This is a genomic window from Staphylococcus saccharolyticus (genome assembly GCF_900458815.1).
GTDB classification, from domain to species: Bacteria; Bacillota; Bacilli; order Staphylococcales; family Staphylococcaceae; genus Staphylococcus; species Staphylococcus saccharolyticus.
Window position 1 is genome coordinate 1,557,127 of sequence record NZ_UHDZ01000001.1, and the last position, 115,343, is coordinate 1,672,469.

Below are 115,343 nucleotides of genomic sequence, written 5' to 3' on the forward strand. Positions count from 1 at the left end.
TCTCCTGGTCCTCTCATCTCTAGATCTCTTTCGCTTAATTCAAAACCATCAGTGGTTTGGGTCATAATTGTCATTCTCTCAATACCTGTCTCAGTTTTAGGTGAAGCAATAAGCACACAATAACTTTGATGTTCACTTCTACCCACTCGTCCACGCAATTGGTGTAGCGTTGATAAACCAAATCGATCGGCATCGTAAATCATCATGAATGTTGCATTTGGTACATTTACTCCTACTTCTACAACAGTTGTTGAAACTAAAATATCTAAATAGTGCTTACTAAATTTTTGCATCACGTCATCTTTTTCTTCAGCAGTTAACTTTCCATGTAATAAACCTACTTTTTTATTTCCGTACACCTGTTGAAGTGATTCATATATAGCAACAACGTTTTGTACATCTTCCAGGTGTTCTGAGCTTTCAATTAGTGGACATATGACATAAGCTTGTCTACCTTTTTTCAGTTCATTCGTCATTTGAGATAAGACTTGATTGTATTGTTCATGTTTTGCCCAATTAGTAATAATAGGCTTACGACCTTTAGGTAACTGTTTTATAGACGATACATCCATTTCTCCGAATACTGATATAGCTAATGTACGCGGAATAGGTGTCGCTGTCATAAATAAGACATTAGTCATTGCACCTTTTTCTCTTAACATCTGACGCTGATTTACACCAAATCGATGTTGCTCATCTGTAATAACTAATCCTATATTTTCAAAAATTACATCGTCTTGAATTAATGCATGAGTACCTATTAAGCAATCAATCGTTCCATTCTCTAATTGCTCCAATAAAATGCGACGTTTTTTTCCTTTTACAGAACTCGTCAACAGCGCAACATTCATAGAATCACCGAATAATTCTATTAAGCTTTCAGCATGTTGCTCTGCTAATATTTCTGTAGGAACCATTAATGCTGATTGATAACCCGCAGTTTTTAATGCATACATACATATTGCTGCTACAACAGTCTTACCTGATCCGACATCACCTTGCAAAAGACGATGCATTCGAATAGGTGCCTTTAAATCTCTAAATATTTCGTTGACACTTAATTTTTGGGCATCAGTTAACTCAAAAGGTAAGCTATCAATAAAATTTTTAACTTTGTGAATATCATAATTGATTTCTATCGCTTCATCAGACGTTTTTTCAAGACGATTCAACCATTGCATACGTAACTCAAACATAAATAATTCGGTAAAAGCATATGTCCGACGTGCTTTCAATAAATTTTGTTTGTCTTTAGGATGATGAAGTGTACGTAACGTATATTCTAAAGTCTCTAATTTATATTTTTCTCTTAATTCATCAGATAACCATTCATGTATTACAACATCTTCCAATGCCTGTCTAATATTATCTCGAAGTTGCTTTTGTTTAATTCCTTCTTTAATACGATATACGGGTTCCAATTGGACGTCATCTTGCACCGTTTGATCATTAAAAAACATTCGATTGCCATTAATTTCTTGTTTACTGCGATTCCATTTGCCTTTGACCGTTACAACACCATGTAATTCTATTTTCTTCTTTAAATAAGGTTGATTAAAGAAAATACATTTCACAGCGATATTATTAACCATAAGATGAACCGTTAACTTAGATTTATTACGACCAAAAAAAGCTACTGTTGGTGGTGAATAAACCTCACCTTGTACAGTAACTGTTGATTGATTCTCTGCTTGGTTCAAGTCAATAACTGTATTATCTTCATAGCGAGTTGGTAGATATAGAACCAAACCTTCAACAGTATGTATATTTAATTCTTCTAATAGTGTTAATCGTTTAGGACCAATACCTTTGATTTTATCTAAAGTATATGGACTTTCGATTAAGTGCACTTTTGCCATGATGAATCACCCATTACTTTTATCTTAATCTGTTATTCAATATTTTATCATGTTCAAAGTTATTATTTGATTCTCATGTACTCTTCTTACAATTCTTTTTATAAATCATAAAAAAACAAGTAGCAATATAAGGATTGATCTGAAGATATAAATGATAAAAATTTTCATTTATTAAATTCACAATTTCAATACTTAATAATGCTACTAGCAAAATTAATTTTTAGTTCACTTCACACGCATAATTATCTTTATCTCTGTCTAGTTTTGGTTGATAGGCAGGATGACCTTTTTTAACACCGTGTGGATATTTTTTCTTAACTCTGTACAATTTTTAAAATATTTTTTTAGTACTCTTTTTTACATTTTTGGTATGATGTGTAGACGTTATTTTTTTAACTTTGTTTGAAGTCATTGAAGCTTGAGGCTCGCTCCAAATATTTAACTTCTGGGCTTTAGCTTTCTTTTCACTTGCTCGAAGCATTTGTTCATAAGTATTATTTGATGGATAAACATATTTAACTCTTGCTAACCCTTTTCTCACTATCGCATTATTGACCATTTTACCATCAGCATAAACGAGACTAAGTATCTACCATATTTATCAGTTTTTTGTCCTTTATCAAATGCAATTTCAACATTCTTAGCATGTGTCATCATCTTAGTTGTAAATGCGCTTGCCTCTGGTCCATACTTTTGAACTGGTTTTCTTGGATCTTTCGTTTCGAGTGTATCAATAAACAGTAATCTAAATGTAGAAATTTTACCTCGGTAGTTCAATTTTACTGTATCACCGTCAACAACTTTAACTAATTTGGCCTTTTCTTTATGTAATTGAGTAGCAGCATTAGCTTCATTATTGTGTGGTTGACCAATGATTGGAAGTAAGATTGTTACAACTGCTATCAAAGAGATAAAACGTATACTCTTGACATGGTTAGAATTTGAAAACGCTCTACGATATAAAATAAATATACTACTAAAACTAAGAACAACTAATAAAAATAGAAATTCCCCCATTTTGCACTTCTTTTATATTTTCGTAACTTACATTTATTTTATAACATTTTTCAAATAAAAAAAGCATAATTTTTTAAAAAATTCTATTATTTCTATAAATTTTATATAAAATAAACTATCTTAACTTTTCGTATTTATAAAACGATTTATGAACAATATTTTTTAATAGTGTTACTAGAAGTAGAAGGCTTATATCCTAAAACATAAAATGCTCCAGAAAGATTATTTAAAGTCTTTCTGGAGTATTTACGAGTTCTATTTTATTAATATTATTCAACAGCAAAGAAATATTGATAAATCGGCTGTCCACCTTCGTGTTCTTCCACTTCTACGTCTGGATATTTAGCTTCAATCCAGGTTAATAATTGATTAGTTATCTCTTGATCAGCTTCTTCACCTATAATCATAGTTAAAATCTCACTATCTTCGTCAAGCAACTTATTTAATAGACCTTGAACTGCACTCAACTGATCTGCATCGCTGGTAACAATCTTATCTTCAGCTAATCCCATATATTCATCTGTTTTGATTTCAATACCATCAATTTTAGTATCTCTTACAGCAAACGTTACTGATCCAGATTGAACCGTATCTAAAGCTGTTTCCATATGATTTTTATTTTCCTCTAATGAAGAGCCTTCATCATATTGGAATAGCGCAGTAATACCTTGAGGTATTGATTTTGTAGGAATAACAACTGTTTCTGCCTCTACAATACTTGCTGCTTGTTCACTAGCCATTAAAATATTTTTATTATTAGGTAAAATAATTGCACGTTTACATTGTGATTGTTCTATTACGTTAACTATATCTTCTGTTGAAGGATTCATCGTCTGACCACCACTAATGATGTGCGTAGCACCCATTGATGTAAATAATTCTGAAATACCTTCACCCATAGAAATTGTGATAACTGCAGACTCTACAGTTTGAGGTTCAGCATGCTTTTGATGTAATTGTCCATCTTGTTCTTTTCGGATGACTTCTCTATGTTGCTCGCGCATATTTTCAACTTTAAGTTTTATTAACTCACCATACTTTTGACCATAATTAAATACATTCCCAGGATGTTCAGTATGTACATGAACTTTAACAATTTCATCATCATTGATAACTAATAATGAATCACCAAATTGAGACATATCATTACGAAATTCTTGTTCATCAAAAGGCTTTTTGTTCTTGCCAAAACGTACCATCATTTCAGTACAATAGCCATAGACGATGTCTTCAGTATTAATCACTCCATGAAAGTCGTGATCATCATTAACGAACGAGTCAGTATCAAGTTTAGGCGTTTGTGCTTCAATCTTTTCACCTTTTAAACCTTTTAAGAACCCTTCATAAACGCATAGTAACCCTTTACCACCGCTATCCACGACACCAACTTCTTTAAGTACTGCTAATAAGTTTGGCGTATTATCTAGAGAATCACTAGCGACTTGAATCACATGTTCCATTAATTCAACACAATCTTTAACTTGGCTTGCTTTATCAATTGCAGCATTTGCAGCATCTTTGGCCACTGTTAAGATGGTACCTTCAACTGGTTTCATTACCGCTTTATATGCTGTTTCAACACCTGCTTGAAAACTTTCTGCAAACTGCTGAACATCAATTTCCGTTTCGGTCTCAATGTTTTTACAAAAACCTCTAAATAATTGAGAAAGAATGACTCCAGAATTACCACGAGCTCCCATTAGTAATCCCTTGGAAAATGTTTTACCTAGTTCTCCAATATTTTGAGATAAATTAGTTTCTACTTCCTCACGTCCAGAAGTAATAGTTAAATTCATATTTGTTCCTGTGTCTCCGTCTGGAACAGGATATACGTTTAATGAATCCACTAAATCTGCATTATTTGATAAATTTTGTGCCCCTTGTATAATCATATCGGCAAATAATTTACCATTAATTTTGCTAATCATTTCACGTTGTCCTCCTAAGCCTTTTTGACTGTATCGTTTAAACGTACACCTTGTACGAAAATATTAATAGAGTTAACTTTTACATTCAGTGTTTTTTCCAAAGTATATTTAACAGTAGATTGAAGATTGCTTGCTACCTCAGAAATTTTCACACCATAACTTACAATAATATACATATCTACATCAATAATTCCGTTTTCTTCTCTTACTTTAATACCTTTAGCATAGTTTTCATGACCTAAGATTTCCGCAATACCATCTCTAACTTGCTGTCTTGATGCCATACCAACGATGCCATAACTTTCAACGGCTTTACCACCCACTACTGATGCGATTACATCATTTGAAATATCAATTTTACCGTAGTCATTTGAAATTTCTAATGTCATTTTCTTTTCCTCCTGAAAATTTCAGAGTATTATTTTTAAAGCACTCTGTATTTAATCAAATAATCCCTAATGTCCTGTATACTTTAAAAATTAAATTATTGTCGATACTTCTTATTAATAACATTTGTAGTTTCAATTTTTGTATAATTACTTTTATAAATTTATTGTATAGATTTAACTATTTCTTTACAGTATCATACTATATAACTCCACAGCATACAATTATACCATAATTATTATCATTATAATGTATAATATTACAAATTATTAAACTCTTTATTGCTCACTACCTCTTTATATGTTATCTTATTAAAGTGTATAAGTAGTTATGTGTATTTATATTTATTAAAGGAGGTACTTTCATGGGTAAACAATGTTACGTAACAGGTCGTAAAGCTTCGACTGGTAATCATCGTTCACACGCTTTAAATGCGAACAAACGCAGATGGAACGCTAACCTTCAAAAAGTTAGAATCCTAGTAGACGGTAAACCTAAAAAAGTTTGGGTTTCTGCACGTGCTTTAAAATCTGGTAAAGTTACTAGAGTTTAATAAATATAATGCACACTTAAAATATCCTTATGTGGAGGATATTTTTTAAGACCTTAAAGGCTCCGTCCTCTAAGGTCTTTTTTATATCTTGTCATAAAGATGCTTAATCACTACTACGCATCTGTAAAACGCGCCCTCTCTCAACTATAATAGTTGCTGTGTTTGATTCAACTTCATTTGAAATAGTTAATGTTGAACCTACGTTTAAATGTTCATGATTTAAATTATATTTAAAGTCTTTTAATGATATCACTACATCTTCACAAAGAGGTATGAATGATATATAAGGATAACTACTATTCTTTTCTACTTTATGAATTCCTACATTTAGTAATTTAATTTCGTTCCTTTCATCTATAACTTTAAAATGAATACGCTGATTAATATACTGCGGTTTTTGCAAAATTTGAATTACACCCATAAAATGATCTAATCTTCCACCCGTAGCACCAAAAATATGTATATCACTATAACCGCATTGAACAGCTTGCTCTACTCCTAGTGCTAAATCAGTATCATCCTTTTCAGCTTTAACAGGACGAATATTGAGTTGTTCTTTCAATATATGACGTTCTTCGTCATTGACAGAATCAAAATCTCCCACTGAAAAAACAGGTTTAATTCCTTGTTCAAGGAGAACTAATGCACCTCTATCGATACCTGCCCAATCTTCTTCTTTTCTATGATACAAGAGTTGATGAGGTAACAAACGTTTTGAACATAATAAGTTAACTTTCATTGTTAGCACCCTTTCAGCATAGCAGTTACTTTAGCGTAGTCCTTTTGTTTAAAGAAATAAGAACCTGTAACTAACATTGTTGCACCTAGTTCGACACAAAGTTTACTTGTCTTATCATTAATACCACCGTCTACCTCTATATCAAACGTTAGTTGGTTCTCGTGTTTGAGCTGATTCAGTTGCTCGATTTTAGTCACACACTGATCAATAAATGATTGACCACCGAATCCTGGATTAACTGTCATCACTAATATATAATCCACAATACCTAATATAGGAATTATTACTTCCACAGGTGTCCCTGGATTGATAACTACACCTGCTTTTTTGTTTAATTGCTTAATTTGTTCAATAACACGATGGATATGTGGTGTTGCTTCAATATGCACAGAAATCATGTCTGCACCATGCTTTGCAAATAGTTCAATATAATTTTCAGGCTTTTCGATCATTAAATGCACATCAATAGGTAAATTGGTTTGGCTTCTTACGGCATCTAATATCGGTATGCCAATTGAAATATTTGGTACAAATTGACCATCCATGACATCAAAGTGTAAACCGTCAACATTCGCTTTTTTTAATTGATTGAGCTCTTCTTTTAAATTTAAAAAGTCCACTGATAAAAGTGAAGGCAAAACTTTAACCATCTAATATCGTACCCTTCTGTTAGAGATTTCATTATATAACTGTAAATAATGATGATATCTAAATTTAGCAATTTTTCTTTCTGTCACCTCAGATTTCACGTTACAATGAGGTTCTTTAATATGATTGCAATTGCGAAATTTACAACTTTCACTTGCTGCTTGAATTTCGATAAAATAATCCTTCAAATCTTCTTTCTCAATATGATTAAAATCTAATGCACTAAAGCCTGGTGTATCAGCAATATAACCATTATCTCTATCATAAAGTTCTACATGTCTTGTCGTATGTTTACCACGGTTAAGTGACTTAGAAATATTATTAGTCGCTAAATTCAAGTGAGGATGACAATGATTCAAAAATGTCGTTTTTCCTACTCCAGATTGACCACTTAAGACAATTAAACCCTTATGCCATTTATTTACGATTGATAGCTTATCGTCTTCTTTACCAACAAATTGCGTTGGATATCCAATATTACTATAAACTGTTAAAGCTGCATTAATTTCCTCTTTTTCTTGTTGTGAGGCTAAATCACGCTTTGTTATCAATATTCTTGGTTTAAGATGATATGAATGTGCAATAACTAGAAATCGATCTAATAATTGCGTCGAAAATTGTGGCTCAACTGCACTCATAACAATGACTAGTTGATCTATATTACTTACTGGAGGGCGTTTAAGTTCATTGTTTCTTTCATGAACATAGTGAATATATCCTTCTTGACTATTTTGTTCTTCAAAATCAACGATATCACCAACAACTGGGGAAAATTTCTTCTTTCTAAATAATCCACGTGGTTTAGTGTCGTATCGTACTCCATTTACATCTACTTTATATACACCACTAATTAATTTTACGATTCGACCAGACTTCAAAATGACACCTCTCATCTTTGTTTTACTCTCAATATTATATCAAATTCATTATCATTAAAATATATTAAACTGCTGTAATATATTTTAATTTATCTTCGAATATCTCTGTAAAAAAGAAATTCAATGATAAATAATTACTCTTTGTCTTTTTGAAATAAAATCCCCTATGTTCGTATCTTAGCCATAATCAAACATAGGGGTATCTTGTTTATTCAATTAATCATCATAGTTTACATCTTTATCTGCGACAATTTTATCATCAACTCTAACCGTGTAACCAGCACTTTTTCCTTTATCGATTTTTAAAGGAATACTAATCGTCTTATCCTTTTTAATCTTATAAGTTTGAGCTGGGGAATCACCACTGTTATCTTCATCACGTATAAATACTTCTACAGTTTGACTCTTACCTTTACTGCCTGTATATGGCACTTTAACCGTCTCAGTTTTAGTTGTTACATCTTTGTCATCTTCGCTATCTCCTGGTTTACCTTTTGAAACAGTTAATGAGATGGTTGATCCTTCATCAACTGATTTATTTTTTGGTGATTGCATGATAACATTACCTTTTTTTACATCATCGTTATTTTCTTTAGTAGCTTGTACTTTAAATCCTTTTGCTTCTAATTCTTTTTTTGCAGTTTCATAGGACTTATTTTCATAATTACTTACATAAACTTGGCGAATTCCTAATGATTCGTAAATTTTAATATGGTGGTCGTTTAAAGCAACTTCACTATTAGCGGTAACATTTTGTTCAGAAATTAATCCTTTTTCGAAAGAATTACTATAAGCCTGTTCAACATCGATATCTTTGAATCCTAAATCTTTTAATTTCTTTAAAGCTTCATCCTTTGTCATACCTACAAGATTTAGCATTTTAACCTTTTCTGGTCCTTTCGAAAGAACTATATCAACTGTATCACCTTGCTCAACACGTTCTCCACTCTTTGGATCAGATTTGATTACTTGATTTTCAGGATATTTATCACTGTAACTTCTTGAAATATCCCCTAACTTGAGGTGATGACTTTTTAATACTTGTTCTGCTTGCTTTTCCGATTTACCTGAAATATCCGGAATCTCTTCATATTTATTTCCAAATAAACCCATTGCTACAAATGAAATAAGAGCTATTAATAATAATATAAAAACAATTGATAAAATAATCACTTTCATTTTCGAAGGCTTTTTCGAACCATTTTGGTAATAACGTGATTCAGAAGACTGAAATTTTTGTTGCTGTAATGGTTCATTGACGATAGGTATTTGCATTGTCTTATTAAGATTGCTATGACCTTTATGATCATGCATGGTTTGATTTAATTCTTCCCTAGTTAAAGGAACTGTTTTCGTTTTATCCAATTCATACTTATCTTCATTGACACGATTTTCATGCAACGCACTAGCTAAATCATCTCTCATTTCTTGCACAGTATGATAACGATGAGTTTTATCTTTTTCTGTGGCTCGTAAAATTACGTTACTTAATGATTGTGGTACTTCTTCTCTTTTCTCGGTGGTAATATTTGGAATTGAATCTTGAATATGTTTAATAGCAATACTAACTGCAGTTTCTCCATTAAATGGTGGTTCACCTACAAGCATTTCATATAATACAATTCCAATAGAATAAATGTCTGTACTTTCGTCAGTCATTTCACCTTTAGCCTGTTCTGGAGATAAATATTGTACAGTACCAAGTACATGGTTTGTTTGCGTTAATGACGTTTCACTTAAAGCTTTAGCAATACCAAAATCAAAAATTTTCAATGTTTTATTCTTATCTATAAGAATATTTTGAGGTTTAATATCGCGATGCACAATTCTCATGTCATGTGCATGTTTGATACCACTTAGAATTTGTTCAGTAAATTGTATCGCTGTTTCCACACTAAGAGGACCATGATTTTCGATATACTCGGCTAAAGTAGGACCTTCTATGTATTCCATTACAAGATAGAAACAATCATCTTCCTCATCTACATCAACCATACTCACTATATTATCATGCGAAAGTTGTGACGAATTATGTACTTCTCTTTCAAAGCGTTTTAAGGTTTCTTCTTTTTCACGTAGAGGAATTGAAATTGCTTTGATAGCTACTTTACGATTAAGTATTGTATCTTCAGCTAGGTATACAATACTCATTCCACCGCCACCAAGCTTATCAATAACCTCATAACGTTCATTAATTGTCTTGCCTATCATACTTTACCACCTTCTAAAGAAGAAAGGATAAAGCTGACATTATCTTTTGAATCATGTGCCATTGCTAAACTTAGTAACTTCTCGCCATGATCATCAAGAGAAGCTTCTTCGTTTAATACTTCTTGTATCTCATAGTCTCGTACATAGTCTGTGAGGCCATCAGAATTGAGTAGTAAAAAGTCATAGAATTGCGTTTTTTTAATAAATAAATCTGGAGATACCCGTTTATCTGTTCCTATGACTTTAGTAATAATATTACGTTGTGGATGATTAAACGCTTCTTCTTTTGTTATTTGACCTGTCATAACCAAATGATTAACAAATGAATGATCACTTGTAATTTGGTCCATTCTTCTTTGATTTATGACATAGGAACGAGAATCACCAACATTTGCAACGACAATTTCTTTATCAAAAATGATTGCACATACAAGTGTTGTCCCCATACCTCGATATTCATTGTTTTCTTGAGCATAGTTATACAATTGAAAATTGATATCTTTAATGTTTGAACGCAACCATGATTCTGCACGATCTATTTCAATAAGGTTTTCATCTTCAAAACGCTTTTGAAGCTCGTAAGTGACAAATTGACTGGCTATTTCCCCAGCTTTATGCCCACCCATGCCATCACATAATACTAACATTTGTTGCTGTGTTTGGTTGTAAAAAATACCACCAGCATCTTCGTTCTTCTCTCGATGTTGTCCAGTATCAGTAAAAAATTGTGCGTTTAACATATGTCCTTACCTCGTTTCTACTTGTCGTTCCTTCGCTCTTAATTGACCACAGGCTGCATCAATATCTGAACCTTGCTCACGTCTAATTGTAGCATTGATTCCTAATCTCTTTAATTCTTTTTCAAATTTAAAGATATCATCTTTAGGTGTTTTTACATAATTACGCTCTGGAACATGGTTAACTGGTATTAAATTGACATGACAGTTAAGTCCTTTAATCAAGTGTGTTAAGTCTCTCGCATGTTCAAGCTGATCATTTACGCCACCAAACAACCCATATTCAAAAGTCACACGACGATTCGTTTTTTCTTGATAGTAACGAATCGCTTCCATTAACTTTTCAACATTATAAGCTCGATTGATTGGCATAAGTCTAGAACGAATTTCATCCTTAGCACCATGAAGACTCACAGCAAAATTAATTTGTATATCTTCTTCCGCAAAATCGTATATTCTTGGAATGATACCTGATGTAGATACAGTAATATGACGAGCACCAATGTTTAAACTATTATCATCATTGACGATTCTTAAGAAATCCATCATCTCATCATAATTTTCAAATGGTTCGCCAATACCCATAATAACAATTTGTGATACACGCTCATCAGTTTCATCTAAAGCTTTTTGAACTGTTGATACTTGTGAAACGATTTCGCCTGCTTCTAAATTACGTTTAAGTCCACCTAAAGTAGAGGCACAGAAAGTACAACCAATTCTGCAACCTACTTGAGTAGTAACACAGACCGAATTTCCATACTCATGTCTCATTAGAACAGTTTCAATTGTATAACCATCTTGTAACTCAAATAAAAATTTGATAGTGCCATCTTTACTTTCTTGTTTAACAACAGTTGTCAATGTCGTCATAGCAAAGTTATCATTTAGAACTTGTCGCAAATCTTTTGATAAATTTGTCATTTCATCAATGCTATTCACCCTCTTTTGATATAGCCATTCAAAAACTTGTTTAGCTCTAAATTTTTGTTGACCATGATCAATTAACCATTGTTGCATTTCATCGTATCTCAATGAATAGATAGATTGTTTATCAAAATTAGGCAGGAACTTATTTCTCTTCTTCTTTTCTGCAGTGATCATCATTAACTGTCCTTTCTTTTTATTTTGGTTATAAAGAATCCATCAGAGTTAAAATCTTGAGGCAGTATTTGTAATATTTTAACTCGTTCACCAGTAACAGGGTGTTGGAATGGCTCAAACTCGAAATCTTTATTTTGCTTTAAAAAAGTATAAATGACATTTTCGTTTTCCATTTGTTCTATAGTACATGTTGAGTATACGATTGTACCACCAGGTTTCACATTATGTTTAATATTCTCCAATATTTGAAGTTGCAATTCAACAAGAGCCAAGATACTTTTATGTGACTGACTATATTTAATTTCTGGTTTATGTCTAAGCACTCCTAGACCACTACACGGTGCATCAACAAGAATTTTATCATACATCGTGTTATATGAAACGGTTGCATCATGTTTAAAAGCATGAATATTATTAAGTTTCAACTTATTTATATTATGTTGAATAAGTTTAATCTTATGATCATAAATATCTGTTGCATCGACGTATCCTTCAGGTGATAATATTTCTGACATATGACATGCTTTTCCACCAGGTGCACTACATGCATCTAATACTTTATCATCTCGTCCTAAATTCATAATATGAGCAACCATCATGGAACTCTTATCTTGAATTGAAACATATCCATCTTTAAATGCTATGGAATTAATGATAGGCAAACCAGAAATGTAAAGACAAAATGGTAAAATACTATCTTTTTTAACATCATAACCTTCGTCTTCCAATCGTTGTATTGTTGAGTCGATTGAACCACGAGAAATATTTGCTCTTACTGTCATATTTACTGGTTCTAAAAATGATTGAGCAATAGACTCGGTTGTTTCAATTCCGTAGTGAGTTGCCCAATGGTCAACAATCCATTTAGGTAAACTATACTGTATAGCAATTCTCTTTTTATCATCACTTATATCACTAAAGCGAGGTAACTCACTACGCATGACGGTACGTAAAATGCCATTAACAATATTTCCATTATGATGACTACCACGATTTTTAGCGATATCAACTGCTTCATTAATAATGGCATGATTAGGAACTTTGTCTAAATACATAAATTGATATAGACTCATCCATAGTAACTGACGTACCCATCCTTTAATTTTAGTTTTAACAAAAGGTTTTAACATATAATCTAAAGCATATTTTCTTTTAATCGTTCCGTATACAAGTTCTGTATATAAACTTCTATCTACTGAATTAATTTTATTTGAAGATAGTACTTCATTCATTTTCAGATTACTATACGCGCCTTCATTTAAAATTTCTTGTATTGTTTCAAATGCGTACATTCTTACAGATTTATTCATACTAATTGTTTCCCAACTAACGTATCTTGAACACCACTTAAATAATTTACGACTTGCATTCGTTTTTTACCAGCAAATTGAATTTCTGTCAGTGCAATCGCATCATTTGAGCCTGTTCCGATAATTAATTCTTTTTTGGTAGTCTCTATTATAACTCCAGGTTTAGCTTTTTTATCTGTGACGATGTGTGCATCAAATAACTTAAGATTTTTATCATCCATCGTTGTATATGCTACTGGCCATGGTGATAAACCACGTATATGATTATGAATCGCTTGTGCACTTTGTTGCCAATCGATTCTTTCATCTTCACGAGAAATATTCGAAGCAAAAGTTGCTTTTGTGTCGTCTTGTGGAATACTATCGTTAGTACCAGCTATAATGCATGGAAGCGTATCTTTTAGTAATTCTGCACCTAAAAAGCTTAATTTATCATGCATAGTCCCTACACTATCACTATCGTCAATACGGATGGCTTTTTGAGATATAATATTGCCGGCATCTAATTTTTTCACCATATACATAATGGTAATGCCTGTTTCTTTTTCACCATCAATAATTGCTTGGTGAATTGGCGCTCCACCACGATATTTTGGAAGTAAGGATGCGTGTACATTAATTGCGCCTAATCTTGGTGCCTTTAACAATGATTCCGGAAGTAACTGACCAAACGCAGCTGTAACAATGATATCGGCATCTAAAGATAACAGTTCTTCAAGTTCTGATGAGTTGTTTAATTTCTCAGGTTGGTAAACAGGAATTTCATGTTCAACGGCCACTTTTTTAACTGGAGGTGGTGTCAAAATTTTCTTTCGTCCTACTGGTCGATCGGGTTGAGTGACAACAGCAATCACATCATGTTCAGCAATTAACATTTCTAATACTTTAGTTGAAAAATCAGGTGTCCCCATAAAAATTATTTTACTCATTGTCAAAATACGCCTCCACTTCTGTTTCGTTTAATATACGGATTGATTTATCAGTAAAAAGAATACCATTGAGATGATCTACCATATGTTGAATCATACGTGCAACATCATCATAAGCTGTTAATTCGACTTGATACCCGTTAACGTCATAACTTTGAACAACAATCATGTTACTACGCTCCACTTCACCAAAAACGTTCGGCAAACTAATAGAGCCCTCCAATTCAGTCACCGTCTCGTGAGATTGATTTAAAATAACTGAATTAATCAACTGCAACAATCCTTCATATTCCATATCAATTAGTGCTACACGCTGATTCATTCCAATTTGAGGGGCACTAATTGCAACAGCTTCTTCCTCATAAAGTGTATCTTCCAAATCTTGTAATAACGTTCTTAAATTTTCATCGAAGGCACTTACAGGTAGAATTTCTTTTTTCAACATAGGATGAGTCGATTTAACTAATTTCTGTGTAGTCATCTCATTGGCTCCTCTTTAAAATTCATCATATCATTATAACTTAATTGCATTGAAATTGCGACCTTTGAAAAAAGAAACGTTATTATATACTACTACTTTAGACTGAAATATATTTGTTATAGAGTGAATCAATTGATTTTAACTTTAAAAATTATAAAATATTAAATAATAACAGTTATATAGCTTTTAGTATTATGATTGGAGGTCGATAAAATGGAAGTAAATAAAGTAATTTATATTTTATTAGCAGTATTTCTTGGTAGCTTTGGGATTCATAAATTTTATGCTGATAAACCTTTCCAAGGATTGATGCATATTTTATTCTGTTGGACGGCAATACCTCATGTTTTAGCTATCATTAGTGCAGTATTGACATTGTTCAAACCTGCTGATGAAAATGGTAACGTTAGAATGTAATGTTAATATCAAAGAAATACAAGTGAGTTTAATTAATTATCTTGTTTATCATTAAAAAGATTTTAAAATAGTTTATGCTGCGATATATCATTTCATGGAATTTGAACTGAACTTTCCATTAGTAGCGTAAGTTAAATCTTTTTATAATTTTTATGCATAAGGCACCTCGTTAATTTAGTAATGTTTATTAAATTATACGAAAGTGCCTTATTTTTTAAGTATTTTAATATAAAATTATATATATAGACACCATATTTTTGCGAGGGTTTTAAATATAAAGAAAGCACTAAGATGATTAAATAATTAAACCATCTTAGTGCTGTTATTTTGAGGTTTATGTCCTAACCTGTTTATATTACTTACATCACATCATCATTTGAGGATTAATATCAATTTTTAATGCTAATTTTTCTTTAACATATTTATCACGATAATAATCATCTAAATATTTGAGTGCGTTATGTAACTGGGGTTCACTTTTGTATTTAATTAAAATTTGAAAGCGATATTCATTATTAATACGAGATAATGCAGCAGGAGAAGGCCCTAAAACTAACACTTTGTCACTTAAATGTTGTAATAAAATTTGATGAATATGCTTAGATGCTTCCATTACCTTTTTCATATTTTGATGAGAAATCGTAAAATTGATTAAGAAATAATAAGGTGGATATTTTCCTAATTTACGATAATTCATTTCCTTTTGATAAAAAGTAAAATAATCATTCAGTTTAACATCTTCAATCGCATAGTGATCAGGATTATATGTTTGAATAATCACTTGTCCTTCTTTTTCATGACGCCCAGCACGTCCAGATACTTGAGTTAACAGTTGATACGTTCTCTCACTTGCTCGAAAATCTGGCAAGTTTAACATCGTATCTGCGTTTAATACTCCTACCAGAGTAATGTTGGGGTAATCAAGACCTTTAGCAATCATTTGAGTTCCCAATAAAATATCCCCTTTACCCGCTTCAAAATCGTTTAATAACTTTTCATGTGCTCCTTTTCTAGAGGTAGTATCAACGTCCATACGTATAATCCGTAAAGTAGGAAACTCTTGTTGTAATAATTCTTCAACACGTTGCGTACCAGTACCGACCTGTCGAATGTGGTCATTTTCGCAGCTCGGACATTTGTTTGGCGGAGTTTCCTGATAACCGCAATAGTGACATTTCAATTGATCTGTTGTTTTGTGATACGTCAACGAAATATCGCAGTTCGGACATTGAGGTACATATCCACAATCTCTACATAACGTAAATGAAGCATATCCTCGTCTATTTAAAAATAGAACAATTTGTTCTTGTTTATCTATACGTTCCTGAATCGCTTCTCTCAACGTTGTTGAAAACATTGACCTATTTCCCTTCCTTAATTCATTACGCATATCAACAATATCTATGTGTGGTAAAGCTTGATGATTAACTCTATGAGGTAGCGTCAATAATTCATAGACATTTTTTTCTGCTCTCGCATAAGATTCTAGACTTGGTGTCGCACTACCTAACACAACAGGACATTTATGATATCTACTTCTCCATTGCGCAATATCTCTTGCATGATATCTAGGATAATCTTCTTGTTTATATGTAGATTCATGCTCTTCATCAATTATAATAATTCCTAAATGCTTAAACGGCGCGAAGATACTTGAACGTGCACCAATACTGACTCTTGCACGACCGTCTCTAATTTTTTGCCATTCATCATATCTTTCACCCTTTGATAAACCGGAATGAAGTACAGCTACATCATCTCCAAAACGACGTTTAAACCTTAAAACCATTTGTGGTGTTAAAGCAATTTCAGGTACTAACATCATTGCTTCCTTACCTTTATTGAGGACTTCTTCTATGGTTTGTAAATAGACTTCCGTTTTACCTGATCCTGTCACGCCATGCAATAAAAATGTTCTCTCTTCATCACTATTGATATGGTGTTTAATAGCTGTAAAAGCGCGTTGTTGATCATCAGTTAACTCTCTCTTCTTTTCTTGTTCAAAAATACGATTTGCGAATGGATCACGTTCGACTTCAGCGTCATATTTTTCGACATATCCCTTTTTGATTAGAGCATCTAAACTAGATCGTGAAAGACCCATTTCTTCAATTTCTTTTAAAAAAACTGTACGGTGTGCTTCTTCCATTAAAAAAGCATATAAATCATATTGTTTAGTGTATTTCTCTAATCGAGCAAGCACTTTATCATTATTTAACTCTTCCAAAATAGCCACTGCTCTTTGTGTTTTCTTTTTTGTGCTTTGAGACAATAATGTCTCTTCTCGAATGAGACCCTCCCTCAACAGTGTCATCATTTTTTCTAAGTCATTATTGTGTTGTACATCTTTGTAAAAATAATAACCATCTTTATTAAATTTGGCTAAAACTGAGTCCGCAATATCATTCGCTTTTATCAGCTTAAATGCCTTAGTATATTTAGCTTTTATCGCCCTCGGTAACATGGCTTCCAAGACAGAAATACGCTTTGTCACGTGAAAATGACTCATCCATTCACTTAATTTGATCAATTCAGGCGTTAATTCAGGTTGAATATCTTGTACTTCTTTAATTGCTTTTAGTTTAGATATTTCGACATTCCCATCAGGTGCTTCTTGGATATTCATGACATAGCCTTGAATAGTACGCGATCCGAATGGAACAATAACACGGACGCCTATCTGAATCACGTGTTCCAAATGCGTTGGAACTATATAATCGAATTTAAAATCTACACTCTTTGATGGAATATCAACAATTACTTTTGCAATCATTGTTGCCACCTAGTTTCTAATTCTTCTATTATTTGTCGCGCTAACGCTACTTTTTTACCTTTTTTAATCTTGACTGTTTGTTTATCTTTAAAATGCATCATGAGTTCATTATCATCTGAATTAAAACCTATTGATTGATCACCTACATTATTAGAAATAATAACGTCTGCATTTTTACGTTCCAATTTATCTTGTGCATATTGTTCTATATTTTGTGTTTCAGCTGCAAAACCTACAAGATATTGATGTTTTTTATTGTCACCTAAATATTTTAATATGTCTTGAGTACGTTTAAATTTTACTGATAAATCTCCATCTTGTTTTTTTATTTTATGTTCTAATACTTCAGATGGCGTATAGTCTGATACTGCTGCTGCCTTTATAACTATATCTTGTTCAATATATCGACACTTTACTGCTTGAAACATATCTTCAGCACTTTGCACATGAACAACTTCAATACCATCAGGGGCTTTTAATTGTGTGGGTCCACTCACTAAAGTCACTTTAGCACCTTTATCTCGTAATGCTTCAGCAATTGCAAAACCCATTTTACCTGAGGAACGATTCGAAACATAACGCACTGGGTCAATCACTTCAACTGTTGGTCCTGCCGTTACTAACGCTTTCTTTCCTAAAAATGAACTTGATGATATTTCTTTTTCATTAACAAAAAATTGATTAATCATTGACACTATTTGAAGTGGTTCTTCCATACGCCCTTTAGCCATATAACCACAAACTAAATAACCATCACCTGGTTCTATGAATTGATAACCGTCTTGCTTTAAGATTTTGATATTATTTTGTGTACGTGGATTATCATACATGTTTACATTCATAGCTGGTGCTACAAATTTCGTTGTTGTTGTCGCAAGTAACGTTGACGTAATCAAATCATCAGCTATACCTACACTTAGTTTCGCAATCATATTAGCAGTTGCTGGTGCAACAATAATAGCATCCGCCCAATCACCTAAAGATATATGTTGAATGTCTTGTGGTGTTTTTTCTTTGAACGTACCTGTGTAAACGGGATTTTTACTAATAGCTTGAAATGCTAGTGGAGTTACAAATTCTTGTGCATGATCCGAGAGCATGACTCTCACATCATATCCCAATTGTGTTAATTTACTTGTTAAATCGATTGCTTTATATGCAGCTATTCCACCAGTTACAGCTAATAAAATATGTTTCATAGTTTATATTCTCCCTTGTTACTTTATCGACATGTCTATTATATTCTAATAAATTTAATTTATAAATGGTAAAACTTTATATTTGTTATAAAAACGTAAACTAAATAAAGATGAGTACTTTAAACAATTATTGACGTCTAATTGATTAAAAAAGATGAGTATTTAAAATAAATTTAAACCTCACCAAACAACTTCTAATTTAAGTTCATTATACACAAATTTATAGTTAAATTAAAAAAACACACCTAAACTTAAGGTGTGTCAATTTAATATGAAGTCTTAACCTAAATATTCTTCAGGTACGACTGGTTTAATTTTACCATCAGCAATTTCTTCAAGTGCTTGACCTACTGGTTTAGCTGAATGATATTGATTTAAAAGTGCTGTTTCACCTTTTTCATCTAATTCACGTGCTCTTTTAGCTGCTGTTGTAGCAATAAGATATTTTGAATTAATTTTAGCAGTTAGTTGATTTAATGGTGGATTTAACATTATTTTTTGACCTCCAGTAACATTCTTCTATATTTAGCTTCGATACGTTCTCTTTTTAAATGTTCAGCTTCAACTATAGACTGAACTCGATTCTTTGCAAGTTCAACTTCATCGTTAACTACAACGTAGTCATATAAGTTCATCATTTCCACTTCTTTACGAGCTTCATTTACTCGACTTTGAATCTTGTCATCTGATTCTGTACCTCTACCGACCAAACGTTCTCTTAAATCATCGAGACTTGGTGGAGCTAGGAAAATAAATAAAGCATCTGGAAATTTCTTTCTCACTTGCTTAGCACCTTCAACTTCAATTTCTAAAAATACATCATACCCTTGATCCATTGTATCTTTAACATATTGAACGGGTGTGCCGTAATAATTTCCTACATATTGAGCATATTCAATAAATTGGTCGTCTTTGATTAACGCCTCAAATTCCTCTTTCGTCTTGAAAAAGTAATCTACACCATCAACTTCACCTTCACGCATATTACGTGTCGTCATTGATATAGAGTACTTGTATGAAGTAGTTGGGTCTTCAAAAATACTCTTTCTAACAGTTCCCTTTCCAACACCTGAAGGGCCTGAAAGAACAATTAACAGTCCTTTTTCATTATCCATGCCTTACGACCTCTCTAAGCTATTCTTCTATTATTTAAATATAATATCATATTGGACTCATATATGTATAGACGTACTTTCTCTTAAACATTGAAATATCAATCAACGTACCGCCCAAATTTAGATGATGAGGGACATAATAATTTTTGAAGTTTAAAAAAATCATTTTTCAAAGGAGGTATTGAGTTTATTAACAGCAATAACAATATCTTCCTAATAAACTTTCATTATGACCTGACACTTTGCACATGTTACAATATGATGAATGAAGCATTTTAAGGTGGCAGATAATTATGGCTTATGATGGCTTATTTACTAAAAAAATGATTGAATCGCTTCAAGATTTAGTCTCTGGTCGAATTCATAAGATTAATCAACCAGAAAATGACACAATCATTATCATAGTTAGACAAAATCGTAAAAATCATCAATTACTTTTATCCATACATCCCAGTTTTTCTCGTTTACAACTTACGAACAAAAAATATGATAATCCGTTTAATCCTCCTATGCTTGCGCGTGTTTTTCGTAAACATCTAGAAGGTGGCTTTATAAAGAGTATTAGTCAAGTTGGCAATGATAGACGTGTTGAAATTGACATTCAAAGTAAAGATGAAATCGGCGATACAATGAATAGAACGATTATATTAGAAATTATGGGTAAACATAGTAATCTTATACTCGTCGATAACAACCGAAAAATTATAGAAGGCTTCAAACACCTTACGCCTAATACCAATCACTATCGAACAGTTATGCCTGGTTTTCAATATGAAGCTCCACCTAGTCAAAATAAATTAAACCCATATGCGTTAAGCGGTAAAGACGTTTTAAAATATATAGATTTCAACTCAGGTAAAATTGCTAAACAATTACTAAATACATTTGAAGGATTTAGTCCCTTAATTGCAAATGAAATTGTGAGTCGACGCCAATTTATGACTCAAGAAACGCTACCTGAAGCATTTGATGAAGTAATGGTAGAAACAACTGCAGTACCTACACCTGTTTTTCATAAAAATCACGATACAGGTAAAGAAGATTTTTATTTTATGAAACTAAAGCAGTTTTATGATGATGTGGTGGAGTATGATTCTCTTAACGACTTATTAGATCGCTATTATGATGCACGTGGAGAGCGTGAACGCGTCAAACAAAGAGCGAATGATTTAGTGAAGTTTGTTCAACAACAGTTACAAAAACAACAAAATAAACTTAACAAGCTTATTGATGAATATGAAAGCGCAAAAGATAAAGAAACGCAACAATTATATGGTGAATTAATCACAGCTAATATCTATCGTATTAAGCAAGGAGATGAATCATTAACTGCGTTAAATTACTACACAGGTAAAGAAATAACTATTCCTTTAAATCCTACAAAATCTCATTCAGTCAATGCACAATATTACTATAAACAATATAATCGTATGAAAACACGTGAGCACGAACTCAATCATCAAATAAAGCTTACCAAAGAAAATATTGATTACTTTGATAACATAGAGCAACAACTAAATCATATTACCGTTAATGATATTGATGACATTCGTGAAGAACTTGCTGAACAAGGATTTATGAAACAACGTAAAGCGAATAAGAAAAAGAAGCACTCTCAAATTCAATTGCAAACCTATCAATCATCAGATGGCGACACTATACTTGTGGGTAAAAATAACAAACAAAATGATTATTTAACTAATAAAAAGGCACATAAAAATCATATTTGGTTTCATACAAAAGATATTCCAGGATCTCACGTTGTCATTTTAAATCATAGCCCTAGCGACAAGGCAATTAAAGAAGCGGCAATGGTAGCAGGCTATTTCTCGAAAGCGGGTAATTCTGGACAAATTCCAGTCGATTATACAGAAATCAGACATGTACATAAACCTTCTGGAGCAAAACCAGGTTTTGTTACTTATGATAACCAAAAAACATTATATGTAACACCTGATTACGATAAGATTCAACAAATGAAAGAATCTTAATCTATCATACATGATAGTAAATCCGACCAATCTTTTAACGTATTGGTCGGATTTTTATTCAATCACTTATTTCTCTGGTAACGCGAGTTGGAAACTCACTCCAAATTTATCTTGAACCCAAGCAAATTCTCTAAAGTGGGGCATTTCAGTTTTAGGCATAAGTATGGCTCCTTCTTTTTTAAGCCCGTTAAACAAACGTTCCATTTCTAAACTGTTTTTAACGGTTACATAAAGTGACATTGCAGAATTCATTGGTAACTCTTCATCACCATTAACATCAATTGCCATAAACACCTGCCCATTTAATGTAAAAATAGAATGCTGAACTGAACCAGGTGTTCCCGGTCCATTCTCATCATATTTTACCATCGCTAAGATTTGACTATCTTCAAACAAACTTGTATATAAATGAATCGCTTCTTCAGCTTAATCATTAAACATTAAAAATGTTGTAATTTTAGGTATTTCCACTATGTATCTCCCCTTATTTATCCATTTTCATTACTTTACCAAATCATTGATGTCGTTTAATATTTTAACATGATAATGATTTCGTTGTAGAATAAAGTAATAAACACTTTTAATATTTCTTTAATTAGAATTATTATCTTCATGTAAAACTTAGTACTTTAACTTTTTATAATAATTACTGAACATTGGGAGGCGTTTTTATGCTTATACATTATGGTGTACCAATATTAATTCTGCTAGTCGTAATACTTATTGGTTGGCTAATGACTAAAATGTTTATTCGTTAATTTTAATTCTTCATGGTTAAGAATAAAAAACTATAATTAAAAGCCATTCAATGAGTATTGTGACATTGAATGGCTTTTATATCTTAATTCAAAATTGCTTTTGATATTTTTTGATAAATTATAATTGTCCTTTTCTACGCAAACTTTCCTTCGCACGTTTGAATATGTCAGTAGAGTGCGTAAAGGCATCATCCATCATTTGCGAAAAATCTGGTACACTTTTATCCATAAATTCTTTCAATTCTGGGGCTCTATAATCATCTTGTCGATTCAAAAATTCATTACAATGTTTCATAATGGCATAAAGACGATTATTTTCATTTTTCTTTGTCATTTGTTTTCCCCCTTACGAATCTTATCTTATGACAAGTTGTCTCTCCAATCAACTAAAGTTTGAATATCTTTTTCAGATATTTTCCCTTCTTCTTTAGCAACTTCAACTAATTCGTTATAGTTACTTAATGTATAAAATGGAATGTTCGCTTCTTCAAAAGTTTGAGCAGCTTTTGATAAACCATACGTAAAGATCGCTACAACACCTAATACATTTGCTCCAGCTTCTTTTAGAGCTTCAACAGCAGTTACAGAAGAACCTCCAGTAGAAATAAGATCTTCAATAACTACTATATTTTTACCAGTACTTTTAGCACCTTCAATTTGGTTCTGTTTACCATGATTTTTGCTTTTTGAACGTATATAATTCATAGGTAATTCCAATTTTTCAGAAATATAAGCCGCATGGGGAATTCCAGCTGTTGCAGTGCCTGAGACAATCTCAACATTTGAAAAATTTTCATTAATGATACGTATCAAGCCATCTCTGATTGCACTTCTCACTTTAGGATAGCCTAAAGTCACACGATTATCACAATAAATAGGTGATTTAATTCCTGAACTCCATGTGAATAAATCAGTAGGAGATAGTGAAACTGCTTCTATATCTAATAACGCTTTTGCAATATCTTTAGCCATTTAACCTAACCAACTTTCTTTAATATTTTGATAGCTTTCTACTGGATGATCACCTTGAGTAATTGGACGACCTACAACAATATGTGTTGATCCCAATGATTTAGCATCTTCAGGCGTTGTAATACGTTGCTGATCATTTTGAGCAACACCTTTCGGTCTAATACCTGGTGTTACTTTCATAAAGTCAGTTCCTAATTCATCAGTAATCATTTTAGCTTCAAGAGGTGAACAAACAACGCCATCTAATCCTGCTTTCTTTGTTAAACGTGCGTAGTTAAGTACAGCTTCTTGCATTGTTGTTTGAATATTTTGTTCTTCATGTAGTTGCTTCTCAGTAGTAGAAGTTAATTGAGTTACTGCTATGATTTTAGTATTAGCATTATATTTTCTTAAACCTTTTTTTGCCTCTTCCATCATTTTAGTACCACCAGCAGCATGGACATTAACAATATCGACGTCCAAACGTGCAAGACCTTCCATGGCCTTACTTACAGTGTTTGGAATATCGTGTAATTTTAAATCTAAGAAGATATCATGACCTCTGTCTTTAATTGATTTAATTAATGCTGGCCCTGTTTGATAAAACAATTCCATACCAATTTTAACGCATAGTGGTTCATTAAATTGATCTAAAAACGTGTTAAGTTCTTCTTTGGATTTAAAATCTAATGCAATGATTGGTAGATTTCTCATTCTTGTAGCTCCTTTAAACTTCAATACTTAGCGATTACATATTTCTCATAGTGAATGTCATACTTTCAATTACATTCGTTAAGGCATTTGAAGTATCTAATGAGGTTAAGCATGGCACACCATTTTCTACTGTAGTACGACGAATTTGGAAACCATCTCGCTCAATTTCTTTACCTTTAGTCATAGTATTAATAACGATTTGAACTTCACCATTTTGAATTCGAGTTAATAGATCGTCTTCCCCACCGATTTTACCTACAACTTGTACTGGGATACCATTTACATGAAGTTTTTCTGCTGTACCTTGAGTAGCTAAAATTTTATAACCTACTTCATTTAGGCGATGGGCTATCTTAACAATTTCATCTTTATCTTTATCACTTACAGTTATTAGAACTGTACCATGATCTTTAACTTCTACACCACTTCCAGTAAGTCCTTTGAATAATGCTTTTTCAAGCGTGAGATCTTTACCCATCACTTCTCCGGTAGATTTCATCTCTGGTCCAAGTGTAATGTCCACATTTTTCAATTTATTAAAGCTAAATACAGGTGCTTTTACAAAGACACCTTTAGAATAAGGTTGTATACCTTGTTGATAACCTAAATCTGAAAGCTTTTCACCCATAATCGTACGCATTGCTAATTGTGCCATTTGAATATTAGTAATTTTACTTAAGAATGGCACGGTGCGACTAGAACGTGGATTGACTTCAAGTACATACACGCCATCATGCGCAATAACAAATTGGATGTTGATTAGTCCAATGATATTTAAACCTTTAGCTAACTTCATCGTGTAATCTTCAAGAGTATCAATTTCTTCTTGCGTTATTGTTTGAGGTGGATAAACTACAATTGAATCTCCACTATGTACGCCTGCACGTTCGATATGTTCCATTATTCCAGGAATAATAACCGTTTTCCCATCAGAAATGGCATCTACTTCAATTTCTTTACCTGTTAAATAACGATCTACGAGTACTGGGTGTTCTGGACTCTCTTTAACAGCTTGTGTCATATAATTTTCCAGTTCTTGATCATTATCAACAATTTCAATAGCACGTCCACCTAGAACGTATGAAGGACGAACAACTACTGGATAACCAATTTTTCGTGCATTTTCAAGTGCTTCAGTTGGAGAGGTTGCTGTTTTTCCTTGTGGTTGAGGAACTTCAATTTTACGTAATAAAGCTTCAAACTCCTTTCTATCTTCAGCACGATTTAAATTTTCAAGAGATGTTCCTAGAATTTCCACTCCATGTTGCGCTAATTTATCTGCTAGGTTAATAGCTGTTTGACCACCAAATTGCACAACTACCCCTTTTGGTTGTTCTAGATTGATAATGTTCATTACATCCTCTTCAGTAAGTGGTTCAAAGTATAATTTATCTGAAATCGAAAAGTCAGTTGAAACAGTTTCAGGATTGTTATTGACAATAATTGCTTCGTATCCAGCTTCTTGAATTGCCCATACTGCATGCACAGTTGCATAATCAAATTCAACACCTTGACCAATACGTATAGGTCCTGAACCAAGTACTAATATTTTTTTCTTATCTGTAACGCTAGACTCATTTTCATATTCATACGTACCATAGTAATAAGGAGTTGTTGATTCAAACTCAGCTGCACATGTATCTACCATTTTATAAACTGGTTTAATATCATTGTCTAAACGAATTTGATACACGTCTTTTTCTTCCATGCCCCATCGATGAGCAATAATTTTGTCACTAAAGCCATAATCTTTAGCATATTTAAGATATTCTAAATCTCCTTGGTGTTCCTTAAGTTCATGTTCAATGTTAATAATATTTTGGAATTTATTTAAGAAGAAATAATCAATTTTAGTCATTTGATGAATTTCTTCTAGGGTCGTGCCTCTACTTATTGCCTCACCGATAAAGAAGAGTCGTTCATCATCTTGATGGCTAATACGTTCTTTAATATAATCTAAATCAAAGCTTTCTCCATTAAGCAAGCCAAGATGATGCACACCATATTCAAGAGAACGAATTGCTTTAAGAAGAGACTCTTCATAAGTACGACCAATCGCCATAACTTCACCAGTAGCTTTCATTTGTGTACCAAGTTCACGTTCACCCTTTTCAAATTTATCGAATGGGAAACGAGGTATTTTAGAAATTACATAATCTAACGTTGGTTCAAAAGCAGCATAAGATGTACCTGTAATTGGATTAAGCATTTCATCTAATGTTAAACCAACCGCAATTTTAGCTGCCAATTTAGCGATGGGATAACCTGTTGCTTTTGAAGCTAAAGCAGAAGAACGTGACACACGTGGATTCACTTCAATGATATAATAATTCAAAGAATGTGGATCTAGTGCTAGCTGAACATTACATCCACCTTCAATACCTAAAGCACGTATAACCTTCAATGACACATCACGTAACATTTGATATTCAACATCAGATAAAGTTTGACTAGGTGCCACAACAATTGAGTCACCTGTATGTATACCAACCGGATCAATATTCTCCATATTACAAACTACAATTGCATTATCATTTTTATCGCGCATCACTTCATATTCAATTTCTTTGTAACCCGCAATAGATTTTTCAATTAAGCATTGTGTAGCTGGACTATAATGTAAGCCATTACTTACTACTTCCTTTAATTCAGCATCGTTGTAACAAATGCCTCCACCTGTTCCACCCATTGTGAATGCAGGACGTACAATTAATGGATATCCAACTTGTTCTTTAAATTCAAATGCTTGTTCGACAGTGTTAACAATGTCACTTTCAGGAACTGGCACATTTAAATCATTCATCAACGTTCTAAACATTTCACGGTCTTCAGCTTGTTGAATAGATTCAAGTTCTGTACCTAAAAGTTTGACATTATTTGCTTCTAAGACACAGCAATCATGAAGTTGAATTGCCATATTTAAACCAGTTTGACCACCTAATGTTGGTAATAATGCATCCGGTTGTTCTTTTCTAATAATTCGAGCTATAAAATCTTGTGTTAAAGGTTCTATGTATACTTTATCTGCAATTTCTTTATCTGTCATAATTGTTGCAGGATTAGAATTCACTAGAATCACTCTGTAGCCTTCTTCTTTAAGTGCAAGACAAGCTTGAGTACCTGCATAGTCAAATTCTGCAGCTTGACCAATAATAATTGGTCCAGACCCTACTACTAAAATTGTTTGAATATCATTACGTTTAGGCATTGAATTGACGCTCCTTTTCTTTGAATTCATTCATCATTGTTATGAACTCATCAAATAAATAATTTGAATCACTCGGACCCGGTCTTGCTTCTGGGTGATATTGTACTGAAAACGCAGGTAATTCTTTGTGTCTCAGCCCTTCAACCGTGCCATCATTTAACGCAATGTGAGTCACTTCTAAATCGGTATTTTTAAGTGAATCACGATTTATAGAATAACCGTGATTTTGACTTGTGATATCTACCTTACCTGTTCTTAAGTCTTTAACAGGATGGTTTGCACCACGATGTCCAAATTTCATTTTAAATGAAGTTGCTCCTTGAGATAACGCAAAAAGCTGATGACCAAGGCAGATACCAAAGAATGGTATCTTACCAATAATTCCTTTAATCGTATCAATTGCTACTTCAACTTCATCTGGGTCACCAGGGCCATTTGATAGCATGACACCATCTGGTGACATGCTTAAAATTTCTTCAGCAGATATATTATAAGGTACAACTGTAACATTACAACCACGTAAATTTAGTTCACGTACAATATTTTGTTTTTTACCAAAGTCGAGCAAAACGACACTTAAATCCGAACCTGTTGACACGTAAGATGTTTTGGTTGAAACTGTTTGAACTTCATCTCTAGGTAATTTAACAGTTTTCAACTGTTCAACAAGCGCATTAATGTTATCTTTGTTATCTGTAAAGCCAGCTCTTAGGACACCATGCTTTCTAATTTTACGAGTAATACTTCTTGTATCTACGCCAGAAATACTTGGAATATGGTATTGAACAAGCACATCGTGTAATGTCTTTTGTTGTCTAAAATTACTTGGGTGTGTACTCGCTTCTTTAACTACAACACCATTTAATCGGGGAGTTAATGATTCGAAATCATCACGATTAATTCCATAATTTCCAATTAATGGATACGTAAAAGTAATAATTTGTCCTGTATATGACGGATCAGAAATCGTTTCCTGATATCCTGTCATTGCAGTATTAAATACAATTTCGCCAATAGTTAAATCATCAGAACCTAAGCGATATCCTTCATAATAAGAGCCATCTTCTAGAACAAGATAACGTTTTTTAAGCATCTACTTTTCCTCCTCGAATACTACTTCACCTTTAAGCATAGTTAACGTTGGATTACCGTAAACTTTTTCACCAATAAATGGTGTATTATCTGCTTTAGATAAGAAATCTTCACTCTTGATTTCTTTTTCAGTATTTAAATCAATAATTGTTAAATCTGCGTAACTATCTTTGTGTAACTTACCATAATTTAAGTTGAAAATAGTTGCAGGTTTAATTGTGAAATAATCAACTAATTGTGGTAATGACCAATTACCTTTTCTTACAAAGTGTGTGTAAAGTAATGGGAAAGCTGTTTCACTTCCTACAATACCGAATGGTGCTTTAGTCATTGGTTGATCTTTTTCTTCTTTTGCATGTGGTGCATGGTCTGTAGCGATACAATCAATTGTGCCATCTAATAAACCCTCTAATAGTGCTTCTCTATCTTCTTTACTTCTTAATGGTGGATTCATTTTATAATTTGCGTCATCACCTGGCACATCATTTTCAGTTAATAATAAATGGTGTGGAGTCACCTCTGCAGTTATATGAATGCCTGCTTTCTTAGCATCTCTGATTACGCGAACGCTTTCTTTAGTTGAAACGTGGCATACGTGATAATGACACCCTGTTTCTTCTGCTAATAGCACATCTCTTGCTATTTGGACAGACTCAGCAATCTTTGGAATTCCTGGAATACCTAATTCTTCACTACGTTTACCTTTGTGCATTGCACCTCCATAAATAAGACTGTTGTCTTCACAGTGAGCAACGACAGGTTTTTTAACACGAGCTGCTTGCTTCATAGCAGCATACATCATACTTGCAGTTTGAACACCTACACCATCATCTGTGAAAGCAAATACTCCTTCTAGTGCTAATTCTTCAAAATCTACAAGTTCTTTACCAGCTTGTCTTTTTGTAATAGCGGCATAAGGTAACACACGTACTTGCGCAGTTTCAGAAATACGTTCTCTTAATTGTCTTATATGCTTTACTGAATCTGGTACTGGTCTTGTATTAGGCATTGGGCATACTGTTGTAAAACCGCCTCTTGCTGCCGCTTTTGTTCCAGTTTCAATCGTTTCTTTATGTTCTCCACCGGGTTCACGTAAATGTACATGAACATCTACAAATCCAGGCGCTATCAAGTTACCTTTAGCATCGATAACTTCAATATTTGAAGATGAAGCATTAATTTTACTACTAATCTGTTTGATGCGTTTACCATCAATTAAGATTTCAGTATCTTTTAAAATACCATTTTTTAAGATTTTTCCGTTTTTAATCAATTTCATATTAAAATTAACCCCTTCCTATTGTAAAAGCGCACTTACAACAGCCATTCTTAAATACATACCATTTTCCATTTGTTTAAAAATACGAGATTTTGGAGCTTCTACTAACTCACTCTTAATTTCAACGTCTCGATTAACTGGGGCAGGATGCATAACAATAGCTTCCTCTTTTAATTTATCATATCTTGCTTGAGTTAACCCATATTGTTGATGATATTCTTCTGCAGCAAAGTTTGCTTCACCTGCAATACTATGTCTTTCGTGTTGAACTCTTAACAACATAACAATATCAACTTGGTTGATAACGTCGTCGATATTTACGTAAGGCGCCTCTAATGTATCATCTACCCATTCTTTAGGACTTGAGAACATTACATTTGCACCTAATGCTGTTAAACTTTGATAATTACTTCTTGCAACACGTGAATTTTTAATATCCCCACAAATTAAAACATTCAAATTTTTGAAAGAACCATATTCTTCATAAATAGTCATAATATCTAGTAAACTTTGTGTTGGATGCTGACCGCTTCCGTCCCCAGCATTTGCTATTGGTATATTTAAATGATCCAATTCTTTATAGTAAGCAATTTGAGGATGTCGGATAACTAATAAGTCAGCGCCTACACTTTCTAACGTTTTACAAGTGTCATATAATGATTCACCTTTTTGAACAGAAGAAGTGCTTGTTTCAAAGTTAACAAGATTAAGTCCTAATTTTTGTTCAGCGACTTCGAAGCTACATTTTGTTCTTGTAGAATTCTCGAAAAATAAATTCGATACATATTTAGTGCTAAATTGCGGTAATTCACGTTTACCAGATTTATATTCACTTGCAGTAGTAATTAAATCGTAAATTTCTTTTGTAGACAAATGTTCCATTGATAATAAATGTTTCATAAAGCGCCCTCCTATAGAAATAAACCTTAATTTTCTTGTTTTTTATCTTTTGGCAAAATTAAATTTAAAATTATTCCAGAAAGTGCTGATAGTGCCATACCTTCAATTTGTAAATTGATTCCAATACCCTTTAAGTTGATGAGTAAATTACCAATACCTACGACGAGTACGACTGATGCAATGACTAAGTTACGATTACTTGAGAAATCAACGTTACTTTCAACTAACATTCTTAACCCACTTGCAGCGATAATTCCGAAAAGTAATATTGAAACACCGCCCATGACTGGTGTAGGTATCGAAGAAATCAGCGCAGTAAACTTACCAATGAATGCAAGAATAATCGCAATAACTGCGGCCCCACCTATCACATAAATACTGTATATTTTAGTGATTGCGAGTACACCAATGTTTTCACCGTACGTTGTACTTGGCGGTCCTCCAATAATACTTGCAAACATAGTCGATACACCGTCTCCGATAATTGATTTATCTAAGCCAGGATCCTTAAAAAAATTACGTCCCACAATTTTATTGATTACCATTTGATGACCGATGTGTTCACTTACTGTAACGAAGACAACAGGGATCATAACAAGTACGAGTCCTAAGTGAGAGGACGGAGTGTAACCTTTAAATGGTAAATAAATATGCGGAAAATCTAACCATTTTGCTTGAGCAATAGGTGCAAATTTTACAATGCCCATAAATATTGACACGATATAACCGACAATAATACCTATAAGTACAGGGATAAGAGATAAAAAGCCTTTAAAGAATCCTTGTACAATAATTGTCACAGCTAACGTAATTAATGCCACGACTAAGTAGCTTAAGTTGTAACCTTTCATGTCTGCTGAATTTTCAAACATTGCCATATTGACAGCAGTTGATGCTAAGCTTAAACCAATAACCATAATGACCGGCCCTACTACGACAGGTGGTAAGAGATTCATTAACCAATTAATACCTCTTAATTTAATGAATAGCCCTATAATTACATACATTAAACCACTCATAAATAAAGCGACTAACATGTCACCAAGACTATGCGTGCTTAAACCTGTAATAATTGGTGTAATAAAGGCAAAGCTTGATCCAAGATAAGCAGGGATTTTTGCTCTCGTGATTAATATGTATAAGAGTGTTCCTATACCCGATGCAAGTAATGCAGCTGATATTGGTAAATGCGTTAAAAAGGGTACAAGTACAGTCGAACCAAACATTGCAAATAAGTGTTGCAAACTCAAGAAAGCCCATTGAGCTGGTTTTGGTTTTTCTTTTACATCCAGCACCGGTTTAACGGTACGCTCAAACATCTGTTCATTTTCCATGTTGATATTCATTTCCTTTCGTAAAAAAATCTCTTTACATCAGCGAATGTAAAGAGACTAAAATGAAATGTTGTCAAGTGCAATTGTCAGTTGAACTTTATCAATTACATTTCTAATGAAGAATTAAATTAAGGCCTGTTTAATCAGATTAACGTGATACATTGATATCATCAATATTTGATTGCTGGAGGCGTCTTCAATTTAATATCTTCACCTTTTTCAGTCTCTCGTACTGCTTTAAAAGGGATATTATTCAATTACTACCGCATTTCTGTCATCAATTTCATCTAAATATACTGAAACTGACTCATCTCGTGCTGTAGGTATATTTTTTCCAACAAAATCTGCTCGTATAGGAAGTTCACGATGCCCACGATCAACAAGGGTTGCAAGTCCAATTTTGATAGGTCTAGAATGTAGTAAAATCGCATCTAATGAGGCTCTGACTGTCCGCCCTGTGTAAAAAACATCATCTATAATGACAACAATTTTATCATTAATATCTACACTAATGTCAAAAGGATGCGCATTCGATTGTTGCATAACCTTATCGATATCATCTCGAAAACGAGTTATATCTATCGTACCAGTTGGTACAAGCTGTTGCTCAATTGAATTAATTTTTTCTTGAATACGATGTGCTAGAAATGCACCTCTTGTTTTAATACCTAAAAGGACTAAATCCTCAGTTCCTTTATTGTATTCTAAAATTTCATGAGCAATTCGAGTGATTGTACGCTGTATCGCAGCATCATCTAAAATGATTCTTTCCGACATCGTCTCACCTCTTCGAAAAATGTGAAAAACCTCATATCTTTAATAAAGACATGAGGTTCAAGGATAAAAAGAAAAAGTTTAAAATTTCTCTATTATATATAACATCATTGATTATAATCATTAACAATAACCATCAATCAATGAGACTTATTTATCCTAATTATTCATGCCTTCGGAGCCTCTCTGGACCCTCAATTAAAGACGGTGTTTTTTATATTTAAACTGTTATAAGTCTATAGCTTTTTAAGAAATAAGTCAATGGCTAATATAGAATAAAATCTAAATGTCATTTAGTATAGATTTAGTTTTTAAATTTTTTAGCTACTGCTTTATACAATATAAAGTAATGATCAAACCCTCTATTAATTTCGATGTGTATGAAGCTAAGTGTCATTGATTCAGTATAAATCAGCCTCAAAATATCAGATTTCAATTAAAATTAGAACTCAGATAAAAAACTCTAAGATAATGTCAAATCATCTTAGAGCTTTCATTTAAGCATCTCTGTGTCTTATATCCTCAAGTAAATCTTTAAATTCTTTTGGTAAGTCGATACTCTTTTCAATATATTGATGAGTGACTGGTTGTTCAAATCCTATCACTCCAGCATGTAACGCTTGGCCACCAATATCTAATGTTTTTTTCGGTCCATATTTTGGATCACCTACGAGTGGATAACCAATATATTTCATATGTACGCGAATTTGATGAGTGCGTCCAGTTTCTAACTGACACTCAATTAAAGTATAATCTTTTAAATGTTCTAGTACGTTGAAATGTGTAATTGCATCTTTACCATCATCTACGACAGCCATCGATTGACGATCATTTTTATTTCTACCTATTGGTGCATCAATAGTACCGTAGTCGTGTGGAATATTCCCATGTACTAAAGCTGTATATTTTCGTTTAACCATTTTATCCATGAGCTGTTCTACTAAACCACGATGTGCTATATCATTTTTAGCAACCATTAATAACCCAGATGTATCCTTATCAATTCGATGAACAATACCGGGACGAATTTCACCATTAATACCTGATAAATCTTTAATTTGATACATTAGTCCATTCACTAATGTTTCCGTATAATGACCGGGAGATGGATGAACTACCATTCCCTTAGGTTTATACACCACAGCAACATCTTCATCTTCATAATAAATATCCAAATTTAAATTTTCTGGTAGAATATCCGCTTCTACAACTTCTTTTTCAGTGACAATAATCTGATCATTCATTTTAACTTTGTAATTGGACTTAATGACCTTTTCATTGACTTTAACCAAACCTTCTTTAATCCAATCTTGAAGTTGACTTCGTGACCACTCCTTATTAAAGTCCGAGAGTAATTTATCTATTCGTTGACCAACATGAGATTCATTAGTAATTTTATATTTGTATGTCTCCAAATTCAAACCTCCTTATCCTTTAGTAGTAGTGTCTTTAAGTAGCGCAATAATGACAAATAATACACCAATTGTTAAACTGGAATCAGCAATATTAAAAATAGGAAAATCATATCCAAAAATATTTGTATCGATAAAGTCAACGACTTCACCGTGTAAAATACGATCAATAAAATTTCCTAATGCACCAGCAAATAATAAACTTATTGCTACTTGCATAAATAAATTAAATTTAGCTTCTTTAATATAAAACACTATAAGTACAACTAAAATAATTAAAGTGATGATATAGAAAAATCCCATCTTTCCACTTAAAATGCCCCATGCTGCTCCATTATTTCTATGGGATGTGATATTTAAGAAATTTGGAATAACTTCATAAGAGTCTCCTATCTTCATTGATGTCGCGATAAACCATTTCGTTACTTGATCGAATACAATTACTAAAATAGCAACGAGTAAAGAAACTCCAATATAATATTTCTTTTTCATTGAGGGACCTCCAATCCGTAGCTCGTCATTTTTTGACAACATTTAACATTATATCCTAGAATGTCATTTTAAAAAAGCTATCGCATTATTAAACTATAAAGTGTTTAAAAGGTGTATCTATTATTGCTTATGCAAGATTAAAATGATAATTATTCTTATCAAACGAATAAAGTAAGTCATCGTACAACTTGCTATACTAATGAAGTGTCACTACTAAAATAATTTACACTTTAGCTTTTTGAAGATGAATATATTTATAATTTTTGATTTCAAATACAGCAATAGTACGCTGTGTGATTTCATAAGGTCAATTATAATTCATATCAGAAACGTTTGTGTAGCCATCTTTATTAATTTTCTCTATATAAGCAACATGTCCATGCTTTCTTTTAGAAGATTGTAGAATAGCACCTAATTGGGGCGTTTGATTGACTAAGTAGCCATCATCGTGACGAGCTTGTTTATCCCAATCCTTGGCATCATTCCATGAATTTCCAATTTGATTACCATCCCTTTTTATCCTACCGAATACATACATAGTACGTACACTGTCCTTTTTTATATGTGTTATATTTTATTGGATTCATTTCCCAAAAATGGCTTTCTGGCTCTGTCATATCCTGATTATCTAAACCGTCTATGACTGCACCACTAGTAAATAACAAACTGGCAATGACTATAGGTATGATTAATTTTCTCATATCATCACTCTACTTCTATTCGATTAAATCTAAAATATAGACCATCTGGACCCTTTAAGCTTTTATGAGCTGTTTGTGGATAATGAAAATCTATCATAGCCAATCCATAGGTATTTTCATTATCTACCCGTTTTATTGAAGATAGCCATTGATTAATAGCTAGGTGATTATAATAATAATTGGATGCTAAAAATAAGGAGTAATCATCCATATGTGCAGATTCTTCCAATCCAAAGTAATTTAAATAATAAGATTTAACTTCAGAAATTCTTATTGTTTTCAAATGTAACGACCCTAATTTAGTCTTATCTGGTATACCTTGCCATTTTTCATCAGATACCTGTTTAAGTAACCTTGGTACATTAATTGGCGCAATATCCATTCTAATACGATTTTCTTCTTCATCAATCCATGAATCAATGTCTTGATCTACATAAAATTTTAGAGCATTCCCTTCAGGATCTTCTATAAATAGACATGTTGCTACACTTTGCTCCCCACCATTAACCGATATTTCAAAGTCACTAAGCTGAACAAGTAAATCTGCTAAAGAAGATAGATTGGGTAATAAAATACCTATATGAAATAACCCTGACTCAGACGTTATAGGTTCCCTACCATTTTGAATTTCATTAAAAGTAATAAACTGATTTGAATCTCCCACTTCATATCGAACGGCAGTCATGGATTCATTTACCAAATTAAACCCTAAAACTTCTTCATAAAATGCTTTAATGACTTGTTTATCTTTCACATTAATTGTTACTCCGTTTACAAAATTTGCATTTTTATTATGAAACATTTTACTATCCTTTCAAATCTAACTTTATTTACACTATTTATTAGCTTAAAATTCAAATACCCTATCGTATCGACAACATCATATTTTAAATATTATGCCTAAAAATTCGAATGAATTCAAATTTTTAGTTTGTAATTTTTTATTTAGACCTTCTTTTTACAATTGAAAATTAAAAATATTATGTATAATTGCTTAAAAATAAAAAATAACGTCTGAGAAATTCATCTCAGACGTTATTCAATTTGACTCAGTTTTTATAATTTATTATAAGTTTGTTATACAAGTGTTTTGACAACATCTTGACAACGTGGACATAGATGATCAAGTTCACCGACGGAACCTAACTCTCCAGCATAGTTCCAGCATCTTTCACATTTTTCTCCTTCAGCATGTTCAATACGAATGTCACCATACTGACATGACTCACTATTTTCAACCTTTTTAGTGACTTCAACTTGAGATACGATAAATAATTGTTGTAAATTATCGAATTGTTGTAAAAACTCTTGCGCTTTAAATGAATCGTTATTACCAATAACAACTTTAGCCTCCAAAGATTTACCAATCACTTTTTCATTACGTGCTTGTTCTAACGCACGGTTTACATCATCACGTAAATGCATCAGTGTGTTCCATTTATCTAATAACTCTTGATCTACATCGACTATTTTTGGCATTTCTGTTAAATGTACACTTTCTTCTTTCACATGTGGCGTATGTGACCATACTTCTTCTGCAGTATGAACCAAGATTGGTGCAAGTAATTTAGTCATATCTACTAAGATTTGATATAACACTGTTTGCATACTACGACGTTTATGAGAATCTTTTTTCTCAATATATAAAATGTCTTTACCATAGTCTAAATAGAAATTACTTAATTCTACATTGATTAAATTTTGAACTTCTTGATAAATGTTAAGGTAATCAAAGTTTTCATAGTTGTTAATTGTGCTGACAGAGAATTCACGTAAGCGATTAAGTAAATAACGATCAACATCAAGTAAGTCATTTTCAGCAATACTATCTGTTTCTGGATTAAAATCATTAATATTACCTAGCATAAATCTTAAAGTGTTTCTAATTTTACGATAAACATCAGACGTTTGTTTTAAAATTTCATCAGAAATACGAACATCTGCAAGATAATCGGTACTGCTTACCCATAGACGTGCAATATCTGCACCTTTTTGCTTCACAACTTGATCTGGAACAATAACATTACCAAGTGACTTACTCATTTTCTTACCTTCACCATCCATAACGAATCCGTGTGATAGTAAGAATTTATATGGTGCTTGACCCCTTGTTGCAACAGCTGTAGTAATTGAAGAGTTAAACCAACCACGATATTGGTCACTACCTTCAAAATATAAGTCTGCTGGGAAACTTAGTTCCGGTCTTGTCTCTAACACGCCACGATGAGAAGAACCTGAATCAAACCATACATCCATAATATCTGTTTCTTTAGTAAATTCACCATCTGGACTACCTGGATGAGTGAATCCTTCTGGAAGTAAATCTTTTGCTTCTCGTTCAAACCAAATATTTGAACCATGTTCTGCGAATAAATCAGCAATATGATTCACTGTTTCTTTCGTCATGATGATATCGCCATTTTCAGCATAGAAAACTGGTAATGGAACACCCCATACACGTTGACGAGAAATAACCCATTCGCCACGATCACGAATCATATTATAAATACGTGTTTTGCCCCAACCCACTTTGAAATCTGTATCTTCAATAGCATCAAGAATATCTTGTCTGACTTTATTAATTGAAGCAAACCATTGTGGTGTAGCTCTAAAGATAACTGGTTTTTTTGTACGCCAATCATGCGGGTAACTATGAGTGATAAAGTCGAGTTTAAGAAGTGCATTTTTCTCTTTTAGAAGATCTGTTACTGCCTTATTTGCTTTATCATAGAACATACCCTCAAATGGGCCACCTTCTTCAGTAAAGACACCTTTATCATCTAATGGGCTAATTACAGGTAAATCATATTTTTGGCCCACAACATAGTCATCTTCCCCGTGACCAGGTGCAGTATGAACACAACCTGTACCAACGTCAGTCGTAACATGATCTCCATTAATAACAAGTGACGTACGATCTAAGAATGGATGTTGTGCTTCAACATATTCTAATTCTTTACCTGTAAATTCTTTTTCTAATTGAATAGCTGCTTTGTCCCAGCCTAATGCTTCAGTTACTTCCTCTGACAATGCTTGTGCAACAATATATTTATGTCCATTCACATTATATTGACCATATTTTAGTTCTGGATGTACTGTGATAGCCACATTCGAAGGAATTGTCCAAGGTGTAGTTGTCCAAATAATGAATTGTGCATCTGAATCAACTTTACCTTTAGTATCTTTTACATCAAAAGCAACATAGATTGAAGCAGAACGTTTATCATGGTATTCAATTTCAGCTTCTGCAAGTGATGATTCACTTGAAGGTGACCAATACACAGGTTTTTTACCTTTGTAGATTAATCCTTTATCAGCCATTTCTCCAAATAATCTAATTTGTGCTGCTTCATATTCAGGGGTTAATGTAATATATGGATTATCAAAATCTCCACGTACACCTAATCGTTTAAAATCTTTCTTTTGAATATCTACTTGCTTAAGTGCAAATTCTTTACACTTCTCTCTAAATTCAGCAACTGACATTTTTTTACGATCAACGCCTTTTTTAGTTAGCGCTTGTTCAATAGGTAAACCATGTGTATCCCAACCTGGGACATATGGTGCATAGAAACCTTGCATTGTTTTATAACGAACAATAAAATCTTTAATAATTTTATTTAAAGCATGACCCATATGTAGACTACCGTTAGCATATGGTGGTCCATCATGTAAAATATATGTCTGATTACCCTTATTTTTTTCTAGTGCTTTTTGATATTGATCTTCTGCATCCCACATTTCTTGAATTTGTGGTTCTTTATTGGGTAACCCCCCTCTCATAGGAAAATCTGTCTTCGGCATTAATAAGGTATCTTTGTAATTCATTATATCCACTCCTTGTAATGATAAAAAGAACTCTAAGTTCAATTAAAAGGGACGGTTAATCCGCGGTACCACCCTATTTAACTCAACTTAGAGTTCTCTCAAAAAAATATTAAAATAAAAAGCCAGTGATATAAGAAACAAACTATATGTTAGGCTCTCACCAATTCCTAACTCGCTGGAATATGTTAACTGTTTCTTACGCGTCTGTCTTTATATCATATCAATAAATTGTCGTTTAGAAAATGCATTTTTAATAATTATATCTATCTTCTGCATATTCTACACTATTTTCATCGAAAAAATACATAGAACGTTAACGTTTATTTATGTCAAATATTACTATTTAAAGTTGAATGAGATGATTCTGAACTAGACATTGAACCACTTATAGATTCAGAAGAAGAAGTATCAGTATTTTGAGACGACTGTTGTGATTGACTTTGTTTCATTTCATGTTCTTCCGGTGTTAAATCATTGTCGTTTAAATGATGTATATTTTCTAATGTCACTTGTTCAGCATCTATGTCATAATTAAGTAAATAATCCCAATCTTCACTTTTTAATAGGTCTAATTGAGCTTCGACTAACATGCGAAAACGAGATCTAAATACTTTAGATTGACGCTTCATATCTTCTGTTTGGAAAGACATACGACGTGCTTTTTCAATCGCATCATTCACTATCTTATCTGCTTGTACTTGAGCTTTAGCTAAAGTTGCTTCAGCATCTTTAGTTGCAGCTAATTTAGTTTCTTCTCCTACTTTTTGAGCTTGAATTAAAGCATTACTCACTGATTGATGCACACCTTTATAGGATTTAATATTTGTATCTCTATCTTCAATGACCTTTTCAAGTTGCTTTTTATCTTCTTTAAGACGCTCAATTTCATTGCTTAATTGCTCTAAATAATTAGCAACTTCTGTAGGTTCTAGACCATTTTTCACTCGTGTAAATTCTTTATTCTTAATTTCACTTGGTGTGAAAGACATGTTAATCCTCCTCATATTGTATACTATTTGAATAATGTTTGATATGTGATGTGTAATTTATTCTTTTTAGTTCTTCCACCTATATCTATTATTCGCGCTCTACCAAATCCTTGGATGGAAAGTAAGTCGTTTTGTTCTAATTGAAAGTCTGGAGTATCAACAATCGTGTGATTCACTTTAACTCTTTTCTTTTCTATTAACTGTTTAGCTATACTACGCGATTTGTGAATCATTTCTTTGAGAACTACATCTAATCTCATTGCACTAACTGTAGTTCCATGTGTTCTCCAATTCTCTTCTGATTGTATCATATATTTAAAAGGAATAGAATTAAGTTTAACTGTTGCACCTTTGATACGAGTTAATTCTGACATCATATATGATTCCAGTCGCTTTGTCAAAACAAATTGAATTTCTTCATCAATCACAATGTCACCGAGTTGCTCTCTTTCTATCCCTAAAGACATTAAAGTTCCCAAAACATGTTGATGTTGCATGGTTACAAATTTTTTAGGGTAATCGAGCTCTAACAAAGAAATTTCAAAATCTTCCAGTTGCGGCTTGAAATATGAAGGTGCAATGATTGCACGTTTTCTTTCAGATTGAGGACCACCATTAAAATGGACGTTTAAATCTCCGTAACTTTTAGTAATCACTTCAAGGATATATTGTCCCCTAGGATCTAAAAAAACGGTTAACACGGGAGCATAGTTCTTATCCGCTTGTTCGCACTTATCTATTAATTGACCAATCAGTTCTTGCTCTTCTTTTCTAAAGTGTTGATATATATCGATGAGAGACACTCCTAACATTTTTATTTCTTATTAAATAATTTTGCATAAATCTTGAGTAAGCAAATTTCAAACCCATATGACAAAAACGAGGTCAAAGATTGTTAAATATACTTTGCCTCGTTTTAAATATTTAATATTAAAATGTAACATCATTATTTTAAAATAAATGTGAAAGTATCATATTGAAAATAGTTACTAAACCTTTTTGGAATAAAACTAATACAAAAATAGCAACTATAGATGAAATATCTATAATTCCAATAGGTGGAATTACTTTTCTAAATGGTTCTAAGAAAGGTTCGTAAATCTTTCCTAAAATTTCTCCTATCTTAGATTCTCTTATACTTGGAACCCAAGATGTAAAGAAATAAATAATCATTCCAAAATAATATACTTGAACTAAAAATATAATAAATCGGAATATAGTACTTAGTTGACCGACATCCATAATTTAGCTCCTTATTCGTAATGTTGCTCCATGCTTTCGATATGATCAGTTATGCTTCCAGCAACTTCGACGTTATCAGGTGTACATAAGAATATATCAGTACCTACACACTGAATATCGCCACCAATCGCATAAACTGTTCCACTTAAAAAGTCAATAATACGCTTAGCAGACACTTTATCAATGCGTTGTAAATTGACTAAAGTCGCACGTCTATTTTTCAACTCATCAGCAATATCTTGAGTATCTGAAAATACACGAGGTTCAAATAAGCACATTTTTGAGCTTTCCTGAGTTGCATATGTTTGTGGTGATTGATTCATTGTTACAACATTTCTAGAATTACTTTTTGAATTGTTATTCATACGATAATTCCTTTCTTCAGAAGTTGTGTTATGTCTCATTGTACCCTTTTGAGGTACAGATTTAATTGCATGCTGCTTAGTGTTATTCGCTTGTGACTTAGATGATGACACATCATCACTGCGATCTTCACTATCACGCTCTTGCATGCGTTCACGAGATCTTGAAGATTCACGTTCTTCAGGCGATTCTACTTCCTCTTCATCTTCTACTACAAAAAAACCATTAAATAAATCCTTTAAAGCCAAGGGGGCTCACTCCTATTCTCCTACAAGTTTAGTCCCAATTCTGACAAAGGTTGCACCTTCTTCAACTGCTATTTGATAATCATTACTCATTCCCATAGATAGTTCTGTACAAGGAGCATGTTCTAAATTGAATTGTTGAATTTCATCACTTTTATGTCTTAAATCTCTAAATAATGTTTGTATGTACGAACCGTCATCAGTAAATGGCGCCATCGTCATTAATCCGATAATTTGGATGTTTTCATAATCTTTAATTTTATTTATAAATTCAGTTACTTCTTCAAGAGCGATGCCATGTTTTGATTCTTCACCAGAAACATTGACCTGCAAGAAACAAGGTATGACATGATTTGCTCTTTTATTAATCTCCTTAGCTAGACTTAAGCGGTCTAAGGCATGGAAGTAATCGACATCATTAATCACATCTTTTACTTTTCTTGACTGTAATGAACCGATAAAATGCAATGTCGCATCACTTGGTAAAGCTTCTTTTTTCTTTTTAAAGCCTTCCAATCTACTTTCACCAAAATGCCTAATACCTGCTTCATAAGCTTCTCTAGCTCGCTCTATTGTAACATACTTTGTTACTGCAATCACGTGAGGTTGTGCTGAATGGATACTTTTTTTAGATATATCATGAATTTCAAGATTAATTTTATCTAAATTTTGCTTTACACTCATAAATTATTCACCTACTTTATTGACGTCCTATAAACGCTAACATGCGCCCAGTCTTACCTTTTTCAACTCTATAAGAGAAAAATAAATCCAAATTCTCTGAAGTAGCATAATTCGTTATATAAATATTTTGTTCGGGAACACCAGCTTCTTCAAGTAACAGTGCATTAGCCTTTTTTAAATTAATACCGTACTGATTGTCACCTCTAGTATAAATATATTTCGATGTATCAATCGTTAACTGTTCAAATTTGCTTTTGATATCATCATTAATTTCATAGGAACTAGATGTCGCTGGTCCAATGACAACTTGTAAATCATTAAAATCGAAATTCACTTTCTTTAGTATTTTTTTAACAATTTGACCATAAGTGCCTCTCCAGCCTGCATGTGCTAGACCCACATATCCATGCTTTTCGCTATAAAAATAGGCTGGCACACAATCAGCATAACACATCGTAAGTAAAATATTTGATTCATACGTATATATACCGTCTATACCATGTAAGTCGTGAGTTAAAGTCTCTATATTTATACCTTTATGTTCATGAGTAATTTCTGCAATTTGATTACCGTGAACTTGAATAGGAAATACCCAATCTTCTCTAGGAAAACTAATCTCTTTTGCAAGAAGTTCTTGATGCCTAGTAACATTGTTAGGCTCGTCATCAATATATCTCGCCATATTAAATGATTGCTTAGGATAATGACTTAATCCATTCTCTCGTGTTGTGAAACCAAGCTTGATATTTTGCATGTTATTCATTTGATAATCTAAATAATGTTCTTTAAGTTTGAACAGTTCTGTCATATTGTTTCACCACCATTTGAGAATGTTTAATTTCAGGTTACGTTCTAAATTCATCATTTTTAAGTATTAAATTGATTGGCTATGAAATCTATGTTCGACATAAATATTTTATAAAACAATTATATATCATAGCTTAATTCTTTTAAACTACTTAACTCTAATCAATAATTTTTATCAAATATACGATTTAATGTTGGTTTAAGTGTTTAATTTAAAAGCCAAATTAAAAAGCCATCAGAAAAAGAACTGATGGCCTGTTTGTTCAACACTATTTAATGATTAACGTCTAGTTCTTCTAGAACGTCTTTCTTCTCTATTTCTGATAAAGCTAGGAATATCGTCATCTTTAGTAGTATGACTTCTCTCACTTGCACTTTCAGATGATTGAGCGCTTGAATTATTTGTAATAAATGAATCTTCTTTAACGTTTGAGCTACTTTGGTTACTTGAGCTACTACTTACACTAGAACCAAATCCAGTGCTTGTAGATTTACGTCCTTGAGAAGAAGGTTTATTTTCAAATCCAGTAGCAATCACTGTTACTACAATTTCATCTTGTAATTCAGGATTGATAACAGTACCGAAAATCATGTTTACATCTTCATCAGCTGCGTCTTGAACAATGTCTGCTGCTTCTTGAGCTTCGAATAATGATAATGACTCTCCACCTGTAATATTCATAAGTACGCCTTGAGCACCTACAATTGATGTTTCTAATAACGGTGAAGAAATCGCCTTTTTAGCTGCTTCAACCGCTCTATTTTCGCCTGATGATACACCAATACCCATCAATGCTGATCCTTGGTTAGACATAATCGTCTTAACATCGGCAAAGTCTAAGTTTACTTCACCAGAAACTGCGATTAAATCAGAGATACCTTGTACACCTTGACGTAATACATTATCCGCTTCTTTGAAAGCTTCCATCATTGGCGTAGACTTATCAACAATGTCTAATAAGCGATCATTAGGAATGACGATTAATGTATCGACTGCAGCTTTCATGGCTTCAACACCCGCAGCCGCTTGAGTTTGACGTTTGCGTCCTTCGAAACCAAATGGACGAGTAACAACACCAACAGTTAAAGCGCCCATTTCTTTAGCAATTTTAGCAACAACTGGTGCAGCACCTGTACCAGTACCGCCACCCATACCTGCAGTTACGAATACCATATCCGCACCTTGGATGGCATCTTCGATTTGTTCACGAGATTCTTCAGCAGCTTTTTTACCAATTTCAGGATTAGCTCCTGCACCAAGACCACGTGTTAATTTCTCACCGATTTGGATTTTCGATTCTGCTTTAGATAAGTTTAAAGCTTGTCCATCTGTATTGATTGCGATGAATTCTACGTTGTTCATGCCATGGTCAATCATACGATTGACAGCGTTATTACCGCCACCACCTACACCGATGACTTTCAATGTAGCTAAATGATTAAATCCTTGTTCAAATTCTAACATTTAAATTTCCTCCTAGTCTTAATGGCCAATAATCATTCAAATAGAGATTTCATTAGTTTTTTAAATTTACCTTCTTCTTTGTCTTTGCTTTCTGATTGATGTTCTTCATCTTCTTGATGATTCACGCGGTCTTTATGAGATTCGTCACGAGGCGTTTCTGGTTCTTCCTCGCTATTATCTTTTTTATTTGATTTACGTTTAAACCAATCGAAACCGCTTGATTTAGGTTCGTTATCTTTATCGTTTTCGGATTCGATAACTTCTTCTTCAAATTCTTCACTATCTTGATAACTAATTGTAACATAATCTAATAACTCATCAAAAGCGATACTACTAGAAATTGTCGAAATTGCAGAAGAGAATTCTGGTTTTCTAATACCCATTTGTGATGGTGTATGAATTCTCACTTTTTCACTAACCATATCTTGTAGTAATTCTTTAACTCCAAGAAGATTAGCAGAACCGCCAGTAACTACAAATCCACCATTTACTTTTGTTAGACCTAAGTCATGTAAAACATCGAAAACTTCGAAGAAAATATCTTCAACTCGTTGTTCAATAAAATCACTTAAATCTTTCTGAGTGTATTGAACATGCTCCTCACTATCAACTTGATCTACCGAGAAAACATCTTGATCTGAGGCTGAATCATAAAAAGCATGCCCATATTGGTGTTTAATTTTCTCAGCAGTATCATATGTAGTATTTAAGCCTTGAGCGATATCATCAGTGATATCACGTCCAGCCATTTCTATAGATTCTGCATCGACTAACTCTCCGCGTTCATAAAAAGCAATCTGTGTTAAGTCTTCACCAACATCAATAACGCAGGCACCTAATTCTTTTTCAGTAGGTGTTAATATCGAACCATAGTTGTATGCATCAGAATAAACATCTAAAACATCAACGCCACACGCTTCAACACATTTAATCATATTGATTAAAATAGATTTTTGAATTGCAATGACACCAGCATCCACTTTTAATGAATGTCGAGCAATTAATTCTTTAGGATCTGAAACTTCATTGTCTTTATCCACTACAAAACGTATTGGAAAGACATTAATCACTTCTGTTTCAGAAACATCATTTTTATCACGAATACCATCCAGAACAGTTTCAATATGCGTCCCATTAATTTCAGTATCCTCGTAAAATTCGATTTCATTTGATTCATCATATACTTCTGTACCAATGATAGGTAATTTTAAGAATACTTCTTTTATATCTACACCTGAGGCAATTGAAGCCTTCTTAATCGTGTCTTTAATTGCTTGTCGTGCAATATCAAAATCGTCGATAAGACCATTTTTGATACCGCTAGTGTAGGTTTGTCCTGTACCTATCACATTTATTCCATTGTGAAATTTTTCGCCTACTATTGTTTTAACACTTGATGAACCAATATCTATGCTCACATAGTAATGTTCCTCCATAGATAGGCACCTCCTGACAAATTACTATTTAAGTACACTATGTTTAGTGTACAATACGATGAATAGCTTGTGAACTATAAACACATACTATTATCGAAATTTTTTAATTATTTTCATTAGATTGTTTATTAATTTTATTCAACACATTTTGTAGTTCTTCTTTTGCTTGGTTTTCTTCTTGTGTAGATTTAGTGACATCTTGTGAAGAGTCGGACTCAACATTAGATGAACCTTTATATGGAATAAACGATGCACCTACTGATAAATCGATGTATCCATCGGTTTTAAGATTACCTGAATCATCTCTACTTAATGATTGAGACATTTGAGGATAATATTGCATCTTATTTGCTATAGTTGTAATATTGCCAATGACTTGCAAATTATCTTTAGTAAATATTTCAATGCGACTTTGTTTATTCTTTTCAGGAGCATAACTTATTTCTGCTATCATACTTCTCACTTTTGGAGACATCTCTGATAAAGCTTGAATCATCCGCTCTTTCTTTTTACCTTTAAAGCCATCTAGAATAGGTCCGTCATGAGAAACATCATCACTATAGTTCTTTAATTCTTTACCGTCCTCAATAATAGGCACATATTTGTCTTTATTTTTTTCTAAACCTACAATTTGATATTCAATCACTTTAACATTCAAAGTATTTGGTAACTGTTTATGGATCTCAACATCCTTAATAAGTGGATTCTTTTTCAAGTTATTTATCGCTTTATTTTTGCTAAATGTGTACATTCTAGAATGTGAAGTAACATTCAATTCTTTATTTATTTTACTTGTACTAACATTATTATTGCCATTAATATTTACATTCACAATCTTACTTAGTGGCGTAAACATATAAAGTAAAAAAATGACAATCATTAAAATGAGTAATGTAATTATTGTGTATTGAATTCTCTTTTGTCTTTTTCGCCTTAATGCTCTTTTTTCTTCTAGTGTCAAAGGCTTAATTTCTGTAACTTTACCGTTACTCTCACTTTTTTTATCGTTATCTAAAGGCTCGTGTTGCTTATTTTTCGAAAAAGGTAATTTATTGAATAAATGTTTCTTTTTATCTTGTTCTTGTTTAGTAGAACTCTCATTCTTTGATTCTTTATTCTCTGTTTTATTACTTTCAGATGTATTTTCTTCAAAAGGCTTTCCATTTTGTTCCTGCTCTAAATTCATTTCTTGATTTTTTTGATACATATTACCTGTATCTAATGATAAGTTATCGTAATGTTGGTTAGTATTAGTCGAAATATTATTCTCTTCCGTAAGATTATCTTTTGTCTCTCTTTTACCTTCTATTTCAAATGAATACTTGATTTGATGCTCTTCGTTGTTAGAAAAAGATGATTGTGTTTCGATGTCATCATTTTCAGTTTTTGAGCCATAACGTCGTCTTTTACGATTGCGAAGCTTTTTGTTTCTTCTAAACAATTCTAAATCTTCATTGTCTTTGCTGACATTACTCTGTGAAGTATATTCGTCTATGCATGAAACTTTACCCTTTTTTTGATTATTATTATTTTCATCCATGAGCATTCACACTCCTTAGTAAGATGGCAAGTGTGCTCGGAATCTTTCGACAAATTTCTCACCACGTTCTTCAAATGTATTGTATTGATCCCAACTTGCACAAGCAGGTGATAATAATACGACATCATTAAGTTCTACAACATCTTGAATTTTATCAACAGCATCTTCAACACCTGTTGCTTTAATTACGTACTTGCCTTGACTATTACCTAGTTTAGCAAACTTTTCTTGCGTTTCACCAAAAACAACCATGACACGTACATTTTTCATATAAGGAATAAGTTCATCAAATTCGTTACCACGATCAAGACCACCACATAACCAAATAATTGGTTGTTGGAAAGAGTTTAGCGCAAATTGTGTAGCTAAAGTATTAGTTGCTTTGGAATCATTATAATATTTATTTGTACGATTCGTGCCGATATATTGAAGTCTATGTTCAATTCCTGAGAAGGTAGTTAAACTATCAACGATTACTTTAACTGATACGCCTGCCAAAATAGCAGCTAATACTGCAGCTAGTATATTTTCTAAGTTGTGTTCACCCGGCAATACTAAATCTTTAACGTTGATTATACGAATGCCGTTAAAGACAATAAAGTCATCTTTAATATAAATACCGTTCACTTCTTGTTGAGTTGAAAAATAAAATGTTTTCACTTTAAGATTTTCAGACTCAATCAAATGTCTTTGATGGTAATTACATATTAAATAATCGTCCTCAGTTTGATTTTTATAAATTTGTTTTTTAGCATTCTGATAATTTTCTAAGGTTTCATGGTAATCAAGGTGTGCTGAATAAATATTAGTAATAATAGCGATATGTGGCTTATATTGTTCTATTCCTAGTAATTGGAATGATGATAATTCTGTAATTAAGTATTCATCGGGAGTTGCCTTTTGAGCCACTTTCGAAGCAACATAACCAATATTACCTGATAAACGTCCAGTTAAAACACTTTTTTTGAACATATCTCCAATAAGTGAAGTCACTGTTGTTTTACCGTTAGTACCTGTCACAGCAATAATTGGCGCTTCTGAAATTAAGTAGCTTAATTCAACTTCAGTTAAAATTTTAAGTCCTCTTTTTACCGCTTCATCTATAATTGAAACCGTATAAGGAATTCCCGGATTCTTTACAATGATTGGATTATTATCTAGAAGAGATACTGGGTGACTGCCACTGATAACTTTTATCCCCATAGATTCTAAGTCTTTAGCATGTGCATCTTGTGAAAGATCTTTACCGTCATTTACAATAACATTTGCACCTAATTTAGATAGTAATTTTGCTGCTTCATAACCACTTTTTGCTAAGCCTACTACTAGAACATTTTTATTTTCTAATCCTGTGTAATTTAGCAATTTAATGCACTCCAATCCATAAACCGATTAATCCTGATATTAAACCTACAGTCCAAAATACAGTAACAACTTTCCATTCTCCCCATCCACTTAATTCAAAATGATGGTGAATCGGGCTCATTTTGAAAATACGTTTTTTAGTTAATTTATATAATGCAACTTGTAGCATCACTGATAAAGTTTCGACCACAAATACAAAGCCTATAAAGATAAGTGATAATTCTTGATTAAGCATCATTGATATTGTTGCAAAGATTCCCCCAAGTGCCAAACTACCTGTATCACCCATAAATACCTTTGCAGGATTTAAGTTATATGGAAGAAAACCTAATAATGCAAATATCATAATAATACAAAATGTACCAATTGCTGGTGAATCAAGTATGAAACTCATGATTGCATACATCGCAAAGCCAATGATAGATAATCCAGTAGCTAAACCATCTAAACCATCTGTTAAATTAACCGCATTTGAAAAGCCTACTTGCCAAAAAACAATAAATAAAACATAGGCAAATGATAAAGGAATATCAAAGTTCGCAAAAGGAATATGTAAATTCGTTGTGAAATTAATTAAGTGAAAACCATCACTTAAGACGAAGAATATTACTGCAATTATAATTTGTGCTAAGAATTTTTGTTTACTTGTTAGTCCTTGATTGTTCTTTTTAACAACAATGATGTAATCATCAATAAAACCAATAAGTCCAAATCCTATAGTAACAAATAATAGTAGAATAATTGGATTTGAATTATCCACAAAAATAATTGCGATAATTGATGTAGTAATGATACTAATTAAGAAAGTTAGGCCTCCCATAGTAGGTATGCCTGTTTTTTTCATGTGACTTTGAGGTCCTTCTTCACGAATGCTTTGTCCAAACTTCATTCTTTTTAAAGTAGGTATAAGCACAGGAACTAATATAAATGTTATGAGTAGTGCGATGATCGCATATATAAAGAACATATGAATCTCCTTTTCTTCACTTTCTAATTTTCACTCTTTTTATTTGTAAATAACCTTTAATATTTTATCAGTTTCTGCTTTATTTTTATATAAAACAATAAATTTTATTAAATAAGGTTGGGATCATTTATTAGTTTATCCCTAAAATGTTAATCCCAACCTGTCGTGTTTATCATATTCCATCAGTTATCATTTGAGGAAATTGAATGAGTATTTATGTTATTATTGGAGTCTTTTTTAGAATCAGAACTTGAACTATTCTTTGAATTTGATTTTGAAGATGTATCTGTTTTATCTTTTGATGAAGACTTATCTTTAGACTTTTTATCATCTTGAGTGTCGCTTGAATCATCTTCATTGTCATCAGTTTTTTCAGCGGATAACGTCACTTCAATTTTGTCCTTATTTTTCAATGTTTGACCTTTTGTAACGCTTTGACTTGTTACAAAACCATTACCTTTAGTAGAAACTTGTATATTTGTTAAGTCTTCAAAGGCTAATACATCTTCCTTAGTCCAACCGGTCATATCTGGCATTGTTATATCTCCATCAGTAAGTAATAAAACTTTACTATGTGGTAAGATTTGGCTTCTTGCTTTAACAGATTGAGCTTTAATTTGTTTACCATTTCCTATAGTAATTGGTTTTAGAGATTGAGCATTGATACTATCTTCGGCTTTTTGAGTTTCATTGCCTTGAACATTTGGTACCTTGCTGTAATTAGTTTTAGAAACTGAATCACTAGATTTACCAACGTTTAAATATTTAAGTGTATTTTCCATAATAGGTTTAAATGCTTTACTTACACCCATTTCATAGGCTTCTTCATCGTTTTTCTGAGCAAGACTCATACCAGCGTAAACAATTACTTTTGTTTTTTTCTTAGGTGCATCTCCTATAAAGCTTACAAAGTATGGATTGTTTCCTTTAACATATCCACCGCCATTAGAATCGGCAACTTGTGCTGTACCTGTTTTACCTTCAATATCGTATCCTTTGACACGATAATTCATCGCATGACTTTGTTTACTATTTACTACTTTATCTAATTCTTTTTCGACTTTATCAGCCGTTTCTTTTGTCACTGGTTGCCCAGCATATTGTTTTTTACCACTATAATAATTCTTTTTAGTAATCGGATTGTCAATACTACTTACAAACCATGGTTTCAGCATATTTCCTTTATTAAAGAATGACGATTGTGCTTGAATCATTTGAACCGGTGTAACCGTAGTGGATTGACCAAATGCAGATGTTTTTTGTTGTAATTCATTAGCCCAACCGATATTTCCTGATGCTTCACCATCAAATAGACCGTCAGTTTTTTTACCAAAACCAAATCTCTCATACCATGATTTCATTTTGTCTGCACCCACTAAATCTTGTAAGTGCATCATTAAAGTGTTTGAAGAATAAGTAAAACCTAGAGACATTGGTATTCTTCCCCAACCAGTTTTATTCCAATCAGAGATTTCTGAGCCCATAATATCTCTGTGTCCCGATTTATATTTTTCATCTGGTTTAAACTTACCTTCTTGGATTGCTGCGGCTAAACCAAATGTTTTAAATGTAGAACCGGGTTCATACGTATTTTGGTATAAATCGTTCGCCCATTTTTTCCCAAAATCTTTACCTGTTTCAGGATTAAAAGTAGGACGTTGACTGTAAGCTAGAATTTCTCCAGTTTTAGCATCCATGACTACCGCAAATAAGTCTTTTGGCGCATATCTATCAACCATATCATCAAGTGCTTCCTCAACAAACACTTGAATATTTGAATCTATAGTTAAATGAACATCATCACCACGTTTGGGTTGCTGTTCTTTTTTTGTATTTGGTGCTATATACCCCCAAATATCGTGAATATATTTTAAAGCACCTTGTGTACCATTTAGGTAACTGTTAAAGATTTTTTCCACACCTAAAGCACCGTTAAGTTGCCCTGTGTCAGGATCTTTTTGTGCCATACCAATGAGGTGAGATGCGAAATTTCCATTAGGGTAAAAGCGTTCAGTTTCAGGGTAAAGTGAGATTCCCGGTAAATTCATCTTTTCTATCTTCTCTTTATCTTGATAAGTTAAATCTGTCCCTTTTTGACCGAACTCAACTTGAAATACTTTCTTATTATTTAAACGCTTTTCAATTTCATCAGGTTTCATATCGATGACTTCAGACAATTTTTTTGCAGTTTTCTTCTTGTCGACGACGTGTCGAGGTTTTTTACTATTTTCACTTGCTTTTTTGTCTATAACAGCAACCAGTTTATACCTCTCCACATCTTCCGCTAAAACCTTGCCGTTTCGATCATATATCTTACCGCGTTCAGGTTGTTGTGAGTTTTTTACTAAATATTTTTCATTTGCTTTCATGACTAAGTCTTGACCATTTGAATGACCCGTAATCATGATATATGAGAACCTTAAAACCAATAGAAAAAAGAGCAGTCCGAATAAACCAACAAGTAGGACTGCCCCTATTTTATTTTTTTTAATTTTAATTTTTCGCTTCGCCATTATTACGCACTACCTTTACATTGTCGTTCTGTAGGCTCATGCCTTGCTTTTTAGCTTTGTCGTAAATGCGTTCATAAGAAGAATTTTTCTTAATTTCAGACTTTAATGCGCTGTTTTCGCTAGATTGTTTTTCTATTTTTTGATCCAAATCTGCAATTTTTCCTCGCGTATCGTACGCATCCATTTTTAAAGATAGCATATATATACTAATCAAGGCAATCACGGTAATAAGCGCTATGTATAAAATCTTTTCAAATCTAGTAAGTTGAACAACAACTTTTCTTTTTACCGTTTGTTTTTCGAGGCGTGATTGCGGTTGTCTTTGAGGAATACTGGTTTGTGTTGCTTCATCATAAGGTTGATAAATTTTTTCTACAGCCATTACACTTACTCCTTATTTTAAAATTTCTGCTACGCGTAGCTTTGCACTGCGAGCTCGATTGTTTTCATTTAAGTCTTCGTCAGTAGCGGTTATCGGTTTACGATTGACCTGTTTTAATTTCGGGGCATACTCTTCTGGAACAACAGGTAATCCTCTAGGAACATCAGGACCTTTCTCATATTCTTGAAAAATCTGTTTACATAAACGATCTTCTAAAGAATGGAAAGTAATCACCGAAATTCTACCTTTCACTTTTACACATTCGATAGCTTGTTCAATTGAATCCTCAAAAGCAGCTAATTCATCGTTGACAGCGATTCTTATAGCTTGAAAAACTCTTTTCGCTGGATGCCCACCTTTTCTCCTAGCTTTAGCTGGGATGCCTTCTTTGATGATGTCAACAAGTTGTAATGTCGTTTCAATTGGATGTTGTTCTCGACGTGCTTCGATTCTTCTGGCGATCTGTTTAGAGAATTTCTCTTCACCATATCGATAAAAATTTTTTACAAGCGCTTCATAAGACCACTGATTAACAACTTCGTATGCAGATAAATCTTGTGTTTGATCCATTCGCATATCAAGCTTTGCATCATTGTGATAGCTAAATCCTCTTTCTGGCACATCTAGTTGCGGACTAGAAACGCCAAGATCGTAGTAAATACCGTCGACCTTTTCAATGTTTAAGTCTTTTAAAATATTTGTTAATTCTCGAAAGTTACTATGAACAAAAGTGACTTTGTGCAGATGTTCTTTTAAAACTTCCTTTGCATTTTCTATGGCTGTTAAATCTTGGTCAATCGCTATAAGTCTACCTTCATCATTTAATTGATTAAGTAAATAAAGGGCATGCCCTGCTCCACCTAACGTACAATCAACATACACACCATCTTCTGTGATATTTAAATAATCAATGGTTTCGTTTAACATGACGCTAATGTGATGAAACACTTGCATTCCTCCGTTTAAAAATCAAAATCTATTAAATCTTCAGCAATATCTTCGAAACTTTCTTCTGATTCTTCATAGAAGTCATTCCAAGTTTCTCTGTCCCAAATTTCAATTCGATTTGAAACACCTATTACTGTACATTCTTTGTTTAAATTAGCATATTTCCTCAAATTTTGAGGGATATTGATACGCCCTTGTTTATCTAGTTCTACTTCAACGGCACCAGAGAAGAACATACGCATGAATTTACGTGCATCTTTTTTAGTCATAGGTAAGGATTTCATCTTCTCTTCAATTTGTTGCCATTCTTCAAGTGTGTAACCAAATAAACACTTATCAAGGCCTCTAGTGATAATAAAACGTTCATTTAATTCATAACGAAACTTGGACGGTATAATCATACGTCCTTTTGTATCTAATTGATGATCGTATTCTCCCATGAACATTTTTATCACCTCACCTTATTTATAATTTACCACATCTCCCCACCATCCTCCACTAATTATGCAAAAATAATGCAAATTATTTGATTAAACACAAAAAAACCCATTTTATCGTTAAGATAAAATGGGTTTAAAAGCCGTTATATCAAGGTTTTATAATAATATGATCAAAAGTGTATGAAAGTGGTGGAAAAGTGGAGGGGTTGAACACATCTATCCCAAAATCATTCATAATTTGAAATGGATTCCATATTCTTTCTTGCAAGCCTCCCATCGGATGGAGGACTTCACTAATTTCTCTAAACTGATGCATACTTGTATCATTTTTTCTTTCTATATTTAATAAATAGCGTTTCAAAAGATAGTCATATTGTTTCTGATGTATTTCATTATTATTCTTTAGCAATATTTGATTATCATGATTACCATCCACTTGCTCTAACAACATTTCAAAATGTTGTTGTTGACGCTCTTTCATTTGTTCTACTTCTTTTATAAAGATATCTGAAGCCTGTACTCTCACAAAGCTCTGTTTTTCTTTTTCAATACCATCTGAGATTACTGAACCAATAGTTAGATGATATTGTGTAAGCAACTTATGAGTTCTTTCATACAAATAAGATATGCGTAATCTCGGCATAACTATCGGCATTTCAACATCTAAAATATTAAATACACCCTTTAATTCTGCCCAATATTTTATTTCACTCGGACCTCCAACAAACGCAACCGTATTAAATAGCCATTCTTCAACCACAGGGCGTGTAACTACGTTATTTGATAATCTTTCTGGTTCCTTTTCGATGATTTCTAACAATTCTTCTTTAGTATAATAACGATTTGATTTACTTACTTTAAAACGACCATCCTCAAAAGTTAACAATTGTCTCATATGATCATCATGTAAAAATAAGTGCGTATTCGTATCTGTTTGAATCATTTGTGGCAACTGATTATTAGTCGTTGCTTGCTGAGTTTGACGAAATGCCGAATCTATATCCTGGTGCTTTTCTAAAATTGCTTGTAAAATAGGACGCTCCATTTGTCTTAAGGCAGGGTATTGCGCATCAATCAATAACAAACCATAATCTTTAAACACTTCATGTAGTAATGCTTTAAAAATATCAGTCCAAGTATCATATTGATTAATAATCTTTTTACAAAGCTGATAAACAATTTTAGTATGCGTAGTCTCATTGATTTCCTTAAAAAATTGATCCAAAGCATTTATTAAAGCATCTTTATCAGGAGTAAATCTGGACACATTACTTTCTGGCGGTGTCATAGTATGAAACTTAATTTTTTTAAGCGATGACGTTTTACTATTAAATGCATACGTGTGATTAACTTCATCAAAATCATGATCTTCGCCAGCAATCCAAAACGCAGGGATAATGTATTGATTATATTTTTTTGATAGTTGCTGACTTAAAGTTATGATTGAGAAAATCTTATGAAATGTGTATAGTGGGCCTCCTAAAAGTCCAGCTTGTTGACCACCAATCACTACTTTAGCTCCTTGATCTAACGCATTTATGCTTTCAACTTGTTGCTGAGTTAAATCTAAATCACTCATATATGATTGTACTACTTTAGATAATTGATGTTCTTTACCATTATTAGTTGCTTTCAATCTTTTAATGAAACTGTCCTCTTTTACAGCATCATATTCATAAAATGATGTAACTTGAGCATCACTATTTTTAATTTTATTAATGAATTGATCTTTTTCATTTAACTTTACAGTATTACATTCCATCTTTTTGCTCCTTCAATATCACTATCACTCATACAGTATAAAGATTATACTTCTTTATGACAATTTAACGGCTTAAAATAATCTATATAAATTTTGATTTTACGACTTAAATTTCTACAATGATAATTAAATGAAAAATAACATTAAAATAGATATAATGTAATAAAGATATTAAAGGGGGAGATAAATATGAACGAGATAAAACATTTGGAGATCAATTATAAAATTGACGAGCTCTTTGAAGATTTTAGAGAGTTCGGTAATAAAGATCTCTATATGGCAAAAGAACTTAAGGGGCAATTGATTGATGCAAGTTCTGACTCACCATTCTATGGTATTTTTGTTGGAGATAAACTTGCTGCAAGGATGGCTTTGCTTGATAAAGGGGAAGTTGAAGAAACATATTTCCCAAACTGTAATGACTATATTCTTTTATGGAAATTAGAAGTTTTGAAAAATTATCAAAGTCGTGGTTACGCAAAACAATTAATTGATTTTGCTAAAAAATATCAAAAACCTATTAAAGCAATCGCAAGAAATAAGTCAAAAGATTATTTCATAAAACAGGGTTTTGAAGATGTTGAGGCAAAAAATCCTGAAGGACACGATATTTTGATTTGGAAACCTTAACTTAAGAATAAAATAAAAATAATGTAATCATTTAAGTCAATCGATATGCAAGAGTATAGTACCATATCGATTGACTTCTTTGGTTGCTACCGTCTTAAACGTAATATTATTACACCTTATAAACATTATTTATTAATCTACTATATATTCTAGCTCAGCTAAATCATGTATTTCGTAGTCAAGTTCAATCGCTGTCATATTCTTTTTATCTCGCACGTTGAACCAACAAGTTGAAATATTAGCATTCACACCACCTAAAATATCAGAAGTAAGTGAATCTTCAACTATAATCGTTTGTGTCCTCTTATCCTCACCTATCTCTTTAAAAATGAAATCAAAGAACTTTGGCATAGGTTTTTGATATCCCGTTTGTTCAGAAATGAAAATACCATCAAATATATCGTTAAAGTTCGTTTGTGCAATACGACGTTGTTGTGTTTCTGTAACACCATTTGTAACGATATATAGTGAATGACTATCCTTCAAATGATTAATAGTCTCTATAGTATTACCGAAAAATTTTAATGGGGCTTTTGCCAACTCATCACGAAAACGCTCATCAGCTTCTTTGCCATTAACATTAATTCGGTAGTCTTTAAAATAATTAATAAAGCGATGTGATAAAACTTCCTTTTGTTAATTCATTCTTTTGAAAAGCTTCCCAATGTTCTTGATTCACCTTTCTAAAATGCGCAAAATCTTCTTTACTAGCATAATGATGATAATACTCAGCTATTTTAAAGAATGCCTTTTCTTCAGCATCATAAAAATCTACAATTGTATCATCAAAATCTAATAGAATATTTTTAAATTTCATTGTTATGGAATCTCCTAATTCTCTATAAGATAAGACTTTTTCATTAAATTAATCATAATGTTAACAGAATTTTGAGCATTAAAAAAGACCCGAGCTTTTGCCCTGGCTTACAAGTTGTAAATGAATAAATTAAAATCCGAAGATTTTACCTAATACACTAACACCGCTTGCTACGATATCAACGATGCTAGTACCTAATTTTGTCCAGTCTTGATCTTGAGCTGCTTTTACAGTGTTTGCAATTGCTTCTGCTAATTTTGCCATTATTATCTCTCCCTAATTTTAATAATCAAAATTAAAAAAGTAGTTTTATTTAGCTATTGAAATTATGCACCTAAGAATTTTGAAATAACACTTACGCCATTTTCAACAATACTTACAATGCTAGTAGCTAATTTAGTCCAATCTTGGTTAATACCTGCATCTACAGTGTTTCTGATTGCGTCGAATAATTTGTCCATTACAAAAATCTCCTTTTTAAAAATGATAATTCTAATTGTGCTAACATTAGTGAATTGGAATTAGTTTCCAAAAATTTCACTTACAATACTAATGCCATTTTCTACGATGCTAACAACACTTGTACCTAACTTTGTACCATCATTACTGATAGCAGCTTCTGCGATGTCTTTAATAGCGTTAAATAATTTTGTCATTATTAACACTCCTAAGATGTGTAAAAAAATATGAGTAAATAACTGCAAAACGATGGGTGTGTATGTATTATTTGTTACTCTATCGTTTTGTTACTTTAACTATATAATGTGTTTGTCACAATTTATTCTTATTTTCTTAAGAAGTCATTAATAATTCCTAGCTGTCGTGTTTTTATGCCTAAAAGACAGTTAAGAATACACAACTGTATTTCTCTCAATTTTATTGCCAAAAATTTATTTCATATTTGCAATAAATTAGCATTTAAGTATAAAAAGCACTAATATAGTGAAAAATATTAATATTTTTTATTGTACAGCTATTGCGAAAAGCCTGTTATTTAGATATAATAATTCTTGTGTTAAAAAATGTCCTGGTAGCTCAGCTGGATAGAGCAATGGCCTTCTAAGCCATCGGTCGGGGGTTCGAATCCCTCCCAGGACGCTAAAGAAGCCCGTGATAAACGGGCTTCTTTTTTATTATTAACATCTAATTAACCTTCTCAAAAATACATTAATGTTCAAAATTAAATTACACAATGACATCAGCTCTCTAAAACTTACTCTACAGTTGTATTAAAAAACAATTATGAACACTTTAATCATCATGATTTATCTCTTTTTCAATGCCTAACTGATTACTATTTATTCGTAAATGTTACAATTAAATGCACCAATACTTCATGATGAAGTATTGGTGCTGAACAATTTATTTCCATTTTTTACAAGCTCATCTTAACAATATCAAGAATCTGGTCTTCTCTATTTCTAAAATTTAAAATAGCCTCTTGTTGCCTTTCTCTTACATCAACTTCTGCATATGTTTCTTCTATATTACTACGAGATTGTGAAATGCTTCCTGGATTAATCACGTGAACACCAGCTATTTCTTCATATTTTGCAATATGAGTATGACCATAAAATGCAAATATGCAACCTAATGATTTTGCTTTTTCTGCGAGTTTAATACGGCTACGATTCACATCATATAAATGTCCATGAGTATAAAAAGCTCGAACACCATCTTTTTCAACTAATTCTTCTTTAGGAAATTCTTGATAAAAATCACAATTACCTTTTACCCAACGATATAAACTTAATTCTGTATCATCATAACTAAATTCTGAATCACCTAAGTGCAATAATACATCTGCATCACTATTTTTTTCAGCAGTGTAATACAAGATACCTGGTTCATTGTGATTATCACTTACAATAATCCACTTAGTCATGTTTCTCATCTGCTAAATAATGATTTAAACATTCAATCGCCTTTCTACGATGACTTATTTCACTTTTTTCACTATCAGAAAGTTCAGCCATTGTTTTATTTATATTAGGAACTAAAAACACTGAATCATAACCAAAGCCATGACTACCTTGTCTTTGTCGTGTAATCTCTCCAGATACTGTTCCTCTAAACGTTTTAGTTTCTTCACCTGGTACACTCATACTAATCACGCAAACGAATTGTGCGCGACGATTTGTTTCATTTTCTAATTTTGCCAATAACTTATCGATATTGTCTTCATCATTCTTTTTTAAACCTGCATAACGCGCTGAATAGACACCGGGCTCACCGTTTAAAGCGAAAACTTCAAGTCCACTATCATCTGCAATCACTCGTTTATTCAGAGCTTGGGCTGCTGCTTCTGATTTTAATCTTGCATTTTCTTCAAACGTTGTTCCAATCTCATCAACATCAAAGTCTTGAATCAATTCAGAAATTCCTATAACATGGTCATTTTTAAAAATCGTTTTAAAATCATTAATCTTACCTTTATTATTCGTTGCAATGACAATATCTTCCATTAATAGCTCCCTTTCTCAAACTAATTTTTAACAGTGATACGTACTACTTCGGCATTCATCTTTAACCATTCAGCAATAATGTTCTTGATATGAGTGGTATCACCTGTAGCAAAAAAACGATGACCAGGATGTTCATCATAACTAGCATGTTCATTACTAAATGTCAGTAATGCACTGACTTCACGAGCTGTCTCTAACCCTGATGAAATAACTGTTTTAGTTCCTCCAAAGTATTCATAAATTGGTTTGTATAACAATGGATAATGTGTACATCCTAAAATAACCGTATCAGCATCGCTATTTCTCCATTGCTTTAATGTTTGATGAATAACAATACTTGTAATCGTTGGATCATTATAGCGCATTTGTTCCACAAGAGGTACAAAACCAGGACACGCTACTCCGTATACATTTACATTAGGATTGATCTTCTTAATATGTGTGCGATAGGCTTCTGATTTTATTGTTCCTTCAGTACCTAACACTAATACATTTTGATTTTTAGTTGTCATAATTGCTGTTCTAGCACCTGGTTCTATAACTCCTATTACTGGTATTGGAAGTATCTTTTGTAAATATTCTAAAGCTACAGCAGTCGCAGTGTTGCATGCAATCACTAACATTTTGATATCAAATTCCATTAATTTCTGAGCTAATTCGGTTGTAAATTGTTTAACTTCTTCTCCAGGTCTTGGACCGTAAGGACAACGGGCAATATCTCCGAGATAATAAATCGTCTCATTTGGTAATTGTCGCATAATCTCCTTAGCTACTGTTAGTCCACCTACACCTGAATCAATGACGCCAATAGGTTTATTCATTACTCTCAATCCTTATTTTTACAGTTAACTAATATTGTATCATAGTATTAAGTAGCTGTAGAAAATAACGTATTGAGTTTAACTTACTTTTTATTTTAAAAAATGATTAATCATTTAGACTCTAATCAAAAAGACCAAGACACAAAATGCCTTGGTCACTTTAATGCATATTAATCTACTTGATGATCAGAACCGAAGAATGATTTAAACATATGGAATGATGTTTCTCTATTCATCGCTGCAATTGAAGTTGTCAAAGGTATACCTTTAGGACAAGCATTCACACAGTTTTGAGAGTTACCACATTCTTGCAATCCTCCTGAACTCATCAAAGCTTCTAATCTTTCATCTTTAGTCATTGAACCAGTAGGATGCAAGTCAAATAAACGAACTTGTGAAATGGCTTGTGCACCTACAAATTTGTTATTTGGTGTAACATTTGGGCAAACCTCTAAACATACACCACATGTCATACATTTTGATAATTCGTAAGCTGTTTGACGTTTTTTCTCTGGCATACGTGGCCCAGGACCTAAATCATACGTACCATCAATTGGAATCCAAGCTTCCATGCGTTTTAAGTTGTCAAACATTCTTGAACGGTCAATTTGTAAGTCGCGAATAACTGGGAATGTACTCATTGGCTCCAAACGAATGGGTTGTTCTAATTGGTCAACGATTGCTGAACATGCTTGTCTTGCACGACCATTAATGACCATTGAACAAGCACCGCATACTTCTTCAAGACAGTTCATGTCCCAAGTTACAGGACTTGTTTTTTCACCTTTAGCATTTAACGGATTACGTCTTATTTCCATCAAACAAGCAATAACATTTAAGTTTTCTTTATAAGGGATTTCAAATGTTTCTTCATAGGGTTTAGATTCGTTATTATCTTGACGTTTAATAATTAATTTTACTGTTTTTTGTTTAGATTGTTGATTCTGTTCTTGAGTTTGTTGATTACCTTGAGTTTCTAAAATTTGCTTTACTGATTGATCAGCCATTACTTTTTACCTCCTTTAGACTTACTAGTGTAATCACGTTTACGTGGTGGTATTAAACTTACATCAACTGGCTCATAGGTAAATTCTGGTTTTTCAGTTTTACCATTATAATGTGCCATTGTCGTTTTTAACCATTCATCATCATTACGATCTGGGAATTCTGGTTTGTAGTGTGCACCACGAGATTCATTACGATTATATGCCCCGATAGTAATTACACGAGCCAATACTAGCATATTCCATAATTGACGAGTGAAGAATACCGCTTGATTACTCCAAGTTTGCGTATCTTCCATATCGATATCTTCATAGCGTTTCATCAATTCTTGGATTTTCTTATCTGTTTCTAATAATTTGTCGTTTTCACGTACTACCGTTACATTAGCAGTCATGATTTCACCAAGTTCACGATGAAGTTTATATGCATTTTCAGAACCACGCATATTTAATAATTTATCGAAGCGTTCTTGTTCTTCTCTAACACGCGCTTCGTAAATACTGTCGTCTAATTCAGTGTAGGATTTTTCAATATTTTCAACGTATTTGATAGCATTAGGACCTGCAACAGTACCACCATAAATAGCTGAAAGTAATGAGTTAGCACCTAAGCGGTTACCACCATGTTGAGAGAAATCACATTCACCTGCGGCAAATAAACCTTTAATATTCGTCATTTGATCATAATCTACGTATAAGCCTCCCATTGAGTAATGCACTGCTGGAAAGATTTTCATTGGAACTTTACGTGGATCATCGCCAGTGAATTTTTCATAAATTTCAATAATTCCACCTAATTTAACATCAAGTTCATGTGGATCCTTATGAGATAAGTCTAGGTAGAGCATGTTTTCACCGTTAATACCTAATTTTTGATTAATACACACATCAAAAATTTCACGTGTTGCAATATCACGAGGTACTAAATTACCATAATTTGGATATTTCTCTTCTAAGAAGTACCATGGCTTACCATCTTTATAAGTCCATATACGTCCTCCTTCACCACGAGCAGATTCACTCATAAGACGTAATTTATCGTCACCTGGAATAGCTGTTGGGTGAATTTGAATAAATTCACCATTTGCATAAATCGCACCTTGTTGATATACGATAGATGCAGCAGATCCGGTATTAATCATAGAATTTGTAGTTTTACCAAATATAATACCAGGACCACCAGTTGCCATAATCACAGCATCTGAACCAAAGGACTTAATTTCTGATGTAGTCATATTTTGGGCTACGATACCTCTTGTAGCATCCTCATCATCTTTAACGATACCTAAAAATTCCCATCCTTCGTATTTCGTCACTAATCCGTCCACTTCAAATGAACGTACCTGTTCGTCAAGTGCGTAAAGTAATTGTTGACCTGTTGTTGCACCAGCAAAAGCTGTTCTATGATGAAGCGTACCACCGAAACGTCTAAAGTCTAATAAACCCTCTTTAGTTCTGTTAAACATGACCCCCATACGGTCTAACAAATGAATAATTTTCGGTGCAGCATCAGCCATGGCTTTAACAGGTGGTTGGTTAGCTAAGAAGTCTCCACCATACACTGTATCATCGAAGTGAATCCATGGAGAATCGCCTTCACCTTTAGTATTTACCGCACCATTTATGCCACCTTGTGCACAAACAGAGTGCGAACGTTTAACAGGTACAATTGAGAATAAATCTACATGTGCACCTTGTTCTGCCGCTTTAATTGTTGACATCAGACCGGCTAGTCCTCCACCAACAACAATAACTTTTTTCTCTGCCATAGAAATGTCACTCCCCTGAATATTTAAATCTAAAGCTTCACCTTCTACCTTCTCTTAAGATATAACTGAAATAAATGCATCACTTTTTATACATTGGTTTTATTAGATAAAGCTTTGATTGTAAAAGACTTTCGATATAGTCTTTCTACTTTTAAAATTGCTATGTCGATAAGTTAAAAAGGTAACTAATTACATGAATGCGATAATGGCTGAGACACCGATATATGAAATCACTAGGAATACAATTAATGAAATCCAAGTGAATACGCGTTGTGATTTCTTAGATTGTAAAAAGCCCCATGTCACACAGAATGACCATAAACCATTAGCAAAATGGAACACAACCGCAACAACACATATAATATAGAAGATTGCCCATAAAGGATGTTGTAATGTTTCATGCATTAAATTATAATCTACTGCTTTACCATAAAAAGCTTTTTGTAATCGAGTTTGCCATAAGTGCATTGCGATAAAAATAAATGCTAGAATACCACTTACACGTTGGAAGAAGAACATCCAGTTTCTAAATAAATAATAGTGACCGATGTTTTCTTTAGTTGTAAATGCAATATGTAAACCAAACAAACCATGGTAAAGTAATGGAATATAAATCAACACAAATTCAGCTATAATTAAAAATGGTAATGATTCCATAAAACCAGACGCCTTATTAAAAGCCTCTACTCCCTGTGTAGCTTGATGGTTTACCATTAAGTGAACGATTAAGAATGCACCTATTGGAATAACCCCTAATAACGAATGTAATCTTCTTAAGTAAAATTCGTTCTTTGATTGAGCCAAAAAGATCCCCCCTACGAAACAAAATTTAAATTGCTAATTCTCCGAAAATTGTATGCAAAATGCCCTTAAATTCTATATAAAAGACTAGCATAACTTTACTTCTTTATTTCGCACTTGAGAGACAGTAAAGCACCTAAAAATCAGAACGCTATATACACAAGTATTGCTTAAAAAGTAAAAAGCTAGTAATTGAATAGAATCATTTCGTTAAGTTGTGAAGATTCATAGTTGCATCAATCAACTGAATAGTGATAACAATTCTCATTTAGAAAACGTTTCCACACAACTTTAAAAAAATTAGCTTTTGTTAACCATATTGTAACATTAATTTCATAATTTTTGGGTATGAGAATAACTCTCACACCCATTTTTTATAATTATTTACTTTGTAATGCATCTTGAAGAGTTTTAGCAACCTTCTCTGGTAAGCCAGACTTCCTCAATTCATCTAACGAAGCTTCTTTCATTTTCTTAATTGAACCAAATGTTCTTAAAAGCGCCGTTTTTCTTTTTGCACCTATACCGTCAATATCGTCTAGAACCGATTTCAAACCTGTTTTTTGTCTCGTTTGTCTATGGAACGTTATTGCAAAACGATGCACTTCATCTTGGATACGATGCAATAAGTAAAAAGCTTGGCTATTTTTCTTTAAAGGTACGATTTCTGCACTTGCACCATACAATAATTCAGACGTTTGGTGTTTATCATTTTTTTGCAGTCCAGCAACAGGAATGTCTAATCCCAACTCATTTTCAAGAACGTCCATCACACCGTTCATGTGACCTTTACCTCCATCTACAATAATTAAATCTGGTAGTGGAAGACCTTCATTAAGTACTCGAGTGTATCGACGACGCACAACTTCACGCATTGATTTATAATCGTCAGGCCCTTCAACAGTTTTAATTTTGTACTTACGATACCCTTTTTTATCAGGCTTGGCATCTACAAAAGTAACCATTGCAGATACCGGATCAACACCTTGAATATTAGAATTATCAAAAGCTTCGATTCTAATTGGCGTTTGAATACCCATACGCTCTCCTAATTCTTCAATGGCTTTTATCGTTCTAGATTCATCTCTAGCGATTAGTTCAAATTTATTATCAAGTTGTACTTCCGCATTATGATTGGCTAAATCTATCATTTCTTTTTTAGCACCACGTGATGGTTGAATAATCTTTGTATCAACCACCGATTTAATAATATCTTTATCAAGATTTTTGGGGATATGGACTTCCTTAGGTAATAGATGCTGATTTAAACTATAAAACTGACCTATAAATGTATAAAACTCTTCTTCTTCTGTCTGCTGAATTGGAATCATTGTTGCATCACGTTTAATCATATTACCTTGTCTAATAAAGAATACTTGAACGCACATCCAACCTTTAGAGACGCTATAACCAAATACATCTCTCACAGTATTGTCCGTAGACATAATTTTTTGTTTTTTCGTTAAATTATGAATATGTTGAATCATATCTCTATATTCTTTTGCTTGCTCAAAATCGAGTTGCTCACTTGCTTTAGTCATTTGGTCATCTAAATTATTAAGTATTGTCTTATCTTCTCCATTTAGAAAATCCGTAATTTCTTTAGTCATTTGAGCATATTTGTCTAAATCCACATCATACACACATGGTCCCATACATTGCCCAATATAATAATAAAGACATAGCTTATCTGGCATATTATCGCATTTTCTAAAAGGATAGATTCGATCAAGCAACTTTTTCGTTTCTTGAGCTGAATACGCATTTGGATAGGGCCCAAAATATTTACCTGTATTCTTCTTTACAGTACGTGTAACGAGTAACCGAGGATGCTTCTCTTTAGTAATCTTGATAAATGGATAACTTTTATCATCTTTTAATAGAATATTATACCGAGGTTGATATTGCTTAATAAGGTTTAATTCTAATAATAACGATTCTGTTTCACTAGATGTGACGATAAAATCGAAATTTCGAATTTCACTAACTAAACGTGTCGTTTTAGCATCATGTGCTCCAGTAAAATAAGAACGAAGTCGATTTCTCAGTTTCTTAGCTTTCCCAACATATATAACCTGTTCATTTCTATCCTTCATTAAATAACAACCTGGCTCTAACGGAACTACATTTAGTTTTTCTTTAATTTTCTTTTGATAGTCCTCCAAGATACTCCTCCTTTCGATGTTTTTTGAAAATGAACTTTTGAACAAAATAAAGCTGGAGCAATTACTAAATGTAATGCCCCAGTCTTTTAATTATGTCATTCTTATAGATGTTTATCTAATACTTCTGCTAAGTTTTCTTTAGATTGGAATCCTACAACTTTATCAACTGGTTCGCCATCTTTAAATACGATTAAAGTTGGAATACTCATTACTTCATATTTTGCAGCAGTTGATGGATTTTCGTCTACATCTAATTTTAAAATATCAGCTTTACCATCATAATCCCCTGCTAATTCTTCTAAAACTGGTGCAATCATTTTACAAGGTCCACACCAAGTAGCCCAAAAATCAACTAATTTGACACCAGATTCAATTTTACTATCAAAATCAGAATCAGTTACTTTTACGATTGCCATAAATGCCAATCCTCCTTATTTTTTAAATGATGAGCAAATTATAACAGACTTTAAAGACAATTGCATCGCTATTGCTCAATTAAAGTGCCAAAATTCTACTTGCTCTATTCTATCATTCCTATTATCTAACAATAATGGATTCATTGTACGTTATTTTCTAAAAAATCAAATACAGTGCTTCCGTTATTTTGATAATCATTTATTTAAGTTCAACTACGGTTACACCAAAGCCACCCTCACTTGGCATACCACCTCTGAAATGACTCACACTTTTATGTTTTTTCAAATGTTGTTGAACGCCTTTTTGAAGTGCACCTGTACCTTTACCGTGAATGATATAAACTTGTTCATAGTTTCTTAGTACCGCTTGGTCTAAATATTGATCTAATTCAACTAATGCTTCTTCATAACGATAACCTCTTAAATCTAATTCAGTCTTAATCGTCTGTCTATGATGTCTTGTAACCATTTTAGTTGGTTTTTCTTTTTTCTTTTTCGTTTTTTCTAAATCTTCAAGGGGTAATTTCATTTTAATAATACCCATTTGAACAACCGCTTCTTCATCGTCTACAAGTTCAAGTACTTCACCTTTTTGTCCGTAAGAGAGTACTTTCACTTCGTCACCAGCATTAATTCTATCGTATTTTTTCTTCTGGACATTTTGTTTTATTGATGTCGCTTCATATTGATTATCGAGTTGCTTTTTCTTATCAATTAATTCATGTTCTTTGACCTCTGCACCCTTATGTTCTCTAAGATTTCTTAGTTCTTTAAGAATCTCATCGGCTTCTTTAGTGGCTGATTTTACACGTTGGTTAGCTTTCTCTTTTGCTTCATTCATTAATAATTTCTCATAATTTTGATATTGCTGATACTGTTTCGATAATTCATCATGTATATTTTCAGCTTCACGAACAAGTCGCTCTAATTCAATACGTTGTTGATCAACACGTTTTGAATTCTTTTCTAAAGATTCTATCATTGCATTGATTTCTTGTTCATCCGTACCTATCATCGTCTTGGCTTTGTTGATAATGTTAAGATTGAGTCCTAATTTTTTAGAAATATCAAACGCGTTTGATCGACCTGGTACCCCCATTAACAATTTATAAGTCGGACTCAAAGTATCGACATCAAATTCAACGCTCGCATTCATCACACCTTCACGGTTATAACTATACGCTTTTAATTCAGGATAATGTGTCGTCGCCATAACTAGAGATCCTAAATTACGTACATAATCTAAAATACTCATAGCCAAAGCTGCACCTTCGCTAGGATCAGTGCCGGCACCTAATTCATCAAAAAGAATTAAACTGTTTTTATCTGCCTCATGTAGAATGTCTACTATATTTTTCATATGCGATGAGAATGTTGATAACGACTGTTCAATGGATTGTTCATCACCAATATCGCAATATACATTTTCAAATACGCTTAATTGACTTCCATCTAATGTTGGCACTAACAACCCAGATTGAGCCATTATTATAATTAAACCTAATGTTTTGAGTGTAACTGTCTTACCACCCGTATTAGGTCCAGTAATAATAACTGTTTCGATATCTTCAATAAACTCAATTGTATTTGCAACAACTGTGTCTCTTTCTAATAATGGGTGAAAGGCATTAGGTAAATAAACTGTTCTTTCCTTATTAAAGGTAGGCTTCGTCCCTTTAATCGTGTGTGCATATCGTGCCTTAGCTGTTAGAAAATCGATTTGCCCCATCACCGATTCAGCGACTATTAACGCATCTGCTTCAACCGAAACACTCCCAGTTAATTCGGTTAAAATGCGTTCTCGTTCAACAGCTTCATCATTACGCAAATGACTAATTTGATTATTCATTTCAACAACAGAACTTGGTTCAATATAAAGCGTTTGACCAGATGCAGATTGATCATGCACAATACCATTAAAATCTTGTCGATATTCTGCTTTTACAGGAATTACATTGCGATCATTTCGCACTGTAACAATGGCATCGGATAATTTCTTTTGATTATCTTGACTTTTAACAATAAGATCTAAATTTTGTCGAATACGTTGATTCGTACTTGAGATTTTACTTCTGATACCCTGTAACATATAACTTGCATGATCAAATAAATCATGAGTATCACACTTATCGTTAATTTCTTTAAATAAATCTGTCAACACCGGTAGTTGGTTCATTTTGTCATCTAGAATGGGATACTTAACTTCTTCATCTTCTTCTAAAAGTTGATTGTAAGACGTTTTAAATTGATTTTGTACTTGAACTAAATGTTTAATTAAGTTTAGTTCCATAACATTAAGTACACCACCAATAGTCGCTCTGTGTATAAGTGGTGTTACTTTAGCTAAACCACTCAAACTTGGCAATCGATATTTATTGTATATTTGTGAGATTTCATCTGTTTCGTTCATTTGAAAGACAGCAGTATCGTAATCACTGACGGGAGACATCGCTTGAACCTTTTCACGGCCTAAATCACTTATTGTTTCTTCAGCAACTAATGATTTAATTTTATTGAATTCCAAGACATCTAATGTTTTTTGTCTCATGCAATCCCTCTATTTCTTCATTTTATTCGTCTTAATTAATGTTTTAAATTCATCTCTAGTCATTGTATTAATAACTCTTTCTTTGTTAACAAACCCTTTTTGAGCAGTAGCTACACCATATTTCATAAACTCAAGATGATCAGTATGATGCGCATCAGTATTAATTGTTAATTTTACATTTGAATATTTACGTACAATTTCTGTGTTTAAATCTAAACGATTAGGATTTGAATTAATTTCTAAAAATGTGTTCGTTTCTTCAGCTAGTTGTATTAATTTCTCTATATTAGTCTTGTAACCTTGACGACGTCCAATAATTCGACCTGTTGGATGTGCAATATGTCTAACATAGGGATTTTTACAGGCTACTTCTAAACGTTTCATTATTTCTTTTTCGGACTGATTAAAACTTTGATGTATGGCAGCTATAACATAATCAAGTTGCGCTAATACGACATTATCATAATCTAATGTGCCATCTGGTAAAATATCCATTTCTGTACCTGAATAAATATCTATTTCTTTATATTCTTCATTTAATTGTTTAATTTCTTCATTTTGACGTAGCAAGCGTTCCACTTTCAAACCATTCGCTACTTTGAGACTTTGTGAATGATCAGTTATGACCATAAATTGATAACCCTTTGTGATATTTGCCTCAACCATTTCTCTAATTGAAAATGCACCATCACTATAAGTCGTATGCATATGGATATCACCATTGATATCATCTAATTTAACGATATGACTCAAATCTTTGTCAAATTCGCTACCATCTTCACGCATAGCTGGTGCAATCCAATTCACTCCAAAATGTTCATAAATGGCCGCTTCACTTTGTAATTGTAATAAATTACCATCTGATTGTTCTATACCATATTCGCTTACTTTTTCATTACGTTCTTTAGCCAATTGTCGAATGCGAATATTATGCTCTTTAGAACCAGTAAAGTGTTGCAGTGTATGATAAAATGCAGCAGGTTCAATTAATCTAAAATCTACTCCAATCGTTTCATCATCATAAGAAAGTTCTAATGAAATTTTTGTATCTCCTACAGCAACCTCTTTTACTTTATTAGGAATGTTTAATAATTGTTGTTGCACTTTTTCAGAGTGAGATGTACTTATAATAAAGTCTAAATCTTTACTCATTTCTTTATATCGTCTAAAACTTCCAGCTGAAGAAAACTTATCAACATCTTCAAGCTGTTCAATAAATTGAATGATTTCGTTATTTAAACCTCTCATTTGGTTGACAGGATAGCGATCTTTTTTAGCACCAAGCACTTTGACTGCATCTAAGATATTTTGCTCTGTTTTCTTAGCGAAACCACTTAACTCACTCACTTTACCTTCTTCACATGCTTTTTGCAGACTTGTTTTATCAATAATATGAAGTTCTTTATACAGTTTAGCAATTTTTTTACTACCTAATCCTTGAATTTTTAATAATGGAAGTAAACCTTCAGGCACTTCTTTTTGAAGTTGCATAAGCGTTGTTGATTCGCCCTTGTCCTTAAATTCATTAATGACATCACCCACACCTTTACCAATTCCTTTAAGTTCAGTGACATCTTCTATTTCATCTAAAGGACGCTCGTCAATTTCTAAGCTTTGTGCTGCTTTTCTATAAGCAGACACTTTAAAAGTATTTTCTCCTTTTAACTCCACATATGTCGCAATTTTTTCTAATAAGCGTATTACATCTTTTTTAGTCATATACATCTCTCCATAAAAAGAAGACCAGGACACAACATTAAAGTTCGATTTTATCCTGACCTCATATCATTGATTTACAAATTTAAAATAAAATGTGAAATAATTGGTGTTCCAATAATTATTCTTTTACTAATGAATGATTGCATAAATTGATTTTGAATAAACGTATGAGGATACAATGACAATGCGTAAAGTCCTATTTGTATAATAACAACTGCTATTACTAATCCTAAAATGACGCCACCAATACGACTCACTAAATGTATTTTTTTATACGCTACTGTGTTATCAAACGAAACAATAACAAGATATAAAATAAGCTTACAAATGATAGCTATAACCAAAAACCCAATAATTTTTTCAAACCTTAATTGCAAATAATCATATTGAATTGCATAGTTCGTATCATATGCCACTGTTTTGGGAAATGGTAAAAAAACAATTAATCTTTGTGCAATAGCAACATAGAACTGTGACGCAATCCATAAAGATACAATTGTTGAAGTAGAATGTAATGTCGATAGCCAAAATCCTCTCCGAAATCCAATCATCATGAAATAACCGAAGATGATTAGAACAATAAAATCAATCAGCATCTAATCTTCACTTTGTTTTAATTGATTAATTTCTTGCTGTAAACGACGATTTTCTTCTTCCAACATTACTTTCTCGTGCATTATATTAACTGATGTTAAAATCGATTTACGTGTTGTATCTAAGCCTGCTGATTTTTGACCTAACTCTTGCATTTTTTCATCTACAAGATGTGCAACATACCGAATATGTTCAGGACTGTCTTCGCCAATGATTGTGAAATGTTGATCGTTGATCGTAACATTTATTCTATTTTTAAATTCACCCATACTAAATTGCTCCTGACCTTATATTTAAATGACTTTAACCTTCTTTTGTTTTATCCTAATTAATCTAGTTTTAAAATATTAATATGATTAAATCTTTAATTTTACTTATCAACATACATTATACATGAGTGCTAATAAATATGTAAGTGTCTGTTCTTAAAGAATTAAGCCAAGTGATAGTAAGACAGAACTCTTTCTAAATTCGTAAGCTCAACTCCGATTCCTTGCTTACATGGTCTGGGGAATTTTTAAGAAAAATTTTGGGGTTAGAAACTATATTAAAAAAATTAATAGGAGCTCATTTTCAATTCAGTCAACTGATGCAAAATTACTAATGTATTTACAGATAATATCTATGACCCATACTTTAATTATTCAACATGGCCAATAATGTCATCCTAAATAAATTTTGATAAAATAAAATGAATACTCATCCAAAAAGCGAGGATTTAATTAATGGGAAATGTCGTGCATAAACTTAAAACTCAAGAAATAAAGACGTTAATGTCTCAAATAACTTTTGATACGTCTAACTTACCTCAAGGTATGAAAGCCCGCACAAAATATCAAAATACGGTCATCAATATTTATCATTCAGGTAAAGTAATGTTCCAAGGTAACAATGCTGAAACTGTAGCATCACAATTGTTACCTGATAAGAAAACGAGTACAAATAAGAGCACCAATTCAAAAACTCAGACAAACACTAGCACACTCGCATATGACTTTTATAATTGTATAGGTAGTGATGAAGCAGGTAGCGGAGACTATTTTGGTCCACTGACTGTTTGTGCAGCATACGTTAGTAAAGAACACGTAAACGTTCTAAAAACGTTAGGTGTAGATGATTCTAAAAAGTTAAATGACAACAAAATTGTTGAATTAGCTGAACAATTAGTCACCTTCATCCCACATTCTTTACTTACTTTAGATAACGTTAAATATAATGAACGACAACGCTTAGGTTGGTCTCAAGTAAAAATGAAAGCAGTTTTACATAATGAAGCCATAAAAAATGTTACCAAAAAGATTAATCATGATGAACTAGACTATATCGTAATTGATCAATTTGCTAAACGAGAAGTGTATCAACATTATGCGCTATCTGAACTACCTTTTCCTAAAAAGACTAAGTTCGAAACTAAAGGTGAATCAAAATCATTAGCAATTGCAGCAGCGAGTATCATTTCTCGCTATGCTTTCGTAAAACATATGGATCATATTACACGCCAAATTAAAATGGACGTTCCAAAAGGAGCAAGTAATAAAGTAGATTTATTTGCAGCAAAAGTCATACAAAAATACGGAATTGATCAACTTGATGCTATTTCAAAAAAGCATTTTAAAAATAGGGATAAAGCTTTGACACTCATCTATAAAAAATATAACTAACGAAAAAAGGATCTACTCATAAAGTCATTACAACTTATGAATAGATCCCTATATTATGTTTGTTTTATCTAATTGTAGCACTTTTATTTTCAAGTGCAGCTAAAATTTTATCGTGTACCGCAGTTACGCGCTCATCTGTCAATGTATTTTCAGTGTCTAAATAACTCAATCTAATCGCAATCGATTTCTTACCTTCTTCTAAATGTCCACCTTCGTATACATCAAAGACTAACGTATCAGTTAAAATGTCTTCACCATTGTCGTGAATTGTAGCTATTAACTCAGACGCAGCAACATCGTGATTAACTTCTAATGCAATATCTCGAGTAACACCTGGGAATCTAGGAATAGCTTCGTAATTAATATATCCTACAGAAACTTTCATCATAGCTTCATAATTAAGTTCAAACACATACGTGCGTTTTAAACTATTTTCTGCAGCAAGTGTAGGATGCAATTCACCTATAAATCCAATATCTTTACCGTTAAGTGAGACGATGGCAGTTCTTCCTGGATGTAAACCATCTAATTGACCAGCACGATAATCAAACTGAAGATTAAGTTTTTCAGCGACACGGTCAACCATACCTTTAGCTATAAAGAAGTCAACTGTTTCTTTTTTACCTTGCCATGCGTTATCAACATAATTACCTGTTAAAATACCACTTAAATATTCAACTTCATCAGGTAATTCACCTTCGGCATTACCAAAGAATACACGTCCGATTTCATATAATTTTACATCTGTATTTTTACGCGCCACATTATAAGACACCGCTTCAATTAAATGTGGTAATAAGCTTTGGCGTAAAGTTGAATGTGCTTCACTCATAGGCATCAATAGTTCAATCGTAGTACGGTCTTGTAAAGCAAAGTCTGTCGCATGTTCTTTAGAAACTAACGAATAGGTAATAGCTTGATCTAAGCCTGCACCTTCAAGTGCCTCTTTAACAGTACGCGTTTTATATTGACGATCGGTTAAAGCACCACTTGTAACTTCATCAAATACAGGTAATGTTGATGGGATTTCATCATAACCATAGATTCGAGCCACTTCTTCAATTAAATCCTCTTTAATCGTGATATCTTTGCGTCTAGAAGGCACATGTACCACAAGTTGACTATCATGATTTTCAGTTTTAAACCCTAATTGCTCAAAAATATTGATAATGACATCAACACTTAATTTAAAACCAATTGTTTGGTTCACTTTGTCAGCAGTGATTTCAATTGGGGTTACAAATGACCCTAAATCACCTTTAGATACTCTATCTTTCAACACAGTTCCAGAAGCATAAGTTTGCAATAAATAGCATGCTCTATCTACTGCTTCATTAACAAACTCTGTTGCTATACCTTTTTCAAAACGACTTGAAGATTCACTTCGTAAGTTTAAACGTCTAGATGTGTGACGAATAGACACAGGATTGAAAATAGCACCCTCAACAACGACATTGCGTGTTTGTTCAGTCACTTCCGAGAAATCTCCACCCATCACGCCACCAAGAGCGATAGGTTCTTTTCCATTCGTAATTACAATATCACTATCTAAGAGTTTTCTTTCAACGTCATCTAGAGTTGTCATCGTTTCGTCGTGTTTTGCCTGTCTTACTTCAATAATTTCTGAACCAATTTGATCTTGATCAAACATGTGCAAAGGTTGACCATACTCTAATAACACATAGTTAGATATATCCACTACATTATTTATCGGACGAATACCCGCTTTCATTAAACGTGCTTGCATCCATACTGGTGATGGTGCGATTGTGACATCATGAACAATACGCGCACTATAATAAGATACGTTGTCCTTATTATTTATTACTACCGATAATTCATCTTTTGCAGAAATATCATTTTCATCACTGGATGTTTCTGGTTTGGTCATTGTAGTTTGATATAATGCAGCAACTTCATAACCTGTACCTATCATACTTAAAGCATCTGCACGATTAGGTGTTAAATCAAATTCCATTACTTGATCGTTTAAATATAATGCTTCTAATGCATCTGTACCAGGCGTTACGGCTTCAGGAAAAACATAGATTCCTGATTCATATGCTTTCGGTGTAACATTACTTGAAATACCAATTTCTTGTAATGAACAAATCATACCTTCGGAACGTTCCCCGCGTAATTTCGCACGTTTAATTTTAACACCACCTGGTAAACGTCCACCTACTTTGGCAACTATAACGTATTGCCCTTCGTCTACATTAGGCGCACCGCAAACGATTTTCACAGGTTCATCTTCGCCTAAATTGACTTGGCAAATATTTAACTTATCAGCATCGGGATGTGGTGATTTTGATATGACATGCCCTACCACTAAATTCTTAATATCTTTTGTATAGTCAATAATGTCATCGACTTCAATACCAGTTCGTGTTATTCTTTCAGCTAAATCTTGAACTGATTGGTTCACTTCTACATAATCTTTTAACCACTCATTTGAAATTAACATTATTGCTCACCTCTATCTTCTACAGCTTTAAATTGATCTAAAAATCTTACATCATTCGTATAGAAATGACGGATATCTTCAATACCATACTTTAACATCGCAATACGATCTGCACCTACACCAAATGCAAAACCAGAATATTCTTTAGAGTCTAATCCAGCCATTTCAAGTACGTTTGGATGAACCATACCTGCACCTAGAATTTCAATCCACCCTGTATGTTTACAGACATTACATCCCTGTCCTTTACACTTAAAGCATGACACGTCAACCTCAACAGATGGTTTAGTAAATGGGAAATAACTTGGACGTAAACGTATTTCTCGTTCTGCACCAAATAATCTTTTAGCAACTAATTCTAAAGTTCCTTTTAAACCACTCATTTTAATACTTTTATCAACAACAAGGCCCTCTATTTGCATAAATTGATGACTGTGTGTCGCATCATCTGAATCACGTCGGTACACTTTACCTGGACAAATAATCTTGACTGGTCCTTGACCATTACATTTCTCCATTGTACGCGCTTGAACAGGAGACGTATGCGTACGCATTAATGTTTCTTCTGTAATATAGAAACTATCCTGCATATCTCGGGCAGGATGAGATTTGGGTAAGTTTAAAGCTTCAAAATTATAATAGTCTTGTTCCACTTCATACCCATCGACAATCTCATAACCTAATCCTAAAAATAAGTCCTCTATTTCTTCAACTGTACGAGTTAAAGGATGTTTAGAACCCATTTCAATGTGACGACCTGGTAAAGTTACATCTATCATTTCTTCTGAAAGTTGCTGATTTAATTTTTCTGCTTTTAGTAGTTGTTGTCTTTCTTCTAATTCATTTTGAATTGTTTGTCTTAGTTCATTAACCTTCTGGCCATAAGCTGGCTTTTCTTCATTAGGTAAATCTTTCATATTTTTCATTAAAGCACTGACAGAGCCTTTTTTACCTAAATATTTTACTTTCACATCTTGCAACGCACGTTCATCATTAGCCTCATTGATATCAACAAGTACTTGTTGCTTTAACTCCGCCATCGTATCATTTTGACTCATGACCGAATTCCTCCTTTTATAATGTCACTTTTTATTATTTTAAAATTGAAAACCTTAAATCGTTAACAAAAAAAGCTTTCATCCCTTATAAGAACTGGGACGAAAGCTTCCGTGGTACCACCCAAATTTATGCATACGCATACACTTGATTATATTCATTGATAACGGAATAATTATTCCGACTTAAATTTCTTTAAGTAACCAAAAAGATGAAAAAATTATTTCAAGCTGGAATGACTTTCAGTCACGATCATTCTCCCTAAACAACTTTCTGAATAATTTATGTCTTTTTATCGGTCAATCATTTAATTGTTTCAGTGATGTTTAACATGATAATGAATTTCTTCACTTCCTATAAACTCAATCATTATTATAGCCGATATTTAAACGTAGGGTCAACCTTTCAACTGATACATTAATATACTTCCAGCTATTGCCACATTTAAACTTTCAGCTTTACCATGAATAGGTATAATGAGATTTTTTGTTGTTTGTTCTAATAATGCTTGGTTAACACCCTCGCCTTCATTGCCTAATAATAATGCAAATTGAGGTTGTGATTCTATTTCTTTAAAGTTCACTGCATTTTCTAGGACTGTTCCATAAACAGGTCCCTCAAATTCTTTAATAAACGTAGCTAAATCTTTAGTAATCACAGGAATGTGAAAAATGCTACCTTGACTCGATCTCATCACTTTATCTTGAAAAGGATCCGCAGTCCCCTTCTCCATCACAATTAAATCTAATCCTGTTGCATCCGCAGTACGAATTAAGGTACCCAAATTACCCGGATCTTGAATACGATCAATTAATAAAACTTGTTGCGCTTCTGAAATATCGTAACCAGGCTTTTGTATCACTGCAAAAAATCCTTGCGGTGTTACCGTACCTGACAATGCCTCTGCAACTTTTAAATTAATATGGTAAGTTTCATTCGCATAATCAATTAATGAAGATTCGGTTCTTTCAGGATCGACAATGAATAATTGTATGATTTCAATTTGACTTTGGTACACTTCTTCAATGAGATGAATACCTTCAATTAAAGCGAGACCTGTTTTATCTCGTTCACGCTTCTTTTTCAATTTATTCGCTTGCTTTATCTTGTTATTTTGAGCAGAAGTTATTTGTTCCATTTATTAGAATCTCCATCATTTAAAGTTTATATCCATATTGTAATTGAATCTTACTTGATTTCAAAGTCACTAGTTATACTAATATTAAAATTTGTAAATTCTAAGATGGAGTCGTTTTTAAACACTTATTTTTATCTGTCTTCCCTGGCAATTAATCTACTGGTTCTCATGTAACAAATATTAATATTTTTAATTAGTTGCTTAAAGTTAGAAAAATATGTTAATACATTGTCATCCATTACAGTTATTTAATGGTTTTATTTCACTCTAAATTTTATAAATCTCATAAACAACTGAGACAACTACTTTCAAAGGAGAGATTAAGTTATGAATCAACCAAACAAGTTTTCTAACACATCACCCATTAAGAAAAATCATTACTCAATCAGAAAGTTCACAGTTGGTACTGCTTCAATTATCATAGGATCATTCCTATTCTTCGGGCAAGCACACGCTGAAGAGTTTGATAGAGTGACGAAACTGGAGGACAACCAGCTGTAACAAGTAAACCAGCAGGGGCGAGCCAAGGACAAGATGCCCCCCAAGCTAGTACTGAAGGAAATCAAAATCCTACAGGTTCGCCAGTTGTTGGAACACCTGGCACTACTGGTCAAGATACGCCTCAAGCTGGAGGAACGCAAACTGCTCCAACTTCACCTGCTGCGGGCAATCCCGGTGCTACTGGGCAAGACGCACCTCATAAAAATACTGCCGGAGATCAAAATGCCGCGGTAACTCAACCAGGTAATGAAGCTGCTGGTCAAACAGGTACACCTGGCGCTCAAAATACTGATACTACGCCACAACCAGCAAAACCTGCAGGTACAACTGCTGAAACTACTCCAGCTCCTAATAATGCCGGAGAAAATAACGCTCAAACTCAACCAGGTGCTGCTTCTGGAACACAAGATAGACAAGGTGCACAAACTAAACCAACTGGTAATCAAGGTGCTACTGCAACACCTGGTGAAGCTGGAGATCAAAAACCAAGTAGTCAACAAGGTAATACTGAGAACAATAACAACCAAGCTGGTTCTACACCTAACCAAAGTGGTCAAAATGGTCCTGATGGTCAAAATGGTGGAGATACTGGCTCAGATACAGATTGCAATGAACATAAAGACTGTAAAGAACATAAAAATTGTGAATGTAAAGGCCAACAACCTGGCAAAAATGATATTACAAAACCTGAAACTTTTTGTGTAACTGACAAACAAAAAGAACAAAAATTAACTACTGATAATCAATGTACAAAAAAAGAAACTGATAACAAAGGTTCTAAAGAAGATAAAAATGCTACTGAATTACCAGAAACAGGATTAAGTGATGAAGCTGATTATACTACTACAGTATTTGGTTCTATTGCTTTAATATCTTCACTTCTATTACTAAGAAGACAACGAAAAGAATCTAAATAATCTTTAACATCATCAAAACGAATAAATCAATAACAAGATTTACTCATTTTTTATTTTTATCAATTTAATTTCTAATAATATTAAATATTATATAACTAAATAATGATTGTTCACTTGTATTAATTAAAATCAACATAGAAGATGTTAACAACATGAATCAACATCAAAAGACAAAGTATGTATTACATAGAAATTTCTTCCCAATTCGTAAGCTTAAATTTGGCGAAACATCTGTCACATAAGGTTCTGCCCTTCTACTCCTTACGCATCATTAGACATAAGCTGATGAAACAACTGACACAAATCATCAAGCAGAGACTGTAACGACTACTTCAAATAATCAAACTCATCCTCAATCCCCTCAAAATTCAGCTAATTCCAAAGACAATGCATCAACTCAAAATAATCAAAACACGGTTGTCACAATGACAATACGCCATCACAAAATAAATTTGAAACAGTTAATTTCCAAGTCCAAAAAGATAAAACAAATGATATTTCATTAATGGACAAATATGTAAAACATCCAGGAAAAGTATTTAAAACTAACAATCAATATTAATTCCAAATCGTATTAGATAAGTCGTCTGTTTGGAAGGCAATACAATTCTTCGATGAAAAAGAGACGGTACTCCCATCTAAAGTTGTCTCTGAGAACTCTAAAGAAGATACTAAGACTATACATATTGAAGTGACACCCGGTATGAATAACATCATAAGTAAGCACCATATTGAAACACCTAATTATCAATATGACGAGATTATATAACACATTTTTCCCTAGATACACCTATCCCTTATATCAATGATGAGAACGTATCTTCTGATAAACCTAATGACACTACCACTGAAAATGAGAGTACTGTAACGAATAATAAAACAGCAAATACAAATACTTCTCAAATAAAACCTGATTAAACTAATGCAAAATATAACTAAAAAAATAAAGAGAACAATCATCAAACCGATGAAAAAGAAGAGAAACAACAACCATATAACGTTGTGGAAGACGACGGTAATCATAAGGCTACAGAACCTGAGAAAGTGAATAATACTTCTGAAGATACATTTGTACAAAATAAAGAACAAACTGACAAACCAGATACTCAATCTAACGCTGACAAAGCCGATAAAGATGAGAAAGAGAAAAAAAGCAAAGTAAATCGTATTGAGGTTACTGTTCCAACTTTTGATAAAAAAAGAAAATGTAAATCAATTACTTAAAACTGGTTTAAATGTTGAAAATAATTCAACACCAATCGCTTTGGGTTTCCTTGCTTTCCTTTCTTTTTGTTCTTAATAAGAAAAGAGAAAAAATACTAATCTATCCCTAAGCCATAGACAAAAACATCTAATGATTGCTTGTCTTTTTTATCTTGCAAAGATACAAGATATCTAAACTTAGAGGTACTTAACAATTTCATTCAGAAAATAATGAAAGTCTTGTTTGCTATCAATTTCCTAATCACTTTACCATAGAACTATGATTACTATTTTAATAATTTCAACCTATCGTCTCTACCTTAAACCAAAAAAATCCAACAACCTCACATGAGATTGTTGGATTTCATACATCAGTTCTATTATTTAGAAACGACTTCTTCGCCGTTGTAAGAACCACAGTTTTTACATACGCGGTGAGATAATTTGTACTCGCCACAATTTGGGCATTCAGTCATACCAGGTACTGAAATTTTAAAATGTGTACGGCGTTTATTTTTTCTTGTTTTAGACGTTCTTCTTTTTGGTACTGCCATGATTAATCCTCCTTAGAATAGACACTTAATTCAAAATGTCAGTTCAATTAATAACTATTATACCATTAATCAAACTGCTATTGCTCTTTATCGTATAATTGTTGTAATTTCTGAAGCCTTGGATCAACTTTTTTATGTTCAGAATCTTGTTCTTGTTGAGCTTCAGCCAATTGATCTTCGTCAATGACTTCCCAACCATTACCTTCTGTTAACATTTGATCACTATGTTCAGAATAGGCACGCATAGGCTTTTCAATAATTACAAGCTCTTCAGCAATGTCCTTAATATTAATCATACCGTCTGTGACGCGATGATAATGCTCATCATCTTGATCGTCATCATCGTTATAATCATCATAGCCTTCTAAATCAAATACTTCTGAAGTCGTCACATCAAGTGGCACATTTACCGGTTCTAATGTACGTGCACAAGGCATGGTATACATACCGGTCACATGCATATCTGCGATAACTTCATTAGATTTAACAGTTAATTGGCCTTCAACATTTATTTCTGAGAGATCAATTAAATCTAATGATTCTTTTAAATGTTCAAAATTCACCTTTTGATTAAACTCAAATAGCTTACCTTGATACTTTCTTAACTGTGTTATTGACCATTTCATATGGCTTCACCTCTAACAAGCACAAATTTTATTTTAACTTTCTCAACAAAAGATGTCAAGATTTTTTCTTAACATACCTAGTTCTGTTACACTATTAATGATGAATATCGAAAGGAAGAAATGCAAATGAAAAGTGTTGGGCTTATAACTGAATACAATCCTTTCCACAATGGACATTTACATCATGCTAAAGCATCTCAACAACATTCCAATTCAACTGTAACAATTGCAATAATGAGTGGCAACTTTGTGATGCGTGGCGAACCTGCTATTTACCATAAATTCAAACGCACTGAGATGGCTTTATCGGCTGTAGATTTAGTTGTTGAGCTCCCTTTGATAGCTAGTCTATCATCCGGTGATACTTTTGCAGAAATAGCTGTAAAAGTGGCGCAATATCTTGATATCGATACCATTTCTTTTGGAAGTGAAAGTGCACAACTCAATGAATTACAGACACTTGCTGAACAAATTCTAGATATAGAAACTCTCCCTGATTTTAAAAATAAACTTAAAGAAGGTAAAAGCTATCCACGCATTTTAAGTGAGATCACAGAAAATCACACACTCTTGCAGTCTCCTAATAACATACTTGGTATCAGTTATTTAAAAGCAATTCAACAGTTTGCGCCTCATATATCTGCTTTAACGATTAAAAGAGAAGTTGCAAACCATCATAGCGATTCAATTGAACATCATCAATTTGCAAGTGGTACATCGATAAGACGTTCACTCACTAATGGCGATAAAGATTGGGCTGAAGTTGTCCCAAAATCTATTCAAACATTATACACGAAACCGCACATAACAATAGAAGATACGTTTCCTTTTATTAAGTATCAAATCATATCACAGTCTAATGAAATACTAAATTCTATTTATACGATGAATGAAGGCTTTGAAAATCGTCTTCAATCAACAATACAACAGAGTCATTCTTTCCAAGAATTGATGTTTAAACTCAAAACGAAACGTTATACATATGCTCATATTCAACGTATTTTAATGAATGTACTTCTTAATATCCAATCTAGAGATGTCACTAAAAATATTCAAGCAGTTAGAATATTAGGTATGAACGACAAAGGTCAAACATACTTGAAATACCTAAAAAATAAATACCCTAACAAGCAATACATCACAAATATTAACCAAAAAACTGTACACTATTTTCACAATGAAATCAAAGCGACACACATTTATAATCTTATGAGTAAACAAACGTTAACAGATGTTAATACTCCAGTGATTCGTATATAAAGAGCGTAGGACAGAAGTCGCATTGAGTTCGTTGTCTTACGCTGACAACGAATCACAACTTGTATTGTTTGTAGAATTTCTAAGTGAAATTCTCTAAGTTGTGGCCCCAAGCTAGAATTGAAAAACTTAATTTAAGCGCTTTTTCAATTCAGTCATCGACTGCCAATACGCAAATTATACCTGAAATAATGTTCCATACACTCTATAATTATAAAAATAGCTATAAAAAAATCTAATGAGGTCATAGATTTCTTTATAGCTAATCTTACATATGTTTCATTACACATTAAATTTTTCTTTTAATGCCTTTTCAACATTTGGTGGTACAAAGGCTGAAATATCTGCTTTATAAGCAGCAACCTCCTTGACAATACTTGAACTAATAAACGAATAATTTGCACTTGTCATCATGTACATTGTTTCAACATTACTATTCAACTTTTTGTTCATAGACGTCAATCGCAATTCATATTCAAAATCACTGACTGCACGTAAACCTCTGATAATAGTCTTAGCTCCTACTTGATTACAAAAATCAACAAGCAAACCATTAAAATGATGCACCTTAACATTAGATAAATGTTCAACTGATCCTCTAATTAAATTCATTCGTTCTTCTGAATCAAAAGTTCCACCTTTACTACTATTCTTCAGTACACAAACATGAATTTCATCAAAGCGATCTGCACTTCTTTCAATGATATCTAAATGACCATATGTAATAGGATCAAAACTTCCGGGAATAACTGCTCTAGTCTTACTCATATTATTCTCCTTTTTTAAGTAACAAAGTATCTGTCAAACCGTAATGATAACGTTTAATCATTTGAAATGGCTCAACTTGAATATTCTCATGATTACTAAACTCACAAACGATAATACCATTTTCTTTTAATAAATTAAACTCCGAAATTCTCTCAATCGCCTCATCTATGAGTCCTTTTTTGTAAGGTGGATCTAAGAGGATGATATCAAATTGTATCTCACGTTTAGCAAGTGCTTTAAGCGCTCTATCAGCATTGTTCTTATAAACTTCAGCTTGTGACATCAAATCTAATTGGTTTAAATTTGACTTTATCACTTTGACTGCTTTAAAGTTTTGATCCACGAAAATGACTTTCTCCATACCACGTGAGAGTGCCTCAATGCCAAGTGCACCGCTTCCAGCAAATAAATCTAGTCCTATCCCTGAAACATCATGTAAACTATTAAAAATGCCCTCTTTCACTTTATCCATCGTAGGACGAGTATAACGTCCTTCCAAACTTGCTAAAGCTTTACTCTTATGTTTTCCAGCGATTACACGCATTGACTTACACTTCCATTTCATTAACTTATTTAATATAATTTGATGATAAAGGAGATTGATAAAATTATGAAACAATCATTTATCAAAATCGGTGAAGGTTTAACCGATTTATTCGAATTTACCACACTTATTGAATACAATCACAAACGAATCAATCGAATTGTCTACTTTCACTCCCCACAATCTGATAAACAACTATCATCAGTAGCCATCATTATGAACCCAACGTCTGAGAATCACTTTCAAGCAATATATATTATGATCAATGTATTGAAGTATCCTTATCCTGATGGCAACAAAAAATTCGACATTATTAATTCTAAAGCAGAGAAATATGATGTTCCAGTCGTAGGAATCGATGTTCAACCACCAGAAACATACCATGACTTAAAATTATATTTCAACTATCTTATTAGCGTCTTGCGTCTTCAAAGATGGATACCTCCATTACAATAAACTTTAATTCTTATAGTATTTCATGTTTTTCTTTCTCATATGTTTTTTTCAAATATTTGTAAGGAGAACATTGAATATCATGAACATACTTAAGTTGCATGAGCTTATGTACAATATCATCAGCATGTACTTCATTAACATACATGACTACAAATTTTCTTTGTCTATTTGAATGAACAATATGTCCATACTTTCTAATTTGACGTTCGTGTTTCATATGTTTCAAAAAAATAATTAAACTTATTCTTGGAATTATATTCATATCTTGCTCACTCCATTATTTATACAATTGTTATCATATCACGTCTAAGTGAGTATTGAAATGACTATGACTGTTTGTCAGTTTGGCATTTTAATCTGTCATATAACTTATGTTATATTTTCTGAAAATGAATGAAGAAATACAAGTCATGAATATCTCCATGATATTATCATTGTATTAATCAGTAATTATTTGATACGCTTACCCTAATCAACACGAGGAGGATTCTAACATGTCTCATACTAAAAAATGATTTATTAATGGTACATTAGCAACAGCTGGTATCTTAAGTAGTATATTTTATCTTTTTAAAAATAAGTCTTCTAAAACTTTAAAATCTATCCCACCTTTCTTCTCTGGACAAGCACCCTACTTATTTGCGCACAGAGGTGGGATGGCAATGAGACCTGAACAAACCCAATTGGCATTTGATAATGCTGTTGAATACGGTTTAGATGGCTTTGAAACAGATGTACTCCTAACTAAAGATGGTAAACTGATAGTATTTCATGATGCCCATGTCGACCGGACTACAAATGGTTCAGGAGAGGTAAGTGAACACACTTTAGATAAGTTAAAACGTCTAGATGCGGGTTATCATTTTACAGATATTAATGATCAAACACCTTATATGTATATTAACGTAGATTTAAAAGATGCACCAGATACATATGAAGGTCGTATCGCGCCGCAAGTCATATGCGACAATATTGTAAAGCATCACGCCCAACATCGTGTACTCGTTACCAGTTTCCATAAAGAGCAAATTGACCGCTTCATGAAATTTAGTAAAGGTGAAATAGCTATGGTGCTAGTCAAGCAGAAGTTACTGAAGGATTTATTAAATTTAACGGCATGTTAGGTCATACATTCAAATCACAAGCAGATACATTCCAAATGCCTGTTGAGTTTAAAGGGATATCATTGACTTCTAAACGTTTCATTCAATGGCTAAACTTAAATAATATCGTACCTGGATATTATGGTGTGAATAGCATAGATTTAATGGCTGACCTATATCATAAAGGTGTTCATACCTTAGTGACAGATCGCCCAGATTTAGCAAAGCAATTTAAAGAAACGTTAAAAAAAGTAAAATATAAACCTCGCAGTTAATCACCAATCTAAAAAGCAACATTTTCTATTTTATCGGAAAGTGTTGCTTTAAGTTTGTAAAAACTACGTCATAAAATAAATAGTCTTGCTTTATATAAATCAAAACCAGAAAAATAACGGTGAATTAGCTTCATATTTGGATTTATCTAGATTTTCTTTCTTGATAATTTCATCAATACATATGAAATTACCCTCCTCCTCATTTTTTATTAACTTCCCAAAAGTCTTAGGATCATAAATTAAATTATCTATAAATTGAAGATTATCTGCCGTCGATATTTGAGCTTTGAAATGATATTTTTTGTTTTATTAACATAACCACTTACAAAGTAAACTCCCATCGGATTTTTTAAATAAGGTTACCTGCATAGAGTTATAATTTTTCAGATTATATTTAAAATATAAATAAATTCTTTTTTCTTGTGTTTCTATATAGTGATTTTTTTATTAATGTGTGAAATATATGAAAGTATTACAACTAATGATATAATAATGATTGTAATATAAATTTTTAGTTTACTTTTATTCATTATTTATATCTCTAATAATATTTTAACTAAGTAGAATTCCATTTGAAATTAAATGATTATATATCTAAAAATATTTCCGAAGCTTCTTATGAATCATTTCCAATTGGTCATAAAGTGTACTATAAAGAAAAAATTTAAAAGTAATTGAAAAACGTGATGACACTCAAAATGGTTTACGTGTCTATGCATTTGCACCTATGAAAAAATGGTAAAACTGATACTAATCATATTATTATGGGGTATGCTAATATCGATTCAACAAGTATTCATGGTATTATCACAGATGCTCAACTTTCATTTCATCATAACACAACAAATCCTAAAATTAATAATTATTATAAAAATTTAAATTATACTACAATCAATAAAAATTAAAATGCCGTTACTGATGATAATGATATTGTTAATAGTACGCATAATATGTCTATAGAAGCTTTTAAAAATAGTTTTAGTTTGCAGAATACTCTAATTTATTAAAACGTAAGTTTCCTATTACAAATGCTTATAAAAGAATCAAATGTTTCTACAAAAATGGTACTTACTCAAATGGCAGAAAGTGTTGCTTTTACTAAAGCGGTAAAAGAGAAATAATCCTAATAGTCATATTTACGGTGCAACTCACAGTTTAGGCTCAGTACATGCTCAAATCAATACAGTGCTTGGTAATATTGAGGGGCCACTACATTTGATACTCCAAATATATAATGAAACGTTTTCTAAAAGTTTTCAAAATAAAATTGATTCTCGTCAATTTGAACAAACCGTCAGAAATATAGGACATCCAGATGATATGATTAATAATTTGACATTTGGAAAGGACCGAATTGGCTCAAATATTATCGCCTTTCTTCATATTAATAAAGGGTTCTATATACCAAGTGTAGATCAACATTCTATTGCTAATTATGATGCTTTTGATAAAGATGGTAACATTCATGAAATGTCAAAATCTGAGTTAGCCCAATACAGAGAAGCACAAAAATTAGGTTTATCGTATAAAATGTTTAACATCCCCATGAGTCAAAACGATTTTATCCAAATTATGAATAAGAGAGTTAAAGATGACGAAGGTTCTACTACTGAAATCGATTAATCAATCTTTCTATATAAAGATGCATCTCCTATTAGTATTTGTCAGTTATCTCATTCTTTCTATAACTTAAATAATCAAAAAACATTTTCGATCGGTTCTTCATTTGTTTACCTTCGAAAGTATTTTTTATTGTTAAATTAAGTTTTTACTTCATCTCAACCCAACTATTACAATGAACAGTTGCATGACCCACCTGATGCGCAACCATGATGTCCTGTTTGAAAGAACGGGTTTCCTACTTCAATTTTAACGTTGTCGGAAACCACATACGCAATTTTGCTGATTACTTCATCTATCAAATTCTGTAATGACACTTCTTTAGCTTTATAATTCATAACAACTGGAAGCATTTCATAAGCGCGTTTACGTTGTCTGGTTTCCATCATAATCGTTTTATAATCAGGATGATATTTACCAAACCTCATAACATCATCATATTTATCTTTGGATTTAAGAAACGCTTGATAAAGCAGGTGTGCTTCGTCATGATTCTCTAAAGCATCTTTAGCTTGTTGATAGGCTTGATATACTTCTGATTGTACAATCATATCTGCAATATCCTCAATACCATCGAGAATTGATAATGTTTCTTCAGTAATCATCGTATCCTCCTGTTCATTTTACTTTTCAACAAAAATTAATGAATAATAATCTCGCATCACTTCTCCGCCCATTTCATCATATTTATTATTTAATAAACGAGAACGATGGATGTCAGAGTTAATCCAGCTATGAATGAGTGTTGGCACATCATCAAAATCGTACCCTACATTTTGACTAGCTGACTTATAAGTAACATGATTATCATCTAATTGTTGAGTAAGCGCATTTTCCGTAAACTCAACACTATCTGAACCTTTATCAGTTGCCTCATATAAGTTAATTGAAGCAATATGCGCTATATCACTATTAATCTTTAAGGGCTTTAACCCTTTCATTTCTCTCATCTTATTTGTCACTTCATATAAAGTGATTAATTGATTAGGATTTTGTTCATAAGGAATTGAATCATCTGTTTTTTCTTCAATTTGACTTTGATTCTCTTCACTATTCAACTTATAAGGTTGGAGCGTAGCTAATGTATTGGCATCCAAAAAGCGCACCGCTAATATGTTGTTCGATTGTTGATCAGAATAAACTTGTGCATAAACACTCCCATATTTAATTAGTGTTTGTGTTTTTAAATCTTCATCTGACATTTCAAATTTATAAGCTTTACCATTTGCTTTAATCGTAGGTTCAGGGTTAATGCTTGTATTTTCAAAAAGATGTGCCGCACTTTCACCTATTTTAAGAGGATCAACTTTGACGTCTTTACCCGTCGCATAAACCGACGTAATGACATTATTCTTAGTACTTACAATATAGTATTGATTGCTTTTCTTAAATATATAGTTCTTATAGCCATGTTTGTACGGGTATGTGCGGTCTGCTTGACCGAAGTGATGTGTCATAGTTTTAATATTTTTGCCAATCCAAGTTCCTACACCCTTTTTAGGTTTAGGATTCTCTACATCTTTATCTGTTTGTTTGAATTGCTCTGTTCGATTCGTTTTACTACCTTTATTTGGATTCTCTAATACATCAAATTTAAGACGTGGTGAGTAAAATAAATAAATTAGAAAAGTTACTAAAAATATAACGCCTATCACTTTTATAACTAACTTTTTCATCTCTCACCCACCTTTAAAGAATTACATATATTGTACAAAAATTAGATATCACTTATCAAGATAAGTGATACACTTACGCTAATTCTTAATAACTATATCTTTTTGATTCATTAATATACTCTTCCTAAAGTGCGAACTACTTCATACATCAATAGGTTAGATAATCAACGATGCAGTGCGAAATTAGAGTGTCACTTTTAAAGTAAAAAAATACTGATAAAACCTCAATCGAAGCTTTATCAGTAAAACGAAAAATTTATAAACCTAAAGTTGCTTTGAGCAATGAAGTTGTTTCTCCACCTGGATAAAGTACATATAATAAAATGTATACAGCTACACCAGTGATTGCTGTGAAGAACCAAACGATTGAAGCCACAGGTCCAACCTTTCTATGAATATTAAACTTATCTTTAAATGCTAAGATAATTTGAATTGATCCTAATACGCCACCGACTGTAGCAAGAACAATATGGAACACTAGGAAGATTGTGTAATACACTTTGATAGAATCTGGTCCGCCAAAAGCTGTATTCCCAATAAAAATTGTTCTACAAGCATAAATAATAAAGAATGTTAATGCGAAAATAGCTGCCCATAGCATAATATTTTTATGTTTGTGAATTTGGCGTTTCCAAATCAAAATCCAACCAATAGCGACTAAAATCGCACTGATAACAATACACGATGTACTTATCGTGGGTAAAATGGGTACGTTCATAAATTTCATCCTTACTTAAGTTAATTTATATCATTTTGATTAATGAAACAACAACAACGAGTACGAAGAATACGACTAAGTAGTTCAATGAATAAATGAACATTTGTGTTGCCCATTTAGTTTGATTAGACCCCTTTTTAAACGTTGTGAGGCCAAGAGCTAACCATCCTAAGTTAAGAAGTGTAGCTAATACAATAAAAGTTACACCTAAATTTGATAATAAGAAAGGTAATGGTAATAACAGTACTAACCAAATAAACATGCTCACTCTTGTACGTTTAAAACCTTTAACAGAAGGTAACATTGGAATATTAGCGAGAGAATATTCATCACTTCGTTTAATCGCTAAAGCATAAAAATGAATTGGTTGCCAACAAAAGACAACTAAAAACAACGCCATAACTACTAAACTGATACTTCCGTCAATGGCTACCCATCCGATTAAAGGTGGTACTGCACCAGGAAAGCTCCCAACAACTGTATTCCAAGTGGTATGACGTTTTGACCAAATAGAATAATAAGAAACATATCCTATAATACCAATTAATCCTAGAACGCCTGAAGGTACGTTTAATAAGAATAAGCAAGCTTCACCTATTAACATCATCCCAAAACTTAATATTAATAAGTTCGTGTCTGATATTCTATCGTTGACTGTCGGTCTACCTTGTTTACTTGGCATGATACGATCAATATCTTGATCATAATAGTTATTTAACGCACATGCACCGCCCATAATTAAAGTAGATCCTACAAGCATCAATAGTATTTGTGGAATGGAAGATAGGAAGGAATGGTTTGTCATTACAATTGCAAGCCAAGCGCCTACAAATGCAGGTATTAAGTTACCTTGAACGAGACCCATCTTGATGATTTGTTGCAATTCTTTGAAGGTTACACGGCCCGTATCGTGTGACAAAGTTTGTTCTCTGCTCATAATTCCCCTCCTTGAATTTTTCATACAGTATTAATGATATAGTAATTTTTACTAAAAGACTAGGTTTAATAAAATTAAATTGTGACACTTTTACGACATTATAAATCGTCAATTTTGTGACACAATTAAAAACGGTATTCTTGTTATAATGAATTATAAGTAAAAATATATACATTAATTTAAAGATATTAACTATCAAGTGTCTTTTTAATTGTAACATTTGTTAGAATGTATATTGAAATATGATTCAATGATTTCATAATAACCGATTCCCCTTTTTGGGTTTTAAGTTAATACTTTAAATTAGTGATGGGGTGTTTATCATTGTTTAGAAAACAAAACCTTAAATGGTTAGGTGTTTTAGCTACGATTATTATGACCTTTGTACAATTAGGTGGCGCCCTCGTAACTAAAACAGGATCAGAAGATGGTTGTGGATCATCATGGCCATTATGTAATGGTGCACTTCTTCCACAAAACTTACCCATACATACGATTATAGAACTTAGTCATCGTGCTGTATCAGCGATTTCTCTTATTATTGTATTATGGTTAGTCATTACCGCTTGGAAGAATATTGGATATATTAAAGAAATTAAACCACTTTCAATTATTAGTATCTCTTTTTTACTTGTCCAAGCACTTGTAGGGGCGGCAGCAGTAATATGGCAACAAAATGTATATGTTTTAGCATTACATTTTGGTATTTCATTAATTAGTTTCTCATCTGTTTTCGTCATGACGTTAATCATTTTCTCTGTCGACCAAAAATATGAAGCTGATATCTTGTTTATCCAAAAGCCACTACGTACATTGACATGGTTAATGGCAATTATTGTATACTTAACAATTTATACTGGTGCACTAGTTAGACATACTAAATCAAGTCTTGCGTATGGTGCATGGCCAGTACCTTTTAATGATTTTGTTCCTCATAATGCACATGACTGGGTGCAATTTGCACATAGAGGCATGGCTTTGATTACATTTATCTGGATTATGATTACATTTATTCATGCTATTAAAAATTATCCAGCTATTCGAACAGTGCGCTACGGCTACACTGCTGCATTTATACTTGTTATTTTACAAGTTATCACAGGTGCGTTATCAGTAATAACAAACGTTAACTTAATCATCGCACTATTCCATGCATTGTTTATTACTTATTTATTCGGCATGATTGCGTATTTCATCTTGCTGATGTTAAGAACCACACGTAGTATTAAATAGTTTAGCTATTATTCTATAGAATAATAGAACAACGCCCATCGAGGTAGACTAAGTTAATTTTACCTTGATGGGCGTTGTCATGTTTAAATGTACGCTATTGTGAACCAAAAGGACCGACTGGGCTACCATATGTCATACTTATTTTACACATGGAAACCTAGTCGGTCGCTTTAGTTGTTATTGCTTTTCAATTTCAATTAGTAAATCACCTGTTGCAATAGCGTCACCATTAGCAACATTCAGTTGTTTAATCACACCATTAAAAGGTGCCTGTATCGTAGTTTCCATTTTCATTGCCTCAGTAATAAGCAATGATTGATTTGCTTTAACTTCATCACCAACAACTACTTTTACTTCAGTAACTGAACCAGGCATTTGAGCTCCAATATGATTTGGATTAGACTTATCAGCTTTTGGTTTTACATTCGCATTAGCTTTCACATTTTCATCTTGGATATAAATTCGACGTGCTTGACCGTTCATTGCATAATAAATCGTACGTTTACCATTTTCATCCGGCTCACTAATTGTTTCAAGTTTTATAATCAAACGTTTACCTGTGTCGATTTCAATTTCAACTGTCTCACCATTACGCATACCAAATAAGAAAGTTGGTGTATCTAGCAAAGATAGGTTACCATATTGTTCTTTTGTTTGAATATACTGGTTATAAACTTTTGGATAAAGGACATAACTAATCATATCTTGTTCTGTCACTTCATCCTGTTGCTTTTCACTCAACTCTTCTCGAATCGCTTCAAAATCAACTGGTTCTAAGTACTCACCTGGTCTCTCAGTGATAGGTTTTTGGCCTTTAAGAATAATCTCTTGTAATTTTCTATTGAAACCATTAACCGGTTGTCCAATATCTCCTTTGAAGAAGGATACTACAGATTCTGGAAAGTCAAGCTTATACCCTTCACTTAAAACAGCATCTTCATCTAAATCATTTTGTACCATATAAAGTGCCATATCACCGACTACTTTAGAAGAAGGCGTTACTTTAACGATATCACCAAATAAGAAGTTCACACGACGGTACATATCTTTTACTTCATCAAAGCGTTCTCCTAAACCTAAGCTTTTAGCTTGTTGACTTAAATTAGAATATTGACCCCCAGGCATTTCATGTTGATAAATCTCTGTATTCGGAGATTTAATATCACTTTCAAAATCAACATAATAAGGTCGAACAACTGACCAATAATGACTTAACTCTTCTAAACCATCAATATCAGTTCTTAAGTTTCGTGGGAAGCCATTTAACGCATAATAAAGTGAGTTCGCACTAGGTTGACTTGTTAAACCACTCATAGATGCAACAGCTGTATCAATAATATCTACACCTGCATCAATCGCTTGTTTATATGTCAATAGTCCATTGCCGCTTGTATCATGAGTATGCAAATGAATAGGTAAATGCGTAGCAGCTCTTAATTCACCTATTAGTTCATTGGCAGCTTTTGGTTTTAACAATCCAGCCATATCTTTTATAGCTAAAATATGGAAAGCTTCTCTCTCAAGTTCCTTTGCCATTTTAACGTAGTATTCTAGTGTATATACATTAGAGCGTTCGACGTTTAAAATATCACCTGTATAACAAATCGCACCTTCTGATATTTTACCAGCTTCTTGCACCGCTTCATTCGCTACTTTCATCTGATCAACCCAGTTTAATGAGTCAAATATACGGAATACATCTACACCAGCTTTGGCACTTTCGTGCACAAACTTCTTAATGACATTATCTGGATAATTTTTATAACCTACTGCATTAGACGCACGTAATAACATTTGGAATAACACATTAGGAATTGCTTTACGCAAGCGCTCTAGACGTTCCCAAGGATTTTCTTTTAAGAAATTATATGCCACATCAAATGTTGCACCACCCCACATTTCTAATGAAAAGCTATCCTTAAATACTTCAGCAGTCTTAGAAGCAATATTCATCATATCTTTCATTCTCACACGTGTCGCAAGCAATGATTGATGAGCATCTCTAAAAGTTGTATCAGTGATAAGAACATCTTTTTGATTTCTTACCCAATCAGCTACAGCTGTAGGGCCTTGTTCATCTAAAATTTGCTTAGTTCCTGTTAATTGATTAATACGCTTTTGAGATACCTTTGGAATAGATGTAGATTCATAATCTGGTTTAGGTCGTTTCTCAACATTAGGGAAGCCATTAATAGTAACCTTCCCGATGTATTCTAATGTTTTCGTACCTCTATCAAGCGTAGGGGCAATATCAAAGAGTTCAGGTGTCTCTTCAATAAATTTAGTTGTGTAATCACCACTTCTAAATTTCTCATTACGCATAACATTTATAAGAAATGGAATATTTGTTTTTACCCCACGAATACGCATTTCACGTAGTGAGCGTTCCATTTTTTCTTCCGCTTGTTTAAACGAAACCGCATGTGTAGATAATTTAACTAATAAAGAATCATAGTAAGGAGAAATTTCTGCACCTTGGAATCCATCTCCAGCATCTAGTCGTACACCAAATCCACCACTTGAACGATAAGCAATAATTGTTCCTGAATCAGGCATAAAGCCATTAGCTGGATCTTCTGTCGTAATACGACACTGAATCGCATACCCTAAAGTTTGAATATCACTTTGATTTGGCATAGCAATTCTGTTACCAAATAAAGACTCACCATCTGCAACTAAAATTTGAGTTTTAACGATATCAATACCTGTAATCATTTCAGTGATAGTGTGTTCAACTTGCACACGTGGATTAACTTCAATGAAGAAAAACTCATCGCCCGAAACTAAAAATTCAACTGTTCCAGCATTTACATATTCTATATTTTTCATAAGTTGAATAGCTGCATCACAAATACGTTCTCTCAAACTTGGAGATAATCCAACTGAAGGTGCAACCTCGACTACCTTTTGATGACGACGTTGTACAGAACAGTCTCTCTCATATAAATGAATGATATTTCCTTGTTCATCACCAATGACTTGAACTTCAATATGTTTAGGATTGTCAATATATCTTTCAATGTAAACTTCGCTATTGCCGAATGATTTTTCAGCTTCAGATTTAGCACGGTGGAAAGCATCCTCAAGTTCACTTGATTCTCGTACAATACGCATGCCTTTACCGCCACCACCACTCGTAGCTTTAATCATTAATGGATAGCCAACTTCTTTAGCAAATTGTTGTGCTGCTTCAAAACTCTCAATTGGACCATCTGTACCCGGAATAACAGGTAAATCAGCTTGAATGGCAGTTGTTCTTGCTTTCACTTTATCTCCAAACATATCTAAATGCTCTAAGTGTGGTCCAATAAATTTAATACCTTCTTCTGCACATCGACGTGCAAATTGTTCATTTTCACTTAAAAATCCATATCCAGGGTGAATTGCGTCAACACCTGCACATAGAGCTACTTCAATAATTCTTTCAATATTTAAATAACTTTCAGCAGGTCCTAAATCACTTCCGACTAAATAAGATTCATCTGCTTTATATCTATGAAGTGAACTTTTATCTTCATTAGAATAAATGGCTACTGTATTTATATTTAATTCTGCTGCTGCTCTAAAAATTCTAATGGTAATTTCGCCACGGTTAGCAACAAGTAATTTCTTTATTTGTTTCAAAAGCTAAGACACCCCTTAGAATAATTCGAATTTTCTAAATTATTAGATAATAAAATTTTATCTTAAATAACAGAATAATTCTATAGTAATGTATCAAAGTTAAAGATAATTTACTAATTTGTAAAATTTATCTTTTAGACATCCCCTACAGAATCGTATAAAGCCTTCACAAATAAGTTTTCAGTTAATTGAACGAAAACTTATTATTGTTAATAATTTTATATTATCATCTATATGAATGATACGCTAGTTTGAGCTTTTGATTTACAAAATCTTAGTTCCATAAAAAAGCTCTATAGTTAAATAAGAAATGCGAAAATACTTAAATTCTCACAAAACTTATTTAATATAGAACCAAAATCAATTAAAGAAGTTGTTACTCTATACACATCTATAAATCGTTATTCAATTATCATTTAATGAAAGCGACGTTTCATATCAAGCTTGCGTTGTTTGTTGCGTTTCTCATCTTGTTTGATTTGTTTAGCGGTAATTAATAATAGCCCCATTGCAATACTTAAACTAATCATGGCAGAACCACCAAAACTAATAAATGGTAGAGGCACTCCAGTTAATGGAATCGTAGCTGAAATACCACCAATATTTACAAACGTTTGACTTCCTATATAACTTGCAATACCCACACACACTAATTTATAAAAGTGAGATGTTGTTTTATTGGCAAGTTGGAACGCACGGTAAACAATGAAATATTCTAAAAATATAACGATTAAACCACCTACGAGACCTAATTCCTCACAAATAACTGCAAAAATGAAATCAGTATGTGGCTCTGGTAAATAACCTAATTTCATTATGCTATTACCAATCCCTCGTCCAAATAATCCACCATTACCTATTGCCATTAAAGAGTTGGAAATATGATAACCAGTCCCAGACTCTTGACCAAAAGGATTAGTTAAAGTACTAAAACGCGCCTGTAAATAACTTGGAACCATGTGTAAAATCAGCATGAGTGTAGCGATAATTAAAAATCCAATTGCAACTAAAGTTCCCCACTTCAACATATTCTGTACACCAATACCAGAATAAAAAAGAATAGAGAAAAATATAATTAGAATTAACATTGTTTGACCTACGTCTTTTTGGAAAAGCACTAGAATCAAACAAGTAACTACAAATAGAATCGGACCTAAAATTAACTTGATATTTTGTCTAACTGCTGGCATTTTCTTTTCAATCATAAATGGTATGTAAAGAGTAATAGTAATTTTCAATAACTCAGATGCTTGTAAGTTCATAAAACCCAAGTTTATCCAACTTTTGGAACCATTGATATTTTTACCTATTACTAGCGTTAACAATAGTAACACGAAAATACCAATCATCATTCCTTTTTGAACATTAGGCTTTTTCAATACTTTCACGTTCATGATAAATGCCATAAAGAAAACAATAATCACACTCATAATGACATATAAAAGTTGTCTATTATAAAAGTAAGTTCCTGTAACAGGAACACCACCCGTTAATGTTCCCTTAGTCGCAGCAACCATACTCGCACTATAAACCATGACTAATCCAATCAGACAAAGGACAACATATGTAATTAACAATGGATAATCGATAAATTTAGAAGTCTTTCCAATATATCTCATTATATTTTTAAAATTTTTCATATACTAGATCATCCAATTCTGAAATTTTAAAGGTTATGACTTCGTTGACTTAGTAAATTAATATCAATTTTTAAAAAGCTGTCTTGTCTATTATATACTTGAACCCTTCGATTAAACAAATATTATTAAGCAAAACTGTCACTTAATTGCCGAGAGACAAAAAAAGATACTCACTACTACAATAGTGACAATTATGAGGCGTACATTTTAAATGCCATCGACTCAATAATTTTGATAATCTAAAACTACTATTTTAATTGAATACAACAAAAATGACCGAGAAAGATATCAATTTGAATATCATCTCAGTCATTGTTACGATGACGAATTATGTACAACTTAATTATATACGCAATATACCTTCTTATTTATAATTTCAAGATAAAGTATCAACTCTTTAATCTAGGGCAATTGTTTCTTATCTATTAAAATAAAGCATTAAACGTTTGTGAAAGCTTCATGTAATTTAGAAAGTTCTTTTTCAAGTCTAAGTATTAATCGCTTACCATCTTCTTTATCAACTAAACCAAGCTGAACAGCAAAGTCAACTTCTTTTTGTAGACCAAACATTTGAGTATCTAATACTTCTTCATAAAGAGGACAAGAAGGTAAAGTTAAATTATCCATTTGAACTTTAATTAGATGTAAAATTCTGTCTGCATCTTTATTTAATTGGTCATATGCCGTATTTTTTAATTTCGATTGGTTAGCCATGACATACTCCCCCCCCCCCTATCATTTCATTAATATCTTCACACTTGAAGTTTATCTTACTAGATGTTAAAAATCAAGCGAATTTAAAATATGTGAAAGCGATTTTGTGTTAAAATAATTAAAGAAAAAAATATAGGGAGTAGGCATTTATGATTCAAATTAAAGGAGCAGTCAAGTTCCCTATCACGTTAGATAGCACAACTTGGATTTTTGATGATAGAAAAGTAAGTATTGAAGATTTAGAACGTGGCGTGTTTGACGGTACAAGACCTATCAATTTTAATGATAATAGAGAATGGAATCGCGCTATTTTAGAAGGTCAGACCAATCCGCCTACACTTAATTCTGAAATAAAATATAAAAAACGTTCAATACTGGATGGTACATTTGCGATAAATATGACTCCATTTTTCAAAAATGCCGAACCGAATAATGATGCTAGAGCGATTAAATTATATAATGAAGAACATTCTATAGAAGTACCTATGGAATTGTTACCTTATCTTTTTTTCCAATTTGCTAAGGACGGTAAACGTTTATATAATGACAACGCTGTAGATAGCTTCATTTATATACCTGAAAAAGGATACTCATATCAATTTAACTACGTAATACATATAGAGGTGATTTAGTGTGCTAGAAGTTCAATGTATCATTTGTGATACGAAAGTATTCATTGATGAACACACTGTTGAAGCAAAACGTTTAAGAAATAATCCTATCCGTACATTTATGTGTGACGATTGTAAAAGTCGTTTAGACACACCAAAACAACGTAAATCACAAATGGTAAATGAAAGTCCAAATACACCAATCCATCATTCATAGAAAAAAGTGCGATCACAAGAATATTAATGTGGTCGCACCTTTTTTATCTTATTGATTTTCTTGCATCATTTGTTTCACACGCTTAGCTTCTTTTTCACGTGTTGATTTATTTAAAATTTTCTTTCTCAATCTGATACTATCAGGTGTCACTTCTACCAACTCATCATCGTTAATAAATTGTAACGCTTCTTCTAAAGTTAATATTCTGGGACGATTCATTGCTTGTGTTTGGTCTTTCGTAGCTGAACGTACGTTGGTTTGATGTTTTGCCTTAGTGATATTAACAGTTAGGTCATTTTCACGATTATGTTCCCCAACAATCATACCTTCATATACTTCAGTACCTGGTTCCATAAAGTTGACACCGCGGTCTTCTAAGTTAATAATCGCGTAGGCAGTGGCTTGACCTTGGTCCATAGAAATGAGTGCACCATTACGTCTACCACCTATTTGAGCTTTAACATGAGGTCTGAATTCTTCGAAAGTATGGTTGATAATACCATAACCACGTGTCATTGACATAAATTCAGTAGTATAACCAATCATACCTCGAGCTGGAACCATAAATATTAAACGTGTTAAACCGTTATCAGTCGTCAACATATCGAGCATTTCACCTTTACGTGCGCCTAGAGATTCTATAACTGCACCAGCATTTTCAGATGGTACTTCACATTGAACTCGCTCGAATGGTTCACTTAAGACACCATCAATTTCACGTAAAATAACTTGAGGTTTAGAAACTTGTAACTCAAATCCTTCACGTCTCATATTCTCAATTAAAATTGATAAATGTAATTCTCCACGTCCTGCTACAATCCATGCATCAGGCTGATCAGTTGGTGTGACTTTTAAAGATACATCTGTTTCAAGTTGTTGATCTAATCTTTCTTGAATTTGACGTGCTGTGACGTAATCACCCTCACGACCGGCAAATGGTGAATTATTAACCTTGAAAGTCATTTCAAGTGTAGGCTCATCAATGCGTAAGACAGGTAGAGGATCTTGATGATCATGTGGTGTAATCGTTTCACCAACGTTAATATCTTCCATACCGGAAACTGCAATCAAATCTCCTGCTTGCGCTTCTTCTATTTCTTCACGTTTTAACCCAAAATAACCAAAGATTTTAGTTACACGGAAATTCTTAATTGTGCCATCTAATTTAATAAGTGACACATTATCACCTACACGCATTTTACCTCTGAAAACACGTCCAATACCTATACGCCCCACGTAATCATTATAATCAAGTAATGCGACTTGGAATTGTAATGGCTCATCGTGATTATCAACGGGCGCTGGAACGTAATCAATAATGGTTTCATATAATGATTGCATATTTTCATCTTGTTTATCAGATCCAAGACTTGCTGTTCCATTGACTGCAGAAGCATATACGACTGGGAAATCTAGTTGTTCGTCATTAGCTTCTAATTCAATGAATAAGTCTAGTACTTCATCAACTACTCCCTCTGGTCTTGCTGCTGGTTTATCTATTTTATTAACGACTACGACTGGTTTTAAGTTTTGTTCTAAAGCTTTTTTAAGTACGAATCGAGTTTGAGACATAGTACCCTCATAGGCATCTACTACAAGTACAACCCCGTCTACCATTTTCATGATACGTTCAACCTCACCACCGAAATCGGCGTGACCAGGTGTATCTAAAATGTTAATACGCGTACCTTTGTAATCGATTGCTGTATTTTTAGCGAGAATCGTAATACCACGTTCTCTCTCTAAGTCGTTAGAATCCATTGCACGTTCGTCGACATGTTCATTTTCTCTAAAAATACCAGATTGTTTAAGCAACTCATCTACTAAAGTTGTTTTACCATGGTCAACGTGCGCAATAATCGCTATATTACGAACATCTTCTCTTAATTTAGTCATTTTATAAATTTCCTTTCTTGAGTAAACTCCCACTTTTAATTACAACTGTTTTATTATATCATAGATTAGTGAAAAGATAAGTAAAAGGTGGGGTATGGGATGCAACAAAAAAAATCAAAAAGCATCTTTTGGATCTTCTCAATTTTAGCAGTCGTTTTTTTAACTTTATTTAGCTTTGCATTGGGTGCTGCAAATGTTCCAATGATGATTTTAACATTTATACTACTCATTGCAACATTCGGTGTTGGTTTCAGTGTCAAAAAGAAATATCGTAAAAACAATTGGCTATAAGGTTTATCATCATTCAATTCACTTAATCAAAATCTATATATAATAAAAAAGCAGATTTAATCTGCTCTTTAGACTGTCGACAAAGTCTATGACTATGTGGGCAGTTTTTTTATGCATGCTTTCTAAGGCTACATCATGATCCAGAAATTTTACACAAATAAATCAGTGAGAGTTTCTAAAGTCTTCAACTAGGACTGTTTCCTCCGAAGTCAGCGCATAAATAATGCCCAATTTAAATTCATTATATTTCGTATAAAAAACTTTATTAGTGATGATAGTGTTAATCAAAGAAATGAACAATAAAGACAGATCATAGATTTTAAAAACAAAATCCAGAAAAATGTATAATCTGTCTTTATTAAGTCGATAAACATATAAAAGAGACAATATAAGACAAACCTTTCTTTTTTCAAGGTAGGTTTATCTACAATCTAATCTTCTCTTAATTTATTACCAAACCTTTGTTGATGATGCGAAGCAATTGTTTCTCTTTGTTCATTTAAATAGTTGTTTAAAATTTCTTCATGCAATTTTTCATTAGCCATTAAAATTGAATTCGGACGATTTAATTCTAAAGACTCTCCCAATAAATTTGTTCCTATTCCACCTACCTCATTAAGAATCATGAGCCCACCTGCATAGTCCCAAGGCTGTAATCTAGGCGTTAAATAAGCTGCTAATTGCCCTTTTGCTACACTGATAATTTCTAAAGCTGCACTACCATAAGCACGTGCGCTTCTTGCGTCACTGACTATTGGAGCAAAAATGTCACTCACCACGGGCTTGGTTAACCAATTAGGATTAATCCCTATAATACTAGTTTTAAGATTTGTATTTTGTATTAATTTAAGTTGACGATTATTTTCATATGAACCTTCCCCAACTTTCGTATGATATAACTCATCTTTCATTACATCATATACAAATCCGACATATGGTTGCCCATCATGATAAATACCAATTGATATTGCGAAATTTTCCTTTTGATGAACAAAGTTAAGTGTTCCATCAATTGGATCAATGACCCAAATGATACCGCTAGTATCTTTTAAATGATGTCCATGCCCCTCTTCCCCAATAACTTGATGATTAGGATAATTATGATGGATTGTCTCATATAAATAGTTCTCAGTTGCCTTATCAACATTTGTCACAAGATCATTAGGATTAGATTTTGTTTCAATATCTAACTCCTCTTTCATCATAAATCTTACTTTATTCCCCGCCTCTAGTATTAATCCTTTTGCAAAATCATATAGTGCCATCGAATCATCTCCTATTACATTTCATTATACATGATATGGTTTAGAAAATTATATTATTATATGCTGGTTAACCCTAATTAGTTAGATTTAAATTATTGTAATTGCTACATCTATTCTTCGATGTAAGTCTATAAGTTATGCTACAATACCTATAAATAAAATATTAGGAGGCATAAAATGACAAAATATACAATTGCTCCAAAAGATTTTAAAGCATTTGATGTAGATGGTTTAGAGCATCGAATGGAAGCACTTAATGAATTAGTTAGACCACAACTTCATAACTTAGGCAGTTACTTTGCAGATTATTTTACTTCTCAAACTGGTGAAGATTTTTATCCTCACGTAGCTAAACATGCAAGAAGAAGTATCACCCCCCTATTGATACGTGGGTAGCCTTTGCTCCTAATAAACGCGGTTACAAAATGCTTCCACACTTTCAAATCGGTTTATTTAGAGACCAATTATTTGTTATGTTTGGAATTATGCATGAAGGTAAGAATAAAAAAGAAAAAGTCAAAGTTTTTGATAAGCACTTTGATCAATTAACGTCATTACCTAATGACTATAGCGTATGTTTAGATCATATGAAAGTAGAAAAACCTTTGATTAAAGATTTTAACGATGAGGAGCTACACGAAGCTATTGACCGTGTTAAACATGTAAAAAAAGGTGAATTTTTCATTTCTAGAACTCTAGCGCCTTCAGATCAAAGACTTAAAAGTGATAAAGTCTTCTTACAATTTGTAGAGGAAACATTTGACGAGTTCTTAAAATTCTATCAATAATCATAATAAGCTTGAGTGATGAAAAAAATTAAAAGTCATTCAAGCTTTTTAATTGCCACACAATATTTTTAGGTTGACCTAATTTATTGTTTAGGGTATCATGTTTTCATAGGATTTTAGAGGTGATATTTATTGAATGTAAAAGACAACAACTATGCACAACAACAGAGTTTAGACGAAATCAATAATACCATTGATTTTGATCATAAAAGTAGTGCAAGTCAAAAATTTTTAGCGTTTTTAGGCCCAGGATTATTAGTAGCGGTCGGCTATATGGATCCTGGTAATTGGATTACATCTATGCAGGGTGGCGCGCAATATGGCTATACTTTATTATTTGTAATTTTAATCTCGAGTTTAGCAGCTATGCTATTACAAAGTATGACGGTAAGATTAGGCATAGCAACAGGCATGGACCTTGCTCAAATGACGCGTCATTTTTTAAATAGACCTATAGCAATTATGTTTTGGATTATCGCGGAATTAGCTATCATTGCTACAGACATTGCAGAAGTAATTGGTAGCGCCATAGCCTTAGATTTAATTTTTGGCATCCCACTAATTGTAGGTGCTTTAATTACAGTATTTGATGTATTCTTATTATTATTTATAATGAGATTCGGTTTTAGAAAAATAGAAGCAATAGTAGGTACATTGATATTTACTGTGTTGGCAATATTTGTGTTTGAAGTATATATTTCTTCACCACAACTCTCAGATATTTTAAACGGTTTTGTACCACATCAAGAAATTGTAACGAATCAAGGAATACTATACATCGCATTAGGTATTATTGGCGCAACCATAATGCCACATAACTTATATCTTCACTCATCAATTGTACAGTCACGTAAATATGATAGACATAGCATCCAAGAAAAAGCACAAGCTATCAAATATGCAAGTATTGATTCAAATATTCAATTATCTATCGCATTTGTGGTTAACTGTTTGCTACTTACTTTGGGAGCAGCTCTTTTCTTTGGAACTAAAACGAACGACTTAGGTGGATTTTACGATCTTTATCGCGCATTAAAAACAGAACCAGTGCTTGGAGCGACTCTGGGTAGCGTAATGAGTACGTTATTCGCCGTAGCACTCTTGGCATCTGGACAAAACTCTACTATAACTGGTACGTTAGCAGGTCAAATCGTTATGGAAGGTTTTTTAAGATTATCAATACCAAACTGGTTACGTCGTTTAATTACACGTTCTTTAGCTGTTATACCTGTAATTATATGTTTAATCATTTTTAAAGGTAATGCTGCAAAGATAGAGCAATTACTAGTATTTTCGCAAGTATTTTTAAGTATTGCTTTACCTTTCTCCTTAGTACCACTTCAGGTTGCAACGAGTAATCAAAAATTAATGGGTCCATTCATTAATAAAGCATGGGTAAATATTATTTCGTGGACGCTTATCGTAATACTAAGTGGACTCAATGTCTATCTCATCATTCAAACATTCCAAGAATTATAAACCTATAAAATGAATTGATTTATTGACAATGAAACTATTCATCTAAGTTTTTATTATTTTAAACAGCATATTCATCCCCCCTCCAGTGAGACCTTGATGTGTACACCCTAAAGTTAGGTTTTTAGTCCAACTATAGAGACGTACTACTTTTTTCACCGGAAGGGGGTTCATTTTTTGGTTTCATTAACAACTAGACGTTTTAATTTATCATATCGGGAAGATTTACAAAATAATAACAATCATTATTTAATAAATATAGGGATCATCTTTTTTGCGATTTCTCAATTCTTTATCAGGATCCCATTTTTCATCATTCTGACGAGGTTGCTTATAATCGTTCGTAGTGCGTTTATTAGTTTCATTGTATTGTTGATGTAGATTGTCCTTTTGTGATGGCTCTTTTTTAGAGAATAATTTAATTGCTGCGATAATCCATAAAATAGCAGCAATAATATTTGAGGTGAAAAAACCAATAATAGCAGCAGCTATTAATAAACCGCCAGCAAGGTTTTTACGCCCTTTGATAGTTAAAGCACCAAAAACGCCTAATATAGTTGAAAACGCTAAGATACCGATTGATAAAACAATGGATAAGTATACAACTTCAGAAGATAAATTTTGTTGTGCACCTGTAAACTGTTTAAGCATATCGTTATATTGTTGTTGATAAGAATCATTATTCATAAATAATAATGAAATGCTTGTAATTAATAAATATAAAAAGCTTAAACCATTTGCTACCCAGGCTAATGAAATTTCCACTTTTTTATTCATCTATAACGGTCCTCCCTGTCGTTCTATTTTGTTTTTATCATACTAAAATTTATCTAATATCGCTAATTCAAACGTTTATTCGTATATAAAAAAGTGATTGGACTTCCTTCGTTATAAGAAAGTCCACCACTTTAAATTAATTTATTTTTTATTATCACTTTGTTGTTGATTATCTGCCACTTCCTGGTTACTATCTTGTTCCTCTTGTACCATTTGGCGTCGTTCTTCATAGTTCATACGACGCTGATTAACTGCACTAGGCTGATTTTTGCGTCGTTCTTTCATACGTTTATTATAAGCTTTTTTCTTTTCTTTCTTTTTAGCACGAATTTCAGCCTTTTCTCTTTTACGCTGAGCTTTTAATTCTTTAAGATCAACTTGGGGTTCATCATACTGGTTTCCATAACCATATCGATTTTCTTCATAGAAATCTTGCTTTTGCTGAATATCGTCATGATTTGCTTTTTTAGACTTCTTATTATACTTAGCTTGTCTAGACATAATTACTGGCTCTTCTTCAGCTTGTTGTGATGAAGCATATTCACTTTCAACCGCACGTTTAGGGAACTGTGAATATTTATCATCTGTTTCACCATATGAATCTTGTTCTGAAAAATCATTATTATATGGTTCATTATCAAATTGTGTCTTATAGTTTTGTATTTCGTATGCATCTCTTTGTTGATTGTCTTTATTAAGTTGTCGTCTTGTTTTTCTATTTTCATTTTTAGTATGAGTAGGTTCATACTCATCTTCGTAGCCATCCATAAAGGAATCATAGTAGTCATGAGGTCCTTTTGAATGAGGTTGATAGTCATCATAGTATTCATGATTATCATAGTAAGGTTGACCATAATTTTCATTGTAAAATGCTGGTACCGTTTCAACCTTATCTCTTCTTGCAAACATCATAATTGCAATAATGAAGAATAGAATAGGAATAATTAAAGTAACCACAAGCAATACTAACGGAATTGTGATTATGGCAGCTATTAAAAATAAGAAACCAGAAAGTATTCTTATATTCATTGAAATTAAAGCTAAAAAAGAAATTAATAAACAAACGATAAAATAAACAATAATGGCCCATACACCATTCTGTAACCATATAACAAATTGCGTTGTACTCAAATCATTATTACCTAAAATTTGCTGTATGAGTTCATTGTTGTTTAATGAACTTTCTAAATTAGCTATAGAAGTATCATTACTAAACGATACGAGTGCAATAAACATCGTTACAATCGTCAATATAAGTAAAAATATCCAACTAAACCAACCTAATATCTTTTCAGTTAGGCGACTAACTGGACGCTTAATTTGTGTGTATTGCTCTCCTGACATCCGCTACAACTCCTTACTTTACTTATCAAATCATTATATAAGACATTACACTAAATAACTATTATTTGTTATTTCAAAGACATTTTGAAATTAAAAAAACTTTCATTATAATCACTTAAAGTTTCTTGTCCTAAATCTTTATATACTTCTAAATGTTGTTGTTCTTGTTGCGTAGGATAAAACCTATGATCACTTTTCACCTTTTCAGGTAAACGATCTCTCGCAGCTTTATTAGGTGTTGCATAACCTACCCATTCAGTATTTTGTTTACTATTTTTTGCATCCAATAAAAAGTTCATAAACTTATATGCTCCTTCTTTATTTTGAGCAGTTTTAGGGATGACTATATTATCAAACCATAGATTCGAACCTTCTTTTGGTACAACATAATCATATTTATTACTATATTGAACTAATGGAGCTGTTACACCACTCCAAACAACAGCAATATTGACCTCATTTTGTTGAAGCATCATAGTAATCTCGTCACCAACGACACCTCTTACTTGTGGTGTTAGCTTTTTTAAATCTTTTTCAACACGACGAATATGAGATGAATCTTTATCGTTTAAACTATATCCCAATTTATTTAATCCTAATCCAATAATTTCACGTGCACCATCTACTAATAAAATATCATTTTTAAATTTAGTTTGATATAAATCGCTCCAACTATTAAAACTTTCTTCAGGATATTTATTCTTATTATATAAAATACCTACCGTACCAAAGAAATATGGAACAGAATATTGATTATGTGGATCGTATGGCATATCAGTATAATCTGAATCAAGATTCTTCATATTAGGTATTTTATTATGATTTAACGGTATAAGTAAATTAGAACGTTTAAGTTTCTGAACTGTATACTCACTGGGAAAAGCAACATCATAATGGGTACCACCATTTCTAATTTTAGCTTCCATTGCTTCATTTGAATCAAAAGTTTCATAAACCACTTGTATACCAGTTTCTTTTTCAAACTTTTTTATCAAACTAGGATCTATGTATTCTCCCCAGTTGTATACATACAATTTCTCGTTTGTATGCGTATCCTCTTTAGATTGAAACCAATGACTAACTACTAAACATAAGATTCCAATAATTATAGCTGAAATAATCAATTGTAAAAAACGCTTCATTCACTCACACCTCGCTTGATTGCATTTTGCCATCTAACGATATGTTGAATGAAGTAATAGCCCATTATTCCAAATATAATAGTTACAAATAAGATTGTGGAAATAGCATTAATCTCCATACTTATACCTTTTCTAGCCATGGCATAAACTTCTACTGATAAAACGCTAAAACCATTACCTGTCACAAAGAAACTAACAGTAAAATCATCTAATGAATATGTGAGTGCCATGAAAAATCCACCAATAATAGAGGGCATAATATTTGGTATAATCACGCTACTTAGTAATTGAGGCTCACTAGCCCCTAAATCTCTGGCAGCATTTAGCATGTTGTCATTCATTTCATATAACTGTGGTAAAACAATAATAACCACAATGGGAATACAGAATGCGATATGCGAAGCCAAAACAGTAGAAAATCCTAACCCTAAACCCGTAAAATGACCTAAAGCTGTAAACATAATTAAAAATGAAGCACCAATTACGACATCAGATGACACCATTAATATATTATTCATTGTTAAAAGCGTTAATTTATACTTTTTATTGCGTAAATAATATAACGCAATGGCTCCAAACGTACCTATAACTGTTGAAATAGAGGCAGCCAATAATGCTACAGCAATGGTGTTAAAAATGACTGCCATTAAGCGATCATCTTGAAATAAAGTTTGGTAATGTTCTAACGTAAAATGTTCAAAATGGCTCATGTTTCCAGCTGAACTAAATGAATAAATCATTAAAAATAATATTGGAAGGTAGAGTACAGCAATTAACAATCCAATATATAATTTTCCATACCATTTCACGTCAGTCACCCCTTTCCATCAGATGATTTAGATTTCGTCAAAATCAGTATCAAAGCCATAAAAATAATTAAAAATAGTGCAATGGTAGAACCCATTCCATAATTTTGAATGGTTAAAAATTGCTCTTCAATGGCTGTACCTACATTAATCACTTTATTACCAGCAATTAATCTTGTAATCATAAATAGTGAAAGGGCCGGTATAAATGTAACTTGTATCCCATTCATCACACCTTCCTTAGTTAAAGGAATAATCACTTTACGAAACGTAGTCAATGGGCTTGCTCCTAAATCACTCGAAGCTTGTATAACATTATGAGGTATAGCTTTCATACTATTGAATATAAGTAAAATCATGAATGGAATATAAATATAACTCGCAACGAGTAGAAAGGCCCCACTAGTAAATAGCATATTGAATATCGGAAGATGAAAGACATGTAATGTTTGATTTATAATACCATCATGACTCAGCAATCCAATAAATGCATAGGTCTTCAAAAGTAAATTAATCCATGTTGGAATGATGAGAACCATGAGTAAAATATTTTGGTACTTTGAATAGGTAATAAAATAAGCTGCAGGAAAGCTAACAATTAGAGTGATTAACGTAATTAATACCGCATACCAAATAGAATCTATGAACATTTTAAAATATCGTGGTGTTAAGATTTGTTGGTAATTTGTTAAACTAAAGTGCCCGTGTACATCTATAAATGAAAAATAGACTAATAGGACAACGGGAATAATTATGAAAATAACCATCCATAAAAGATAAGGTATGATTAACATTTTATTTAAGCTACGCATGGTCTACATCCTCATAACTTTCTATTCGTTTGTCAAATTCTTCTTCGGTCTCACCCGGTACCATTATATGAATAGCTTCTGGTTCAAAGTATAGACCAACCTCACTACCTACTTCTGCTTTCTTAGTAGACTGAATTACCCACTCATATCCTTTTTTATCCATACAACAAATTTCATAATGTACGCCTCTAAAAAGCATAGAATCTACGCGTGCCTGAAACAGGCCTTGTTCTTTAGTAACTAGTGAAATATCTTCTGGCCTAATCACTACTTCTACATTTTTATTTTCAGGGATACCCATATCGATACATTCAAAATCTTGTCCATAAATATTGACAACAAAATCTTTAACCATTCGTCCTTTAACAATATTAGACTCTCCGATAAAGTCTGCGACAAAGCGATTGACAGGTTCATCGTATATATCAATAGGTGCCCCAAATTGTTGTATCTTACCATCTTCCATAACAAAAATGTAATCACTGAGCGCTAACGCTTCTTCTTGATCATGAGTGACAAAAATAAAAGTTATACCTAATCGAGATTGTAACTCACGTAGTTCATATTGCATTTCTGTACGCAGTTTCAAATCTAAAGCCGATAAAGACTCGTCTAATAACAATATTTCTGGTTCATTGACAATTGCGCGCGCAATAGCCACGCGTTGTTTCTGACCACCACTCATTTCCTCAATTTGTCTTTGTTCATATCCAGAGAGTTTGACCAATTTAAGTGCTTCTGTAACCTTTTGTTTAATTTGAGATTTATTAAACTTCTTTAATTTAAGCCCATAAGCAATATTGTCAAAGACGTTTAGATGTGGAAATAATGCATAATCTTGAAAGACTGTGTTCACTTTACGTTTATTGGGTGGTAGTTTACCAATGGGTTGATTATTGTAAATGATATCGCCACTATCTGGATATTCAAATCCTGCAATTAGCTTTAAAATTGTTGTTTTACCACAGCCGGAAGGTCCTAACAATGTATAAAAGTAACCTGATTCAATATCAATATCTATACCATCCAAAATCTGCACGTCGTCAAACCCTTTACTTACAGATTTAAAAGATAATAATGGCTCCATAAACACTCCTCCTTATAAATATGAAGCTGTGGCTACAATTAAGATTCTCACTTCTTCATTTGTTTCATTGTACAAGCGATGTTTATCTTTAGCCTTGAAATATAGTACATCTTCTTTACTGGCCTTATATACTTGATTCCCTAGCTGTAAAGAGATTTCTCCTTCAATACAGTAAATAAAGGTATCAGATTCAGATGGTTTAAAATTTTTATATGATGCACCTGGGCGTAAAGTAAGTATCAAAGGTTCCATATCAAATTCATTTGAACTCGTAACAAGCCAATTTAATATGTATCCTCTATCATATTCATCATATGTCGTTTGTTCTTCTTTTTTGTATAATACTTTTTCACTTGTGGTCTCTTGAAAAAAATCACTTGCCGATGTACCGAGTACTTCTATTATACTTAAGAATGTTTCCATACTTGGTGATGCATGTTGACTTTCAATTTGGGAAATATACCCTTTTGATAAATCCGTTCGCTCCGCAAGTTCTTCTTGAGTTAGATTTTTTATACGTCTTAAGTTACGTAACTTATGTCCTATATCCATTTTTGAAACCACCTAAAAAAACTATATTAAGTTTACTAATATTAAACATTTTGTTTAGTGCTTTATAAAAGTAACAGAATTTAGCTTAGTAATCAATAGTTTTAAGTTAATTGTTAAGTAAGATTTTTTGAAAAAATTTTAAATCAGCGAGAAAGAGTTAAACTTTTTTCCAAAAGAGTTTTGTTGAGGATTATTCTTTATCTCTTGAACAACTTTGTAGCTGTTATAACCACTTTTATTTTCAAAATGCTTAAAAATTTGTTTTTCTTCCGCTTTACTTGGAACAATATTTTTTAATTCTTTGTAAGCAGACATTACCTCTTCTCCACTAACTGACGATTCATAGTAATTTTCTATTTTATTAAAAAATTGAATCACTCGCATCATTTCATCATTTGACCAATCTAAAGAATATTGATACTCCATTTAACATCACAACCTCCGTTATAAAATCAAACTTTATCATTAGTGTATAAGAGCAATATGATAAAACAAATGCTTTGAATGCTTAATATGAAAAATTGAGACCTGCATCGCAGGTCTCAAATATACTCATCATTTATAAATGATTTAAAGTGTTATTACATAGTATGGATTGGATATCCAATTGCTTTTTCAGCTGCTTCCATTGACATTTCACCTAAAGTAGGATGAGCATGAACAGTTAAAGCAATATCTTCAGCATTCATTCCTGATTCAATTGCTAAACCTAGTTCAGAAATAATATCAGAGGCACCAGTACCTACAACTTGGGCACCAATAATTGTATCATCTTCTTTAAGCGTGATTAATTTAACGAAACCATTTGTATCATCTAATGATAATGCACGTCCGTTAGCTGCGTATGGGAACTTAGAAGCTTTAATTGATAAACCTTCTTCTTTAGCTTGTGCTTCAGTATAACCAACTTGAGCTAATTCCGGTTCAGTGAAGCAAACTGCTGGCATTCCAATATAATCAACTTCTGCAGCTTGTCCATCAATTGCTTCAGCAGCTACTTTACCTTCATAACTTGCTTTATGAGCAAGCGGTAAACCAGGTACAATATCACCTATTGCAAAGATATTTTCAATTGATGTACGACTTTGTTTATCAACTTCTAATAAACCACGATCAGCAAATTTAAGACCTAATTCTTCTAATCCTAATTCATCAGTATTAGGACGACGACCTACTGTTACTAATACATAATCAGCCTCAATTGTTTTTTCTTCGCCTTTAGCTTCATAAGTAACTTTAACACCGTTGTCTGATTCTTCAGCAGATTTAGCCATCGCTTCAGTTACAATTTCGATGCCTTTTTGTTTCATACCTTTTTTAACTGGTTGCGTCATTTGTTTCTCGAATCCACCTAAAATATCCTTAGCTCCTTCAAGGATAGTTACTTCTGAACCAAAGTTAGCAAAAGCTGTACCTAATTCAGAACCAATGTAACCGCCACCTACAACAACTAATTTATTTGGCACCTTTTGTAAATTCAATGCACCTGTTGAGTCAATCACGCGTTTACCGAATTTAAAGTTAGGAATTTCAATTGGTCTTGATCCAGTAGCTATAATCGCATGTTTGAAATTGTAAGTTTGAGCGCTCTTTTCGTCCATGACACGTAAACTGTTTCCATCAACAAAGTAAGCTTCACCTTTAACGATGCTAACCTTGTTACCTTTTAATAAACCTTCAACACCACCTGTTAATTTATTAACTACTGATGATTTAAATTCTTGGACTTTTTGATAGTTTAAAGAAATACTTTCAGCGACGACCCCTAAGTTTTCTGAATGTTGTGCTTCAACAAAACGATGAGACACATGAAGTAATGCTTTAGATGGGATACAGCCCACGTTTAAGCACACACCACCTAAATTACCTTTTTCAACGATTGTTACTTTTTGTCCTAGTTGAGCCGCACGAATTGCTGCAACGTATCCACCTGGACCTGCTCCGATTACAATTGTATCTGTTTCAATTGGGAAATCTCCAACTACCATGTTTTACCCCTCCATTAATAATAATTCTGGATTATTTAATAAACATTTAATGTGATTCATAGCATTTTGTCCAGTTGCACCATCAATTTGTCTGTGATCAAAGCTTAATGATAATGATAGTACCGGTGCTGCTATGATTTCTCCATCCTTAACAATTGGTTTTTGAGCAATACAGCCTATTCCTAAGATGGCTACTTCTGGGTGATTGATAACTGGAGTGAACCATTGTCCACCAGCTGAACCGATATTACTAATTGTGCAAGTTGCACCTTTCATTTCATCAGAAGTTAATTTACCATCACGTGCTTTGACGGCTAATTCATTAATTTCATCAGAAATTTCAAAGATTGATTTACGGTCTGCATGTTTAACTACAGGTACTAACAAACCTTTATCAGTATCTGCTGCAATACCAATGTTCCAATAATATTTGTGTACAATTTCTCCAGCTTCTTCATTAAATGAGGTATTAAGTGCTGGATATTTTTTCAATGCAGAAACTAAAGCTTTAACAACATATGGTAGGAAAGTAAGTTTAGTACCTTGTTCAGCTGCAATTTCTTTGAATTTTTTACGGTGATCCCATAACTCTTGTACATCAATTTCATCCATTAATGTTACATGTGGTGCTGTATGTTTAGAGTTAACCATTGCTTTAGCAATTGCTTTACGCATAGCAGGGATTTTTTCTGTTGTCTCAGGAAAATCACCTTCTGGTAAAGTTTGATTTACACTAGTGTTAGAATCTTCACTACTAGATGATACAGTTGCTGCACTCTCACTAGAATCTGAATCTGTATTTCCACCGTTTAAGTAGGCATCAATGTTATCTTTTATAATACGTCCATTTTTACCTGAACCATTAACAGCTTTAATGTTAACACCATTTTCACGAGCGTATTTACGCACAGAAGGCATAGCTTTAACAGTTTTGTTATCATCAACTTCTGTTTGTTGTGCTGAAGCTTCTTGAGCGTTTGTTTGTGA

105 protein-coding genes, 1 tRNA gene and 8 pseudogenes (2 of these 114 only partly in view) are annotated in these 115,343 nt (G+C 32.7%); 21 read left to right on the forward strand and 93 right to left on the reverse strand.

The window, feature by feature from the left end; all coding sequences use genetic code 11:
• The 5 genes and pseudogenes from recG to DYE57_RS07655 all read right to left on the reverse strand — a co-directional run.
• Nucleotides 1-1,859: the 5' portion of an ATP-dependent DNA helicase RecG gene (gene recG, locus DYE57_RS07635; protein ID WP_115313514.1), read on the reverse strand. The gene continues 190 nt to the left of window position 1, outside the view; 1,859 of the gene's 2,049 nt are visible here — the first part of the coding sequence; the start codon lies at nucleotides 1,857-1,859; its stop codon lies beyond the left edge, outside the window.
• 220 nt (nucleotides 1,860-2,079) lie between these two features.
• Nucleotides 2,080-2,187: an excalibur calcium-binding domain-containing protein gene (locus DYE57_RS07640; protein ID WP_115313515.1), complete on the reverse strand. Its 108-nt coding sequence runs from the start codon at nucleotides 2,185-2,187 to the stop codon at nucleotides 2,080-2,082.
• Nucleotides 2,188-2,190: 3 nt separating this feature from the next.
• Nucleotides 2,191-2,876 (reverse strand): annotated as a pseudogene (locus DYE57_RS12705) (thermonuclease family protein).
• A 269-nt stretch (nucleotides 2,877-3,145) separates the two neighbouring features.
• On the reverse strand, nucleotides 3,146-4,804 hold the full coding sequence (gene fakA, locus DYE57_RS07650) for a fatty acid kinase catalytic subunit FakA (RefSeq protein WP_115313516.1): 1,659 nt from the start codon (nucleotides 4,802-4,804) through the stop codon (nucleotides 3,146-3,148).
• A 14-nt stretch (nucleotides 4,805-4,818) separates the two neighbouring features.
• On the reverse strand, nucleotides 4,819-5,193 hold the full coding sequence (locus DYE57_RS07655; RefSeq protein WP_115313517.1) for an Asp23/Gls24 family envelope stress response protein: 375 nt from the start codon (nucleotides 5,191-5,193) through the stop codon (nucleotides 4,819-4,821).
• Nucleotides 5,194-5,555: 362 nt separating this feature from the next.
• Here DYE57_RS07655 and rpmB point away from each other — a divergent pair, with 362 nt between their 5' ends.
• Nucleotides 5,556-5,744: a 50S ribosomal protein L28 gene (rpmB, locus tag DYE57_RS07660; protein WP_002459324.1), complete on the forward strand. Its 189-nt coding sequence runs from the start codon at nucleotides 5,556-5,558 to the stop codon at nucleotides 5,742-5,744.
• Between the two features lie 103 nt (nucleotides 5,745-5,847).
• Here the strand turns inward: rpmB and DYE57_RS07665 are convergent, their stop codons facing one another.
• From DYE57_RS07665 to DYE57_RS07705, 9 genes are all read right to left on the reverse strand, one after another.
• Complete coding sequence (locus DYE57_RS07665) at nucleotides 5,848-6,483, reverse strand: thiamine diphosphokinase (RefSeq protein WP_115313518.1); 636 nt, start codon at nucleotides 6,481-6,483, stop codon at nucleotides 5,848-5,850.
• A 2-nt stretch (nucleotides 6,484-6,485) separates the two neighbouring features.
• Nucleotides 6,486-7,133 carry a ribulose-phosphate 3-epimerase gene (gene rpe / locus DYE57_RS07670; RefSeq protein ID WP_115313519.1) on the reverse strand — a complete coding sequence of 216 codons (648 nt, stop codon included), beginning with the start codon at nucleotides 7,131-7,133 and terminating at the stop codon, nucleotides 6,486-6,488.
• Complete coding sequence (gene rsgA, locus DYE57_RS07675) at nucleotides 7,134-8,009, reverse strand: ribosome small subunit-dependent GTPase A (RefSeq protein WP_165417868.1); 876 nt, start codon at nucleotides 8,007-8,009, stop codon at nucleotides 7,134-7,136.
• 216 nt (nucleotides 8,010-8,225) lie between these two features.
• Nucleotides 8,226-10,220 carry a Stk1 family PASTA domain-containing Ser/Thr kinase gene (gene pknB / locus DYE57_RS07680; RefSeq protein ID WP_115313521.1) on the reverse strand — a complete coding sequence of 665 codons (1,995 nt, stop codon included), beginning with the start codon at nucleotides 10,218-10,220 and terminating at the stop codon, nucleotides 8,226-8,228.
• Nucleotides 10,217-10,960 (reverse strand): Stp1/IreP family PP2C-type Ser/Thr phosphatase, encoded by a 744-nt coding sequence (locus DYE57_RS07685; protein ID WP_115313522.1) that lies wholly within the window; start codon nucleotides 10,958-10,960, stop codon nucleotides 10,217-10,219. Before DYE57_RS07685 ends, pknB begins: the two co-directional genes overlap by 4 nt.
• A gap of 6 nt (nucleotides 10,961-10,966) precedes the next feature.
• Entirely contained in the window at nucleotides 10,967-12,061 is a 1,095-nt protein-coding gene (gene rlmN, locus DYE57_RS07690; protein ID WP_115314132.1) for a dual-specificity RNA methyltransferase RlmN, read from the reverse strand.
• Nucleotides 12,062-12,063: 2 nt separating this feature from the next.
• Nucleotides 12,064-13,371 (reverse strand): 16S rRNA (cytosine(967)-C(5))-methyltransferase RsmB, encoded by a 1,308-nt coding sequence (rsmB, locus tag DYE57_RS07695; RefSeq protein ID WP_115313523.1) that lies wholly within the window; start codon nucleotides 13,369-13,371, stop codon nucleotides 12,064-12,066.
• Nucleotides 13,368-14,300 carry a methionyl-tRNA formyltransferase gene (fmt, locus tag DYE57_RS07700; RefSeq protein WP_115314133.1) on the reverse strand — a complete coding sequence of 311 codons (933 nt, stop codon included), beginning with the start codon at nucleotides 14,298-14,300 and terminating at the stop codon, nucleotides 13,368-13,370. The genes rsmB and fmt overlap by 4 nt, the downstream gene beginning before the upstream one ends.
• A complete protein-coding gene (locus tag DYE57_RS07705) occupies nucleotides 14,293-14,781 on the reverse strand; it encodes a peptide deformylase (RefSeq protein WP_115313524.1) in 489 nt (162 codons plus the stop codon). The genes fmt and DYE57_RS07705 overlap by 8 nt, the downstream gene beginning before the upstream one ends.
• Before the next feature lie 213 nt (nucleotides 14,782-14,994).
• On the opposite strand from DYE57_RS07705, the gene DYE57_RS07710 reads away from it, so the two are divergent.
• On the forward strand, nucleotides 14,995-15,198 hold the full coding sequence (locus DYE57_RS07710) for a TM2 domain-containing protein (protein WP_115313525.1): 204 nt from the start codon (nucleotides 14,995-14,997) through the stop codon (nucleotides 15,196-15,198).
• Between the two features lie 364 nt (nucleotides 15,199-15,562).
• Here DYE57_RS07710 and priA read toward each other — a convergent pair whose 3' ends face one another.
• From priA to gmk, 4 genes are all read right to left on the reverse strand, one after another.
• The gene (gene priA, locus DYE57_RS07715; protein WP_115313526.1) at nucleotides 15,563-17,971 is read right to left on the reverse strand and encodes a primosomal protein N'; all 2,409 of its coding nucleotides are present in this window, start codon (nucleotides 17,969-17,971) and stop codon (nucleotides 15,563-15,565) included.
• Nucleotides 17,968-19,170, reverse strand: a complete 1,203-nt coding sequence (coaBC, locus tag DYE57_RS07720; RefSeq protein ID WP_115313527.1) for a bifunctional phosphopantothenoylcysteine decarboxylase/phosphopantothenate--cysteine ligase CoaBC — start codon at nucleotides 19,168-19,170, stop codon at nucleotides 17,968-17,970. Before coaBC ends, priA begins: the two co-directional genes overlap by 4 nt.
• Before the next feature lie 279 nt (nucleotides 19,171-19,449).
• On the reverse strand, nucleotides 19,450-19,662 hold the full coding sequence (gene rpoZ, locus DYE57_RS07725) for a DNA-directed RNA polymerase subunit omega (protein WP_115313528.1): 213 nt from the start codon (nucleotides 19,660-19,662) through the stop codon (nucleotides 19,450-19,452).
• On the reverse strand, nucleotides 19,662-20,285 hold the full coding sequence (gene gmk / locus DYE57_RS07730) for a guanylate kinase (RefSeq protein WP_115313529.1): 624 nt from the start codon (nucleotides 20,283-20,285) through the stop codon (nucleotides 19,662-19,664). The genes rpoZ and gmk overlap by 1 nt, the downstream gene beginning before the upstream one ends.
• Nucleotides 20,286-20,578: 293 nt before the next feature.
• Between gmk and DYE57_RS07735 the strand changes: the two genes are divergently transcribed.
• Nucleotides 20,579-22,276: an Rqc2 family fibronectin-binding protein gene (locus DYE57_RS07735; RefSeq protein WP_115313530.1), complete on the forward strand. Its 1,698-nt coding sequence runs from the start codon at nucleotides 20,579-20,581 to the stop codon at nucleotides 22,274-22,276.
• A 66-nt stretch (nucleotides 22,277-22,342) separates the two neighbouring features.
• Here DYE57_RS07735 and DYE57_RS07740 read toward each other — a convergent pair whose 3' ends face one another.
• The 31 genes and pseudogenes from DYE57_RS07740 to bshC form a co-directional block, all read right to left on the reverse strand.
• Nucleotides 22,343-22,690, reverse strand: coding sequence for a VOC family protein (locus DYE57_RS07740; protein WP_232619772.1), 348 nt, complete (start codon nucleotides 22,688-22,690; stop codon nucleotides 22,343-22,345).
• A gap of 462 nt (nucleotides 22,691-23,152) precedes the next feature.
• Complete coding sequence (locus DYE57_RS07745) at nucleotides 23,153-23,368, reverse strand: hypothetical protein (RefSeq protein ID WP_115313531.1); 216 nt, start codon at nucleotides 23,366-23,368, stop codon at nucleotides 23,153-23,155.
• 26 nt (nucleotides 23,369-23,394) lie between these two features.
• Nucleotides 23,395-24,006, reverse strand: coding sequence for an orotate phosphoribosyltransferase (pyrE, locus tag DYE57_RS07750; RefSeq protein ID WP_115313532.1), 612 nt, complete (start codon nucleotides 24,004-24,006; stop codon nucleotides 23,395-23,397).
• Nucleotides 24,007-24,699 (reverse strand): orotidine-5'-phosphate decarboxylase, encoded by a 693-nt coding sequence (gene pyrF, locus DYE57_RS07755; protein ID WP_115313533.1) that lies wholly within the window; start codon nucleotides 24,697-24,699, stop codon nucleotides 24,007-24,009. It lies immediately after the preceding gene.
• A 34-nt stretch (nucleotides 24,700-24,733) separates the two neighbouring features.
• The gene (gene carB, locus DYE57_RS07760) at nucleotides 24,734-27,907 is read right to left on the reverse strand and encodes a carbamoyl-phosphate synthase large subunit (protein ID WP_115313534.1); all 3,174 of its coding nucleotides are present in this window, start codon (nucleotides 27,905-27,907) and stop codon (nucleotides 24,734-24,736) included.
• A complete protein-coding gene (locus DYE57_RS07765) occupies nucleotides 27,900-29,000 on the reverse strand; it encodes a carbamoyl phosphate synthase small subunit (protein WP_115313535.1) in 1,101 nt (366 codons plus the stop codon). Before DYE57_RS07765 ends, carB begins: the two co-directional genes overlap by 8 nt.
• Nucleotides 29,001-30,278: a dihydroorotase gene (locus DYE57_RS07770; protein ID WP_115313536.1), complete on the reverse strand. Its 1,278-nt coding sequence runs from the start codon at nucleotides 30,276-30,278 to the stop codon at nucleotides 29,001-29,003.
• Between the two features lie 18 nt (nucleotides 30,279-30,296).
• Nucleotides 30,297-31,178 (reverse strand): aspartate carbamoyltransferase catalytic subunit, encoded by an 882-nt coding sequence (locus tag DYE57_RS07775; RefSeq protein WP_115313537.1) that lies wholly within the window; start codon nucleotides 31,176-31,178, stop codon nucleotides 30,297-30,299.
• Nucleotides 31,179-31,204: 26 nt separating this feature from the next.
• Nucleotides 31,205-32,512, reverse strand: a complete 1,308-nt coding sequence (locus DYE57_RS07780; RefSeq protein WP_115313538.1) for a uracil-xanthine permease family protein — start codon at nucleotides 32,510-32,512, stop codon at nucleotides 31,205-31,207.
• A 249-nt stretch (nucleotides 32,513-32,761) separates the two neighbouring features.
• Nucleotides 32,762-33,289 (reverse strand): bifunctional pyr operon transcriptional regulator/uracil phosphoribosyltransferase PyrR, encoded by a 528-nt coding sequence (pyrR, locus tag DYE57_RS07785; protein WP_115313539.1) that lies wholly within the window; start codon nucleotides 33,287-33,289, stop codon nucleotides 32,762-32,764.
• A gap of 494 nt (nucleotides 33,290-33,783) precedes the next feature.
• A complete protein-coding gene (locus tag DYE57_RS07790; protein ID WP_115313540.1) occupies nucleotides 33,784-34,701 on the reverse strand; it encodes an RluA family pseudouridine synthase in 918 nt (305 codons plus the stop codon).
• 12 nt (nucleotides 34,702-34,713) lie between these two features.
• Complete coding sequence (gene lspA, locus DYE57_RS07795) at nucleotides 34,714-35,190, reverse strand: signal peptidase II (RefSeq protein ID WP_165417867.1); 477 nt, start codon at nucleotides 35,188-35,190, stop codon at nucleotides 34,714-34,716.
• A 223-nt stretch (nucleotides 35,191-35,413) separates the two neighbouring features.
• Nucleotides 35,414-35,891, reverse strand: a pseudogene (locus tag DYE57_RS07800) (CHAP domain-containing protein).
• A 4-nt stretch (nucleotides 35,892-35,895) separates the two neighbouring features.
• Entirely contained in the window at nucleotides 35,896-36,693 is a 798-nt protein-coding gene (locus DYE57_RS07805) for a VOC family protein (protein ID WP_115313542.1), read from the reverse strand.
• Nucleotides 36,694-36,968: 275 nt separating this feature from the next.
• On the reverse strand, nucleotides 36,969-39,719 hold the full coding sequence (ileS, locus tag DYE57_RS07810) for an isoleucine--tRNA ligase (RefSeq protein WP_115313543.1): 2,751 nt from the start codon (nucleotides 39,717-39,719) through the stop codon (nucleotides 36,969-36,971).
• A 329-nt stretch (nucleotides 39,720-40,048) separates the two neighbouring features.
• Nucleotides 40,049-40,708 (reverse strand): DivIVA domain-containing protein, encoded by a 660-nt coding sequence (locus DYE57_RS07815; RefSeq protein ID WP_115313544.1) that lies wholly within the window; start codon nucleotides 40,706-40,708, stop codon nucleotides 40,049-40,051.
• Nucleotides 40,709-40,731: 23 nt separating this feature from the next.
• Nucleotides 40,732-41,520 (reverse strand): YlmH family RNA-binding protein, encoded by a 789-nt coding sequence (locus tag DYE57_RS07820; protein WP_115313545.1) that lies wholly within the window; start codon nucleotides 41,518-41,520, stop codon nucleotides 40,732-40,734.
• 139 nt (nucleotides 41,521-41,659) lie between these two features.
• A complete protein-coding gene (locus DYE57_RS07825) occupies nucleotides 41,660-41,950 on the reverse strand; it encodes a YggT family protein (RefSeq protein WP_115313546.1) in 291 nt (96 codons plus the stop codon).
• A gap of 11 nt (nucleotides 41,951-41,961) precedes the next feature.
• Nucleotides 41,962-42,561, reverse strand: a complete 600-nt coding sequence (locus tag DYE57_RS07830) for a cell division protein SepF (RefSeq protein WP_115313547.1) — start codon at nucleotides 42,559-42,561, stop codon at nucleotides 41,962-41,964.
• A 12-nt stretch (nucleotides 42,562-42,573) separates the two neighbouring features.
• Nucleotides 42,574-43,242, reverse strand: a complete 669-nt coding sequence (locus DYE57_RS07835) for a YggS family pyridoxal phosphate-dependent enzyme (protein WP_115313548.1) — start codon at nucleotides 43,240-43,242, stop codon at nucleotides 42,574-42,576.
• A 16-nt stretch (nucleotides 43,243-43,258) separates the two neighbouring features.
• Nucleotides 43,259-44,050 (reverse strand): peptidoglycan editing factor PgeF, encoded by a 792-nt coding sequence (gene pgeF, locus DYE57_RS07840; RefSeq protein ID WP_115313549.1) that lies wholly within the window; start codon nucleotides 44,048-44,050, stop codon nucleotides 43,259-43,261.
• A 279-nt stretch (nucleotides 44,051-44,329) separates the two neighbouring features.
• Nucleotides 44,330-45,514, reverse strand: coding sequence for a cell division protein FtsZ (gene ftsZ, locus DYE57_RS07845; protein ID WP_115313550.1), 1,185 nt, complete (start codon nucleotides 45,512-45,514; stop codon nucleotides 44,330-44,332).
• Nucleotides 45,515-45,546: 32 nt separating this feature from the next.
• Nucleotides 45,547-46,950 (reverse strand): cell division protein FtsA, encoded by a 1,404-nt coding sequence (gene ftsA, locus DYE57_RS07850; RefSeq protein WP_115313551.1) that lies wholly within the window; start codon nucleotides 46,948-46,950, stop codon nucleotides 45,547-45,549.
• Between the two features lie 103 nt (nucleotides 46,951-47,053).
• Entirely contained in the window at nucleotides 47,054-48,490 is a 1,437-nt protein-coding gene (locus DYE57_RS07855; protein ID WP_165417866.1) for a cell division protein FtsQ/DivIB, read from the reverse strand.
• Between the two features lie 15 nt (nucleotides 48,491-48,505).
• Nucleotides 48,506-49,855 carry a UDP-N-acetylmuramoyl-L-alanine--D-glutamate ligase gene (gene murD / locus DYE57_RS07860; RefSeq protein WP_115313553.1) on the reverse strand — a complete coding sequence of 450 codons (1,350 nt, stop codon included), beginning with the start codon at nucleotides 49,853-49,855 and terminating at the stop codon, nucleotides 48,506-48,508.
• 1 nt (nucleotide 49,856) lies between these two features.
• Complete coding sequence (mraY, locus tag DYE57_RS07865) at nucleotides 49,857-50,822, reverse strand: phospho-N-acetylmuramoyl-pentapeptide-transferase (protein ID WP_115313554.1); 966 nt, start codon at nucleotides 50,820-50,822, stop codon at nucleotides 49,857-49,859.
• A gap of 182 nt (nucleotides 50,823-51,004) precedes the next feature.
• The gene (locus DYE57_RS07870; RefSeq protein ID WP_115313555.1) at nucleotides 51,005-53,335 is read right to left on the reverse strand and encodes a penicillin-binding protein; all 2,331 of its coding nucleotides are present in this window, start codon (nucleotides 53,333-53,335) and stop codon (nucleotides 51,005-51,007) included.
• A complete protein-coding gene (gene ftsL / locus DYE57_RS07875; protein ID WP_115313556.1) occupies nucleotides 53,316-53,717 on the reverse strand; it encodes a cell division protein FtsL in 402 nt (133 codons plus the stop codon). The genes DYE57_RS07870 and ftsL overlap by 20 nt, the downstream gene beginning before the upstream one ends.
• A 12-nt stretch (nucleotides 53,718-53,729) precedes the next feature.
• A complete protein-coding gene (gene rsmH, locus DYE57_RS07880; protein WP_115313557.1) occupies nucleotides 53,730-54,665 on the reverse strand; it encodes a 16S rRNA (cytosine(1402)-N(4))-methyltransferase RsmH in 936 nt (311 codons plus the stop codon).
• 14 nt (nucleotides 54,666-54,679) lie between these two features.
• Nucleotides 54,680-55,111, reverse strand: coding sequence for a division/cell wall cluster transcriptional repressor MraZ (gene mraZ, locus DYE57_RS07885; RefSeq protein WP_115313558.1), 432 nt, complete (start codon nucleotides 55,109-55,111; stop codon nucleotides 54,680-54,682).
• A 142-nt stretch (nucleotides 55,112-55,253) separates the two neighbouring features.
• Nucleotides 55,254-56,867, reverse strand: coding sequence for a bacillithiol biosynthesis cysteine-adding enzyme BshC (gene bshC, locus DYE57_RS07890; protein WP_115313559.1), 1,614 nt, complete (start codon nucleotides 56,865-56,867; stop codon nucleotides 55,254-55,256).
• A 189-nt stretch (nucleotides 56,868-57,056) separates the two neighbouring features.
• Here bshC and DYE57_RS07895 point away from each other — a divergent pair, with 189 nt between their 5' ends.
• Nucleotides 57,057-57,497, forward strand: coding sequence for an N-acetyltransferase (locus DYE57_RS07895; protein WP_115313560.1), 441 nt, complete (start codon nucleotides 57,057-57,059; stop codon nucleotides 57,495-57,497).
• Between the two features lie 132 nt (nucleotides 57,498-57,629).
• Here DYE57_RS07895 and DYE57_RS07900 read toward each other — a convergent pair.
• The 4 genes and pseudogenes from DYE57_RS07900 to DYE57_RS07915 form a co-directional block, all read right to left on the reverse strand.
• Nucleotides 57,630-58,314, reverse strand: a pseudogene (locus DYE57_RS07900) (YjjG family noncanonical pyrimidine nucleotidase).
• A 129-nt stretch (nucleotides 58,315-58,443) separates the two neighbouring features.
• Nucleotides 58,444-58,578, reverse strand: a complete 135-nt coding sequence (locus DYE57_RS07905; RefSeq protein ID WP_115313561.1) for a beta-class phenol-soluble modulin — start codon at nucleotides 58,576-58,578, stop codon at nucleotides 58,444-58,446.
• A gap of 62 nt (nucleotides 58,579-58,640) precedes the next feature.
• A complete protein-coding gene (locus tag DYE57_RS07910) occupies nucleotides 58,641-58,775 on the reverse strand; it encodes a beta-class phenol-soluble modulin (RefSeq protein ID WP_115313562.1) in 135 nt (44 codons plus the stop codon).
• A gap of 60 nt (nucleotides 58,776-58,835) precedes the next feature.
• Nucleotides 58,836-58,970: a beta-class phenol-soluble modulin gene (locus tag DYE57_RS07915; protein ID WP_115313563.1), complete on the reverse strand. Its 135-nt coding sequence runs from the start codon at nucleotides 58,968-58,970 to the stop codon at nucleotides 58,836-58,838.
• Nucleotides 58,971-59,338: 368 nt separating this feature from the next.
• On the opposite strand from DYE57_RS07915, the gene DYE57_RS07920 reads away from it, so the two are divergent.
• A tRNA-Arg gene (locus DYE57_RS07920) sits at nucleotides 59,339-59,412 on the forward strand.
• Between the two features lie 277 nt (nucleotides 59,413-59,689).
• Here the strand turns inward: DYE57_RS07920 and DYE57_RS07925 are convergent.
• The 12 genes from DYE57_RS07925 to zapA form a co-directional block, all read right to left on the reverse strand.
• Complete coding sequence (locus DYE57_RS07925; protein ID WP_115313564.1) at nucleotides 59,690-60,199, reverse strand: YfcE family phosphodiesterase; 510 nt, start codon at nucleotides 60,197-60,199, stop codon at nucleotides 59,690-59,692.
• Entirely contained in the window at nucleotides 60,192-60,779 is a 588-nt protein-coding gene (locus tag DYE57_RS07930) for an XTP/dITP diphosphatase (protein ID WP_115313565.1), read from the reverse strand. The genes DYE57_RS07925 and DYE57_RS07930 overlap by 8 nt, the downstream gene beginning before the upstream one ends.
• A 20-nt stretch (nucleotides 60,780-60,799) precedes the next feature.
• Nucleotides 60,800-61,600, reverse strand: a complete 801-nt coding sequence (gene racE, locus DYE57_RS07935; RefSeq protein WP_115313566.1) for a glutamate racemase — start codon at nucleotides 61,598-61,600, stop codon at nucleotides 60,800-60,802.
• A 170-nt stretch (nucleotides 61,601-61,770) separates the two neighbouring features.
• Nucleotides 61,771-62,607 carry a succinate dehydrogenase iron-sulfur subunit gene (gene sdhB, locus DYE57_RS07940; RefSeq protein WP_115313567.1) on the reverse strand — a complete coding sequence of 279 codons (837 nt, stop codon included), beginning with the start codon at nucleotides 62,605-62,607 and terminating at the stop codon, nucleotides 61,771-61,773.
• Nucleotides 62,607-64,373 carry a succinate dehydrogenase flavoprotein subunit gene (sdhA, locus tag DYE57_RS07945; protein ID WP_115313568.1) on the reverse strand — a complete coding sequence of 589 codons (1,767 nt, stop codon included), beginning with the start codon at nucleotides 64,371-64,373 and terminating at the stop codon, nucleotides 62,607-62,609. The genes sdhB and sdhA overlap by 1 nt, the downstream gene beginning before the upstream one ends.
• 189 nt (nucleotides 64,374-64,562) lie before the next feature.
• Entirely contained in the window at nucleotides 64,563-65,177 is a 615-nt protein-coding gene (locus DYE57_RS07950; protein WP_115313569.1) for a succinate dehydrogenase cytochrome b558 subunit, read from the reverse strand.
• A gap of 377 nt (nucleotides 65,178-65,554) precedes the next feature.
• On the reverse strand, nucleotides 65,555-67,339 hold the full coding sequence (uvrC, locus tag DYE57_RS07960; protein ID WP_165417865.1) for an excinuclease ABC subunit UvrC: 1,785 nt from the start codon (nucleotides 67,337-67,339) through the stop codon (nucleotides 65,555-65,557).
• A gap of 101 nt (nucleotides 67,340-67,440) precedes the next feature.
• On the reverse strand, nucleotides 67,441-67,755 hold the full coding sequence (gene trxA / locus DYE57_RS07965) for a thioredoxin (protein ID WP_115313570.1): 315 nt from the start codon (nucleotides 67,753-67,755) through the stop codon (nucleotides 67,441-67,443).
• A gap of 199 nt (nucleotides 67,756-67,954) precedes the next feature.
• Nucleotides 67,955-70,303: an endonuclease MutS2 gene (locus tag DYE57_RS07970; RefSeq protein WP_115313571.1), complete on the reverse strand. Its 2,349-nt coding sequence runs from the start codon at nucleotides 70,301-70,303 to the stop codon at nucleotides 67,955-67,957.
• 9 nt (nucleotides 70,304-70,312) lie between these two features.
• Complete coding sequence (gene polX / locus DYE57_RS07975; protein WP_115313572.1) at nucleotides 70,313-72,022, reverse strand: DNA polymerase/3'-5' exonuclease PolX; 1,710 nt, start codon at nucleotides 72,020-72,022, stop codon at nucleotides 70,313-70,315.
• A gap of 74 nt (nucleotides 72,023-72,096) precedes the next feature.
• Nucleotides 72,097-72,618: a CvpA family protein gene (locus DYE57_RS07980; protein ID WP_115313573.1), complete on the reverse strand. Its 522-nt coding sequence runs from the start codon at nucleotides 72,616-72,618 to the stop codon at nucleotides 72,097-72,099.
• Nucleotides 72,619-72,885, reverse strand: a complete 267-nt coding sequence (zapA, locus tag DYE57_RS07985; RefSeq protein ID WP_115313574.1) for a cell division protein ZapA — start codon at nucleotides 72,883-72,885, stop codon at nucleotides 72,619-72,621.
• 456 nt (nucleotides 72,886-73,341) lie between these two features.
• Here zapA and rnhC point away from each other — a divergent pair, with 456 nt between their 5' ends.
• Complete coding sequence (gene rnhC / locus DYE57_RS07990; protein ID WP_115313575.1) at nucleotides 73,342-74,277, forward strand: ribonuclease HIII; 936 nt, start codon at nucleotides 73,342-73,344, stop codon at nucleotides 74,275-74,277.
• A gap of 64 nt (nucleotides 74,278-74,341) precedes the next feature.
• Here rnhC and pheT read toward each other — a convergent pair whose 3' ends face one another.
• The 3 genes from pheT to DYE57_RS08005 all read right to left on the reverse strand — a co-directional run bounded on the left by pheT (nucleotide 74,342) and on the right by DYE57_RS08005 (nucleotide 78,938).
• Nucleotides 74,342-76,744, reverse strand: coding sequence for a phenylalanine--tRNA ligase subunit beta (gene pheT, locus DYE57_RS07995; protein WP_115313576.1), 2,403 nt, complete (start codon nucleotides 76,742-76,744; stop codon nucleotides 74,342-74,344).
• Nucleotides 76,744-77,802 carry a phenylalanine--tRNA ligase subunit alpha gene (gene pheS / locus DYE57_RS08000; protein ID WP_115313577.1) on the reverse strand — a complete coding sequence of 353 codons (1,059 nt, stop codon included), beginning with the start codon at nucleotides 77,800-77,802 and terminating at the stop codon, nucleotides 76,744-76,746. Before pheS ends, pheT begins: the two co-directional genes overlap by 1 nt.
• Before the next feature lie 395 nt (nucleotides 77,803-78,197).
• A complete protein-coding gene (locus DYE57_RS08005) occupies nucleotides 78,198-78,938 on the reverse strand; it encodes a TrmH family RNA methyltransferase (RefSeq protein WP_115313578.1) in 741 nt (246 codons plus the stop codon).
• Between the two features lie 384 nt (nucleotides 78,939-79,322).
• Between DYE57_RS08005 and DYE57_RS12860 the strand changes: the two are divergent.
• The 4 genes and pseudogenes from DYE57_RS12860 to DYE57_RS08015 form a co-directional block, all read left to right on the forward strand.
• Nucleotides 79,323-79,963 (forward strand): annotated as a pseudogene (locus DYE57_RS12860) (YSIRK-type signal peptide-containing protein); the annotation flags it as partial.
• Between the two features lie 264 nt (nucleotides 79,964-80,227).
• Nucleotides 80,228-80,356: pseudogene (locus DYE57_RS12865) on the forward strand (LPXTG cell wall anchor domain-containing protein); the annotation flags it as partial.
• A 568-nt stretch (nucleotides 80,357-80,924) separates the two neighbouring features.
• Nucleotides 80,925-81,125, forward strand: coding sequence for an NEAT domain-containing protein (locus DYE57_RS12870; RefSeq protein ID WP_420802099.1), 201 nt, complete (start codon nucleotides 80,925-80,927; stop codon nucleotides 81,123-81,125).
• A 233-nt stretch (nucleotides 81,126-81,358) separates the two neighbouring features.
• Nucleotides 81,359-81,580, forward strand: a complete 222-nt coding sequence (locus DYE57_RS08015; RefSeq protein ID WP_115313579.1) for a hypothetical protein — start codon at nucleotides 81,359-81,361, stop codon at nucleotides 81,578-81,580.
• Between the two features lie 359 nt (nucleotides 81,581-81,939).
• Here the strand turns inward: DYE57_RS08015 and rpmF are convergent, their stop codons facing one another.
• The gene (gene rpmF, locus DYE57_RS08020) at nucleotides 81,940-82,113 is read right to left on the reverse strand and encodes a 50S ribosomal protein L32 (RefSeq protein ID WP_001830121.1); all 174 of its coding nucleotides are present in this window, start codon (nucleotides 82,111-82,113) and stop codon (nucleotides 81,940-81,942) included.
• Between the two features lie 77 nt (nucleotides 82,114-82,190).
• The gene (locus DYE57_RS08030; RefSeq protein WP_115313580.1) at nucleotides 82,191-82,739 is read right to left on the reverse strand and encodes a YceD family protein; all 549 of its coding nucleotides are present in this window, start codon (nucleotides 82,737-82,739) and stop codon (nucleotides 82,191-82,193) included.
• A gap of 126 nt (nucleotides 82,740-82,865) precedes the next feature.
• On the opposite strand from DYE57_RS08030, the gene DYE57_RS08035 reads away from it, so the two are divergent.
• Nucleotides 82,866-83,999 (forward strand): nucleotidyltransferase, encoded by a 1,134-nt coding sequence (locus tag DYE57_RS08035; protein WP_115313581.1) that lies wholly within the window; start codon nucleotides 82,866-82,868, stop codon nucleotides 83,997-83,999.
• Nucleotides 84,000-84,278: 279 nt separating this feature from the next.
• Here DYE57_RS08035 and coaD read toward each other — a convergent pair whose 3' ends face one another.
• Nucleotides 84,279-84,764, reverse strand: a complete 486-nt coding sequence (coaD, locus tag DYE57_RS08040) for a pantetheine-phosphate adenylyltransferase (protein WP_115313582.1) — start codon at nucleotides 84,762-84,764, stop codon at nucleotides 84,279-84,281.
• A gap of 1 nt (nucleotide 84,765) precedes the next feature.
• The gene (rsmD, locus tag DYE57_RS08045; RefSeq protein ID WP_115313583.1) at nucleotides 84,766-85,308 is read right to left on the reverse strand and encodes a 16S rRNA (guanine(966)-N(2))-methyltransferase RsmD; all 543 of its coding nucleotides are present in this window, start codon (nucleotides 85,306-85,308) and stop codon (nucleotides 84,766-84,768) included.
• A 66-nt stretch (nucleotides 85,309-85,374) separates the two neighbouring features.
• On the opposite strand from rsmD, the gene DYE57_RS08050 reads away from it, so the two are divergent.
• Nucleotides 85,375-85,764 (forward strand): DUF7147 family protein, encoded by a 390-nt coding sequence (locus DYE57_RS08050; protein WP_115313584.1) that lies wholly within the window; start codon nucleotides 85,375-85,377, stop codon nucleotides 85,762-85,764.
• 10 nt (nucleotides 85,765-85,774) lie between these two features.
• Here DYE57_RS08050 and DYE57_RS08055 read toward each other — a convergent pair whose 3' ends face one another.
• Complete coding sequence (locus tag DYE57_RS08055) at nucleotides 85,775-86,026, reverse strand: DUF2129 domain-containing protein (protein WP_115313585.1); 252 nt, start codon at nucleotides 86,024-86,026, stop codon at nucleotides 85,775-85,777.
• A gap of 256 nt (nucleotides 86,027-86,282) precedes the next feature.
• On the opposite strand from DYE57_RS08055, the pseudogene DYE57_RS08060 reads away from it, so the two are divergent.
• Nucleotides 86,283-87,142, forward strand: a pseudogene (locus DYE57_RS08060) (glycerophosphodiester phosphodiesterase family protein).
• Nucleotides 87,143-87,241: 99 nt separating this feature from the next.
• Here the strand turns inward: DYE57_RS08060 and DYE57_RS12395 are convergent.
• Nucleotides 87,242-87,672 (reverse strand): annotated as a pseudogene (locus DYE57_RS12395) (DUF1433 domain-containing protein).
• A gap of 234 nt (nucleotides 87,673-87,906) precedes the next feature.
• Between DYE57_RS12395 and DYE57_RS12400 the strand changes: the two are divergent.
• Nucleotides 87,907-88,047 carry a hypothetical protein gene (locus DYE57_RS12400; RefSeq protein ID WP_232619663.1) on the forward strand — a complete coding sequence of 47 codons (141 nt, stop codon included), beginning with the start codon at nucleotides 87,907-87,909 and terminating at the stop codon, nucleotides 88,045-88,047.
• A 310-nt stretch (nucleotides 88,048-88,357) separates the two neighbouring features.
• Nucleotides 88,358-88,765: a hypothetical protein gene (locus DYE57_RS08070; protein WP_115313586.1), complete on the forward strand. Its 408-nt coding sequence runs from the start codon at nucleotides 88,358-88,360 to the stop codon at nucleotides 88,763-88,765.
• Between the two features lie 167 nt (nucleotides 88,766-88,932).
• On the opposite strand, the gene DYE57_RS08075 is transcribed toward DYE57_RS08070, so the two are convergent.
• The 4 genes from DYE57_RS08075 to cyoE form a co-directional block, all read right to left on the reverse strand.
• The gene (locus DYE57_RS08075; RefSeq protein ID WP_115313587.1) at nucleotides 88,933-89,367 is read right to left on the reverse strand and encodes a YlbF/YmcA family competence regulator; all 435 of its coding nucleotides are present in this window, start codon (nucleotides 89,365-89,367) and stop codon (nucleotides 88,933-88,935) included.
• 18 nt (nucleotides 89,368-89,385) lie between these two features.
• Nucleotides 89,386-90,438 carry a CAP-associated domain-containing protein gene (locus DYE57_RS08080; protein ID WP_115313588.1) on the reverse strand — a complete coding sequence of 351 codons (1,053 nt, stop codon included), beginning with the start codon at nucleotides 90,436-90,438 and terminating at the stop codon, nucleotides 89,386-89,388.
• 256 nt (nucleotides 90,439-90,694) lie between these two features.
• Nucleotides 90,695-91,156 (reverse strand): DUF420 domain-containing protein, encoded by a 462-nt coding sequence (locus tag DYE57_RS08085; protein ID WP_115313589.1) that lies wholly within the window; start codon nucleotides 91,154-91,156, stop codon nucleotides 90,695-90,697.
• 25 nt (nucleotides 91,157-91,181) lie between these two features.
• Nucleotides 91,182-92,093 (reverse strand): heme o synthase, encoded by a 912-nt coding sequence (gene cyoE / locus DYE57_RS08090; protein ID WP_115313590.1) that lies wholly within the window; start codon nucleotides 92,091-92,093, stop codon nucleotides 91,182-91,184.
• Nucleotides 92,094-92,417: 324 nt separating this feature from the next.
• Between cyoE and DYE57_RS08095 the strand changes: the two genes are divergently transcribed.
• Entirely contained in the window at nucleotides 92,418-93,326 is a 909-nt protein-coding gene (locus tag DYE57_RS08095) for a COX15/CtaA family protein (protein ID WP_115313591.1), read from the forward strand.
• 177 nt (nucleotides 93,327-93,503) lie between these two features.
• Here DYE57_RS08095 and DYE57_RS08100 read toward each other — a convergent pair whose 3' ends face one another.
• The 3 genes from DYE57_RS08100 to DYE57_RS08110 form a co-directional block, all read right to left on the reverse strand.
• A complete protein-coding gene (locus DYE57_RS08100) occupies nucleotides 93,504-96,950 on the reverse strand; it encodes a pyruvate carboxylase (protein ID WP_115313592.1) in 3,447 nt (1,148 codons plus the stop codon).
• Between the two features lie 416 nt (nucleotides 96,951-97,366).
• The gene (ftsW, locus tag DYE57_RS08105) at nucleotides 97,367-98,590 is read right to left on the reverse strand and encodes a cell division peptidoglycan polymerase FtsW (protein ID WP_115313593.1); all 1,224 of its coding nucleotides are present in this window, start codon (nucleotides 98,588-98,590) and stop codon (nucleotides 97,367-97,369) included.
• 438 nt (nucleotides 98,591-99,028) lie between these two features.
• Nucleotides 99,029-99,304 carry an Fpa/YlaN family protein gene (locus DYE57_RS08110; RefSeq protein WP_115313594.1) on the reverse strand — a complete coding sequence of 92 codons (276 nt, stop codon included), beginning with the start codon at nucleotides 99,302-99,304 and terminating at the stop codon, nucleotides 99,029-99,031.
• A gap of 149 nt (nucleotides 99,305-99,453) precedes the next feature.
• Here DYE57_RS08110 and DYE57_RS08115 point away from each other — a divergent pair, with 149 nt between their 5' ends.
• Both DYE57_RS08115 and DYE57_RS08120 read left to right on the forward strand, forming a co-directional pair.
• Nucleotides 99,454-99,936: a hypothetical protein gene (locus DYE57_RS08115; RefSeq protein WP_115313595.1), complete on the forward strand. Its 483-nt coding sequence runs from the start codon at nucleotides 99,454-99,456 to the stop codon at nucleotides 99,934-99,936.
• 1 nt (nucleotide 99,937) lies between these two features.
• Complete coding sequence (locus DYE57_RS08120) at nucleotides 99,938-100,132, forward strand: DUF2197 domain-containing protein (protein WP_115313596.1); 195 nt, start codon at nucleotides 99,938-99,940, stop codon at nucleotides 100,130-100,132.
• A gap of 48 nt (nucleotides 100,133-100,180) precedes the next feature.
• Here the strand turns inward: DYE57_RS08120 and typA are convergent, their stop codons facing one another.
• A complete protein-coding gene (typA, locus tag DYE57_RS08125) occupies nucleotides 100,181-102,028 on the reverse strand; it encodes a translational GTPase TypA (protein WP_115313597.1) in 1,848 nt (615 codons plus the stop codon).
• Nucleotides 102,029-102,127: 99 nt separating this feature from the next.
• Between typA and DYE57_RS08130 the strand changes: the two genes are divergently transcribed.
• A complete protein-coding gene (locus tag DYE57_RS08130) occupies nucleotides 102,128-102,319 on the forward strand; it encodes a DUF5325 family protein (RefSeq protein WP_115313598.1) in 192 nt (63 codons plus the stop codon).
• A gap of 431 nt (nucleotides 102,320-102,750) precedes the next feature.
• Here DYE57_RS08130 and DYE57_RS08135 read toward each other — a convergent pair whose 3' ends face one another.
• Entirely contained in the window at nucleotides 102,751-103,584 is an 834-nt protein-coding gene (locus DYE57_RS08135) for an inositol monophosphatase family protein (protein ID WP_115313599.1), read from the reverse strand.
• A gap of 177 nt (nucleotides 103,585-103,761) precedes the next feature.
• Between DYE57_RS08135 and DYE57_RS08140 the strand changes: the two are divergent.
• Together DYE57_RS08140 and DYE57_RS08145 are read left to right on the forward strand one after the other, a co-directional pair.
• A pseudogene (locus DYE57_RS08140) lies at nucleotides 103,762-104,372 on the forward strand (YktB family protein).
• A gap of 132 nt (nucleotides 104,373-104,504) precedes the next feature.
• Complete coding sequence (locus DYE57_RS08145) at nucleotides 104,505-105,851, forward strand: Nramp family divalent metal transporter (protein WP_115313600.1); 1,347 nt, start codon at nucleotides 104,505-104,507, stop codon at nucleotides 105,849-105,851.
• Nucleotides 105,852-106,097: 246 nt separating this feature from the next.
• Here the strand turns inward: DYE57_RS08145 and DYE57_RS08150 are convergent, their stop codons facing one another.
• The 10 genes from DYE57_RS08150 to DYE57_RS08195 all read right to left on the reverse strand — a co-directional run.
• Nucleotides 106,098-106,625, reverse strand: coding sequence for a DUF4064 domain-containing protein (locus DYE57_RS08150; protein ID WP_115313601.1), 528 nt, complete (start codon nucleotides 106,623-106,625; stop codon nucleotides 106,098-106,100).
• A gap of 141 nt (nucleotides 106,626-106,766) precedes the next feature.
• Nucleotides 106,767-107,969, reverse strand: a complete 1,203-nt coding sequence (auxB, locus tag DYE57_RS08155; protein WP_115313602.1) for a lipoteichoic acid stability factor AuxB — start codon at nucleotides 107,967-107,969, stop codon at nucleotides 106,767-106,769.
• Nucleotides 107,970-108,037: 68 nt separating this feature from the next.
• On the reverse strand, nucleotides 108,038-109,111 hold the full coding sequence (locus DYE57_RS08160) for an ABC transporter substrate-binding protein (protein WP_115313603.1): 1,074 nt from the start codon (nucleotides 109,109-109,111) through the stop codon (nucleotides 108,038-108,040).
• Nucleotides 109,108-109,920, reverse strand: coding sequence for an ABC transporter permease (locus DYE57_RS08165; RefSeq protein ID WP_115313604.1), 813 nt, complete (start codon nucleotides 109,918-109,920; stop codon nucleotides 109,108-109,110). The genes DYE57_RS08160 and DYE57_RS08165 overlap by 4 nt, the downstream gene beginning before the upstream one ends.
• A gap of 5 nt (nucleotides 109,921-109,925) precedes the next feature.
• Nucleotides 109,926-110,729, reverse strand: coding sequence for an ABC transporter permease (locus DYE57_RS08170; protein ID WP_115313605.1), 804 nt, complete (start codon nucleotides 110,727-110,729; stop codon nucleotides 109,926-109,928).
• Complete coding sequence (locus DYE57_RS08175) at nucleotides 110,722-111,816, reverse strand: ABC transporter ATP-binding protein (RefSeq protein ID WP_115313606.1); 1,095 nt, start codon at nucleotides 111,814-111,816, stop codon at nucleotides 110,722-110,724. Before DYE57_RS08175 ends, DYE57_RS08170 begins: the two co-directional genes overlap by 8 nt.
• A gap of 12 nt (nucleotides 111,817-111,828) precedes the next feature.
• Nucleotides 111,829-112,368: a helix-turn-helix domain-containing protein gene (locus DYE57_RS08180; RefSeq protein WP_115313607.1), complete on the reverse strand. Its 540-nt coding sequence runs from the start codon at nucleotides 112,366-112,368 to the stop codon at nucleotides 111,829-111,831.
• Between the two features lie 138 nt (nucleotides 112,369-112,506).
• A complete protein-coding gene (locus tag DYE57_RS08185) occupies nucleotides 112,507-112,794 on the reverse strand; it encodes a UPF0223 family protein (RefSeq protein ID WP_115313608.1) in 288 nt (95 codons plus the stop codon).
• Nucleotides 112,795-112,949: 155 nt separating this feature from the next.
• Nucleotides 112,950-114,356 carry a dihydrolipoyl dehydrogenase gene (lpdA, locus tag DYE57_RS08190; RefSeq protein WP_115313609.1) on the reverse strand — a complete coding sequence of 469 codons (1,407 nt, stop codon included), beginning with the start codon at nucleotides 114,354-114,356 and terminating at the stop codon, nucleotides 112,950-112,952.
• A 3-nt stretch (nucleotides 114,357-114,359) separates the two neighbouring features.
• A protein-coding gene (locus DYE57_RS08195) for a dihydrolipoamide acetyltransferase family protein (protein WP_115313610.1) crosses the window boundary here: on the reverse strand, nucleotides 114,360-115,343 show its 3' portion. The gene runs 339 nt beyond the window's last position; only the last 984 of its 1,323 coding nucleotides appear in the window; its start codon lies beyond the right edge, outside the window; the stop codon is at nucleotides 114,360-114,362.

Bases quoted from the DNA above. Each gene is read 5' to 3' on its own strand.
- ftsZ (WP_115313550.1), bottom strand. From the start codon at position 45,514: ATGTTAGAATTTGAACAAGGATTTAATCATTTAGCTACATTGAAAGTC.
- lspA (WP_165417867.1), bottom strand. From the start codon at position 35,190: ATGAAAAAGAAATATTATATTGGAGTTTCTTTACTCGTTGCTATTTTA.
- pheS (WP_115313577.1), bottom strand. From the start codon at position 77,802: ATGAGTCAAAATGATACGATGGCGGAGTTAAAGCAACAAGTACTTGTT.
- DYE57_RS08030 (WP_115313580.1), bottom strand. From the start codon at position 82,739: ATGAAATGGTCAATAACACAGTTAAGAAAGTATCAAGGTAAGCTATTT.
- DYE57_RS08175 (WP_115313606.1), bottom strand. From the start codon at position 111,816: ATGGAGCCATTATTATCTTTTAAATCTGTAAGTAAAGGGTTTGACGAC.
- pyrE (WP_115313532.1), bottom strand. From the start codon at position 24,006: ATGGCTAAAGATATTGCAAAAGCGTTATTAGATATAGAAGCAGTTTCA.
- ftsL (WP_115313556.1), bottom strand. From the start codon at position 53,717: ATGGCTGTAGAAAAAATTTATCAACCTTATGATGAAGCAACACAAACC.
- DYE57_RS07685 (WP_115313522.1), bottom strand. From the start codon at position 10,960: ATGTTAAACGCACAATTTTTTACTGATACTGGACAACATCGAGAGAAG.
- sdhB (WP_115313567.1), bottom strand. From the start codon at position 62,607: ATGGCTGATCAATCAGTAAAGCAAATTTTAGAAACTCAAGGTAATCAA.
- DYE57_RS07710 (WP_115313525.1), top strand. From the start codon at position 14,995: ATGGAAGTAAATAAAGTAATTTATATTTTATTAGCAGTATTTCTTGGT.
- DYE57_RS07705 (WP_115313524.1), bottom strand. From the start codon at position 14,781: ATGACTACACAGAAATTAGTTAAATCGACTCATCCTATGTTGAAAAAA.
- DYE57_RS08080 (WP_115313588.1), bottom strand. From the start codon at position 90,438: ATGAAAAAGTTAGTTATAAAAGTGATAGGCGTTATATTTTTAGTAACT.
- ileS (WP_115313543.1), bottom strand. From the start codon at position 39,719: ATGAATTACAAAGATACCTTATTAATGCCGAAGACAGATTTTCCTATG.
- lpdA (WP_115313609.1), bottom strand. From the start codon at position 114,356: ATGGTAGTTGGAGATTTCCCAATTGAAACAGATACAATTGTAATCGGA.
- sdhA (WP_115313568.1), bottom strand. From the start codon at position 64,373: ATGGCAGAGAAAAAAGTTATTGTTGTTGGTGGAGGACTAGCCGGTCTG.
- rsmB (WP_115313523.1), bottom strand. From the start codon at position 13,371: ATGAATAAATCTGTAAGAATGTACGCATTTGAAACAATACAAGAAATT.
- racE (WP_115313566.1), bottom strand. From the start codon at position 61,600: ATGAATAAACCTATTGGCGTCATTGATTCAGGTGTAGGTGGACTAACA.
- zapA (WP_115313574.1), bottom strand. From the start codon at position 72,885: ATGGGTGAATTTAAAAATAGAATAAATGTTACGATCAACGATCAACAT.
- DYE57_RS07930 (WP_115313565.1), bottom strand. From the start codon at position 60,779: ATGGAAGATATTGTCATTGCAACGAATAATAAAGGTAAGATTAATGAT.
- DYE57_RS07765 (WP_115313535.1), bottom strand. From the start codon at position 29,000: ATGCTTAAAAAACGTTATCTTGTTCTAGAAGATGGCTCTTATTATGAA.
- mraZ (WP_115313558.1), bottom strand. From the start codon at position 55,111: ATGTTCATGGGAGAATACGATCATCAATTAGATACAAAAGGACGTATG.
- DYE57_RS07780 (WP_115313538.1), bottom strand. From the start codon at position 32,512: ATGGAAAATGAACAGATGTTTGAGCGTACCGTTAAACCGGTGCTGGAT.
- rpmB (WP_002459324.1), top strand. From the start codon at position 5,556: ATGGGTAAACAATGTTACGTAACAGGTCGTAAAGCTTCGACTGGTAAT.
- pgeF (WP_115313549.1), bottom strand. From the start codon at position 44,050: ATGACAGAACTGTTCAAACTTAAAGAACATTATTTAGATTATCAAATG.
- rnhC (WP_115313575.1), top strand. From the start codon at position 73,342: ATGGGAAATGTCGTGCATAAACTTAAAACTCAAGAAATAAAGACGTTA.
- DYE57_RS07820 (WP_115313545.1), bottom strand. From the start codon at position 41,520: ATGTTAGGAGTGTCTCTCATCGATATATATCAACACTTTAGAAAAGAA.
- bshC (WP_115313559.1), bottom strand. From the start codon at position 56,867: ATGGAATGTAATACTGTAAAGTTAAATGAAAAAGATCAATTCATTAAT.
- trxA (WP_115313570.1), bottom strand. From the start codon at position 67,755: ATGGCAATCGTAAAAGTAACTGATTCTGATTTTGATAGTAAAATTGAA.
- DYE57_RS12400 (WP_232619663.1), top strand. From the start codon at position 87,907: ATGGGGTATGCTAATATCGATTCAACAAGTATTCATGGTATTATCACA.
- DYE57_RS08160 (WP_115313603.1), bottom strand. From the start codon at position 109,111: ATGAAGCGTTTTTTACAATTGATTATTTCAGCTATAATTATTGGAATC.
- carB (WP_115313534.1), bottom strand. From the start codon at position 27,907: ATGCCTAAACGTAATGATATTCAAACAATTTTAGTAGTAGGGTCTGGA.
- DYE57_RS08130 (WP_115313598.1), top strand. From the start codon at position 102,128: ATGCAACAAAAAAAATCAAAAAGCATCTTTTGGATCTTCTCAATTTTA.
- DYE57_RS08185 (WP_115313608.1), bottom strand. From the start codon at position 112,794: ATGGAGTATCAATATTCTTTAGATTGGTCAAATGATGAAATGATGCGA.
- DYE57_RS08115 (WP_115313595.1), top strand. From the start codon at position 99,454: ATGATTCAAATTAAAGGAGCAGTCAAGTTCCCTATCACGTTAGATAGC.
- DYE57_RS08055 (WP_115313585.1), bottom strand. From the start codon at position 86,026: ATGAATATAATTCCAAGAATAAGTTTAATTATTTTTTTGAAACATATG.
- DYE57_RS07970 (WP_115313571.1), bottom strand. From the start codon at position 70,303: ATGAGACAAAAAACATTAGATGTCTTGGAATTCAATAAAATTAAATCA.
- DYE57_RS07905 (WP_115313561.1), bottom strand. From the start codon at position 58,578: ATGGCAAAATTAGCAGAAGCAATTGCAAACACTGTAAAAGCAGCTCAA.
- DYE57_RS07745 (WP_115313531.1), bottom strand. From the start codon at position 23,368: ATGACAAAGAAAAATGAAAATAATCGTCTTTATGCCATTATGAAACAT.
- coaBC (WP_115313527.1), bottom strand. From the start codon at position 19,170: ATGAAACATATTTTATTAGCTGTAACTGGTGGAATAGCTGCATATAAA.
- DYE57_RS08150 (WP_115313601.1), bottom strand. From the start codon at position 106,625: ATGAATAAAAAAGTGGAAATTTCATTAGCCTGGGTAGCAAATGGTTTA.
- DYE57_RS08035 (WP_115313581.1), top strand. From the start codon at position 82,866: ATGAAAAGTGTTGGGCTTATAACTGAATACAATCCTTTCCACAATGGA.
- pknB (WP_115313521.1), bottom strand. From the start codon at position 10,220: ATGATAGGCAAGACAATTAATGAACGTTATGAGGTTATTGATAAGCTT.
- rpoZ (WP_115313528.1), bottom strand. From the start codon at position 19,662: ATGTTAAATCCACCATTAAATCAACTAACTGCTAAAATTAATTCAAAA.
- DYE57_RS07770 (WP_115313536.1), bottom strand. From the start codon at position 30,278: ATGAAATTGATTAAAAACGGAAAAATCTTAAAAAATGGTATTTTAAAA.
- fmt (WP_115314133.1), bottom strand. From the start codon at position 14,300: ATGAGTAAAATAATTTTTATGGGGACACCTGATTTTTCAACTAAAGTA.
- cyoE (WP_115313590.1), bottom strand. From the start codon at position 92,093: ATGAGCAGAGAACAAACTTTGTCACACGATACGGGCCGTGTAACCTTC.
- DYE57_RS08135 (WP_115313599.1), bottom strand. From the start codon at position 103,584: ATGGCACTATATGATTTTGCAAAAGGATTAATACTAGAGGCGGGGAAT.
- DYE57_RS07775 (WP_115313537.1), bottom strand. From the start codon at position 31,178: ATGAAACATTTATTATCAATGGAACATTTGTCTACAAAAGAAATTTAC.
- ftsA (WP_115313551.1), bottom strand. From the start codon at position 46,950: ATGGAGGAACATTACTATGTGAGCATAGATATTGGTTCATCAAGTGTT.
- polX (WP_115313572.1), bottom strand. From the start codon at position 72,022: ATGACTAAAAAAGATGTAATACGCTTATTAGAAAAAATTGCGACATAT.
- DYE57_RS08085 (WP_115313589.1), bottom strand. From the start codon at position 91,156: ATGAACGTACCCATTTTACCCACGATAAGTACATCGTGTATTGTTATC.
- DYE57_RS08050 (WP_115313584.1), top strand. From the start codon at position 85,375: ATGAAACAATCATTTATCAAAATCGGTGAAGGTTTAACCGATTTATTC.
- DYE57_RS07665 (WP_115313518.1), bottom strand. From the start codon at position 6,483: ATGAAAGTTAACTTATTATGTTCAAAACGTTTGTTACCTCATCAACTC.
- auxB (WP_115313602.1), bottom strand. From the start codon at position 107,969: ATGTCAGGAGAGCAATACACACAAATTAAGCGTCCAGTTAGTCGCCTA.
- DYE57_RS07855 (WP_165417866.1), bottom strand. From the start codon at position 48,490: ATGGATGAAAATAATAATAATCAAAAAAAGGGTAAAGTTTCATGCATA.
- DYE57_RS07870 (WP_115313555.1), bottom strand. From the start codon at position 53,335: ATGGCGAAGCGAAAAATTAAAATTAAAAAAAATAAAATAGGGGCAGTC.
- DYE57_RS07655 (WP_115313517.1), bottom strand. From the start codon at position 5,193: ATGACATTAGAAATTTCAAATGACTACGGTAAAATTGATATTTCAAAT.
- ftsW (WP_115313593.1), bottom strand. From the start codon at position 98,590: ATGAAAAATTTTAAAAATATAATGAGATATATTGGAAAGACTTCTAAA.
- gmk (WP_115313529.1), bottom strand. From the start codon at position 20,285: ATGGATAATGAAAAAGGACTGTTAATTGTTCTTTCAGGCCCTTCAGGT.
- DYE57_RS07835 (WP_115313548.1), bottom strand. From the start codon at position 43,242: ATGAGTGTAAAGCAAAATTTAGATAAAATTAATCTTGAAATTCATGAT.
- pheT (WP_115313576.1), bottom strand. From the start codon at position 76,744: ATGTTAATTTCAAATGAGTGGTTAAAAGATTATGTAGAAGTGAACCAA.
- rpe (WP_115313519.1), bottom strand. From the start codon at position 7,133: ATGGTTAAAGTTTTGCCTTCACTTTTATCAGTGGACTTTTTAAATTTA.
- fakA (WP_115313516.1), bottom strand. From the start codon at position 4,804: ATGATTAGCAAAATTAATGGTAAATTATTTGCCGATATGATTATACAA.
- DYE57_RS07980 (WP_115313573.1), bottom strand. From the start codon at position 72,618: ATGCTGATTGATTTTATTGTTCTAATCATCTTCGGTTATTTCATGATG.
- DYE57_RS08170 (WP_115313605.1), bottom strand. From the start codon at position 110,729: ATGCGTAGCTTAAATAAAATGTTAATCATACCTTATCTTTTATGGATG.
- rsmD (WP_115313583.1), bottom strand. From the start codon at position 85,308: ATGCGTGTAATCGCTGGAAAACATAAGAGTAAAGCTTTAGCAAGTTTG.
- mraY (WP_115313554.1), bottom strand. From the start codon at position 50,822: ATGTTCTTTATATATGCGATCATCGCACTACTCATAACATTTATATTA.
- DYE57_RS07915 (WP_115313563.1), bottom strand. From the start codon at position 58,970: ATGACAAAATTATTTAACGCTATTAAAGACATCGCAGAAGCTGCTATC.
- rlmN (WP_115314132.1), bottom strand. From the start codon at position 12,061: ATGATCACTGCAGAAAAGAAGAAGAGAAATAAGTTCCTGCCTAATTTT.
- DYE57_RS07735 (WP_115313530.1), top strand. From the start codon at position 20,579: ATGGCTTATGATGGCTTATTTACTAAAAAAATGATTGAATCGCTTCAA.
- DYE57_RS07815 (WP_115313544.1), bottom strand. From the start codon at position 40,708: ATGTCTTTCACACCAAGTGAAATTAAGAATAAAGAATTTACACGAGTG.
- rpmF (WP_001830121.1), bottom strand. From the start codon at position 82,113: ATGGCAGTACCAAAAAGAAGAACGTCTAAAACAAGAAAAAATAAACGC.
- coaD (WP_115313582.1), bottom strand. From the start codon at position 84,764: ATGAGTAAGACTAGAGCAGTTATTCCCGGAAGTTTTGATCCTATTACA.
- priA (WP_115313526.1), bottom strand. From the start codon at position 17,971: ATGATTGCAAAAGTAATTGTTGATATTCCATCAAAGAGTGTAGATTTT.
- DYE57_RS08075 (WP_115313587.1), bottom strand. From the start codon at position 89,367: ATGATTACTGAAGAAACATTATCAATTCTCGATGGTATTGAGGATATT.
- pyrR (WP_115313539.1), bottom strand. From the start codon at position 33,289: ATGTCGGAAAGAATCATTTTAGATGATGCTGCGATACAGCGTACAATC.
- DYE57_RS07925 (WP_115313564.1), bottom strand. From the start codon at position 60,199: ATGACTAAGTGGATTATTGTAAGTGATAATCACAATGAACCAGGTATC.
- DYE57_RS08180 (WP_115313607.1), bottom strand. From the start codon at position 112,368: ATGGATATAGGACATAAGTTACGTAACTTAAGACGTATAAAAAATCTA.
- DYE57_RS07895 (WP_115313560.1), top strand. From the start codon at position 57,057: ATGAACGAGATAAAACATTTGGAGATCAATTATAAAATTGACGAGCTC.
- DYE57_RS08005 (WP_115313578.1), bottom strand. From the start codon at position 78,938: ATGGAACAAATAACTTCTGCTCAAAATAACAAGATAAAGCAAGCGAAT.
- DYE57_RS07910 (WP_115313562.1), bottom strand. From the start codon at position 58,775: ATGGACAAATTATTCGACGCAATCAGAAACACTGTAGATGCAGGTATT.
- typA (WP_115313597.1), bottom strand. From the start codon at position 102,028: ATGACTAAATTAAGAGAAGATGTTCGTAATATAGCGATTATTGCGCAC.
- DYE57_RS08110 (WP_115313594.1), bottom strand. From the start codon at position 99,304: ATGGCTAACCAATCGAAATTAAAAAATACGGCATATGACCAATTAAAT.
- DYE57_RS07825 (WP_115313546.1), bottom strand. From the start codon at position 41,950: ATGGATGTCGGTCAACTAAGTACTATATTCCGATTTATTATATTTTTA.
- DYE57_RS07805 (WP_115313542.1), bottom strand. From the start codon at position 36,693: ATGTTTCATAATAAAAATGCAAATTTTGTAAACGGAGTAACAATTAAT.
- pyrF (WP_115313533.1), bottom strand. From the start codon at position 24,699: ATGAGAAATCTACCAATCATTGCATTAGATTTTAAATCCAAAGAAGAA.